104 protein-coding genes, 3 tRNA genes and 4 pseudogenes (1 of these 111 running past the window's edge) are annotated in these 115,343 nt (G+C 52.1%); 57 read left to right on the top strand and 54 right to left on the bottom strand.

Annotated features, from left to right (window positions below):
* Both phnE (KOSB73_RS08165) and phnE (KOSB73_RS08160) read left to right on the top strand, forming a co-directional pair.
* Nucleotides 1–247, top strand: the 3' end of a protein-coding gene (gene phnE / locus KOSB73_RS08165; protein WP_004132516.1) for a phosphonate ABC transporter, permease protein PhnE. It extends 626 nt beyond the left edge of the window; only the last 247 of its 873 coding nucleotides appear in the window; its start codon lies off the left edge, out of view; the stop codon is at nt 245–247.
* On the top strand, nt 244–1,125 hold the full coding sequence (phnE, locus tag KOSB73_RS08160; RefSeq protein WP_004132520.1) for a phosphonate ABC transporter, permease protein PhnE: 882 nt from the start codon (nt 244–246) through the stop codon (nt 1,123–1,125). Before phnE (KOSB73_RS08165) ends, phnE (KOSB73_RS08160) begins: the two co-directional genes overlap by 4 nt.
* Before the next feature lie 144 nt (nt 1,126–1,269).
* Here the strand turns inward: phnE (KOSB73_RS08160) and KOSB73_RS08155 are convergent.
* Both KOSB73_RS08155 and KOSB73_RS08150 read right to left on the bottom strand, forming a co-directional pair.
* Nucleotides 1,270–1,932 (bottom strand): annotated as a pseudogene (locus KOSB73_RS08155) (HAD family hydrolase).
* Between the two features lie 214 nt (nt 1,933–2,146).
* Nucleotides 2,147–2,956, bottom strand: coding sequence for a sulfite exporter TauE/SafE family protein (locus tag KOSB73_RS08150; RefSeq protein ID WP_098140379.1), 810 nt, complete (start codon nt 2,954–2,956; stop codon nt 2,147–2,149).
* A gap of 100 nt (nt 2,957–3,056) precedes the next feature.
* Between KOSB73_RS08150 and KOSB73_RS08145 the strand changes: the two genes are divergently transcribed.
* A complete protein-coding gene (locus tag KOSB73_RS08145; protein ID WP_098140378.1) occupies nt 3,057–3,854 on the top strand; it encodes an AraC family transcriptional regulator in 798 nt (265 codons plus the stop codon).
* A 7-nt stretch (nt 3,855–3,861) separates the two neighbouring features.
* Here KOSB73_RS08145 and KOSB73_RS08140 read toward each other — a convergent pair whose 3' ends face one another.
* The 3 genes from KOSB73_RS08140 to KOSB73_RS08130 are packed head-to-tail and all read right to left on the bottom strand — an operon-like array spanning nt 3,862 to nt 7,981.
* Nucleotides 3,862–5,649, bottom strand: coding sequence for an aryl-sulfate sulfotransferase (locus KOSB73_RS08140; protein WP_004132528.1), 1,788 nt, complete (start codon nt 5,647–5,649; stop codon nt 3,862–3,864).
* A 23-nt stretch (nt 5,650–5,672) separates the two neighbouring features.
* Nucleotides 5,673–6,416: an ABC transporter ATP-binding protein gene (locus tag KOSB73_RS08135; RefSeq protein WP_004132530.1), complete on the bottom strand. Its 744-nt coding sequence runs from the start codon at nt 6,414–6,416 to the stop codon at nt 5,673–5,675.
* Complete coding sequence (locus KOSB73_RS08130; RefSeq protein ID WP_024359104.1) at nt 6,413–7,981, bottom strand: ABC transporter permease; 1,569 nt, start codon at nt 7,979–7,981, stop codon at nt 6,413–6,415. The genes KOSB73_RS08135 and KOSB73_RS08130 overlap by 4 nt, the downstream gene beginning before the upstream one ends.
* Nucleotides 7,982–8,203: 222 nt before the next feature.
* On the opposite strand from KOSB73_RS08130, the gene KOSB73_RS08125 reads away from it, so the two are divergent.
* Entirely contained in the window at nt 8,204–9,271 is a 1,068-nt protein-coding gene (locus KOSB73_RS08125) for an ABC transporter substrate-binding protein (RefSeq protein WP_098140377.1), read from the top strand.
* Here the strand turns inward: KOSB73_RS08125 and KOSB73_RS08120 are convergent.
* Entirely contained in the window at nt 9,268–10,212 is a 945-nt protein-coding gene (locus KOSB73_RS08120; protein ID WP_004132534.1) for a LysR family transcriptional regulator, read from the bottom strand. The two genes, KOSB73_RS08125 and KOSB73_RS08120, sit on opposite strands and share 4 nt — an antisense overlap.
* Before the next feature lie 330 nt (nt 10,213–10,542).
* Here KOSB73_RS08120 and KOSB73_RS08115 point away from each other — a divergent pair, with 330 nt between their 5' ends.
* On the top strand, nt 10,543–11,106 hold the full coding sequence (locus tag KOSB73_RS08115) for a C40 family peptidase (protein ID WP_004099299.1): 564 nt from the start codon (nt 10,543–10,545) through the stop codon (nt 11,104–11,106).
* Nucleotides 11,107–11,159: 53 nt separating this feature from the next.
* Here the strand turns inward: KOSB73_RS08115 and phoE are convergent, their stop codons facing one another.
* Entirely contained in the window at nt 11,160–12,212 is a 1,053-nt protein-coding gene (phoE, locus tag KOSB73_RS08110) for a phosphoporin PhoE (RefSeq protein WP_004129421.1), read from the bottom strand.
* Between the two features lie 290 nt (nt 12,213–12,502).
* On the opposite strand from phoE, the gene proB reads away from it, so the two are divergent.
* From proB to KOSB73_RS08065, 9 genes are all read left to right on the top strand, one after another.
* Nucleotides 12,503–13,606, top strand: a complete 1,104-nt coding sequence (gene proB / locus KOSB73_RS08105; protein ID WP_004099297.1) for a glutamate 5-kinase — start codon at nt 12,503–12,505, stop codon at nt 13,604–13,606.
* Between the two features lie 10 nt (nt 13,607–13,616).
* Nucleotides 13,617–14,870, top strand: coding sequence for a glutamate-5-semialdehyde dehydrogenase (proA, locus tag KOSB73_RS08100; protein WP_004132541.1), 1,254 nt, complete (start codon nt 13,617–13,619; stop codon nt 14,868–14,870).
* A gap of 112 nt (nt 14,871–14,982) precedes the next feature.
* Nucleotides 14,983–15,058 (top strand) — tRNA-Thr (locus tag KOSB73_RS08095).
* A gap of 175 nt (nt 15,059–15,233) precedes the next feature.
* Nucleotides 15,234–16,448: a tyrosine-type recombinase/integrase gene (locus KOSB73_RS08090; protein ID WP_098140376.1), complete on the top strand. Its 1,215-nt coding sequence runs from the start codon at nt 15,234–15,236 to the stop codon at nt 16,446–16,448.
* Nucleotides 16,449–16,774: 326 nt separating this feature from the next.
* On the top strand, nt 16,775–16,975 hold the full coding sequence (locus KOSB73_RS08085) for a helix-turn-helix transcriptional regulator (RefSeq protein ID WP_049594956.1): 201 nt from the start codon (nt 16,775–16,777) through the stop codon (nt 16,973–16,975).
* Between the two features lie 150 nt (nt 16,976–17,125).
* On the top strand, nt 17,126–17,410 hold the full coding sequence (locus KOSB73_RS08080) for a hypothetical protein (RefSeq protein WP_098140375.1): 285 nt from the start codon (nt 17,126–17,128) through the stop codon (nt 17,408–17,410).
* Between the two features lie 72 nt (nt 17,411–17,482).
* Nucleotides 17,483–17,785: a hypothetical protein gene (locus KOSB73_RS08075; protein ID WP_098140374.1), complete on the top strand. Its 303-nt coding sequence runs from the start codon at nt 17,483–17,485 to the stop codon at nt 17,783–17,785.
* 68 nt (nt 17,786–17,853) lie between these two features.
* Nucleotides 17,854–18,093 (top strand): H-NS family histone-like protein, encoded by a 240-nt coding sequence (locus KOSB73_RS08070; protein ID WP_098140373.1) that lies wholly within the window; start codon nt 17,854–17,856, stop codon nt 18,091–18,093.
* Nucleotides 18,094–18,843: 750 nt separating this feature from the next.
* A complete protein-coding gene (locus tag KOSB73_RS08065) occupies nt 18,844–19,611 on the top strand; it encodes a hypothetical protein (protein WP_098140542.1) in 768 nt (255 codons plus the stop codon).
* A gap of 629 nt (nt 19,612–20,240) precedes the next feature.
* Here the strand turns inward: KOSB73_RS08065 and KOSB73_RS08055 are convergent.
* Nucleotides 20,241–22,562, bottom strand: coding sequence for an AAA family ATPase (locus tag KOSB73_RS08055; RefSeq protein ID WP_265470600.1), 2,322 nt, complete (start codon nt 22,560–22,562; stop codon nt 20,241–20,243).
* Between the two features lie 260 nt (nt 22,563–22,822).
* Nucleotides 22,823–23,200 (bottom strand): hypothetical protein, encoded by a 378-nt coding sequence (locus KOSB73_RS08050; protein ID WP_098140371.1) that lies wholly within the window; start codon nt 23,198–23,200, stop codon nt 22,823–22,825.
* A gap of 636 nt (nt 23,201–23,836) precedes the next feature.
* On the opposite strand from KOSB73_RS08050, the gene KOSB73_RS08045 reads away from it, so the two are divergent.
* Both KOSB73_RS08045 and KOSB73_RS08040 read left to right on the top strand, forming a co-directional pair.
* Nucleotides 23,837–24,391 carry a membrane lipoprotein lipid attachment site-containing protein gene (locus KOSB73_RS08045; RefSeq protein ID WP_098140370.1) on the top strand — a complete coding sequence of 185 codons (555 nt, stop codon included), beginning with the start codon at nt 23,837–23,839 and terminating at the stop codon, nt 24,389–24,391.
* A gap of 17 nt (nt 24,392–24,408) precedes the next feature.
* Nucleotides 24,409–25,065, top strand: coding sequence for a hypothetical protein (locus KOSB73_RS08040; protein WP_098140369.1), 657 nt, complete (start codon nt 24,409–24,411; stop codon nt 25,063–25,065).
* A gap of 106 nt (nt 25,066–25,171) precedes the next feature.
* On the opposite strand, the gene KOSB73_RS31005 is transcribed toward KOSB73_RS08040, so the two are convergent.
* From KOSB73_RS31005 to mobQ, 3 genes are all read right to left on the bottom strand, one after another.
* Nucleotides 25,172–25,603: a hypothetical protein gene (locus tag KOSB73_RS31005; protein ID WP_204320734.1), complete on the bottom strand. Its 432-nt coding sequence runs from the start codon at nt 25,601–25,603 to the stop codon at nt 25,172–25,174.
* Nucleotides 25,600–26,550: a ParA family protein gene (locus KOSB73_RS08030; RefSeq protein WP_098140368.1), complete on the bottom strand. Its 951-nt coding sequence runs from the start codon at nt 26,548–26,550 to the stop codon at nt 25,600–25,602. Before KOSB73_RS08030 ends, KOSB73_RS31005 begins: the two co-directional genes overlap by 4 nt.
* Before the next feature lie 209 nt (nt 26,551–26,759).
* Nucleotides 26,760–28,166, bottom strand: a complete 1,407-nt coding sequence (mobQ, locus tag KOSB73_RS08025; RefSeq protein ID WP_098140541.1) for a MobQ family relaxase — start codon at nt 28,164–28,166, stop codon at nt 26,760–26,762.
* Nucleotides 28,167–29,026: 860 nt separating this feature from the next.
* Between mobQ and KOSB73_RS08020 the strand changes: the two genes are divergently transcribed.
* Together KOSB73_RS08020 and KOSB73_RS08015 are read left to right on the top strand one after the other, a co-directional pair.
* A complete protein-coding gene (locus KOSB73_RS08020) occupies nt 29,027–29,281 on the top strand; it encodes a hypothetical protein (RefSeq protein WP_073395573.1) in 255 nt (84 codons plus the stop codon).
* On the top strand, nt 29,281–29,565 hold the full coding sequence (locus KOSB73_RS08015) for a conjugal transfer protein TraD (protein WP_098140367.1): 285 nt from the start codon (nt 29,281–29,283) through the stop codon (nt 29,563–29,565). The genes KOSB73_RS08020 and KOSB73_RS08015 overlap by 1 nt, the downstream gene beginning before the upstream one ends.
* 121 nt (nt 29,566–29,686) lie before the next feature.
* On the opposite strand, the gene KOSB73_RS08010 is transcribed toward KOSB73_RS08015, so the two are convergent.
* Both KOSB73_RS08010 and KOSB73_RS08005 read right to left on the bottom strand, forming a co-directional pair.
* The gene (locus KOSB73_RS08010) at nt 29,687–30,400 is read right to left on the bottom strand and encodes a hypothetical protein (RefSeq protein WP_073395574.1); all 714 of its coding nucleotides are present in this window, start codon (nt 30,398–30,400) and stop codon (nt 29,687–29,689) included.
* A 32-nt stretch (nt 30,401–30,432) separates the two neighbouring features.
* Entirely contained in the window at nt 30,433–31,770 is a 1,338-nt protein-coding gene (locus KOSB73_RS08005) for an anti-phage deoxyguanosine triphosphatase (RefSeq protein WP_073395576.1), read from the bottom strand.
* Between the two features lie 333 nt (nt 31,771–32,103).
* Between KOSB73_RS08005 and KOSB73_RS31485 the strand changes: the two are divergent.
* Nucleotides 32,104–32,807, top strand: a pseudogene (locus KOSB73_RS31485) (shufflon system plasmid conjugative transfer pilus tip adhesin PilV); the annotation flags it as partial.
* A gap of 901 nt (nt 32,808–33,708) precedes the next feature.
* On the opposite strand, the gene KOSB73_RS30630 reads toward KOSB73_RS31485, so the two are convergent.
* The 4 genes from KOSB73_RS30630 to KOSB73_RS07985 form a co-directional block, all read right to left on the bottom strand.
* Nucleotides 33,709–33,918, bottom strand: coding sequence for a hypothetical protein (locus KOSB73_RS30630; protein WP_133116564.1), 210 nt, complete (start codon nt 33,916–33,918; stop codon nt 33,709–33,711).
* A gap of 40 nt (nt 33,919–33,958) precedes the next feature.
* Complete coding sequence (locus KOSB73_RS07995) at nt 33,959–35,212, bottom strand: DUF3644 domain-containing protein (protein WP_098140366.1); 1,254 nt, start codon at nt 35,210–35,212, stop codon at nt 33,959–33,961.
* 76 nt (nt 35,213–35,288) lie between these two features.
* Nucleotides 35,289–36,269, bottom strand: a complete 981-nt coding sequence (locus KOSB73_RS07990; RefSeq protein WP_204320735.1) for a hypothetical protein — start codon at nt 36,267–36,269, stop codon at nt 35,289–35,291.
* Nucleotides 36,270–36,352: 83 nt separating this feature from the next.
* Nucleotides 36,353–37,252 (bottom strand): DUF4365 domain-containing protein, encoded by a 900-nt coding sequence (locus KOSB73_RS07985; protein ID WP_098140365.1) that lies wholly within the window; start codon nt 37,250–37,252, stop codon nt 36,353–36,355.
* Between the two features lie 540 nt (nt 37,253–37,792).
* On the opposite strand from KOSB73_RS07985, the gene yafN reads away from it, so the two are divergent.
* From yafN to KOSB73_RS07955, 6 genes are all read left to right on the top strand, one after another.
* Nucleotides 37,793–38,086: a type I toxin-antitoxin system antitoxin YafN gene (gene yafN / locus KOSB73_RS07980; protein WP_073395581.1), complete on the top strand. Its 294-nt coding sequence runs from the start codon at nt 37,793–37,795 to the stop codon at nt 38,084–38,086.
* Nucleotides 38,083–38,487 (top strand): type II toxin-antitoxin system YafO family toxin, encoded by a 405-nt coding sequence (locus KOSB73_RS07975; RefSeq protein ID WP_098140364.1) that lies wholly within the window; start codon nt 38,083–38,085, stop codon nt 38,485–38,487. Before yafN ends, KOSB73_RS07975 begins: the two co-directional genes overlap by 4 nt.
* A gap of 696 nt (nt 38,488–39,183) precedes the next feature.
* Complete coding sequence (locus KOSB73_RS07970) at nt 39,184–39,444, top strand: hypothetical protein (RefSeq protein WP_049089370.1); 261 nt, start codon at nt 39,184–39,186, stop codon at nt 39,442–39,444.
* 1,017 nt (nt 39,445–40,461) lie between these two features.
* A complete protein-coding gene (locus KOSB73_RS07965) occupies nt 40,462–41,019 on the top strand; it encodes a winged helix-turn-helix transcriptional regulator (RefSeq protein ID WP_024359106.1) in 558 nt (185 codons plus the stop codon).
* A gap of 97 nt (nt 41,020–41,116) precedes the next feature.
* Entirely contained in the window at nt 41,117–42,388 is a 1,272-nt protein-coding gene (fabF, locus tag KOSB73_RS07960; protein WP_049085663.1) for a beta-ketoacyl-ACP synthase II, read from the top strand.
* A gap of 270 nt (nt 42,389–42,658) precedes the next feature.
* A complete protein-coding gene (locus KOSB73_RS07955; RefSeq protein ID WP_049085678.1) occupies nt 42,659–43,354 on the top strand; it encodes a DJ-1/PfpI family protein in 696 nt (231 codons plus the stop codon).
* A gap of 179 nt (nt 43,355–43,533) precedes the next feature.
* On the opposite strand, the gene KOSB73_RS07945 is transcribed toward KOSB73_RS07955, so the two are convergent.
* A complete protein-coding gene (locus KOSB73_RS07945) occupies nt 43,534–43,902 on the bottom strand; it encodes a winged helix-turn-helix transcriptional regulator (protein ID WP_004132581.1) in 369 nt (122 codons plus the stop codon).
* A gap of 99 nt (nt 43,903–44,001) precedes the next feature.
* Here KOSB73_RS07945 and KOSB73_RS07940 point away from each other — a divergent pair, with 99 nt between their 5' ends.
* A complete protein-coding gene (locus tag KOSB73_RS07940; RefSeq protein ID WP_049085662.1) occupies nt 44,002–44,748 on the top strand; it encodes an NADPH-dependent F420 reductase in 747 nt (248 codons plus the stop codon).
* Between the two features lie 453 nt (nt 44,749–45,201).
* On the opposite strand, the gene fabF (KOSB73_RS07935) is transcribed toward KOSB73_RS07940, so the two are convergent.
* From fabF (KOSB73_RS07935) to KOSB73_RS07920, 4 genes are all read right to left on the bottom strand, one after another.
* The gene (fabF, locus tag KOSB73_RS07935; RefSeq protein WP_098140363.1) at nt 45,202–46,488 is read right to left on the bottom strand and encodes a beta-ketoacyl-ACP synthase II; all 1,287 of its coding nucleotides are present in this window, start codon (nt 46,486–46,488) and stop codon (nt 45,202–45,204) included.
* 81 nt (nt 46,489–46,569) lie between these two features.
* Nucleotides 46,570–49,659, bottom strand: a complete 3,090-nt coding sequence (locus KOSB73_RS07930; protein WP_098140362.1) for an efflux RND transporter permease subunit — start codon at nt 49,657–49,659, stop codon at nt 46,570–46,572.
* Nucleotides 49,656–50,765: an efflux RND transporter periplasmic adaptor subunit gene (locus KOSB73_RS07925; protein WP_049085660.1), complete on the bottom strand. Its 1,110-nt coding sequence runs from the start codon at nt 50,763–50,765 to the stop codon at nt 49,656–49,658. Before KOSB73_RS07925 ends, KOSB73_RS07930 begins: the two co-directional genes overlap by 4 nt.
* Nucleotides 50,766–50,833: 68 nt before the next feature.
* Entirely contained in the window at nt 50,834–51,454 is a 621-nt protein-coding gene (locus tag KOSB73_RS07920) for a TetR/AcrR family transcriptional regulator (RefSeq protein WP_049085659.1), read from the bottom strand.
* 88 nt (nt 51,455–51,542) lie between these two features.
* On the opposite strand from KOSB73_RS07920, the pseudogene KOSB73_RS31105 reads away from it, so the two are divergent.
* Both KOSB73_RS31105 and KOSB73_RS07910 read left to right on the top strand, forming a co-directional pair.
* Nucleotides 51,543–51,815 (top strand): annotated as a pseudogene (locus KOSB73_RS31105) (TolC family protein); the annotation flags it as partial.
* A 104-nt stretch (nt 51,816–51,919) separates the two neighbouring features.
* Complete coding sequence (locus KOSB73_RS07910) at nt 51,920–52,405, top strand: pyrroline-5-carboxylate reductase family protein (protein WP_053086601.1); 486 nt, start codon at nt 51,920–51,922, stop codon at nt 52,403–52,405.
* A 166-nt stretch (nt 52,406–52,571) separates the two neighbouring features.
* Here the strand turns inward: KOSB73_RS07910 and KOSB73_RS07905 are convergent, their stop codons facing one another.
* From KOSB73_RS07905 to KOSB73_RS07890, 4 genes are all read right to left on the bottom strand, one after another.
* Nucleotides 52,572–53,861: an anaerobic C4-dicarboxylate transporter family protein gene (locus tag KOSB73_RS07905; protein WP_049085656.1), complete on the bottom strand. Its 1,290-nt coding sequence runs from the start codon at nt 53,859–53,861 to the stop codon at nt 52,572–52,574.
* Between the two features lie 112 nt (nt 53,862–53,973).
* Nucleotides 53,974–54,822: a fumarylacetoacetate hydrolase family protein gene (locus KOSB73_RS07900; protein WP_098140360.1), complete on the bottom strand. Its 849-nt coding sequence runs from the start codon at nt 54,820–54,822 to the stop codon at nt 53,974–53,976.
* A 143-nt stretch (nt 54,823–54,965) separates the two neighbouring features.
* Entirely contained in the window at nt 54,966–55,895 is a 930-nt protein-coding gene (locus KOSB73_RS07895) for a dihydrodipicolinate synthase family protein (protein ID WP_004129307.1), read from the bottom strand.
* Between the two features lie 252 nt (nt 55,896–56,147).
* Complete coding sequence (locus tag KOSB73_RS07890; RefSeq protein WP_049085676.1) at nt 56,148–57,179, bottom strand: LacI family DNA-binding transcriptional regulator; 1,032 nt, start codon at nt 57,177–57,179, stop codon at nt 56,148–56,150.
* 438 nt (nt 57,180–57,617) lie between these two features.
* Between KOSB73_RS07890 and KOSB73_RS07885 the strand changes: the two genes are divergently transcribed.
* Both KOSB73_RS07885 and KOSB73_RS07880 read left to right on the top strand, forming a co-directional pair.
* Entirely contained in the window at nt 57,618–59,015 is a 1,398-nt protein-coding gene (locus tag KOSB73_RS07885; protein ID WP_004132593.1) for an MFS transporter, read from the top strand.
* A 123-nt stretch (nt 59,016–59,138) separates the two neighbouring features.
* Nucleotides 59,139–60,479: a carbohydrate porin gene (locus KOSB73_RS07880; RefSeq protein ID WP_049085654.1), complete on the top strand. Its 1,341-nt coding sequence runs from the start codon at nt 59,139–59,141 to the stop codon at nt 60,477–60,479.
* A gap of 102 nt (nt 60,480–60,581) precedes the next feature.
* Here the strand turns inward: KOSB73_RS07880 and KOSB73_RS31100 are convergent, their stop codons facing one another.
* The 4 genes and pseudogenes from KOSB73_RS31100 to KOSB73_RS07865 all read right to left on the bottom strand — a co-directional run bounded on the left by KOSB73_RS31100 (nt 60,582) and on the right by KOSB73_RS07865 (nt 63,047).
* The gene (locus tag KOSB73_RS31100) at nt 60,582–61,328 is read right to left on the bottom strand and encodes an SAM-dependent methyltransferase (protein WP_223226925.1); all 747 of its coding nucleotides are present in this window, start codon (nt 61,326–61,328) and stop codon (nt 60,582–60,584) included.
* A gap of 357 nt (nt 61,329–61,685) precedes the next feature.
* Nucleotides 61,686–62,114: pseudogene (locus KOSB73_RS31095) on the bottom strand (class I SAM-dependent methyltransferase); the annotation flags it as partial.
* A 113-nt stretch (nt 62,115–62,227) separates the two neighbouring features.
* Nucleotides 62,228–62,779, bottom strand: coding sequence for a GNAT family N-acetyltransferase (locus KOSB73_RS07870; RefSeq protein WP_004132606.1), 552 nt, complete (start codon nt 62,777–62,779; stop codon nt 62,228–62,230).
* Nucleotides 62,780–62,789: 10 nt separating this feature from the next.
* On the bottom strand, nt 62,790–63,047 hold the full coding sequence (locus KOSB73_RS07865) for a YjhX family toxin (RefSeq protein ID WP_004132607.1): 258 nt from the start codon (nt 63,045–63,047) through the stop codon (nt 62,790–62,792).
* A gap of 583 nt (nt 63,048–63,630) precedes the next feature.
* Between KOSB73_RS07865 and uxuA the strand changes: the two genes are divergently transcribed.
* From uxuA to foxA, 5 genes are all read left to right on the top strand, one after another.
* The gene (uxuA, locus tag KOSB73_RS07860) at nt 63,631–64,815 is read left to right on the top strand and encodes a mannonate dehydratase (RefSeq protein ID WP_049085652.1); all 1,185 of its coding nucleotides are present in this window, start codon (nt 63,631–63,633) and stop codon (nt 64,813–64,815) included.
* 76 nt (nt 64,816–64,891) lie between these two features.
* Nucleotides 64,892–66,367 (top strand): fructuronate reductase, encoded by a 1,476-nt coding sequence (locus tag KOSB73_RS07855; protein WP_049130810.1) that lies wholly within the window; start codon nt 64,892–64,894, stop codon nt 66,365–66,367.
* Between the two features lie 136 nt (nt 66,368–66,503).
* On the top strand, nt 66,504–67,280 hold the full coding sequence (gene uxuR, locus KOSB73_RS07850; RefSeq protein ID WP_024359123.1) for a Uxu operon transcriptional regulator: 777 nt from the start codon (nt 66,504–66,506) through the stop codon (nt 67,278–67,280).
* Nucleotides 67,281–67,434: 154 nt separating this feature from the next.
* The gene (locus KOSB73_RS07845) at nt 67,435–68,427 is read left to right on the top strand and encodes a helix-turn-helix transcriptional regulator (protein ID WP_049085651.1); all 993 of its coding nucleotides are present in this window, start codon (nt 67,435–67,437) and stop codon (nt 68,425–68,427) included.
* Nucleotides 68,428–68,548: 121 nt separating this feature from the next.
* Nucleotides 68,549–70,657 (top strand): ferrioxamine B receptor FoxA, encoded by a 2,109-nt coding sequence (foxA, locus tag KOSB73_RS07840; RefSeq protein WP_098067474.1) that lies wholly within the window; start codon nt 68,549–68,551, stop codon nt 70,655–70,657.
* 40 nt (nt 70,658–70,697) lie between these two features.
* Here foxA and KOSB73_RS07835 read toward each other — a convergent pair whose 3' ends face one another.
* Nucleotides 70,698–70,949 (bottom strand): zinc ribbon domain-containing protein, encoded by a 252-nt coding sequence (locus KOSB73_RS07835; RefSeq protein WP_004133790.1) that lies wholly within the window; start codon nt 70,947–70,949, stop codon nt 70,698–70,700.
* Nucleotides 70,950–71,201: 252 nt separating this feature from the next.
* Here KOSB73_RS07835 and gabD point away from each other — a divergent pair, with 252 nt between their 5' ends.
* The 13 genes from gabD to KOSB73_RS07770 all read left to right on the top strand — a co-directional run bounded on the left by gabD (nt 71,202) and on the right by KOSB73_RS07770 (nt 86,548).
* Nucleotides 71,202–72,650, top strand: coding sequence for an NADP-dependent succinate-semialdehyde dehydrogenase (gabD, locus tag KOSB73_RS07830; RefSeq protein WP_049088527.1), 1,449 nt, complete (start codon nt 71,202–71,204; stop codon nt 72,648–72,650).
* 320 nt (nt 72,651–72,970) lie between these two features.
* Complete coding sequence (locus tag KOSB73_RS07825; protein ID WP_004133794.1) at nt 72,971–74,374, top strand: undecaprenyl-phosphate glucose phosphotransferase; 1,404 nt, start codon at nt 72,971–72,973, stop codon at nt 74,372–74,374.
* Nucleotides 74,364–75,650, top strand: coding sequence for an outer membrane beta-barrel protein (locus KOSB73_RS07820; protein ID WP_004133795.1), 1,287 nt, complete (start codon nt 74,364–74,366; stop codon nt 75,648–75,650). The genes KOSB73_RS07825 and KOSB73_RS07820 overlap by 11 nt, the downstream gene beginning before the upstream one ends.
* Nucleotides 75,647–76,201 (top strand): polysaccharide biosynthesis/export family protein, encoded by a 555-nt coding sequence (locus tag KOSB73_RS07815; RefSeq protein ID WP_165774988.1) that lies wholly within the window; start codon nt 75,647–75,649, stop codon nt 76,199–76,201. Before KOSB73_RS07820 ends, KOSB73_RS07815 begins: the two co-directional genes overlap by 4 nt.
* Nucleotide 76,202: 1 nt before the next feature.
* The gene (locus KOSB73_RS07810) at nt 76,203–78,290 is read left to right on the top strand and encodes a GumC family protein (RefSeq protein ID WP_004133800.1); all 2,088 of its coding nucleotides are present in this window, start codon (nt 76,203–76,205) and stop codon (nt 78,288–78,290) included.
* A 5-nt stretch (nt 78,291–78,295) separates the two neighbouring features.
* A complete protein-coding gene (locus KOSB73_RS07805; protein ID WP_098140358.1) occupies nt 78,296–79,513 on the top strand; it encodes a polysaccharide biosynthesis protein in 1,218 nt (405 codons plus the stop codon).
* Nucleotides 79,504–80,886, top strand: coding sequence for a hypothetical protein (locus KOSB73_RS07800; protein WP_004133807.1), 1,383 nt, complete (start codon nt 79,504–79,506; stop codon nt 80,884–80,886). The genes KOSB73_RS07805 and KOSB73_RS07800 overlap by 10 nt, the downstream gene beginning before the upstream one ends.
* Complete coding sequence (locus KOSB73_RS07795; protein WP_049088533.1) at nt 80,879–81,904, top strand: glycosyltransferase family 2 protein; 1,026 nt, start codon at nt 80,879–80,881, stop codon at nt 81,902–81,904. The genes KOSB73_RS07800 and KOSB73_RS07795 overlap by 8 nt, the downstream gene beginning before the upstream one ends.
* Nucleotides 81,885–83,099 carry a glycosyltransferase family 4 protein gene (locus KOSB73_RS07790; protein ID WP_098140357.1) on the top strand — a complete coding sequence of 405 codons (1,215 nt, stop codon included), beginning with the start codon at nt 81,885–81,887 and terminating at the stop codon, nt 83,097–83,099. The genes KOSB73_RS07795 and KOSB73_RS07790 overlap by 20 nt, the downstream gene beginning before the upstream one ends.
* The gene (locus KOSB73_RS07785) at nt 83,096–84,211 is read left to right on the top strand and encodes a glycosyltransferase family 4 protein (RefSeq protein ID WP_004133810.1); all 1,116 of its coding nucleotides are present in this window, start codon (nt 83,096–83,098) and stop codon (nt 84,209–84,211) included. Before KOSB73_RS07790 ends, KOSB73_RS07785 begins: the two co-directional genes overlap by 4 nt.
* A complete protein-coding gene (locus KOSB73_RS07780) occupies nt 84,208–84,618 on the top strand; it encodes a hypothetical protein (protein WP_004133811.1) in 411 nt (136 codons plus the stop codon). The genes KOSB73_RS07785 and KOSB73_RS07780 overlap by 4 nt, the downstream gene beginning before the upstream one ends.
* 2 nt (nt 84,619–84,620) lie before the next feature.
* On the top strand, nt 84,621–86,039 hold the full coding sequence (locus KOSB73_RS07775) for a DUF4832 domain-containing protein (RefSeq protein WP_049088535.1): 1,419 nt from the start codon (nt 84,621–84,623) through the stop codon (nt 86,037–86,039).
* 2 nt (nt 86,040–86,041) lie between these two features.
* Complete coding sequence (locus tag KOSB73_RS07770) at nt 86,042–86,548, top strand: serine acetyltransferase (RefSeq protein WP_004133814.1); 507 nt, start codon at nt 86,042–86,044, stop codon at nt 86,546–86,548.
* Between the two features lie 76 nt (nt 86,549–86,624).
* Here the strand turns inward: KOSB73_RS07770 and crl are convergent, their stop codons facing one another.
* The 3 genes from crl to gpt form a co-directional block, all read right to left on the bottom strand.
* The gene (gene crl / locus KOSB73_RS07765; RefSeq protein ID WP_004133815.1) at nt 86,625–87,023 is read right to left on the bottom strand and encodes a sigma factor-binding protein Crl; all 399 of its coding nucleotides are present in this window, start codon (nt 87,021–87,023) and stop codon (nt 86,625–86,627) included.
* 57 nt (nt 87,024–87,080) lie between these two features.
* Complete coding sequence (gene frsA / locus KOSB73_RS07760) at nt 87,081–88,325, bottom strand: esterase FrsA (protein WP_024359130.1); 1,245 nt, start codon at nt 88,323–88,325, stop codon at nt 87,081–87,083.
* Between the two features lie 106 nt (nt 88,326–88,431).
* Complete coding sequence (gene gpt / locus KOSB73_RS07755) at nt 88,432–88,890, bottom strand: xanthine phosphoribosyltransferase (protein ID WP_004129200.1); 459 nt, start codon at nt 88,888–88,890, stop codon at nt 88,432–88,434.
* Between the two features lie 258 nt (nt 88,891–89,148).
* Between gpt and pepD the strand changes: the two genes are divergently transcribed.
* On the top strand, nt 89,149–90,606 hold the full coding sequence (pepD, locus tag KOSB73_RS07750) for a cytosol nonspecific dipeptidase (RefSeq protein WP_024359131.1): 1,458 nt from the start codon (nt 89,149–89,151) through the stop codon (nt 90,604–90,606).
* Nucleotides 90,607–90,717: 111 nt separating this feature from the next.
* Here pepD and KOSB73_RS07745 read toward each other — a convergent pair whose 3' ends face one another.
* Both KOSB73_RS07745 and dinB read right to left on the bottom strand, forming a co-directional pair.
* The gene (locus KOSB73_RS07745) at nt 90,718–91,209 is read right to left on the bottom strand and encodes a GNAT family N-acetyltransferase (protein WP_024359132.1); all 492 of its coding nucleotides are present in this window, start codon (nt 91,207–91,209) and stop codon (nt 90,718–90,720) included.
* Between the two features lie 2 nt (nt 91,210–91,211).
* The gene (gene dinB / locus KOSB73_RS07740) at nt 91,212–92,267 is read right to left on the bottom strand and encodes a DNA polymerase IV (protein ID WP_098140356.1); all 1,056 of its coding nucleotides are present in this window, start codon (nt 92,265–92,267) and stop codon (nt 91,212–91,214) included.
* 159 nt (nt 92,268–92,426) lie between these two features.
* Between dinB and KOSB73_RS07735 the strand changes: the two genes are divergently transcribed.
* The gene (locus KOSB73_RS07735; RefSeq protein WP_064342200.1) at nt 92,427–93,284 is read left to right on the top strand and encodes a glycerophosphodiester phosphodiesterase family protein; all 858 of its coding nucleotides are present in this window, start codon (nt 92,427–92,429) and stop codon (nt 93,282–93,284) included.
* Between the two features lie 32 nt (nt 93,285–93,316).
* Here the strand turns inward: KOSB73_RS07735 and nqrM are convergent, their stop codons facing one another.
* From nqrM to KOSB73_RS07700, 7 genes are read right to left on the bottom strand one after another with little or no spacing between them, the layout of a single operon-like run.
* Complete coding sequence (nqrM, locus tag KOSB73_RS07730; protein ID WP_004133833.1) at nt 93,317–93,532, bottom strand: (Na+)-NQR maturation NqrM; 216 nt, start codon at nt 93,530–93,532, stop codon at nt 93,317–93,319.
* 2 nt (nt 93,533–93,534) lie between these two features.
* Nucleotides 93,535–94,758, bottom strand: coding sequence for an NADH:ubiquinone reductase (Na(+)-transporting) subunit F (nqrF, locus tag KOSB73_RS07725; RefSeq protein ID WP_024359135.1), 1,224 nt, complete (start codon nt 94,756–94,758; stop codon nt 93,535–93,537).
* An 11-nt stretch (nt 94,759–94,769) separates the two neighbouring features.
* The gene (gene nqrE / locus KOSB73_RS07720; protein ID WP_024359136.1) at nt 94,770–95,366 is read right to left on the bottom strand and encodes an NADH:ubiquinone reductase (Na(+)-transporting) subunit E; all 597 of its coding nucleotides are present in this window, start codon (nt 95,364–95,366) and stop codon (nt 94,770–94,772) included.
* Between the two features lie 6 nt (nt 95,367–95,372).
* Nucleotides 95,373–96,011 carry an NADH:ubiquinone reductase (Na(+)-transporting) subunit D gene (locus KOSB73_RS07715; protein ID WP_004133840.1) on the bottom strand — a complete coding sequence of 213 codons (639 nt, stop codon included), beginning with the start codon at nt 96,009–96,011 and terminating at the stop codon, nt 95,373–95,375.
* Entirely contained in the window at nt 96,004–96,798 is a 795-nt protein-coding gene (locus KOSB73_RS07710; RefSeq protein ID WP_004133842.1) for a Na(+)-translocating NADH-quinone reductase subunit C, read from the bottom strand. Before KOSB73_RS07710 ends, KOSB73_RS07715 begins: the two co-directional genes overlap by 8 nt.
* Nucleotides 96,791–98,029 (bottom strand): NADH:ubiquinone reductase (Na(+)-transporting) subunit B, encoded by a 1,239-nt coding sequence (locus KOSB73_RS07705; protein WP_049086099.1) that lies wholly within the window; start codon nt 98,027–98,029, stop codon nt 96,791–96,793. The genes KOSB73_RS07710 and KOSB73_RS07705 overlap by 8 nt, the downstream gene beginning before the upstream one ends.
* A gap of 3 nt (nt 98,030–98,032) precedes the next feature.
* Nucleotides 98,033–99,376, bottom strand: coding sequence for a Na(+)-translocating NADH-quinone reductase subunit A (locus KOSB73_RS07700; protein ID WP_098067483.1), 1,344 nt, complete (start codon nt 99,374–99,376; stop codon nt 98,033–98,035).
* Between the two features lie 413 nt (nt 99,377–99,789).
* On the opposite strand from KOSB73_RS07700, the gene dpaA reads away from it, so the two are divergent.
* Nucleotides 99,790–100,530: a peptidoglycan meso-diaminopimelic acid protein amidase gene (gene dpaA, locus KOSB73_RS07695; protein ID WP_004129169.1), complete on the top strand. Its 741-nt coding sequence runs from the start codon at nt 99,790–99,792 to the stop codon at nt 100,528–100,530.
* Here dpaA and KOSB73_RS07690 read toward each other — a convergent pair.
* Together KOSB73_RS07690 and lpcA are read right to left on the bottom strand one after the other, a co-directional pair.
* Entirely contained in the window at nt 100,501–101,268 is a 768-nt protein-coding gene (locus KOSB73_RS07690; protein WP_098140355.1) for a class II glutamine amidotransferase, read from the bottom strand. The two genes, dpaA and KOSB73_RS07690, sit on opposite strands and share 30 nt — an antisense overlap.
* A 43-nt stretch (nt 101,269–101,311) precedes the next feature.
* Nucleotides 101,312–101,893, bottom strand: a complete 582-nt coding sequence (lpcA, locus tag KOSB73_RS07685; protein ID WP_004133848.1) for a D-sedoheptulose 7-phosphate isomerase — start codon at nt 101,891–101,893, stop codon at nt 101,312–101,314.
* Between the two features lie 238 nt (nt 101,894–102,131).
* On the opposite strand from lpcA, the gene fadE reads away from it, so the two are divergent.
* On the top strand, nt 102,132–104,576 hold the full coding sequence (gene fadE, locus KOSB73_RS07680) for an acyl-CoA dehydrogenase FadE (RefSeq protein WP_004133850.1): 2,445 nt from the start codon (nt 102,132–102,134) through the stop codon (nt 104,574–104,576).
* A gap of 182 nt (nt 104,577–104,758) precedes the next feature.
* The gene (locus KOSB73_RS07675) at nt 104,759–105,529 is read left to right on the top strand and encodes an amidohydrolase (RefSeq protein WP_004133852.1); all 771 of its coding nucleotides are present in this window, start codon (nt 104,759–104,761) and stop codon (nt 105,527–105,529) included.
* 245 nt (nt 105,530–105,774) lie between these two features.
* On the opposite strand, the gene KOSB73_RS07670 is transcribed toward KOSB73_RS07675, so the two are convergent.
* Nucleotides 105,775–105,851 (bottom strand) — tRNA-Asp (locus KOSB73_RS07670).
* A gap of 132 nt (nt 105,852–105,983) precedes the next feature.
* Nucleotides 105,984–106,715: a DNA polymerase III subunit epsilon gene (gene dnaQ / locus KOSB73_RS07665; protein ID WP_004133854.1), complete on the bottom strand. Its 732-nt coding sequence runs from the start codon at nt 106,713–106,715 to the stop codon at nt 105,984–105,986.
* A gap of 65 nt (nt 106,716–106,780) precedes the next feature.
* Between dnaQ and rnhA the strand changes: the two genes are divergently transcribed.
* Nucleotides 106,781–107,248 carry a ribonuclease HI gene (gene rnhA, locus KOSB73_RS07660; RefSeq protein WP_014228027.1) on the top strand — a complete coding sequence of 156 codons (468 nt, stop codon included), beginning with the start codon at nt 106,781–106,783 and terminating at the stop codon, nt 107,246–107,248.
* On the opposite strand, the gene KOSB73_RS07655 is transcribed toward rnhA, so the two are convergent.
* Nucleotides 107,245–107,967, bottom strand: a complete 723-nt coding sequence (locus KOSB73_RS07655; RefSeq protein ID WP_004133856.1) for a class I SAM-dependent methyltransferase — start codon at nt 107,965–107,967, stop codon at nt 107,245–107,247. The genes rnhA and KOSB73_RS07655 overlap by 4 nt on opposite strands.
* A gap of 32 nt (nt 107,968–107,999) precedes the next feature.
* On the opposite strand from KOSB73_RS07655, the gene gloB reads away from it, so the two are divergent.
* Entirely contained in the window at nt 108,000–108,755 is a 756-nt protein-coding gene (gene gloB / locus KOSB73_RS07650) for a hydroxyacylglutathione hydrolase (protein WP_049086174.1), read from the top strand.
* A gap of 71 nt (nt 108,756–108,826) precedes the next feature.
* On the top strand, nt 108,827–110,194 hold the full coding sequence (gene mltD / locus KOSB73_RS07645) for a murein transglycosylase D (RefSeq protein WP_049086173.1): 1,368 nt from the start codon (nt 108,827–108,829) through the stop codon (nt 110,192–110,194).
* 57 nt (nt 110,195–110,251) lie between these two features.
* Here the strand turns inward: mltD and KOSB73_RS07640 are convergent, their stop codons facing one another.
* The 3 genes from KOSB73_RS07640 to KOSB73_RS07630 all read right to left on the bottom strand — a co-directional run bounded on the left by KOSB73_RS07640 (nt 110,252) and on the right by KOSB73_RS07630 (nt 113,198).
* On the bottom strand, nt 110,252–111,022 hold the full coding sequence (locus KOSB73_RS07640) for a class I SAM-dependent methyltransferase (protein ID WP_004133862.1): 771 nt from the start codon (nt 111,020–111,022) through the stop codon (nt 110,252–110,254).
* 84 nt (nt 111,023–111,106) lie between these two features.
* On the bottom strand, nt 111,107–111,904 hold the full coding sequence (locus tag KOSB73_RS07635) for an endonuclease/exonuclease/phosphatase family protein (RefSeq protein WP_024359141.1): 798 nt from the start codon (nt 111,902–111,904) through the stop codon (nt 111,107–111,109).
* Between the two features lie 103 nt (nt 111,905–112,007).
* A complete protein-coding gene (locus tag KOSB73_RS07630) occupies nt 112,008–113,198 on the bottom strand; it encodes an MFS transporter (RefSeq protein ID WP_004133865.1) in 1,191 nt (396 codons plus the stop codon).
* Between the two features lie 104 nt (nt 113,199–113,302).
* On the opposite strand from KOSB73_RS07630, the gene yafC reads away from it, so the two are divergent.
* Entirely contained in the window at nt 113,303–114,205 is a 903-nt protein-coding gene (gene yafC / locus KOSB73_RS07625) for a DNA-binding transcriptional regulator YafC (protein ID WP_004133867.1), read from the top strand.
* A 30-nt stretch (nt 114,206–114,235) separates the two neighbouring features.
* On the opposite strand, the gene dkgB is transcribed toward yafC, so the two are convergent.
* A complete protein-coding gene (gene dkgB, locus KOSB73_RS07620) occupies nt 114,236–115,039 on the bottom strand; it encodes a 2,5-didehydrogluconate reductase DkgB (protein WP_004133869.1) in 804 nt (267 codons plus the stop codon).
* 163 nt (nt 115,040–115,202) lie between these two features.
* Nucleotides 115,203–115,279: transfer RNA gene (locus KOSB73_RS07615), tRNA-Asp, on the bottom strand.
* Nucleotides 115,280–115,343 lie beyond the last annotated feature (64 nt).

Below are 115,343 nucleotides of genomic sequence, written 5' to 3'. Positions count from 1 at the left end.
CCTGTGGCCGCAGGTGAAACCTATTTTTCTCTCCTACGGCTTTATGCGGCTCGAAATTAACTTCCGCTCCTCAACGATCCTCGGGCTGGTGGGCGCGGGCGGCATCGGCCAGGAGCTGATGACCAACATCAAACTGGATCGTTACGATCAGGTCAGCATCACGCTGCTGCTGATTATTATCGTGGTATCGCTGCTGGATATGCTGTCCGGCCGCCTGCGGCAGTGGGTTCTGGAGGGAAAAAAATGAATCAGTGGCAAAAACAACCGGATATCGCCGCCAGCCGCCGCCAGCATCGGCATTTATATCAGGCCCAGGGGCGCTATCTGCGCTATGTCGGCCTGCTGGCGCTGGCCAGCGTGCTCTATTATGTCTGGTTCTTTATGCAGTTCGGCATCAGCGGCGGGCAGCTCGCCGCCGGGCTGCAGCAAATCAGCCGCTATCTACTGCGGATGTTCGTCTGGCACGACTTTTTCAACTGGCCGTTTCGCTATTACTTCACGCAAATCGCCATTACCCTGGCGATTGTTTTCGCCGGGACGCTTACCGCGACGGTCATCGCCCTGCTGCTCTCGTTTCTCGCGGCGCGCAACATTATGCGCGGCGTTGTTCCGGGGCTCATCGCCCTGCTGATGCGCCGCCTGTTCGACGTGCTGCGCGGCATCGATATGGCTATCTGGGGGCTGATTTTTGTCCGCGCCGTTGGGCTCGGGCCGCTGGCCGGGGTGCTGGCGATTATCATGCAGGATACCGGGCTGCTGGGCCGTCTGTATGCCGAGGGGCATGAGGCGGTTGACCGTTCGCCGGGACGCGGCCTGACGGCGGTGGGGGCGAACGGTTTGCAGAAACATCGCTTCAGCATTTTTACCCAGTCCTTTCCGACGTTTCTGGCGCTCAGCCTGTATCAGATTGAATCGAATACCCGTTCCGCTGCGGTACTCGGTTTTGTCGGCGCGGGGGGTATCGGCCTGATTTATGCGGAAAATATGCGCCTGTGGAACTGGGACGTGGTGATGTTTATTACCCTGCTGCTGGTGGCGGTGGTGATGGCGATGGATACGCTGTCCGCCTGGCTGCGCCGCCGCTATATCGGCGGCAGCGCGGTGCCGCTGTTTAAAGCTGGTTAGTTTTTTCCCGGGTCGCGCTGCGCTTCCCCGGGGGGCCTGATATCGCGACATTCCCGGAGGCGGCGCAATGCGCCTGTCCGGGCTACCCAAACTGCACGAAAAAGTAGCCCGGGTAAGGCGTTTACGCCGCCACCCGGGGGAAAATCACAGCCGCCACGCCAGCACCGGCCACCGGTGCTGCGCGTTCGCCGCCGCCAGCTGCGGGCAGGGATTAACCAGCCGTACGCGATCGGCGCGCAGGCACAGCGGCAGATCGTTAATCTAATCGGTGTAGAAGGTTATCTCACCCGAATAGTCGGGATGGGCCGCCAGCCACAGCTCAAGGCGCACGACTTTCCCCTGCTGATAGCTCGGCGTACCGGCAATCACGCCGCTATAGCCGCCGTCGGCCATCACGACGTCAATGCCCAGCGCCTGCTCGATGCCCAGCTCCGCCGCAACCGCCTGTACCAGCAGGCTGACCGACGCCGAGATCACCAGCATCTGCTCGCCTTTCGCCTGTAAAGTCCGAATCAAATCCCACGCCTGCGGATACACGCGCGGCATAACCTCTTCGCGTACGCAGCGCGCCAGCAGCGCGTCCACATCCCGCTTTGCCACGCCAATCAGCGGCGCCTGGATCAGGGCCACGTAATCGGCGATATTCATTTCGCCGCGGTCGTAGTCCTCCATCAGCCGCGCTTCCCGCGCCAGGTAATCGGGATCGTTTACCCAGCCCTCACGCACCATAAAGCGGCTCCACAGCGTACTGCTGTCTCCCTTAATTAACGTATTATCCAGATCGAAAATGGTCAGCGTTTTACCCATCGTTTATTTTCCCTTATCGGCCACGGCGCCTCGCGAGAGCATGCGCAAGAAAAATGACAGCAGAATGACCCGGACAAAACGCCCGAGATTCACGCATCAGTAAGGCTTTTTCCCGGGTCGCGCTGCGCTTATCCGGGCTACAGCTCTACCGCCATTTGCCGAACGGTAGCCCGGACAGGTGCGCAGCACCGCCTCCGGGAAGCAGCTTCCCTTTTCACCCCCACACGCTCATCACCAGCAGCACGGCAATCAGCAATAGCGGATAAATTCGCACATGCCAGCGATCCGGTAAACGCGCCAGCCAGCGGGAGGCGATTTTTAATCCCAGCCAGCTTCCCGCCACCAGCTGCGCCGCCGCCGACAGCCAGATATTGCCGACAAACCCAGCCGGCAGCGCCACCGGCGACAGCCACGCCATCACCAGCCAGGTGAGCGTCGCCGTTGCCGCCAGCGGCAGCGTCAGGAGGTTGGCCATCGCCGCGGCTTCAGACATCAGCACGCCGCGACGGCGCATCAGAGGAACCGTCATCACGCTTCCTCCGACGCCGAGAAAAGAGGCGATCAGGCCAATGACGCCCCCTACCGTCAGCTCATGGGGCGCCGTCGGCACCACCCGGCTGGACGGCGGCGTCATAAATCCGGCGCGAAGGTAGCAATCGATAATGGTCGCCAGCAGGTAGATAACGAACAGCCAGCGGATCCACTCGCCGTTCACCTGAAGCGCCAGCAGCGCGCCGGCGATACCGCCAACGGCAATACCGGTGAGCATAGCCCACAGACGACGCCAGCTCAGGGTGCCGGTACGCACGTGCCTCCAGGTCGCCAGCAGCGCGGAACAGAGCATTACCAGCGCCGAGGTGGCGACGGCAATCTGCATCGCCTGTTGCCCGACGGCGCTTTGCGCTCCCCACCCGCTGGTTGCCAGTAAATAGAGCAGCGGGACGGTAACGAAACCGCCGCCGAAGCCAAAGAGCCAGGTCGTGATGCCGGAAAGTATGCCGCACAGAAAAAGCCAGTCGCTCATTGGAACGCCTCCACAAAAGGAGGTAACGATATAGAATAAGCCGATGGCCGGCTTACGCTTTAAAGCCAATCTATTACGAATTTCAGCCAGGGCTACACTTATGCGCAACGTTGCGATTGATGACGTCGACCATCTTCCTCGCCCGGTACTGGCGCTGGGCAGCGACTATCCGCCCAATACGCTACTGGAGCGCCACAGCCACCGCCGGGCGCAGTTTCTGTACGCCATGCACGGATTAATGAAGGTCGAAACCGATGACGGCCAGTGGCTGGTGCCGCCGTTCAGCGGAGTCTGGATCCCGGCGACGAAACCGCATCGCGTCTGGATGCCCGGCGTCAGCACCCACAGTCTGTATATTGACGCGCGGGACGCCCCGCGGGAAAGCGAGCGCTGCGAGGTCTTACAGGTCTCCCCGCTGATCCATCAACTGCTGCTGGCCGCCTGTCGGCTACCGCTGCTGTATGAAGAGAGCGGGCGCGATGCCGCCCTGATTACGCTGCTGCTCCATGAACTGCGCGCCGCCGCGCCGCTGCCGATGTTTACGCCGCTTCCGCAGAATAGCCGCCTCGCCGCGCTATGCGCCGATTTTCAGCGCCAGCCGAGCATCCGCAGTACGCCGCAGCAGTGGGCGCAAAAGCTGAGTAAAAGCGTACGCACGTTTAATCGGCTATTTCGCCGCGAGACCGGGATGGCGTTTTGCGACTGGCGCCAGCAGGCATGCCTGATGTACGCCATGACGGCGCTACGTGAAGGGAGTTCGGTTACCGAAGTCGCGCTAAGTCTGGGCTATGAGTATCCGGCCGCCTTTACCGCGATGTTCCGCAAAGCGATGGGCTATTCGCCGATGGCGTTTATCCGTCAGATCAACGGCGGACCGGCACACGCCAGTCCGCCGTAGTCGCGGATTATCCGGCTGCGCGATTCAGCCAGTCAAACAGCGTGTCCACCGAGAGCTGCGCAGGCGCGCGCAATGCTAGCTGCCCCGGTTTAATCAGCAGCAGCGTCGGCAGGCCGCGCACGCCGAGGTCGCTCGCCAGCGCCTGATGCCGGTCGGCATCCAGATAGCGCGTATCCAGTTGAGCAATTCGCGAGCTGAGTTTTCCCTGCGCCAGCAGCTGCCAGAGCTTGCGGCAGTGCACGCAGCGTTCAGCGCCAACGAACAGCAGCACCGGCCGTTCGCTCTCCAGTTCGCTCGCCGCGCCGATCGGCGTGAACGCGCTTTCCGCGACGCGGAACAGCTTCGGACTGCGGCGCAGGGTATCGTTATCGGTTGCCACGCACAGCGCATCGGCGCTTTTACTGTACGGCTGCACGCCCGCCACCCGGACCACGCTTTGCGCCGGTCCCGCTGCCGCCGCGCCGGGCTGGCGCAGGGTTCGTACATCGACCGCCGCAATCGGCGTCTCCTGCGGCTGCGCCAGCTGCGGGATCCAGCCGTAGGGAATGCGGTAGGCGCGATAGACCATATTGTTGTTCAGCGTCTTACCCCAGAACGGCGAAATATATTCCCAGACAATTTCGTGGTCGCGGGTCACTTCAAAAATGCGCCCGTTCGATCCTTCGTTAATCAGGGTATTGCCGTTTTCCAGGCGCTGCATGTTGCTGATGTACGGACTGTAAAAGCGGTACGAATCGGTCGGCTGCGGTAGATCCGCTTCATAGGGCGAGTAGCGCCATTCGATATCGAGGGTCAGCGGGTTGATCTCCAGGATCCGGGAGTAATCGCGCCAGGCGTTTTTCACCCCGTCCGTCGACGCCGGATTCGGCGCGCCGTATCCCGCCCAGCCGCCGTTATCGAAAATCAGGATATTGCCCGCGCCCGGCAGCCCCTGCGGGATCATATGCGCATGGTGCTGGCCGATGATCCAGCCGATGTGCTTCAGCTCCGGCTTGCTGTAGTCCGGGCCCAGTTGCCAGACGATCTTGCCGCTCTGTTTGTCGATAATGGCGATAACGTTGGATTCACGGGCGTCCCAGATAATATTGTCGGGATGAAAACGTTCATCGCCGGCGTCATACCACTTATTCGGCCCCAGCGCCGACATCGAGTTGATATGCATCCAGTCGCCCATTCCGCCGCCGCTGGCGCGCATGTTCGGGTTGTTGTACAGCGCGGTGCGCGCCGCATCGTCAAAGCCTAGTTCGTGAAAATGGTCGCTGCAGCGCCACTCCCACACCACGTTGCCCTGCCAGTCAACTTCAATAATGGTGTCATCCAGCAGCAGCTTGTCGGAGATCGCTTCATTGACCAGATTGGTGTGGGCGAGGATCAGGGTATTGCCGCCATCCACCTGCGGCTCTAGCCCCGGCGCGTAGTAGCCCACCGGGTTGCCCGCACGCTGATAGTCATGATGCGCGCGCGCCATCCAGCGCGTTTCATTGCCCGGATCGCTCACCTGCTCATAGCGATCGAATTTCCAGGTGACGTTGCCTTCCCAGTCCACCTGGATCAGATCGAGCATATCCTGCATGCCGTAGCGCGGGTCGCGCTCGCCGCTATGGCCAAGGATTGCGCCGCCGGGCAGGATTTTATTGGGAAAGCCGTGCAGTTCAGGCCATTCGCGCACCACGCGGCCGTTCATATCCACCAGCACCGCGCCGTGTTCGGTGGCCTGGAAAAGGGTGTAGCCGCTCCAGGCGCGCGGCGGATCGTAGAGGGTGGCGCCGGTCGGATAGACGGAAGGATGTCCCATATATTGCTCCTTAAATAAAAGAATCAGGCAGTGGTAATCAGGTTACGAATCTGGCGGCAGGCGGCGCTAAACGAAGCATCATCGCGCTGGCGCGGATGGGGCAGCGCCAGGCTCACCACTTCCCGTATCCGCCCCGGACGCGGCGAGAGCACAACGACCCGGTCGGCCAGAGCGACGGCCTCTTCCACATCGTGCGTCACCAGCAGCGTGGTGGTTCCCGCGCGCTGGTGGATCTGTAAAAGTTCCTGCTGCAGGGTGTGACGCGTCAGGGCATCCAGCGCGCCGAAAGGCTCATCGAGCATCAGGATCTGCGGACGGGCCACCAGGCCGCGGGCAATGGCCACCCGCTGGGCCATCCCGCCGGAGAGCTGCGCGGGTAGCGCGTTGGCGAATTCGCTGAGCTGCACGCGTTCCAGCATTTCCAGCGCCCGCTGGCGCTTCGCCGCCCGGCTGAGCTTTTCATCCGCCAGACCGAGCATCACGTTGTCGAGCACGTTAAGCCACGGAAACAGCCGCGGCTCCTGAAACACAATGCCGCGCTCTTTGCCCACGCCGGTGACCGGCTCGCCGTTGATGCGAATCTCCCCCTGGGTCGCTGACTCCAGGCCCACCAGCATCCGCAGCAGCGTCGATTTACCGCAGCCGCTGCTGCCCACCAGCGCCACCAGTTCACCGGCGGCGATATCCAGGCTGAAATTCTGTAGCGCCGTTACCTGTTGCCAGGATTTACGCACGTGGCGAAAAGAGACCAGAGTCGAAGAGGTCATAGCTGCTCCTGTTGGCGCCAGCGGGTGACGCGCATTTCCAGTAAACGTCCGGCTTTATCCAGCGCCGCGCCGGTGATACCGACCAGCACCATGCCGCAAAGAATGGTGGGCATATCCAGCAGCTGCTGGGCATTGATCATCAGGCTGCCGATGCCAACGCCGGAGGACATGAAATATTCCGCGCCGATATTGCCAAGCCAGGCGTAAATCAGCGCCAGCCGCAGACCGGCGAAGATCCCCGGCGCCGCGCCGGGAAGAATGACTCTGCGCAGGCGCGCTACTTCACCTAACCGCAGCACTCTGGCGACCTCATCGAGCTGCGGGTTGCGCTGGAGCACGGCCTGCCGGGTGCTAAAAAACATCGGAAAGAACGACGCCAGCGCGATAAAAACGATTTTGCCGCCGTTATCGTTGCCCACCCATGCGGTCAGCAGCGGCAGCCAGGCAAACAGGGCGATATGGCGCAGCACGTTGAGCGTAGGGGTGAAGATTTGCCCGGCGCGCGGGCGCAGCGCCAGCAGCAGTCCGCAGAGCAGGCCCCCCGCAATCCCCAGCACGCCGCCGACAAAGGCCCGCCCGAGGCTTGCCAGCATCGCCGCGGTCAGCTCTCCGCTCAGGGCGCCCTGCATAAAGCGCGTCGCCACCGCCAGCGGCGAAGAGAACAACGCGCCATCGATCCAGCCCCACTGGCTTGCCAACTGCCACAGCGCCAGCAGCACCAGCGGCAGCTGCAGCGCCCGCCAGCTGGCCTGCGGTTTCCACGCCAGGCGTCCGGCGGCTGGCTGCGGCCAGAACACCAGACGGGCACAGGCGCGGTTCGCCGCCCACTCCATCAGCATGCCGCTCAGGCCAACCACCGCAATGGTGACGAAGACGATATCCAACTGAAACAGCTGACGGCCCCAGACCATCAGGTAGCCAATGCCTTCCGAAGAAGCCAGCAGTTCGACAACGATAAGCGATACCCAGGCCTGGGACAGCGCCAGACGCAGGCCGGTAAACCAGCCCGGCAGGCTGGCCGGGATCACCAGCCAGCGCAGCCGCTGCCAGCGGGAAAAGTTCATCACCCTTGCGGCTTCGCTCAGGGTCAGCGGCACGCCGGCCACCGCCTGCTGCGTATTAATGGTCATCGGCACCACGGTGGTTTTGACGATAACCGCCAGCTTGAGGCCGTTATCAATGCCGAACAGCACCATAAACAGCGGGATCCAGCCGAGCGTCGGGATTTGCGCCAGGGCGTAGAACAGCGGCTCCACGCGCTGCGCGGCGGCCGGGACCAGGCCGAACAGCGCGCCGAGCAGCGTGCCGGCAGTGGCCCCCAGCAGCAGGCCAAGCGCCAGATGCTGAAGGCTGAATCCCCACTGCGCCAGCAGGTCGCCGCTCAGCAGCGATAGCGCGGTATCGGCAACCACCGACGGCGCGGGCAAAATTTGCTCCGGCATCCATCCTTCGCGAGCGGCGACGTACCACAGCAGCAGCAGTAACGCCGGCAGCAGCCACGGCCAGCCGTTAAGCCTGAAGCCCGGCCTGGCTGGGGCATCGGTTCTTAAGATCATCTGCGACATATCGGTCCACTTTTCGGCAAGTTATGTCGCTATCAAAACGTGACTTCCCCTTCGCCGCCATTGCGTAAGGCGAATAATCCCGATGCATCGAATGCATTTCAGCCTGCCGGGCGCGCGGCGTCTGATTTAGCTTTTTTTCACCCAAGCTTGGCGAATAAAAGCATTTAACACGCGGCCCGTGGGCTCTTTAGGGTGAGAAAAAACTCAAGGGAGCAACACGTTATGATGAAAGCATTTTTTAGCCGCACCTTGCTGGCGCTGGTGGCGGTCATTGGCCTGGCGGCAAGCGCCCAGGCCGAAGCGCTGCGCACTATCCGCATCGGCGTGCCGGACCAGAGCGCGGGCAGTAAACCCTTTATTGAGGGGCCGGTCGGCATGGCGTTTATCCGCCATCAGCTGGAAGAGGTGTTTAAACCGCAGGGCGTGGAAGTACAGTGGCAGTTTTTCAAAGGTGCCGGTCCGGCGGTCAATGAAGCGTTAGCCAACCGCCAGCTGGATTTTGTCTATCTCGGCGATCTGGCGGCGATTATCGGTAAGGCCAATGGCCTGCCGACGCGCCTGCTGCTGGGCAGCCGCGGTTCGGAATCTTATCTGGCGGTGACCAAAGCCTCGGGGATTAAAACCCTGACCGATCTGCAAGGTAAACGAGTGGCGGTTTATCGCGGTACGGCGGACCAGCTGGCCTTTGACCGTGCGCTGCAAAGCGCTGGCCTCAATGAGCGCAGCCTGCAGGTGATCAATCTTGACTGGAATGCCGGCAAAGCGGCGCTGGCGGCCGGTCGCGTCGATGCGGTGTGGGGCGGCGTTTCGCTGCTGGCGCTGCGCGGCGATAAGATTGATGTGGTCGTCAAAAGCGGCGATTCCGGCCGTCAGAACACGACTCAGGCGGGATTCCTCGGCACGCAGACGTTTATTGACGCCTGGCCGCAGGCGACCCAGCAGATTATTAACGTGCTGGTGAAGAACGCCGCGGAAATCAACGACCCGGCTAATCGCGACGCCTGGTCCGCCGAGATGGCGCAGCAGAGCCAGATCCCGCAGGCGCTGTTTCTCGAAGAGCTGCAGCCGCAGGATCTGAACTTTACCACCTCGCCGCGTATCGACCCGTTCCTGACCGACAGCTTTAGCAGCAGCGTCGATCAGGCGAAATCAGGACGCCTGATCCGCAGCGCTTTTGACGTCAGCCAGTGGGTGGACGGCCAGTTTGTCGAGCAGGCGCTGAAATCCCTGCGCCTGGAAAACCGCTGGCCACAGTACGACGCCAAAGGCCTGGCGAAAGACGCCAGTTAACCTCCCTCCTCCTGCGCCAGCAGCTGCAGCTGATGCTGACGATCGGTATGAAGGATAATCTCAATCAGCTTCTCCACCAGCGGCGGCTGCGCCGCGTGAACCGGAGAGATAATGGCAAACCGGGTCTGCATCAGCCGCCACTCCTCAGGCAGATCGCTGAGCTCCAGCTTAACCAGCCGATGGCTGTGCTGGCACAGCGCGAAGCCGTCCTCGCTGGCAAAGCTAATCGCGTTGGTCTGCGCGAGGGTGGCAAGCAGCGCGTAGATATGGTCGCACTGAATCGCCGGGGTAAAGTCCTGCTGCTGGCTGAGTGTCGCCAGCACCTTGCGCACGCCCGGCGGCAAATAAGGTGCCGCAAAGGGGTAGCGCAGCATCGCCTGGATAGAGACCGGCCCCTGTTTGGCCAGCGGATGGTCGGCATGGCAGACGAAAAAGCAGCGCTGCGGGCTGAGCGGCTGAACGCGCAACTGCGGGTCGAGCTCGGCCTGCCAGCTGTCGGCGACCACAAAAGGGTAAAGCTGGGAGTTCAGCGCCTGATGCAGCGCCAGCCAGTTATCAATCTGAAAGCGCACCCTCGCCTGCGGTAAAAGGCGATGAAACCCGCCGACGGCGGCCGGAATCAGCCTCGCGGCAGGGGCCGGGCCGCAGCCAAAGGCGACCTCGCCGTTTTGCGCATCGTCCGCTTCGCGCAGCTGGCTGCTGAGCTCCACGTTCAGCTCCTGAAAGCGGCGGGCGTAGGGCAGCAGCTTTTGCCCGTGCAGGGTGAGCGTCGGTAGCTTACTCTGGCGGTCGAATAAAGGATGGCCGACGCTCTGCTCCAGCGCCTGAATGCTGCGGCTGAAGGCCGACTGCGACAGGCACACCGCCTCCGCCGCGCGATTAAAACTGCCGTATTCAACTAGCGCCACAAAGTTGCGCAGTTGGCGAAAATCCAGATGCATTGGCCGCCCCACTCTCTCTTTTAGGCTACAAAAGTACTGGAGCGCAGCCAGGCGGCGCAATGCCGGGATGATGAGGATTTTTCACCCAGTACGGAAGCCGAGTAGGCGTCCAGCATTCGGATATTTGTGAAATATTGTTTCACGAAGAAAAAAATTATTAACATGACAGGTTCGTTTTTTGCCATAAATAATCAGCGTTAATTATCACTGCGCGAACCGGCCTATATTATTTACGTAAGGTTTCGTAAATTTTGCGTTTGGTCATTCTGAGGCCGTAGCGAATCGGCTATAAAATATCACGGCCCGTTTTCAGTGACGAAAAACAATGATATGAAGCCCAGACTCTCTCACGCGCTACTATTTGTTCCTTTTTTGCTTTTGGCAGGATGTTCATCCTCATCAAAACCGCATAAAACCGCCGCCCAGAGTAGCCACTCGACCATTGACGGAGGTTCTGACGATCTGATCCCGGTGATCGCCGCGCTGCACGATCAGATGCATACCTGGGAGGGAACGCCCTACGAATGGGGCGGGACGGAGCAAAGCGGCGTCGACTGCTCCGGGTTTGTCTGGCGTACGCTCAAAGATCGCTTCAACTTGCCGATGGAGCGCATCACCACTCGCGAACTGCTGCACATGGGCGAGCGCGTAAGCCCGCGCCAGCTGCGGCCGGGGGATTTAGTTTTCTTCCGTATTAAAGGCGGCATGCACGTCGGCTTCTATGATACCGACCGTAATTTCCTTCACGCCTCCACCAGCCAGGGCGTGATGCGCTCTTCGCTGGATAATCCGTACTGGCAATCGGTATTCTACCAGGCGCGCCGTCTGCCGAAGGAATATAACGCCCAGATAACGATGAATAACGATAATCTGCATCTGGCGAAAAACCGTTAATCACAAATAATAAAGCCGCCCTGTTACCACGGCGGCTTTATTGTCGAGAAGACTTAGAACTGGTAGGTCATACCGACAGCGACGATATCGTCATCGTTGATCCCGAGCTTATTATCGCTCTTCAGCTGGTTGATTTTATAATCAACAAAGGCGTTCATGTTTTTGTTGAAGTAATAGGTCACGCCAACATCAATGTAGTTGACCAGGTCTTCGCTTCCCACGCCCTCGATATCCTTGCCTTTTGACAGCACGTAGCCCAGGGACGGACGCAGGCCGAAGTCGAACTGGTACTGCGCCACGGCTTCAAAGTTCTGCGCTTTATTGGCAAAACCGCCGCTGATTGGCGTCATTTTGCGGGTTTCGGAGTACATGGTCGCCAGGTAGATATTGTTGGCGTCATATTTCAGGCCGGTCGCCCAGGCTTCCGCTTTTTTACCCGTACCGCGGGCCAGCAGGTTCTGATCGTTCGTACGGTCGGAGCTGGTGTAGGCCGCGCTGACGGCGAAATCGCTGCCGCCGAAGTCATAGCTTAACGCGGTGCCAAAGCCGTCGCCGTTCTGTTTTTTAGCTTCACGGCCTTCGTTTTTGCCCTGGTACTGCAGAGTCAGATCCAGGCCATCCACCACGCCGAAGAAGTCGGTATTGCGGTAGGTTGCCAGGCCGCTGGCGCGTTTGGTCATAAAGTTATCGGTCTGCGCGGAAGAGTCGCCGCCGAATTCCGGGAACATATCGGTCCAGGCTTCGACGTCGTACAGCGCGCCGAGGTTACGACCGTAGTCAAATGAACCGTAGTTTTTGACTTTCACCCCGGCGAACGCCAGGCGCGTTTTCTGCGAAGAGTCGCTTTCGGTTTTGTTGCCGGAGAACTCCGATTCCCAGCGGCCGTAGCCGGTCAGATCGTCGTTAATCTGCGTTTCGCCTTTGATGCCGAAACGAACGTAGGTCTGGTCGCCATCTTTGCTGTCATAGTCGCTCATATAGTGCATCGCTTTGACTTTGCCGTAGACGTCCAGTTTATTGCCGTTTTTATTATAAACTTCTGCCGCCTGGGTAGCCGAAGAAGCAATAAGACCCATCATCATTAATGCCAGTGAGCTCTTTTTCATTATCTAGTCCTGGTGATTTATTTATACGCGCTAATCAATTCCGGGCGGAAGCCCTGTCAAAAACTGCAGGTTTTTTAACGCTCTAATATTAAAAATTTATGACAACATGGAACTTTTTATAAAAAAGGGAATTTAATTATTTCCGTCATGAATGTGTCACGTTTCCCCGCCAGAATGCCCGATCCGCGCAAGGAAGTGGTTCGTCCACCACGCCAGGTGTTGGCAAGCGGGCTGACTCCTGTTACAACATCAACTCGATATCGAAACTCCTTTTTGAACGGCAGAGAATCATGAGTGATAGCCAGACGCTGGTGGTAAAACTGGGCACCAGTGTTTTAACGGGCGGATCCCGCCGCCTGAACCGCGCCCATATCGTTGAATTAGTGCGCCAGTGCGCACAGCTGCACGCGATGGGCCACCGAATTGTGATAGTGACTTCCGGGGCGATAGCCGCCGGACGTGAGCACCTCGGCTACCCGGAACTGCCCGCGACCATCGCGTCCAAACAGCTGCTGGCAGCGGTTGGTCAGAGCCGTCTTATCCAGCTGTGGGAACAGCTGTTTTCTATTTATGGCATTCACGTCGGCCAGATGCTGCTGACCCGCGCCGATATGGAAGACCGCGAGCGTTTCCTTAACGCCCGCGATACCCTGCGCGCGCTGCTGGATAACAACATCGTGCCGGTGATTAATGAAAATGACGCCGTGGCGACTGCCGAGATTAAAGTCGGTGATAACGATAATCTTTCGGCACTGGCGGCGATTCTCGCGGGCGCAGATAAACTGCTGCTGCTGACCGATCAGCAGGGCCTATTTACCGCCGACCCGCGCAACAACCCGCAGGCCGAGCTGATTAAAGACGTGTACGGTATCGATGACGCCCTGCGCGCGATCGCGGGCGACAGCGTATCGGGTTTAGGTACCGGCGGTATGGGTACCAAGCTGCAGGCCGCCGACGTCGCCTGCCGCGCGGGCATCGACACGATCATCGCCGCCGGTAGCCGTCCGGGCGTGATTGGCGACGTGATGGAAGGGGTTTCCGTTGGCACCCGCTTCCACGCCCAGGAGTCGCCGTTGGAAAACCGTAAGCGCTGGATTTTCGGCGCGCCGCCGGCGGGCGAAATTACCGTGGACGCCGGCGCGACCCAGGCGATTCTCGAACGCGGCAGCTCCCTGCTGCCGAAAGGGATTAAAACCATCACCGGCAACTTCTCGCGCGGCGAAGTGATCCGCATTCGCAGCCTTGAAGGCCGCGATATCGCCCACGGCGTCAGCCGCTATAACAGCGATGCGCTGCGCCGCATCGCCGGGCAGCACTCGCAGCAGATCGATGCCATTCTGGGCTATGAATACGGCCCGGTCGCCGTCCACCGTGACGACATGATTATCCGTTAAGGAGCTGAAAATGCTGGAACAAATGGGCATTGCTGCCAAAGCGGCCTCGTATAAACTCGCGCAGCTTTCCAGCCGCGAAAAGAACCAGGTGCTGGAAAAGATTGCCGACTATCTTGAAGCGCAGACCGACGCGATCCTGCGCGCGAACGCTGAAGATCTGGCGGAAGCGCGCGCCAACGGTTTAAGCGAGGCGCTGCTCGATCGCCTGGCGCTCAACCCGGCGCGCCTGAGCGGGATTGCTAACGATGTTCGTCAGGTCTGCAGCCTGGCCGACCCGGTCGGTCAGGTGATCGACGGCGGCCTGCTCGACAGCGGCCTGCGCATTGAGCGACGCCGCGTGCCGCTGGGCGTAGTGGGCGTGATTTACGAAGCCCGTCCGAACGTGACCGTCGACGTCGCCTCTTTGTGCCTGAAAACCGGCAACGCGGCGATTCTGCGCGGCGGCAAAGAGACCTGGCGCACCAACGCCGCCACGGTGAAAGTGATTCAGCAGGCGCTGCAGGAGTGCGGCTTACCGGCGGCCACCGTGCAGGCGATTGAGAGTCCGGATCGCGCGCTGGTCGGCGAGATGCTGAAGATGGATAAGTATATCGATATGCTGATCCCGCGGGGCGGCGCAGGTTTGCACAAGCTGTGCCGCGAGCAGTCGACGATCCCGGTGATCACCGGCGGTATCGGCGTTTGCCATATCTATATTGACCACTCCGCCGACGTTGCCGAAGCGCTGAAGGTTATCGTTAACGCCAAAGTGCAGCGCCCGAGCGCCTGTAACTCGGTCGAAACGCTGCTGGTGCATCAGGATATCGCCGAACGCTTCCTGCCCGCGCTGAGTAAGCAGATGGCGGAAAGCGGCGTCAGCCTGCACGCCGATGCGGCCTCCCTGCCCGCGCTGCAAAACGGCCCGGCCAGCGTAGAGCCGGTGAAAGCGGAGCAGTATGACAATGAGTATCTGTCGCTGGATCTGAACGTGAAGGTGGTGGCCGACCAGGATGAAGCGGTAGCGCATATTCGCGAGCACGGCACCCAGCATTCCGACGCCATCCTGACGCGCACCCTGGGCAACGCGAACCGCTTTATCAACGAGGTGGACTCCTCGGCGGTGTACGTCAACGCCTCTACCCGCTTTACCGACGGCGGCCAGTTCGGCCTCGGCGCGGAAGTGGCGGTCAGCACCCAGAAGCTGCACGCGCGCGGCCCGATGGGCCTGGAAGCCCTGACGACCTATAAGTGGATTGGTTTCGGCGACGATACCATTCGTGCTTAATGCTAATTGGGTGATGCAAAAGTAGCCGTTTGATTCGCAAGGGCATTGACGCATCACCCACTTAGTTTTAACCTTCTATCCCGTGCTTACGTTCGTCAGCACGTCTTGCAGGGCCGATATAGCTCAGTTGGTAGAGCAGCGCATTCGTAATGCGAAGGTCGTAGGTTCGACTCCTATTATCGGCACCATCCTACCTATTTTAACGTCTCCCCAAGTCTACTCAAACACCCTTTAAACCCTTATAATACGCGGTTTCAAGGCCCTTATTGTCTCTGCTCGTCTACTCACGTTCACAGAAATCTACGGTGAGTTGGGGGCATCGGTGGGGGCATATCGTGTTCGGTCTAGAGGAGATGCCCCCAAATGAAGCTCAATGCCAGACAGGTAGAGACTGCCAAGCCCAAAGATAAACCCTACAAGTTAGCGGACGGTGGGGGCATGTATCTGGAGGTGTTCCCGAACGGCACCAAAAGCTGGCGCATGAAATACCGTATCGCAGGTAAAGAAAAACGTGTGGTGTTTGGCGTCTACCCGACCATTACCTTAGCCGATGCCAGAAGCAAAAGAGATGATGCTAAAAAGCTGCTGGTTAATGGCGTTGATCCGAGTGCGTTTAAGCAAGAAAGCAAACAAGCCCACATCGAAGAAGTCAAAAACACCTTTCAGCAAATTGCGCTTGAATGGCACAACATGAAAGTGAAGAAATGGTCTGCGGGGTATGCCTCTGACATCCTTGAAGCGTTCAACAAAGACGTTTTCCCGTTCATTGGTCAACGGCCTGTTGCAGACATTAAGCCGTTGGAACTGCTAAACGTGCTGAAAAAGATGGAAGACCGAGGCGCGACCGAAAAAGCCAAGAAAGTGCGTCAACGCTGCGGTGAAGTGTTTCGCTATGCCATCGTGACAGGCCGAGCCGAGTATAATCCCGCGCCAGATCTCACCAGTGCCATGCAAGGGCATGAGTCTACACATTACCCATTCCTGACCACCGAAGAACTTCCCGCTTTCTTTAAAGCCCTTGCTGGCTACTCTGGCAGTGAATTGATGGTGCTGGCAGCGAGATTGCTGATCATTACCGGTCTGAGAACAGGTGAATTGCGCGGTGCATTATGGTCGGAAATCGATACCAAGAAAGCGCTATGGGAAATTTCTGCTGAACGCATGAAAATGCGCCGTCCTCATATCATCCCGCTATCTAGCCAAGCCTTAGCCATTATCGAACAGATCAGAGCAATGACGGGGCAATTTCCTTTACTGTTTCCGGGGCGCAATGATCCAAGTAAGACCATGAGCGAAGCCAGCATCAATCAGGTGTTTAAGCGAATTGGTTATACAGGCCGGGTTACGGGTCACGGCTTCCGTCATACCATGAGCACCGTTCTTCATGAACAGGGCTACAACACCGCATGGATTGAAACCCAACTGGCCCATGTTGATAAGAATGCTATCCGTGGCACCTACAACCATGCGCAATATCTCGATGGCAGACGTGAGATGCTGCAATGGTATGCTGACTACATGGCAAGCCTTGAGAAAGGCGGCAATGTAGTGCAGGGTGCGTTTAATCGGCGTGGGTAAGGATAACGGCTGATGAAAGAGGGGCTATGTCTTAACGGGCATAGCCCTTTTTCTTGGCTAAAGCAGATAAGAATTAGGTCAGAATTTAAACTGATATTGATTAACTAATTGATTAATATGAAAATTGTAAAATACCTTAAAACAGCAAAATAAATAGCACTTATTGCTAAATCGCTCTACACCCCGCCCAGTGACAGCTCTCCCGCCATTCCATCTGTTTTTGTATGAAAAACACTCAATTCAAGTTCAATTCTGATTTTCCGAGGGTTGAACGTCATAAGCGATCTGCAGATACTACATTCATCAAAACAACAACGGAGAAATATATGACAACAAGAAGACTTATTCGCCTGCCGGAAGTGATGAATAAAACAGGATATAGCAAAGCATGGATTTATCGACTTATTAGCAGGGGCGTATTCCCAGAACCGATAAAGATTGGCATAAGAGCTAGAGCTTTTGTAGAAAGTGAAATCGATGAATGGATTGAAAACATTATTCAGTTTTCACGTAAACATGCTGATTAATGGAAAATACACTATTAATACGATGAGGAGGTTTTATGTAAAACGTTAAACGCTGTGTTTTTTACAATATAAAAAAATAAAAAAATAAAATATTTTATGCATTAATAATGCAGGGTATTTTACACTATAAACAAAGAAAAGGAAAAATAAATGAATAAGAAAAATAATGGTTTTGATAGGATCGCTACTGAGATGTTTCTACTATCAGCAATGCAAGAGTATTACCGTATCTATTGGGATATAGTCAAAAAAGGGCCAAAAGAGGCATTTAATTTACTTACTGATAATCATCATATGGAAACAGTCTATGACCAAGTAATCGAACGAGCTAAAAAGGGCGTAGCCAAAAATAAGCGCTATCTTATCGATTTTGAAGGGGTGAGAATGGAGGTAATGACGCTGCATACCAAAGCCTTAGTGTTAGCCTATATGTAAATCTATTTGGCCCCTTATTGGGGCTGAAAATAAACAAAATATTAAATAATCATATAAAAGTGAGGGTTAATTATGTCTAAAAATAATAAAGTTAAAAACAAATCTACAAAACTGTTCCTTGATCTTGCTAAAAGATCGTTTGAGACAAGTTGGATCAGTTTACAAAATGATCACGATGGGGATATAAGAGAGTATATTAGTGATCATGATTTTATGAGTGCAACTATCATGTGCGTGATAATGCATATTAAAGATAACTTTGAGAGTTTAACACAGAAAGAAGGAAATAATGTGAATATTGACGAGGTTGATCTTAAGGTTATCGCTAATCTGTTGGTAAGGCATTCGTATTTATTTGTTCATAAATCTTTATAGTTTCCTTTGAAGATATATTTGCCCCGTAAAGGGCAGATAAAAACACTTATGACAATAGGAGAAAACTGATGATTGATGAGTTCCACGTTATGTTTATGTATAAAAAAATCCAAGCTGAAGCCGCTACTACAGATATGAAAACACTGAATCAACTATTGAATAAATTTCGAAAAGTGGTAGAGGAGCGGCGTGAGGAGTATTATCAGGAGATTGGTGAATATAAGGTGCGTAAGCTAAAGATGAAAAGACTCCTCAAGTTGATGGCGCGAGATGGTATTTCACCACAGGAACTATGTGACTGGCAGTAGCCAGTCTACAAGAAATATACTCATTAAGTTCCATCGAAAATTAGTAAAATCGGTGTTTGCGAAAGTTTGATAGTTATTAATCTCTACGTTTTACATTTGGTTATTAGCGGCTATCGCCACGATCATTAATGAAAAAATCCATCATTAACAGGGATAAGCCCTGTCCAGCGAAGTGATTGTTGTAGACAATCACCAAGTGCTGCTTTGATAAATAGTTTTTTGATCCAATAGCAAAAATATATTTATGTCAGCATTAGGGCGTAGCCGTGCGTCAGCACATGAGCGTTAGCTCATAGATGGTGGGGATTTTCAAAAAAAAGATTTTAGTTAAATAGAAAGGAATACTTAGCAATAAATAATTAGAAACCCCAGATGGCGATCATAAAAATCGCCCGGTTTCTTTTAATCCTCTTAAGTATTATCTCTTACTTCTTGCAAAATTAAGTTAAGACAAAAACGGCCTGTAGCCCTTGGGGAATAAGGCTTGTGTTAGAAAACCACGACTGACTATACGGTCAGTATTACTGACTCTATGGTCAGCATTACTGACTGCACGGTGAGATTTTCTGACTCTGTAGTCAGTTCTTATATCATTTTTAAGCTAAAAAATGACAGTGATTTAAATCATCGTCACGGGAAAACTTGCGATTTATAAAATATTTTCGCAAAAAAATATGCAAAAAACTTGATATCTGTTTCAAGCATGGTATTTACTTTATTATAAATAAAACAATAAAAGGTGATAATATGATTAAAGAAATGGAAGTTGACTTGGATTTAGGCTTAAACCCTTTTTGCTTTGAAACAGAACTAAAGATTGAGACAAGAAAGAAAAATCTGACTGTTTCAAGGGGAACGGAACTTATCGAAAGAAAAGATGCCAGTCGAAGCTACTTTGCTAATATTGTGCATACACAAGAGGTTGATAAAGAAGAGTTCATCAAACTCTATACATCACAAATAAAAGCCTACTTTGATCTCACGAAAACAGCATACAAAGTATTTTTTATCTTTTTACGTATTTATCAAGATGCGATAGGCAAAGATCATTTCTACCTGAGTTGTAAAAAAGCAATGTCTCTTGCGGAAAAGATAGATCATTTTGTCTTATCTGAATCTATCTTTTACCGGGGGATAAAGGAACTCATCGAGAAACGCATTATTGCTAAAACTAATGAAAAAAACTGGTATTTTATAAACCCTGCTATTGTCTTCAACGGTGATAGGGCTCGCTTCGTTTCAGAGATTAGGAAAAAGAAAGAGACGATAGAAATTGAACGAGACGAAAGCGTGATTGATAGTCGGGGAAACTATACTAATCATGAAGGTCAGCTTAGGTCTATCGAGTCAGTCATTGAAAATGTAAACAACCAAGAAGATATTGATGTTTTAATCGCCAGATTACAGGCTAAAAAGTCTCAAGGGGCGATCATGATTAAAAGTGTGAAAGAGGGTATCTCTGTGGATAATGTAAGCCTTGTAGCACCAGAAGAGCCGATAGATTGGGATACTATCTAAATAGGTGTTCCGAATAGTAGATCACTTAGTAACTAATGGTTATTACTCCATTGTTCATCATTACGACTTTGGAGCCTTGATACCAAGGGCTTTCGTGCTGGAAAGCTGACTATTCCTTGTGCCACAAGGCTTGTGCTGGGTGTAGCGGTATTAGGAACAGCTATTTAGGATGATAGATTATAACAGCCTGCATCCCAATAGATCTTTAAGTAAACTGGATGATTATTATTCCTGTGGTAGCGTGAAAGCTAACGCGTCAGATGAATACACATTGATGAACGCTCTTGATCTAAAGGATCTACGCGAGGCCTTAGCTGAAGATATCTTCTTATAAGAACTGGAAGCCTCCGGTAGAATCTTGCTTAATGCTGACATAATGGCGATGTGGTGATATTCAGCGATGGTGAGTTTGAGCATGAGGTCGAGATTGATCTCTATGAGATGTTGCCTCAGGCAGTTGATAGGATGAAGATTACTGTTGTGTTAAATGAAGATGACAGGGAATTATGATTTTTATGCTGCCCTAATTATCTATTATTGATGATATGTTTAAGAATGCTTAATTGTAGTAATTAGAGATGCTTGAATATATGGCAATATTGTTAACAATATTGCCATGTGCAAACTTCTTACATGCTGTCAACTAATGCTTGATATTGTTCAGGATCTTTTCTTTGAATTGTATCCAATACAAATATTGCTAATTTTTTGAATGCAGGAACGTCAACGGGAAGCATACTTCTGTCAAAAATTTCCTCTAAATGAGATAGCTCATTATTTACCCTGTTCGCAATATCCACAGCAAGCTGATTATTGTCAAAAAATAAATAAAGTTTTTCATCATTTGGCTTATTGTTTGGGTATTTATAGTATAAGTATGCTTCAAGAAATTTCCTCAAGTTGTTCCCAAAGTTATAGTATGAATCGTGGTTGTTATCTTCGATATTGCCATATGCACATTTATAAATTTGCCCAAAAAGATAATTAAATTCTGTGATGTATTTTTTTAGATATTTAGGCATTACTTTCAAAGTGCTGATAGTTTCTCCTCGATCCAATAAAAAATATCCACAACTTTCTTTATTTGCATCATCTTTGGGTTTTGATAGTCTTTTTATATATTTTAAAAAGTCCAAATTATGTGTCGATATAAATATCTGATGATATTTATAACTATTCCTTTGCCCTTGGTTTTTAATTGGACGGGTGAGAACATCTTCGATCAAGCTATATATGAAAAATATATGATTGTTATCTAAGCTAGAAATAGGGTCGTCGATCCATATGATTAGGTCTTTATTTGCTGAATCAACGTCACCTAGCTTAGCCATGAAGTAACAAAAAGATACAAGACTACATTCGCCTTCACTTAAGTTATCTGCGAGGGTATCACCTCTATAAATTTTGAAATTAACACCATGAGTCTCGGTATTATTGAAGGGTCTTAGGTTTAAGCTATTATGCCCAAAATGATTTTTTAGAAAAAGATTTATTTTTTCTGCACCATAGCTTTCATCTCTTTGTTGATCAAGATGATTTTGAATATCAGTATTGAAACTATTGATTTGTTCTTGTATTTTATTTTTTTCCTGCTCAAGAGTTTTATACTCATTTACTAAAGAGGATATTTTTTCCTTTTCTTTAATATAATTAATGTCAGTAATGAACTGACTTACTTCTGTAAGGCGAAGGATATTTCTAGCTGCATCTTGATCACTCTTCAGATTTCTTATTTTAGTATTATGCGCTTGTCGAATACTTTCCAGAGAATTATATATGGCTTCTAAATCATAACTTTCTTCAATGATTATTGAAGGCATCGGTGTAAATATTTCTTTGAGTCTCTCTTGCAACGAATTTTTCATGCTCATTAAGAAATTATCATATAAAACAATCTCTTTGCTAAATCTAGATAATACGTCAAAATAGTCAGTATGTAATAATGAATAAATCTGTTCCTGATTAATAGGTAGGGATGTTGGTAATGTATTAATTACAGTATCTATATCAGAAATAAGATCATTTATTAATCCTCTTAGTTTTTCTGATTCTTTATTGAAATGTGAATCCAACTGCTCCCATAAATTATGAGGAATCACCCCACCACAAAAAGCACAAGTATCTCTTACCCCTTTATGTAAGTTTATCCCACTTCGAACCCACTCTTGTAGGAGTGAGTTGTTAATTAGATCCTGTATGGTTTCGTCAGGTTTCACTTCATAAGAGAGTAAATTATTAGCTTGGGTTTGTAGTAAAAGTGTTTTATCAGAAAACGTTACTTTATCCAGTAGGAAATCTTTACTTTTCTCTGATAGCAAATTAACTAGCTTTGCTTGTTCTTCTTGAGGAATATCTCTTATTGGGTTGTTCAGTATTGTTTTGATGTCTTCTTCTATTGAGTTAATATTGTATGTGACTTTTTGATATAAATGATTTGTTTTAATTTGCCTATTAGCTTTTTCACGTAGTTTATTTTCTAAATTTTCAGATGTTGATTGGAATTCTCTTTTTTTATTGTTATATTCTAAGTTTTTTAGATTGTAGTTACAAACAAGTCCTTTTTGGTTATCACCGATAATATCTTTTAATTCAACTATTTTATTTTCTATATCAATATTTCTTTCACCCAATATTGCAAAGGATTTAATATCTCCATCTGAGTTAAACAACCACTTTAAGTTATCTTGTACAAAATCTCGATTATATACCCTTACATTTCGAGAATTATTTACCAGTGTATCATGGCTAATTAACTCACCAGTAGTGAATTCAAAAGAGTATTCCGAATTAGGATATTTATCATGAACCTTATAAAGCTCCAGACTTCTCATTATTCTTGATAGGGTTGTTTTCCCAGAATAGTTCCTACCATAAAAAATGTTCATTTTTTTTAACTCAGCAACATTGTTACCTTCATCTCGGACTGAGTTATTCCATGAAAATTGTTGAATACAGCGAAGTTATTTATGTGTAATATTTTTCTTAACATATGAAAACCTTTTATGGCTCATGCTTATAGTTAAGGACAATTTTCAATTATTATTGATCTTATTAATTTTTCTTGCAAGAGTATTTAATTTGAGGGAATAAATATTATGATCGTGATAATTATAACTTGTGGAAACTAACTGTCTTTACTTGTTTATGGAGTATTTGAATAAATTGGGTCTGATGCATAAAACAGACCCATCAATGATGTTGCTTTTATCAACTAATCCAACAATCCCTTCGAAACCTTACTCGCCGTTTGGCTGAAATTATATCGCTCAACAACATTTCCCTTGAACCAGATCTCAAGGGAGTTCATGTGAGCTGTATTGCTGTTCTTCAGTAGGGCCAGACCGGGAATGTAGTTCGAGATCTGGCTCTCGCCTGACATGCTGGAGTAGGACCACATTTCCTGACCATCATTGGTGGCTCGTGTTTGTGGTTCCCCGAAAGCATTAATAACATCTTGCTGGGTTGTTTTTCCTTTAACGATTTTGTTTTTTACGGTTTGTTGGGATTCATCTTTAAGGGATTTGTTGCCATAGGTAGTGCAAGCGGTAAGAGGTAGGATCACCAACGCAGCGATAAACAGTTTTCTCATGTTAACTCCATATAAACAGTAAACGTAAAAATAGGCGTAAAGAGGCCGGGACCAGCGTTGTGTTGCTGCTGTCCATTGAAATAGGTCATGTTAATTAGTGGTGAAGAAAGCCGCTTATCAGAAGCCTATGAGTTTTTCTATCTAATCAGCTAACGGCATCCTTCACTGTTGTTTTCCCTGATGTTGCATTAATAAAACCTACGCTAAGGCCATAGAACAGTGCTGGCTGTTGGTCATTGGGTTTGACGTTCTATACCCATGAACCAACCCACAAACGGTCCAGTGATCCTTCTGTTCACTTTATCCAGTAACGATTCATCTAGCAAGAAAATGATCGGTATTGCAGATCGATAAATTAAAATTGATAGTTTACATCGATCAATCGTTCCCTATCGATCGGTGTTTTAATTGTTTTAATCGATCGATATGTATTTAATGATATATTTTAACTATCATTATTTTGATTTTGATCGTTACAAACGATATGACGGTCCACAAAAATAATTTAATCCTATCAATTGGTTAATCAGGTGGTTTTGTTGCGTTATGCCAGTAAGAACAAGCCTTACCGACTAAAGATGTGCAGCAGACTACCTCTACATAACAGCATTTCTGATTATCAGGATGGATAGGAAGATGAAGAAGATTTTACTCGTTGCTGGTACAGCTCTTGTTCTGGCGGGATGTGGTGAGAAAGGCGATTTTGAAAAGGCTATCAACGCGAAAATTTCAAAATCAAAGGTGTGCTACTCCCTGCAAAACAATGACTTTGCGTTCAACAAAGGTTTTCCAGTAAAGGTTAATCATGGCTACCGTTCTGCTGGATACAATGCCAGCGATGAAATCCTGAAAGGTCTTGTTGAACAGGGTCTGCTTAATTTTTCACAACAGGCGAATGGCTTTAGCAGTGTTGATGTTCTGGAGGTCACCGACAAAGGCCAGCAAGTTGATTTTTGGGACCGTGAGGAAGGTGCCTGTGTCGGTCATCGTGTTGTTGCTGAGATCACCAGTTGGACTGAACCGAGTGATGGCGCTGGCGCTAAAATCACACAAGTGACTTATACGTGGAAACTCGACGCTGTTCCGGAGTGGATTGATAAAAATGCTTTCTCTAGCGTCAAGGGAATGGCTGAACCCGAAGAAGCCAAAATTGTTCTGGTGAAAACTAATAACGGCTGGGCCGCTCGGTAATTACAGGAAAAGACGCTATGAACACTATTTATTCGGCGTTTTTCATCGATCTGCTGATGAACATACCATCACTGGCACCGGTGCTGTTTCTCCGAAAGACACAAAAGAACGTGAAGGGATCGCTGGCCCTTAGACTTTTTCTGCTTAACGCCTTCTTGGTGCTATCACTGGTAACGGTATCGCAGAATACAACACAAAAATATGGACTGTTCCCTGTATGGCTGGTTTTTGCCGCCATTGGGTTATTTGTGGTCATGCTGGTGCCAGCGGTAAAATTCATGCGTAAGCATTTAACTGTAGGTAAAAGCAGGGGTGTTATCCTTTCATCATTCCTGATTATCAATGCTATTAGGTTTCACAGCGTGTTTTCAAATGCTTATGGCAGCGGATACACGCTTAATGGATACAATGTGGTGTGGACGTTGTTCTTCCTGTTTGCCTGCCTGCTGGCTTATCTTGGTTGTGCTGGGAGTAAAACATATTCTGGTTATTCTGCGTCGTCATCTGCATCGCAACCAGAATATTTTAAACCGACCAAAGAGTATGAAACACAATCTCAAATTGACTACGATATTGCTGTAAAGGGGCGGAGTGTTCTGTCTGATCCCAATCTGAGTATTATTGAGCAGCAGCGTTATAGGAATACAATAAAAAATATAGATACGCATTTTTGATAATATTTAAGAATAGAGGGTGCCATTCGCCATAATATAACAAATTGTTTTTTTGTAATATGCCAGCCATCGTCCGATGGTTGGCATATATGATCAGTGTAAAATATTACTTATCCTTGTCTGAAATAGTCATGTCCATTCTTCGTCTTTCGATGGTTTTAATAATATTCATAATTATCACATCTCGATTTTGTCGTGAGGTTGATTTTATACCAATCATGTCTGCTAATCTCTTTAATGATTGCACCGTCGGGAATAACAACTCGTCAGAAAGGTTTTTATTTATTTCATCAATGGATAGACTTTTCATTTGACCAACAAACTCTGTTAGTTGAGCATGAGTCTCATTATTAGCGATAGTAGTAGGTTCTTCTTTTAACCTCTTCTTGCTAGACGATATGCTCTTACTTATTTTATGCTTTTCTTCCAGCAACCTTAAGATATCATCCAATGCATAATCCACGGTTTTATTGGGGTAAAATGACATTATTTTTGTTATGTATTGAGCAAGAGCTATCAACTCATGAGTTTTTATCATAAATCCTCCAGTTTTTCGCACAATTCACTCACGACCCCTTCAAAATAGTTACTCTGTTTTTCTGCATTAGCTTTAGAACGAGGTAAATTATCATAGCTATAAACAGTAAGGTTGTTTTCTGCTGCGACAGAAATCCCATCTCCATCTGTTATATACTTCTCAAAAACCATTCCGGGATTTTGAGACTTTACATCACTTATTGTTCCTTCATGTGTGCCTTTAGGTTTTTTATCATATTCATCGACCATGTTGAATATAATCCCTAACATTTCCGTGTCAGTAAAGTCAATTTTTGAACTGGAATATTGTATCATTCCTCTGAAGTTTGTGTTTAATTTATCTATCTCTGTTTTAATAAGCGATATACCTACAGTGGATAAAAAGTCTGGTATTGCTGGAATTAGGTATAACTCACTGGCAAAGAAAGCATTCTGAGTAACAAGGTTAATATTCGGTGGGCAGTCAAGAAGTATATAATCATACTCATCACCTACTTGGTCAATGGCATGTTTTATTATGGCCATTTTTTCTAATTCAAGTTCTGTTTCTTTTTGATGTGAGGCTGCACTTTTCTTCTCACGAGCTAACATCATATCAACAAGAACTAATTCGTGATGGGAAGGGAGTAAATCAACATTCACCCATACTCTACCGGGGCTAGAATTTACTGCGTTCTTTATAATGGCTTGTTTTGTATCAAAGTCTTTTCCATCAAAGTAATTGTCAAAAATATTTTTTAGTGTCGGTTTTTTATCTGTATAAACATATTTTACGTAACCATCAACACCTAGGGCCAAATAAGATAAGTTTGATTGTGGGTCTAAGTCAATTAATAACACCTTAGGGTGTTCATCTGAACTTCGCATTAGTCCTACGCCGAGGTGCAATGTTAAGGTAGACTTACCTACACCACCTTTCCAGTTTATCATGCTGATTACTTTAGCCATGTGAATATCCTTTTGTTAAATTATGTTTATATCATCTAAATAATTTTATTTCAGACTATTTATCTAAACTAATGTTGCTGCTTTTAATTAGTGGTGTTGTGGAAGGTATTTATTAAATACTTTTATTGTTATTATGATGAACTCTTACATAAAAAACTCTAAACTTATCATTGATTATATCAATGCATTTTCACTTTTTAAACCTATTATTATTCTTTTTTAGTCCTTTGGTGAGCATAAAGTTTGGGATGTCTGAGTGTTGGCGCTGTTTGTCCTAAACCGGTTGGATGGGAAGAGATGTAGTCTAGTGTGCTATCTGGCAGTTCAGGCTTAGTTAAACGACTTGGAAAACGTCTAATCTCATCTTTGGTAGGCTTGTAATCATCACTGTTAAATTTGACACGTCTTTCATGCTCAGCACGTGGCACATAGATCCCCTGCACTTCATCAAACACATAGTTTTCGGCAATACGCTTGTCATGGTCAACATCAGGAGCAACAGGCTTCTTCTTGGCCCAGACGAATTTCTCTTTTATATATGCTATTACCAATAGCGTGAAACGCGTGAACACATCACTCTGACGGGGTTTGACCTGCTTCCTCTTACTTTTAAGAGGAGCGCGTTTGACCGCTCTGGCAGTTGAAGATGATGGGGTTTTCAATTTAGTGCGTGCATGAGGTGCAGGGGCGACCAGAACAGGCTGTTGATCCTCTGATGACGATGACTGCGTACTTGTTTCTGGCAATACGATTTCAACAGGCTCAGACAGTTCGGATATCGTGAAACTTCTAAGGTCAACAACGATCTGCAGATCTAAATCTTTGAAGATGTTGTATGTGGCCTGAGCTTCTTGTTTCATCTCATCACGAACAGCCTGTTCAGCAGCACGTTTTTCCTGAACCTGTTTGCTGTTCCACTTAGCACGGTGAACACGTTGCATTGGTGGACGGCTGGTTAACGTTGCTTTGGCAAGCCATAGCGCTTTTTCTTCAACGTCTAATGTAATAGCAGCGTTTTCGAGTGCTTCACTGTGTTGAGCATCAATAGAGCGATGATCAATACATTCATTACTGCCAGCATCAGTAAGATAACGATTGGCAATCACTGACCATGATTCACGCCAAAGGATTACGTTTTTCTTGTCGTTCCAGCTTCTTTCTTTTTTGCCAAAGCCATCAGCGGTGATTGGCTTTAATGTCAACATCACATGCGCATGGGGATTTTCACCATTGAGATCATGAAAAGCAATATCAGCAATCATTCCCTTATCAACGAAATTTTTCTGGCAGTATTCAGCTACTAATTTTATCTTGTCTTCATTGCTCAGTTCACAGGGAATAGCTATATCAAAATAACGGGCTGTTTGACCGTCTTTCTGACGCTCAACTCTTTCAACTTCATTCCACAGGGTGGTTGAGCTTTCGATAATATAAGAAGGAGCAGAATCAGGGGATAATATCTGATGATGGAATAAATCTGTTCTGTGGCTAAAATCGTAGGTATTGCCTGTACGATCATCTGTTATTCTGCAACGCGCGTGGTAGGCTGCCTTCCTACAGGAAGACATACCATCAGAGCGCTTCACAATTTTAAACTCCAGATGAAAAATCGCCATATAATAAATAACCTCAAATATAACCATGCTGCTGTTAGTTTTTCGCAAGAAAAAATTTTATGTTGACGTTGACCTGTCTTTTAGCCTGCGGCAGGCAACCGTCGGTAGACCCCACACGCTCACGAAGTGAGTGTATAAGTGGGCATTGTTTTTTCTAACAATGTAAAAGCCCCTACTTAATTAATACGAAATATATTAATGTCTGTAAAACAAAACGCCGAATTAAGCGGCGCAATCTAGATGAAAGGGCGAAGTATTACGCGATATTAACCCGATGGGTTTTAGATGGGGTCCGAAGGACAAGAAGAGTGTTAATTTATCCCGCCGTAAGGCGGGAAAGCCCTAAAACAATAAAATAGTAGCTTTTTGTCTGTAGTTTTCCCTGTGGCAACCTTCACAGGTTAGGATGGGAAATCATAGTGAAAATTTAAGAGATAATATGAAAAACATTAACGAGAAAAATTAAGTAACGTGGTGAGTATTAGACAAAACAGTTAGTGATTACTATCGTATAGTGTTGCTTAATTTATTGCCATAAATTTACCATCCCTTTCAACTGGTCAGGATTCCATGTATTGATGGTATGAATATTCTGATGCTTTGAATCGCTCAAATATATGCGTTTAACCTATTTAATAGATCATATATAAGCGGTTAAGTTAGATTCTATCTATCTTTTTCTTAATAACTATAATTGCCTACATAAGTGATATAAGTTAAATGAAATGATTAATGCTGTGGCGTGGGATTTAAATATAAGCCTTATGAGCTTGCATTTTATAAAATAAAATTAGTTTCCTGTGTTGATAATTATTAAAAATATGGTAAAGGATAACCTATAACAAACATAAGGAGGTTTAATGTATAAAAATAATGATGAAGCCATTGATTGGGAAGCCAAAAAACTTCTTGATGAAGGTGTTTATACCGATACGGAACAAGCCTATTTAGAAGCAGAAAAGATAGTAATAAATATTAGGGAACAAGCAAAGAAGCGCCAGATAAAGCAACAGTTCAAGATGAAAATAAGATCAATCAAGAAACAGATTAGTAATGGTTATGACTATGCTGACATCCCTTATTCCAACAAGAAAAAACATTGGGGAGATAAATAATGACAACAAAAACAATTAAACAACAAATTGCTTCAGCGCAGGAACGTCTATACTTCTTGGAAGCCAAAAAGAAACAACAAACAAAAAAAAAGAATACTCGTCAGAAAATTATTTTCGGTGCAGAGGTTGCCAAAGTCTTAGGATGTGATATTGGTTATGTAGATAAGGAATTAGTCTTTGGGGTTCTGCTTGATATCCAGAATCTTCATGAGAGTGATATCAAAGCCTACCGAGTACAGGGCCAAACCTATATCGATACTGTTATAAACAGAACTAAGTCCTAATCATGTTTTTCACGTCCAAACGGTGAACCGGCCTAAAACTTGCTTTTAGGTCGGTGAACTGTTGAACAAGCCCCAGAGGGTGAGTCGGCAAGTATTTAAATGTTATTTAAATATCGCAAATCTAGTTTCTCCAATGCTTATGTTGTGGTGCTAAGAATAGACTTATTAACTTCTCTATAGTTAATTGTCTTAGGTAATTGTCTTGGCAAAAACACCCGCTACAATGTCTTTTTGTTAATAGTGTTAAAGGCAATTGAACATTGTTCAATTCTATACTTAACGATGCATGTGCTACATCATAAAGTATGGTTTCGTCATAAATTTGAACGCCGGGATCATCAAGAACTATTTCCTCCAAGTACTTAAATAGTACTGGGTGGTATGGTTTTCGTATTGTTATCATTTTGCGTTGGCGATCAAAATTATTCCAGTTCAGTAAAATGTCAGACATGCCTTGGAAGTATCTTTCATTACTTGACATGTTTGGGATCCAAAACATTGGGTTTGTTTTTGTTATCCATATATCTAAATTTTCATGAAGTAGAAAATCTATATTAAACTTGAACAAAACAGGACCATATAGGTTTTGTCTCGGGAAAAAACCATGAAGGTCCACTGTGTCCAAAAACACATCTCCCCAGACGTCATACTGCTTATCTTCCGGGTCGGATTCCTGCTTCGTTTGAAATGCTCCAAGTCTTTCAATATCACTTCTTGAAACTAGCCCCCCATTCCTAATAAAAGATATTGCAGTTGCTACAGTATTTGCATGATGAAAATACGTTATATCCTGTGAGCGTAAGAAAGAGTGTAGCTGTATGTTGTCAATCTTCATGCTTTATCCTTGTTGTAATTTTATATTTTTATCTACAACCTATCAAAAATTGAACCGATATCTGGTGTGAATAATTTGTGGTACAGTTTTGTTGCATAACTGTCAGTCATTCCAGATATATAATCGCATAAAACTCTGTTTTTATTTTCAGCATTTTTATAAGCACTGAGTGTATTTTTTGGAAGCAATCGGTTAGGATTTTCACGTAAGACTTCAAATATCCTTAATATGATTTGTTGACCTTTATATTCTAAAACCTGAACTTCTGGAGTTTTTATTACCCGATTCATGACGAATTTTTTTAACGCTTTCAAGATGCTCATGCTGTCATTATCTTGGGTGGCTTTTAGCATTAAAAGTGGTGTGTCGAAAACATCATTCCTTTCAACATGTATAGATGAAATAAAATACCCTACTAATTTACTTATTGCATGTTTTCTTTCTTTATTAGAACCATCGAAGAGATTTTCATTATAGAAATCAATGTTTTCTGCCAGTTGATTATTATTATGAGCTAAAATTATTGGGATAATATCGCTTTCCCACATGCTTTTAGTTATGAGACCTAATGCTATACCGTCTTCTAAATCATGAACTCCATATGAAATATCATCAGCAAGCTCCATAATTGTCGTGTCAAATGATTTGAAAATTGTTTCATGATGATTGCTCTCTACAAATTTAATGGTTGAAAATATCTCAATGTCATTTTTAGGGATTTCTTTAAAAATCCAATCAAGTAAATTTTTTTCATCATCAAGATAACATTTTGGGGGGTGCCAGTTATCTAAATTTAAGGGAAGAATAGTTTGGGATATTTCCTTTTGATTATAGTTTCTTACTTTGCTATATGGAGCCGGATATTTTACCAGTCCTAAAAGGGTTCTTCGAGTCAAATCCATGCCATGATTTGGTGAGTATTCGGCAAGGCGACTAACAATTCTTAGGGTCTGCCCGTTGCCTTCAAATCCACCCGAATCAATCATTGAATAGTTAAGTGCTACTTCACCACCATGACCGAAAGGAGGGTGACCTATATCATGACTCAAACCGATAGCCTCAATCAGGCTTAAGGATGGAATCCACGATCTAATGAGTTCATCTGTCGTATACTTTTCATGTAATCTTTCACAAATGGCAGAGCCTATCTGTGCTACCTCTAAAGAATGTGTTAATCGTGTCCGGTAAAAATCATTTTCTCCGAGTCCTAATACTTGCGTCTTAGTTTGTAATCGTCTAAATGCTGCCGAATGAATAACCCTTGCTCTGTCTCTTTGGTACTGGCTGTCCTCAGTATTTGAATTGAATTCTTTTACAGGGTAGTTATCATCATCATTCTGTTTTCTTCTACTCCAGTACGCAGTATTCATGCATTAACCCTCTGATTTTTAATGGCATTATTACACTGATTTTTTTGGCATAGTTTTGGCATAGAAAGATTTAAAGCTGTATTCTATTTTATCTAATAATTTAGATTTGTGGGATATGGTTTGTTATACAGTGCATGGATAGGGTGGTAACAATAACATTCAGTTATTATATTGATTTTAACTAACTCAATGATGACTTAAAGTTCAACCTAAGGTGTGTGTTTATCAGGTGTTCATAACTAAAAAATGTTTTTTTAATTTCAGAGGTAATATTGACCACTTTTTTATTTTTGCTAATTAACAATTACGTGAAAGTAAAAAGGACGATGAAAAATGAAAATAATAAATAAAAAAGGTTTTTCCTTATTGGGAATAACATTAGTTTTAGGTATTGGCTCTGCAATGACATTCATAAAGTTTCAGGACATGAAGCAAGATCAAGAAGCCATCATGGCTAATACCGTTGGTGCTCAAATGAAACAGATGGGGGAAGCGGTTAATCGTTATATCAGTATTCATTTTGACAAGCTTTCAACCCTGACATCCAGCAGCAGCCAGACAAGCGATCCGGGACCAAGAACCTGTTCGGCTAATGGTTGTGAAATTACTTATCAGACGTTGGTTAATGAAGGGCTGTTGCCTGCGGGTCATACTGGCGTCAATATGCAAAAATCTTCTTATAAAATCCTGCTAAAACGCGCTGGAACAACGCCTAACTACTGATAATAACAACGTTGCCTTGGTCAGAAGGAGACCGTATTCGCTATGACTTATTAGGCCGTGCTATGCAAACAGCAGGGATTGATAGCGGTATGACGCAATCTGCATCTGTCGCATCAGGTACGAGTGGTCAATGGACTGAGAACCAAAATAACTATAGTGGGATTAATGCGGCTGGATTGCTGGCCTACCGAGTAGGATACGATTCCTCCATGTATTCTGTTTACCTACATCGTGATGGCACATTGCCAATGACGGGCGATCTCAACATGGGAGGTCAAAGCATCAACAACGCCAAAGACATTACCGCGTCCGGTGATGTCAATGCGGTTTCGTTTAATGGTTCCTATGGGCGCTTTGCCAAGAATGTCAGTGTTTCAGAAGATCTGGTGGTGACGGGCTTCTCTACCTTTGGCAAAAACGTATCCATGAACAGCTATCTGACCGTTAAGAATGGCATTGATTCGAATAGCTATGTTGCTGCCAAGACTAACAGCAGCCGTCTCCAAATTGGCGGCGGTGGGTCCAGTAATCAGAATGCGGTGTTGATTAACGTCGCAGGCGGGGCGGGTGATGGCTACCTCTCCCTTAATGGCGATAACAACTCATCGGTTAAGCTTGATGTATGGGGAAGTCAAAAGCTTCGCGGTGATCTTGTTTTGTCAGCATCTAATGATGGTAAAACCACCGGTGGCATCAGTGCATCAGGCAATATTGCTGGTAGATACATTCAACCCACATCAATAGCCACTACCGGGGAGACATGCTTACCTACGGACTTATCAGCAAGGCAACCGATGGATCGCCAGTATGGTGTATTGATGGCGAATGGAAGGGTAATGAAGGGAACACGATTGTTTCGTCTGGGAGCATCAACAACAATTCCGCGTTTACTTGCCGAAGTGGTGCTTCTGGCAAAATACTGGTTCACGCTTACTTCAACTGGGTGGTTTACTATGCCGTTTATCAAATGACAGCCAATCTTTATGCCAATGGCCTACTTGTTGAATCTGATAAAACCGCTGCCTTTGAATATGATCATGGCAGGGCATCAGGTTCAAGTGTGACGCTATTCCACACCGTAGAGACGCCATCGGGTAGTGATTATACCTTTTCAGTTGCGGCTACAAGCGATAACCTTGTGAAGGTGAGTTATTCTTGTGTGGGCGTGTAAATTGACATTTTTAATTTTAAATCTCGTTGTATCTGAATGGCTATTTAAGGTAAGCCATCCATCACGAAAATACCCCACAATATCCTTCGTGTGTTGATTAATTTTCTCAATACCTTATCTCTGTATTTATCAATAACAAATATGGAGGTAATCAATGGAAATAAATAACGCAAACCAAAAAATCCAGCAAGGGTTCTCTTTTTTGTAATTGCTCCTTGTGCTTGGCACCATTGCTGCTTTAATTGTTGGCGCATTTACCGTGTATCCAATGCTTTTCATTATGGATTATTATTGTTAAATAGTTTGCCTCCTGATCTGACTTAGTTTTTCTGGATTTTTTAGTTCTGTAGTTAAAAATTTTACCCACTGTTGTGTGTAAAGATATCCTTCAAAACCCTCCACAAAACCAGAATATTCACCTTTGAAGTTTCTTTCTATTTCTCTTGGCCTTGCCTCATAATATTTCCAGCATTTAGTATGGAGGGCCATATTGAAATCTAGTATTTTTTTAGCCAAAGCTTCTACAACTTTTGACGGCCTAAGTTTAAACGGATTTTCAACACCCTTTATAAATGCAACTCCCTGCTCATAGTTCTCTCTTTCCTCTTCTGTTAATTTGTTTACATTAATAAACTCAATAGCCATATCGGACGAACTTGCATGATTTCCTAATTTCGGAACTAAAAATGCTCGAATCCTATATTTTTGACTTTCAACTAAATCGTTGCCTAAATCATTGCGATAAGTTTCCATATACTCACGGACTACCTTGTAATTTTCTTTTTGCATCTGTTTTAATGCGTCGATTTGAGCTTGCTCTGAAACCCGAGTCAATTGCATTGCTATGGCAAGACTTGTCGCTAGCGCATGTTCATCACCAAACTCTTCTACTAAAATATTTTCAAAATTAATTAAAGCAGATTGGCATTCTCCACAAACCGCAAGATCTATAGCAGGTAAACTTCGATGCTCTATTCTATTTCGCAATCCAATAAGAAAAATTATATTTGCTTTTTCAGGTGTCATAACACCACGCCAGTATTCATCTATGCATTCTGCAAGTTCCCATGCTTTTTCCTCGCCATCAATGAAAATTTTTTCTGCATTATCATTAAAATGAAAATAATTAATTCCTTTTTTATTAAAAATAGCATGAAATAATGAAGTGTAAGCGATGATGATATTTACAATGAATCCATGAGTTTTGAATTCTGTGTATGGATTATTATAAGTGCTTACTGCTAGTAGGGCGAATTCTTTAGCTTTATGAATGAAGATTCCTTTTATTGATTGATCGGTCGTCTGTTGAAGCTTTTGACTGTGAACTGATCTAAACTCCTCTTTACTTAGATAAATAATTCCTGAGGTTGTATATTGTGAACCATCTTTTTCAATGTACTGATGCCAACGTTTAGACGGATAGGTTCGACAAGTGTCAATAGCCCAACCAGTGGTTTCAACAAGTTGTTCTATTGTGAAAGCTTCACCTTTCTTTTCCATTTTGCTCAAAAATTCATATGCTAAATCAACTTTATCATATCTATTCATTCTTTGATCCTTGCAATCTGATTATATATAAATATATTTTAATAGCTGACTGATATTCGATATTTAGAGCAGTTGTTCAAGATGAGTGATCCTTGTTTGATAGTAAAATATTGTTAGGTGTTTTCTTCATCTTTCTACTAAGCACTGAAAGTAAGGTGTCAGCATCAAAATTATCTCTTGGGTCAATTACTTGTATTGAAACATCAGGCCAAAGTGCTTGGGCACTTGCTATATTTGGAAATGGATCAACTAAAATAACTTTTTGGAGGTTAGAACCATGCTTCTTTAAATACTCTAGCAATGCCTGATCGTATGGGTTAAATGCAAAACCAAATATAATTAAAATGTTACTTTGTTCTAATAGTTTTGCTCCTAAAGTCCAAGTATACTGTAGTTCTACTGGTGGTTTTTTTTCTGGTGCTGGTGGAATAATTAGTGCTTTTCCATTTCTTCCCGGTTTTCCACTTGTGTATTTTGTATTTATATCCCAAGACAACGAACCGTGTAATTTAGCTAATGAAATTGAACCAGTAACCTGTAAGTGTGCATTTTGCCATGGGAATAATGGATTTATTCCTCTTCCGAACAATTGTTCACCGATGACACCGTAGTTAAATCCAGACATACCCAAAGCACACTCAGTAATTGTATCGTAATTACAAGTAAGAATTCCACTTAAACCATTTTCGCTTAATTTCGCAAAGAACTCTCGAAGATACTTTATTCTTTCATTTTCTCTAATTGATCTCTCATCAAACATTGCCGAAGTATATGAACCCCTGATTTTAGTCATGAATGGTTCTGTTAGGCGACGACTCACATACCAAATTATGCGACTTTTTCTATGCGATGATTTATTCATGCACCAATAGACAAATTTTTCAGGAGTTACATCAGGATTTTTTTTCCGCCAATCTCCCCAATCCTTTTCAATTAAAGCTAGTTTTTTTACCTCTTGCTCTGATGTCGCCGAGATATTTAAATCAAATAATTGATTTACTAAAGGTAAGTCGAATGCCCATTTCGAAAAACCAGCTCCTAAAAATAGAGTTATCATACTATCTCCTTGTCGTGCGTAATATTTAATCTATGTTATGTGGTATAGCCCAGTGTCCGTAGAGAGCAAGCTTGGATTATATGTTATATATCCTGCACCAAACAATCGATAATATCTTTAAGTAGTAGTATTTCTTTCGGTGTCGGTAAATTAGACTTCATCAGTTCTGATAACATTTTTATAATATCTGTTTTGTATTTTAACAGATCTGTTATTAGTTCGAAACCACGGTCGCAATCATTTTCATACGCAAATATTACACCTTTGATTACATTATATAATTCTGGTATTGTAATTTTATTTAGACGTTCTTTGAAGAAATTCCGTTGTTCATTTGTAACAACAGGAAAATGCCATGACAATCTATATCCAACATCATAAATGACTTCCGGATTGCTCTCTGATGAAAAGAATGCGGCAGTTAACCGCTTCCATATAATTATTTTATCAGTGTTAGATGTTTTATTATCACTGTCTAATGAATCAAAGTTGTTCAACTTTTCTTCTGTTATTGGTCGCTTGTAATAATTTCTAATATAATTAATAAGATAACAGCAAGGGCTGTTCTCAATAGATAATTCATTGGAGATGTCTATCTTCTGAATTATTGTGCTAGAGGAGTTGTTGCTAATGATTTCTTTTGAGTGGTTTTCTAGATTGAACCATGCAGCAGTTTTAAGTTTAGGAGAAAAGACAATGCCTATGCTTGGTATTGTAAGATTGGCCCAATATTTATAATGTTCTTTACTAGCTTTAAATGTGAATACCCTTTTCTTGTGGTCTACAAATGAGTCACCACTTTTTATCTGTACTCCAGCTAACATGCCAGTAGCAGAACCATCTTTATCAACTAATTCAATTTGCCCATCTATGCCAATATCACTTGAGCTTGTTTCGCGAAAGATAATACCTGATATTGACAAAGCGTACCCAGCAAAATATACGCCAGCTCTGCTAATTAATTCAGTTTTTGGGGCTTTCAAGTGCTATCTCCACTAAGTATAATAATTTAATGAAAATTGTCTATTTTATAAATTGTAAATCACTCTGTTTCTATTTCATTATTTTACTCATTCCAAACTAACGTTAAAGCAATATTTTTTCAACTTTTTTTTCTGAGGCTAACGAAGTGATGAACCACGAAAATCTCCTTGATGTTTACAAATTATTCACACTCACTTAGGATAAATAATGCAACTATAACTAATAGACCAATGTGCATTTCTGACCGAAGTCGAAGTGGTTATATAAGATTAGGGTGTCTCTTGAGGCCCTCACACGTAAACTCAAAATTGAATCATCTCATCCCGGGTAAAGAACAGAAAATGAAACGACCACTCATTTTCGGAATGCGTTTTTCAAGATGCTTAGCCTAGCAGACCTTGGCTGCACATGCACGACAACACCCTCACAGCTCATCATGCACTCATAAGTAGACTTTAATCTCCTCAGTACATTTAAACTAGATGTACGCTTTGGTGTGCATTATAATGTATGTAATAAAACACGATTTTAGGTGATCTATGGAACGTATCCTCGCAGAAAAATCTATCAACATCACCGAGTTACGAAAGAACCCGGCGAAATATTTTATTGATGAACCGGTTGCCGTTCTCTCAAACAACCGTCCCGCTGGCTACATGGTTAGTGCTAAGGTGTTTGAAGAGCTGATCGATCTGTTGGAAGAGAAGCAGGGCAGGGTTCATACCGGTGCGCGATTCAGGCCAACGGCTGAACGTTTAAGTGATATTGCGGATAGTGGACAGAAACTGCTGCAAAACGCCTCTGACAAGGATCTGACCGAGTTCACGGAATGAGTATCAGGATTTTCAAGTCAGCACTGATCCGTCAACAATTAAGCCAACAAGAGCTTGATGATTTGGCGGCGGATTTTCTGTCCTATAAAAAGGATGGCGTGTTGCCAGATACCTTTGGGCGTGATGCGCCTTATGATGATGACCGCACCTATCCCTTGGTAAAAGAAGAGCAAGTGGCCCACATTCATCTTGCCGATGCGGATGCCCCTTTCCCGAAGTTTTTACGTCAGTTCAAACGAACCAGCGATCAGGCGCATTTGGTATACTGCCAAGGTGCGATGGACCCTGATGCCTATCTGTTGATTATCATTCTGAAACCCGAAGCGCATAAAATGGCGCGTAACAATAACCATATGCATAAGATCGGGATGATGGCCGAAGCGTTCAGGATGAAGCATTAAGTTGGACAAAAAACACTCTGTCATTTAGGGCAGAAAAACATATGGGGGCATCAATGGGGGCATGTAGGTAGTTGAAACAGAGTATTAGTTAATACTATCAATATGATAGTGGTCAGGTATTGTTCCTATTATCGCACTCACACAACAAAATCCATTAAAAACAATAACTTAAAGAGTATTTCTCTCTCAAGTTACGATCTTCTTTTAAGGGATTCTATGACCAACAGTTGCCGCTATGGTTAACAGTGGCTACTCAGGGATGTTAGCACGTAGCGGCCTGTAGCTGTAAAGCTCGAACAGGCACAAAGCGTGAACAGTCCACACGAACCGCTATCAACTCGAAGCTGATGACGCTGCCAACGTCTTTAAACCATCCCAAAACAGATTGATCGCACGCATTTAAGCCCGATGTGCGGCCTTGTGCCGCCTAAACAGGTGAATAGTGGTAAATGCCCCGGTAGCTACAGATCCGGCTCTGCCAGCGCTTCGCTCACGCTCCGAAAGGTACACCAGTACCCTGATAAGGTGTGATCCTTCTGACGACCTATAGTGGAACAAGCTGGCGAGTTAAGAAGAGAAAATGTAAAAATAACTTTGGAAAACTTTTTCAATACATTCAAGCGCTTTTCAATCAAACTCTCTCGTAATGGAGAATTTGATGATCAAGAAACTGAGTTCAAAGAGTAAGGAATCATCATGAGCATTTACTTTAATGAGCACGGTAGCGCTATTGGATACCACGTAGAAGGACGTTGGACAATCAAAGGTGATTATTTGCAAGTCGAACAGGGCACGAGCATTCAGGGCGGCTTGTACAAAATTAACGATAATAAAGTGAAATACCCATTCGACTACAAAGAGGTTGAGGGAGTAATCGATACTGAGAAACTCACCTTCACCGTGAATGGTCAAGCGTATGCAATGAAGAAAATGAAAACAAATCCGTGGGATGTATAGCTTTAAGGGGGCAGGCCAAACCGCTGACTCATATGAGTTGATAAGCAAAATTAATTTCGTCAGGAATGTGTTGGGAAGACTTACAATTCAAAGAGATGAGTAATCTTAAAAGCCCTGACCATTGCAGCCAGGGCTTTTAAGGTACTACAGACTTCAGATTTAACATTAATGGACTTAATAAAATGATACAGCTATTTATACTGCTTTCAAATGTACCCGTTCACTACAGATAATATTGGGCATTAATACTAAAAAACCTCCCTCTATATATCTCGTTATACACTGCCTGCGCTTTCAAGAGCTAAGCGTGGCTACTTAAACAAGCACATCACCCATCGCGACATATACTCTTTGATGCGTTGCCCTTTACTGATACGGTTGCCATCAAAAAACGAAACCGCCAGCATAAACTAAAAAAACAAGGCCTTACATCGTCGCGCTAACACTACCATTTTGCGAATCAGCACAATCACTACGAGGCCTGAAAGCGAACTACATCCCAAACTACAAACTTCGTGGCCTGTAAAGCAAAATGGCTTAACCCAGAACTTCTTTTCATTTAGCAACTTACTAACCACTTTCATTGTGCTGCTGAGTACTAATTTACTTATTTGAGATTTGCGGTCAATACTGTTTTTTAAAACATGTTTTTATTAACAGCGATAGTGACTGTGCTGCATCCCGCTATTCATTGTATCGATGCTCCTGGCACAGGGCTGCCGTTTCAGCCCTCACCACCGGTTTACTCAGGCTTGCACCTATCTGCCGCGATGCAGCATTTGTATTTGGAATGCAGTAACTCGACTTAATCAATATTCATCCGGTACTTTTCAATGCACTTGCCCGGTACACCGCCGCTTTCCGCTAAGCCGTATCGCCACCCTGTATTGGTATATCGCGGTCTACCTTAACTACTGCGCCATGAACCTGCTAAGAGAACATTTTTAAGTGACTTGCATTTTGATAGTTACTATGTCAATTTGCTTCTGAAAGCCACCAATTCATTCAGGTCTGTCCATGAAAAATGAACCGCTTTTTCACGCTCCCTGCCCCATCGCCCGTAGTCTTGGCCGCATCGGTGACAGTTGGAGCATAATGATCCTGCGCGACGCCTTTGCGGGCTTTACCCGCTTTGACGAGTTCCAGAAAAGCAGTAACGTCGCGCCCAATATTCTTTCGCGCCGCCTGAAGTCACTGGTAGACGATGGACTACTGGAGAAGATTTGCTACAGCAGCACACCGCCTCGTTACGAATACCACCTCACGCAAAGCGGTCGCGATTTTCGCATGGTGCTGCTGGCGTTGGCGGAATGGGGTAACCGCAACTTCGCACCCGAAGGCCGTCAGATGCAATTGGTGGAAAGTGAAACCCTGCGGCACGTGGAGCCGATCCTGGTCGATAAAGCGACCGGTGAAGAGATTATCCCGGATAAATACACCATGGTGCCGGGACCCGCAGCCTCGCCGATGATGAAATACCGTCACGAATATTTGCAGCGCAAACGCGAAGGTTATAGTGGGCAAAAATTCCAACCCGAGTCTTATAGAGATGCCAGCGATGAATCCGGCCAGTAAAAAAAGAGCCTTCATCATGATCGTTTTTTGATGGCCGTGCTGCTGGTTCTATTGATGGAAATACCGCCGGAACACTAATATTACAGGAGAGTTGATTATGGGCGTTTCAGTTAAACGCATTGTCATAACCGGGATGGGGATTGTCAGCCCTCTGGGGTGCGGCGTACAGCATGTCTGGCAATCTCTGCTGGCAGGGAAGTCAGGTATTACAAAGCTTAGCGAGCAGTTGGTCGCGGATATTCCCTGCAAAGTGGCTGGACTGGTTCCGTCCATCGAACACGATGCGTTGCACGGCTTCGATCCACTAGCGATCATCCCGGCCAAAGAGCGCAAAAAAATGGATCGCTTTATCGAGTTTGCGCTGGTTGCCGCGCATGAGGCGCTAACGCAGGCCAGGTGGTCGCCTGAATCAGCGACAGAACAAGAACGCACCGCAACGGTCATTGCCACCGGGATCGGCGGGTTCGGCGAGATCGCCAATGCGGTACATACGACGGATGAGCGCGGGCCGCGTCGCCTGTCTCCGTTCACCATCCCCTCTTTTCTTGCCAACCTGGCCGCCGGGCATGTGTCTATCGCCCACGGTTTCCGTGGCCCCATAGGCGCGCCGGTAACCGCCTGCGCGGCAGGCGCGCAGGCCATTGGCGATGCTGCACGGATGATCCACAGCGGCGAGGCAGATATCGCCCTCTGCGGTGGTGCAGAAGCGGCAATTCATCGTGTTAGTCTTGCTGGGTTTGCTGCAGCAAAGGCGCTTTCCAGCTCCTCCAACGACCATCCGGAAGCCGCTTCCCGCCCCTTTGACCGCGACCGCGATGGTTTTGTAATGGGAGAAGGTGCCGGGCTTATCGTGATTGAGTCGCTGGAGCACGCGCTAGCGCGAGGCGCCACGCCGCTGGCCGAGCTTGTCGGCTACGGCACCAGCGCTGATGCTTATCACTTGACCGCTGGCCCGGAAGATGGTGATGGCGCACGCCGGGCCATGGAAATGGCCATTCGTCAGGCGGGGATCTCAGCAGAAGAGATTGACCATATTAACGCTCACGCCACTTCGACTCAGGTTGGAGACAAAGGTGAACTTGCGGCGATTAAAAAACTGTTTGGCGCACATCCCGTCGCCATTACCTCGACGAAATCAGCAACCGGCCATCTATTAGGCGCAGCTGGCGGGATTGAGGCTATTTTCACCATTCAGGCGTTGCGCGACCAGATGGTGCCGCCGACGCTGAACCTGCATCACCCCGATGAAAACGCGGAAGGTCTGAACCTGGTGGCGCTGGTGGCCCGCCCACAGAAGATGCGTTATGCGCTTTCGAACGGTTTTGGTTTTGGCGGTGTCAACGCCAGCCTGCTGCTGAAACGCTGGTAATAATAGTTCAGCTCCCCCTCTGGAAAGGTCGGTGGGGGACTTCCACCAGAGCAAAATATTCAGTCACTGATTTCCAACTAATACTCAGAAATGTATCCTTGAGAAAACATAAAGAAGTTCGCCTGACCAACTGGCGACAGGTAGCTAAGATCATTTGATGAGTTACACTACGATCCCCTCGTCAAAACAGACAGGCATTCGTCCTGTCGAGACATGCTTCAGTGCATTGACAAACCTATTGAAACAATCATTTTTAGAGAAAGGACTTTTATGAGTCATTCCACAGATATATCAATCGGTCTGCTCCTGTTCCCTGCTCTTACTCAGCTTGATTTGACTGGTCCATATGAAGTCTTTACACGGGCTCCAGATACAAAGGTTCATCTCATCTGGAAAAACCTGGACCTTGTGGTTTCAGATCGCGGTATGGCGATTCAACCAACCACCACATTCAATGCGTGTCCCGCACTGGATGTAATTTGTGTCCCCGGAGGGCCTGGCCAGATAAACCTGATGGAGGATGAAGAAGTCCTTTCGTTTATCCGGGCTCAAAGTAAACAAGCAAAGCTGATAACCTCTGTTTGCACCGGAGCGCTTGTGCTGGGCGCCGCAGGGCTTCTGGATGGATATAAAGCGACGACGCACTGGGCTTCACTGGGGCAGTTGGAGTTGTTGGGCGCAGAGCCGGTAAATGAGCGCGTAGTACGTGACCGCAACCGTATCACGGGCGCAGGAGTGACTTCAGGTATCGATTTTGCCCTCAATGTCGTATCAGAAATATTCGGATCTGATATTGCACAAAATATTCAGTTGCATATGGAATATGACCCAGCCCCTCCCTTTAACTGTGGCTCGCCCCGCTCCGCATCTGAAGAACAACTAAAAAAAGCCCAGCAACAAGTTGCGCCATTTATTGAAAAGAGACTGCAAGCTACGTTGAAAGCAGCAGCCAAACTTCATAAATAAGGGAGTAGCGAAAGGCGTTTCCCTTTTCATTTTCAACGTCTGCTTCTGGCACTAAGCTGACCATCTGACCGAGCTTGAGGTCCGCTAAGAGCAGACAGCGAACGTCGGTTATGACGAAACAAGTCTCGAAGATCATTGCGGAAAATATAAACAATTCGGGATATATCGGCCTGATTATCTCAACCAGGCTCAAGGCCAAGCGTTTCCCGACGCAGCAGGGCCCATTCAATCAATGCCGCCATAGATGGGCCCAGTGCTGTTCCCAGTTCCGTGAGGGAGTATTCAACACGAGGCGGGACTTCAGGATAAAGCGTCCGCAATATAATCCCATCTTTTTCCAGCTGCTTAAGCTGCTGTATAAGCATCTTTTGATTTACCCCCTCGATCCTACGTTCAAGCTCAGAAAAGCGCAGTGGAACTTTAGCGGCGAAAAGCTGGCATAAAATGATTGTTTTCCATTTACCTTCAATAATCTTCAGGGCTTCGCTGGTAACCTGCGCCCATACGAGCCGTTGTTCAGGTATATCACAACGCCAGTCTCTTTCCATACTTACCTCCAGTAAGCTACCCACTATTTTGTGTGTTCTTGTGGTTACCACAGTAAGGGATTAGTGTACCCCCTATTGCAAACAACTTCAGGAGTGAAGATGAGAATCGGCGTAATTGGTACAGGCAATATTGGCGGTACGCTTGCACGTAAATTAAGCGAAGCTGGGCATGAGGTAAAAGTGGCAAACTCACGCGGTTTAGACGCGGTAAGGGAATTTGCCAGTGAAATTAACGCAGTGCCGGCGGACATATATGGTGCAGTGACTGACGTAGATGCCGTTATTCTGTCAATTCCATTCCCGGCGGTGAGTAGCCTGCCTGATGGGTTTTTCTCGGGTTTACCTCCACATGTCCCTGTCATTGATACGAGCAACTATTATCCAGGTCTGCGCGATCCGCAGATTGCTGCGCTGGATGAAGATCGGACGGAAAGCGAATGGGTTCAGGAGCAGATTGGGCATCCCGTTATCAAAGCCTTCAACAATATACTCGCCGACTCTCTGGCAGAACTGGGGCTGCCTGAGGGGAGCCGCGGTCGCCTGGCGGTCGCAGTAGCAGGAGATCATCCAGCCGCAGTACAGATCACGATGTCCCTGGTTAACGATACCGGCTTTGACCCCGTATTTTCCGGGTCTATCGCTGAATCATGGCGTCAGCAGCCGTGCACGCCATCCTATTGTTGCGACTGGGAGGCTGCCACCATGCTTCGCGCTTTCCCCCTGGCGAAAAAGGGAGAAGGACGGGCCCGTCTGCCTTCGCTTTATGCCAGCTTCGGTAAGCTGGGTGAGGCGCCAACACACGAAGATATCATTGATAATAATCGAGCCATCAACTGGCCTGTATAACGTGGCTGCCGATGATGACGAAAGCGGTACCTGCCTGAGCGGCGGCAAAATGCACATTCTTTAGAAGAATCGATGGTCAGAAGCTGGCTTAGCAATCCATTGCAAATCATTGTTGGAAAAGGTGAACCACGCTTTAAGATCGCCACTCGCCCTAAGAATGCCTGTTATACAGCAAATAAGACATTATTTGACTTTAGGGTTAACCGATATTTTTCCATAAAAAAAACCACTGCCAGTGGCGACAGTGGTTAATAGTACAGCTTTTATTATATTATGCAGAAATTAGCGTTGGGCACTGAGGCCAATATCTTTATTCAGGCGTTGATCTGTAGACGATACGGACAACAAAAAAATAAAGCTGAATTATGATGATAAGAACCAAATGGCCAAAATAAAAACGACTCCCCCGGGCTCTTATCAATAAACGCTTCAGGATTAAGTCGTGGCACGCCATCACGTCGTTTCCCAGCGACGAAACAGAAGACTCGCATTGACGCCACCGAAACCAAAACCGTTTGATAATGCATAGGTTATAGCAGCAGGACGGGCCTTTAACGCGACAAGATCCAGGCCCTGCCCCGCCTCATCCGGATGATGCAGATTCAACGTCGGCGGTATAACCTGATCGCGTAAGGCAAGCACGGTAAATATGGCCTCAACACCCCCTGCGGCCCCCAGCAGATGGCCGGTGGCAGATTTTGTCGAACTGATAGCGACAGCCGATCCCCCACCGAACACAGACCTGATGGCCGCCAGTTCGCCTTTGTCTCCTACCTGCGTTGAGGTGGCATGGGCGTTGATGTGCTGGATCTCATCGGCCTTCACCTGCGCCTGAGCCAAAGCCAGTTCAATTGCCCGACGTGCGCCGCTACCGTCTTCCGGCCCGGCGGTAAGATGCCATGCATCGGCGCTGGTGCCATATCCCACCAGTTCAGCCAGAGGGGTCGTGCCGCGCGCAAGCGCGTGCTCAAGAGATTCAATCACTAATAACCCGGCACCTTCCGCCATAACAAACCCGTCCCGATCGCGATCGAAGGGTCTTGACGCTTCAGCCGGGTTTTCCGAAAACCCGGTGGAGAGCGCACGCGCCGCGGCAAAGCACCCCAGGGTAACGCGATCGATTGCGGCCTCCGTACCCCCACAAATGGCGATATCAGCTTCGCCGCTTCTGATAAGCCGGGCCGCATCGCCAATCGCCTGCACGCCTGCCGCACATGCTGTGATCGGCGCGCCAAGCGGCCCCCTGAAACCATGTCGGATCGAGATATGGCCTGCAGCCATATTGGCGAGAAAAGAGGGCGCAGTGAACGGCGATAGTCGCCGTGGGCCGCGCGTATCGGTAGTCCTTACCGCATCAGCAATCGCGCCAAACCCTCCCACACCGGATGCGATAATGGTTGCTGTGCGTTGCTGCGAGTCATCATCCACCGGGCGCCAGCCTGCCTGCGTCAGCGCTTCCTCGGCCGCCATGAGCGCAAACTCAATGAAACGGTCCATTTTCTTTCGCTCTTTTGTCGGTATAAACCGCTCCGGGTCATAGCCGGCTTCAGGATCTTCGACAACAGAAGGTACCAGGCCTGCGACAGCGACACCGGTTCCGTCACTGACGTCTGGCGAAAGACGCCTTATCCCCGATTGGCCCTTAAGAAGCCTGCGCCAGGCTATCTCTGTATCGCATCCCAGAGGGCCGATCATGCCGCATCCGGTTACGACTATTCGCTTTCGCCTTTCGAGAGCCATCGTTAAATCCTCATCATTCGGGTCGATATTTTCAGGGCCACCGGAACGTCGTCTGGCGACCCTTTCTTTAGTGCATCACGGTCAAACTGCAGCCTGCGGTTCCGCAGGTTTCTGCGTATCAGGACGTATTTTGAACCAGATGGCATACATGGCGGGCAGGAACACCAGCGTGATAATGGTGCCGCCAAACGTCCCGCCAATCAGCGTGTAGGCCAGCGTCCCCCAGAACACCGAGTGCGTCAGCGGGATAAACGCCAGTATGGCCGCCATCGCCGTCAGCAATACTGGTCTAGCCCGCTGCACCGTTGCCTCCACCACCGCATGGAAGGGTGCCAGCCCCTCCTGCTCGTTGTGATGGATCTGGCCTATCAGGATCAGGGTGTTGCGCATCAGAATGCCGGACAGCGCAATCAGCCCGACGAGGGTATTGATGCCAAAAGGCTGGTTGAAGAGCAGCAGCGTTGGCACCACCCCAATCAGCCCCAGCGGCGCGGTGAGGAAGACCATCACCATCGCCGCCATCGACCGCACCTGCAGGATGATAATCAACAGCGTCATGGCAATCATGATAGGGAACAGCGGCACCATCGCTTTGGTGGCTTTCCCGGACTCTTCGATCGAACCCGCCTGCTCGATGCGGTATCCGTCCGGCAGCGTATAGATGACCGGCTGCAGCGCCTTCGTGATGGCGGTAGAAACATCCGGCGGCTGCAGATTTTCGGCTATATCTCCCCTGACAGTTATGGTCGGTATACGATCGCGACGGCGCATAACCGGCTCTTCCATTTGCACCTCAACCTCGCCAATCTGAGACAGCGGAATGCGCTGCCCGGCAGCCCCCACCAGGGTAAAGCCGGCAATTTTTGCCGGGTCAAGCCGGATATCCCCCGCCGCGCGTCCCATGACCTGTACCGAACGGATATCTTCCCGTACCGAGGTGATCGGAATCCCTGAAAGCAGGAACTGAAGCTGCTGCGCGGCCGCATTCGAGGTCAGCCCCACCGCCTGCAGGCGATCCTGATTGAGCGTGAAGTGCAGCGCCGGTACTCGCGGCCCCCAGTCGGTGTTGACGGTTCTCATCATTGGACTGGCCTGCATCACTTTTTCGACCTTATCTGCGATTTCGCGCAGCGTGGTAGGGTCAGGCCCCATGACGCGGTAAGCCACCGGATAGGGTGAATAGGGACCAAACACCAGCTGGGTCACGCGCACGCGCGCCTCGGGCGTCAGCCCACCGGCCACCGCTTCACGCAGTCTGAACTTAAGCGCCTCGCGGGCTTCCGGGTTGTCCGTCAGCACGACTATTTTCGCAAATGACGGGTCAGGCAGCTCGGGGGCCATGGCCAGAAAGAAACGCGGCGCCCCCTGCCCGATGTAGGAGGTGACGATTTTTGCCTCTTTCTGCTTTCTCAGCCAGGCTTCGATTTTCGCCGCGGTGGCATTGGTCTGCTCGATAGCGGTGCCATAGGGCATCTGCACTTCAACCAGCACCTCAGGACGGTCGGAGGTGGGGAAAAATTGTTTTTTCACCAGCCCCATGCCGAGTATCGCGACCGTAAAGACGGCAATCACGGTACCCGCTACGATCCACTTGCGCGCGATAACCCAGGCCAGCAACCGGCGAAAACGGTTGTAATGACGGGTGTTGTAAATCGCTGCGTGTCCCCCCTCTACCTTTTTGATATCGGGCAGCATCTTCACGCCCAGATAAGGCGTAAACACCACCGCGACAATCCAGGAGGCAATAAGGGCGATACCGACGATCCAGAACATGTTGCTGGTATATTCGCCGGCGGTGGACTGGGCAAAACCGTTAGGCATGAAACCAACGGCGGTGACCAGCGTACCGGCGAGCATCGGGGCGGCGGTGTGGCTCCAGGCATAGGCGGAGGCTTTGATGCGGTCGTAGCCCTCTTCCATTTTCACCACCATCATTTCGATGGCGATGATGGCATCATCGACCAGCAGCCCGAGCGCCAGGATCAGCGAGCCCAGGGTGATACGGTCAAAGTTTTTACCGGAAGCTTCCATCACCACGAAGACAATCGCCAGCGTTAACGGTACGGCAGCGGCGACCACTACGCCCACGCGCCACCCCATGCTGACGAAACAGACCACCATCACCACCAGCAGCGCGACAAAGAACTTGATCATAAACTCGTCAACGGCGGAGCTGATGTTGACCGACTGGTCGGTGACCTTGGTCAGGGTCATGCCGAGCGGCATACCCGCATTAATTTTGGCCGTTTCCGCATCCAGCGCCTTACCCAGATCCAGCCCGTTCCAGCCGTCCCGCATCACGATGCCCAGCAGCAGCGCCGTTTCCCCCTGGTTGCGGATCTGGAAGGTTGCCGGATCTTCGTAACCCCGCTCAACGGTCGCCACGTCCGATAGCTGCAGGGTCCGGCCCTGGACAACAATGGGGGTTTCGCGGATTTTCTCCAGTTTGTCAAAAGCGCCATCCAGGCGAATAAAGACCTGCGGTCCTTTAGTGTCAATCGATCCAGCGGGCGTCAGGACGTTCTGGCTGTTAAGGGCGGAGAAAATATCCTGAGGGGAAACGCCCAGCGTGGCCAGCCGGTCATGCGAGAACGAAACAAAGATGCGTTCGGCCTGTTCGCCGATAATATTGACCTTCTTCACCCCCGGCACGTGCAGAAGACGCTGACGCAGCGATTCCGCATCGCGAACCAGCAGCCGCTGTGGCTCTCCTTTCGCCTTCAGCGCAAAGAGCGCGAAGGTGACGTCGGAAAATTCGTCATTGAACATCGGTCCGATAACGCCTGCCGGCAGGTTTTTGGCCTCATCGCCGAGCTTCTTGCGCGCCTGATAGAACTCTTCCTGCACCTGTGAAGGCGGCGTGCTGTCCTGCAGTGACAGCATGGTATAAGCCAGACCGGGACGGGTGTAGGTTTCACTACGGTCATACCACTTGAGCTCCTGCATCCGCTTTTCAAGCGGTTCAGCAACCTGATCCTGCATCTCCTGCGCGGTAGCGCCCGGCCAGGCAGAAATAATCGTCATCTGCTTGACGGTAAACGGCGGGTCTTCCGCGCGCCCCAGTTCGAAAAACGACAAAACCCCGGCCACGGTAATCAGGATAATGAGGAACAGCGTGATGGAACGCTCGCGAACGGCCAGCGCTGAAAGATTGAATTTGCCGTCGCTCATGGCCGACTCCCGGCGACGCTGGCATCGTTCTGTACAGCCATGCGTACGGCCTCACCGTCATGCAGCAGATGCGCCCCGAGCGCGACCACCTTCTCGCCAGGCTGGAGATTACCGGATACCTGCGCCGCATCATCACTCAATCCCAGCACCTGAACGGACCGCCACGACACTTTGGCTGGCTGACCTGAAATCTGCCAGACGCCCGGCCCTTTGCCCGGATCGTAGAGGGAGGCTAATGGCACCTGCATAACCTGGTTCGGTAATTTACCGTCTGCAATGTGCAGCGTCACGGTGGATCCCAGCGGCGCATTCGCCAGCGCCCCTTCAAGCACATATCTCGCCTCGAAGGTGCGGGTGACCGGATCGGCCGCATCGGAAAGGAGACGCAGTTTCGCCGGGACCGTCTGTTTACCGGTGCCGTACAACATGGCCTCGGCCTCGCTTGCGGGAGCCGGACGTAACGTTTCGGGTAACTGCACGCTGGCCTCGCGCTGGCCCGCTCTGGCCAGACGAACCACCGGCTGACCGGCGCTAACCACCTGACCGGGTTCAGCCAGAGTCTCCATAACCACGCCGTCGGCGTCGGCCAGCAGCACTGTGTAGCCCGTGGCGTTTTGCGCCACATTCGCCTGGGCCTGAGCCGCATTGAGTTCAGCTTTGGCCGTATCGGCGGCCGCCTTAATCTGGTCGTAGGCCGATGCCGACACCGCCCCTGCCGCGACCAGACCGCGGTAACGCGCCTCATCCGCCGCAGCTTGTTTTGCGCGGGCCCGTGCGGCCGCGACAGCCTGTTGCTGAGCCTGCGCCTGCAGGCCGAGGTCCACGGGATCCAGACGCATCAACGGCTGGCCGCGCTTGACGTTCTGACCGGTATCGACGAGACGTTCAAGAATTTTGCCCTGCACTCTGAAACCGAGATCGCTTTGAACGCGGGCGACAACAACGCCGGTAAACGCGCGGGAGGCATCCATCGCACTCACTACGGTCGCAGACCTGACCAGAGGAGGCTGAGTGCGGGGATCGTCTGTGCCGGAAACGTCACCGCAGGCCGCGAGGGCAAACGGCAGCAGGCAAACGGCAAGAGGGGCTGATTTGAGCCTGAGCATGGAGTTCCTTAAACATTTTGACAGGACAGTTGAACCATACTCTTTCATGTGACCAATTAAGTCAATGGTCACTTTTGGATTGCTAAACTTCTGAGTATTAATGAGGAGAGCAGGACGGCCGCAGTGGGTGCGGTATCGAGGTTAAATTGCAGCTGTAAAGGGCAAATATAAGGCTGCATGACCAGACAGATGGCATCAGCGGTCTCGTCCAGCGGGGTTTTGCGTTCAAACTCCCCCGCCTGCCGACCTTCCTGAATGATGTGCTGTATTAGCTGTCGCAGCTGCTGCTGATAGACGGCGGCGGAAGGCCAGCGCTCCCGGGAGGCAACGGCAGCAATGTCATAAAGCTTGCGATCGTGGAAGAACAGATCGTTACCGGCTTCGATCAGCGCGTTCAATAACCGCCTCAGCTTTTCGGAGGCGGTAGGCGCATCGGCAATCGCGTCATTGACGACCTCAGAGATTTTCGCCAGCCTGTTAGCACAAATGACTTCTCCAATCGCCTGTTTTGAATCGAAAAATTTGTATATATAGGCTTTTGAAAAACCAATCGTTTTCGCCAGATCTGACACGGTGGTCTTCTCGTAGCCGAAATACCCGAAGTGCTCCGTAGCGGCTTCCACAATCCGATCGCGGACGCAATGGTCCGACGGTCCCCGTGAGGAGTGTGCATTTGTGTATTTTGTCATTTTTCCAGCTTAGCCCAGAAGGCCCCGATTGACAACTTGTGACCATTTGGTAATGTAGTCACAAATCACAGTTGACTCAAGGCACATCATGTTTCTCCTGCGTACTCTTGTCCTGGCCGTCACGGCTGGCTTACTGGCGGGCTGTGCCGTTGGGCCGGATTATCATCGTCCCGATGCACCGCTTTTGAAGCACTATCACTCTCAGCCTGCCGTCCAGCAAAGAAGCGCCTCGCGGATCGCCAGTTTTGATGTGTGGTGGGAAGGGTTTAACGACCCGATGTTGAGTTCATTGGTGTCTGACGCACTCGCGCAGAATCTGGATCTTGCTCAGGCAACCGCGCGGATGGCCCAGGCCCGCGCAGATCGCCTCTGTGGGGATGCCGGCCGACCTGCTTCGCCGGAGACCGGATATTATCGTGGCGGAGCGTCATCTCGCCGCCTCTCATGCACGTAACCGGGGGACGAATGAAAAGAATAGGCGTTCTGGGCGTGGATGCGTTAAGCGAAAAACTGATCGCAGGATTCTTTCAGGCGGAAACGGGCGCCCAGGTGTTTCTGTCCCCGGCAAACAGCGAACGGGCTCAAAGGCTGGCAAGGAAATTTCCCTGCTGGACCCTGGACAATCACCAGGCGGTCATTGATGAAGCGGATGTCATTATTATTAGCGTTAACCCTGATACTTTAAATGAACTCGCGCGCGGTGTGCGGTTACGCGATTCACACACCCTGATTTCGCTTGTACCAGGTATTCAGTCCCGAACCCTACGTGAGATATTCCAGCCTGCAAACTGCGTCAGATTACGCCTGGCATATAGTGATGGAATAAATCAATCCGCAGTCATCCTCACCGCAGCGGATGAAGAAATACAGCGCCTGTTTGCCTCGTTAGGGCCGCTCTTAGTGGCGGCCGACGAATCGGATTTTGATTCAACAACCGAAGGCCCTGTCTGAGCGGTGATTTCTATTTGGTTTTACAACAATTCTGACCAGCACGGGAATGATAACTCCCTGAAAACGGCTCATCTGCCCCCCTCGAATAAACGTGACAATTTTCGCCATGTTTTAGAGATAATCACCGGCCTGCTCCCCAACCTATCGCAGGCCAGATTGGCGTGATTCACCGAATTATAAGAGCCAGCCCCGCGGCGAAGAGAATAGAAAGCAGCACCGATGCCAGGCCAGGCAGCAGAAAAGGGTGATCGATAATATGTCGCCCCAGTTTGGTGGAGCCGGTATCGTCCAGCTCTACCGCTGCCAGTAACGTCGGGTAATTTGGCAAAATAAAAAGAGAAGCCGTAGCCGGAAAGCAGGCGACCAAAATAGCGGGAGCAACGCCCATGCTCAGCGCGGCAGGGAATAAAATTTTTGTTGAAGCCGCCTGCGAATACAAGAAACATGATGCCGCCATAATGATGAGCGCCAACATAATGGGCGAATCCAATAAATGTGACGAGACCGCGCTTTGCAGCCACTGTTGATTACTGTCCATAAAGGTGGAACCCAGCCAGGCGACGCCAAGGATACAGATGCAGGAGGTCATCCCGGTTTTAAACACCGAGCCGGACGGGACCTTGTGGACGTTAACCCGGCAGCACACCACAATCAGCAGCGCAACGCCCATCATCACCCCTACCCGCGCCTGCCCGCTGCTCATGACCGGATGGGCAATCAGCCCTAATTTTGGACTGGTGACAATCGCATAGGCCAGAACCGCAACCAGCCCAACGATAAAGATCAGCACCGAACGACCGGCATAGGGCGGGATAGCCCGCTCAGTCCGTGCCTTAACCTGAACCGGATTGTCACAGAGCCGATCCTGCTGGCGGATTCTGTCCCAGAACAGGTAAAAAAAGGAGGTGACCAGCAGCGCAAGAAAGGTGGACGGTATTGATACCGCAATGAGCTCAATATAGCCCCAGCCGTCATGCCCTTTCTCCAGTATCCCCGAGAAAAAAATCACCGCCGCGGAAATGGGCGACGCCACAATACCCAGCAAAGACGCGCTGACGGAGAGAGCAAGCGCGCGGGTAGGTTTTATATTGTTCTCTTTCGCCACGCCGACAATAACCGGCATACAGGCAAAGGAGACCTGCCCGGTGCTGGCCATCATGGTTAATAGCCAGGTGGAAAGCGGCGCGGTGATGACTAACAATCGCGGATAGCGGCGCAGCAGGCGCTCGGTGAGGTCAACAAGATATTCAATACCGCCGGCCTCCTGCATGGCGGCAATCGCCACGATCACCACCATGATAAACACGATAACCAGCATCGGCATATCGCCCGGCGTCGCGCCGAGCGCGCTGAGGACAATCACGCCGGCGCCGCCGGCAAACCCCACGCCGATCCCGCCAACCCGCATGCCGATGTACAGAAACAGCAGCACCACCAGAAACTGGACCAATATCATATATTGCCTCCACGGCTCCCTGTCCGGCATTAACCCTTCGCAAGATGACATGGCCGCCGGGCAAACTCGCGCTCACCATATCTTTGGATGTAACCTGCCGGTGAACGACAATTTATCGCGATACAGCGGCATCGCTGCACACGGTGTGAATCAGGCATCCGATCTGCTCAATCTCAACTTCCACCTTGTCCCCGGGCTGCATAAAGAGCGGCGGCGTACGTTTTTTTCCGATACCGCCGGGGGTGCCGGTCAGGATAACGTCTCCCGGAGAGAGCGCGCTGAAGTTGCTGATATACGCAATGAGTTCGGCAATTGAATACAACATGCTGCCCGTATTATCCTGCTGCACCGTCTGGCCATTGAGCCGGGTGGTAATATTCAGATTTTGCGGGTCGGGGATATCATCCGCCGTCACCAGCCAGGGGCCGAAGCCGCCCGTTGCAGGCCAGTTTTTCCCGCCGGTAAAGCAGGCATGCTGCCAGTCGCGCACCGAGCCATCCATATAGCAGCTGTAGCCGGCAACATACTGCAGCGCCTCCTGCGCAGGGATATTGCGCCCTCCCCGGCCGATCACCAGCGCCATTTCGCCTTCATAGTCAAACTCATTGCTGCACTCCGGCTTGAGGAGCGGCGCCAGATGCCCGGTCTGCGAATCCGCAAAGCGGATGAATAGCACAGGATTCGCGGGCTTCTCGTTACCCGCAACGTTTTTATCGCGATAATTCACGCCGGCGCAGATGATTTTTTTCGGTTCAGTAATGACCGGCAGGAAAGCGATCTCGTTGAAGGAATAATGCGTTTTCTTCGCGGACGGCGGTAGAGTATCAAGCAGATGAAGGTGCGGCAGAAATTCAAGCAGACTGCCATATTGAGGGAACAGCGCCTGCAGATCGATGACGCCATCGGCGGTCGCCAGACCATATTTATTTTTATCATTAACGCGAAAGCTTAATAGTTTCATAAATCACCTTGGGAAGAGACAGAGGTGAAAGCCCCGACGTGATGATGAAGAGAATGAAATGATACCGGGGCGAAGTAACCGATTATCCGCAATACAGTAAGGCCGATTTCTGCATTGCGGATTCACAACTGAATCATAATGAATTAACGGACGCGGCCCAGCTCAGCGGCGCGCATGGCGTCGTGGATCTCTTTTTCAGCCCCATTCTCGAGCGGCAGCAGCGGAGAGCGAACGGTGGCATGTTCAAGGATCCCTCGCGCAACCAACGCATGCTTAAGGGCCACGGTACCTTCCATGTGAGAACCGCGGTGGTAGACGCTTTTGGTCACCGGCAGCAGTCGATCGTGCAGCTGACGCGCTTTAACGTAATCGCCCGCTTTACCCGCCTTAATCATTTCAATTAACGGCTCAGGCGCGATATTACCGTAGCCGACCAGGAAACCATCCACATCAAACGCGGTATGCAGCAGATACTCATCGTGGCAGCTTAAGATTTGCAGATCCGGACGCTCGCGACGAATCACCGGAATTTCAGTATCCCAGCGGCGCATATTACGTACGCCATTTTTCATGGCAAATACGCCCGGCTGCGCGGAGATATCCAGCAGGGTTTTCAGGTTGTAGGTGGCTTTAGTGACATCCGGATACTGGAAAAGAATCAGCGGCAGGCCGCTTTCTTCATACACCACGCGGTAGCGATCCTGGGGGGCGCCATCCTGATAGCCAAAACGCAGCCAACCGTGAGAAGGATAGAGCAAACCTGCGGATGCCCCGGCGGCAACGGCGCGCTTCGCCTCCAGCGCAGCCACTTCGGTCCCTTCCCCGGTGATACCGGCAATGATAGGAAGCTTATCATCCACCGACTTCACAAATGCGCGGATCACATTCGCCTGCTCTTCCTGGGTCAGAAAAGTCCCTTCCCCCGCGTGTCCCAGAACCACCAGACCTTTCACGCCGTCGATGCTGCCGAGCCAGTTACCGAGGCGCTGAATGGCATCATAGTCTACGCGTCCATCGCGAGTGAATGGCGTAACCGGAGCCGGAGTTAAACCTCTCAGATCGATGTTAATCATAAATATCCCCTTGATGAGTAAGCATTTGTTTGCGATTAAGCGATGATTTGAAACGAAAGTGAAATCGTTTCTGCAATCGTTTTCACGCAATTGACATTGAACCTCAAAAATAAAACCGTCAACGCCATGTTGGTTAAAAATGCAACGCAGATCACAAACTAAACAGCAATCTGCATCCGGGATGAGATCCGTTATACAAAATTCAACCCTCCCCGCTTTCTCCTGGAAAGTCGGGGGAGGATCGCAGAGGGATTATTTACGTGGAGACGCGGTAGACTTACGGGGAATAAGGGAAGGCGTGGTAATCCGCATATTATTATTTATCTCTGGATTCAATAACATATCAACCGCATTGCTGGCGATATGCTCCAGCGGCGTTCTGACCGAAGTCAGCGCCACGGGCAGTCTGCTCACCAGCGGAATATCGTTGTATCCCACCAGCGAGAGATCTTCGCCAATCACCAGGCCCTGCTGGTGCGCGGCCGCCAGGACGCCAATCGCCAGTTCGTCATTGACGGCAAACAGCGCGCTTGGGCGGTGAGGCTGGCTGAGAATTTTCATTCCCTGCTGCTCTCCCGAGGCGATGTTAAAATCTGAATGGCAGCACCAGTCCGCTTCGATCCTGAGCCCGGCTTCCTGCATTGCCCGCTCAAAGCCCTTACGCCGGTTGCGCGCGTTGGAGGCAAAATCAGGGCCGCCAATCAGGCCAATATCGCGGTGACCTAAATCGATCAGGTGCCGGGTAGCCAGATAGCCGCCAAGCTCATCGTCGCCTACCGATGAGGGGCTAAAACCGTCGGTACGCAGCGCCAGTACGTGGGGAACATCCCGTTCACGCAGGGCTTGCGGCAACGGATCGTCCAGCCGGCAGGTGGACATGATCAGCCCATCCACGCGGCGATCCAGCAGCGACTCAACGGCGTTTTTCTCCTGCTCCTTGCTATCCCCGCAGGTCGCTACAATCGCGAAATACCCTCGTCTGGCCGCGGCCCGGGCTATCTCTTCGAAAAGCATGGCGGTGACGGCATCGGTTAGCCTGGGAACCAGGACGCCAAGCGTCCCGGTATCGCCGCGCCGCAGGCTGGAAGCAACATAGTCCCGACGGTAGCCCAGCTCTCGGGCAACCTGGCGAATTTTATCTGCCGAGGCGCTGCGCGAGGTGGGTAATCTTTCATCGAGTACCCGTGAAACGGTCGAGACGCTAACGCCCGCGGCGCGAGCAACATCCCGCATTGTCGCCAGCTTTTTTTCCGGCAAATCGTTCAGTTCACTTTCTTGATCCATCTGCTGCTCCAACTCATCAATGCGGGTAAAAATCCGTGTTGCCCGTTCAACGGATACCATCGTGCAAACCGTGGGGTTAAAGGATCTTACGTCAAACCTCGCCCGGACAAAAGGAATGGTGCTTCACTTTGCCTGGGTGCGCCCGGCAGGTCGTTCATTGACCCTTTTTATTCACTTTGCCCTGCGTTCACCGCTTCGTTTTTTTACCGGTTAGTTTTTTCAGATTGTGAACTGCTCGACAATTATACAACAGGCGCAATTGACTTAGCGGTGAATCCAGCAAAGGATTAACTGAAAGTGAAATCGATTGCAGTAACGTTACCACAAACGAATTCAGAGAGCATTATATGCAGCACGTCTTTGGATAAGGGTCCGTTGCCCTGTTGTTATTCAGAACCTTACGTGTATGCCCCAGACAACGTTTAACAGGGTAATACTATGTCAACTCAGGCCATTGCTTCAGATTACGCCGTTGCCAGCGGAACGGCGTCAACACCGGACGCGCTGCTGGCAAGACTGGAACGTCTGCCCATCACCCGGCGGCTGAAGGCGATCCGCGTTATCGTCGGCTTATCGACGTTTTTCGATGCCTATACCATTATTGCTATCGCTTTTGCGCTTCCCCAGCTCACCCAGGAGTGGGGCCTTACGCCGACGTTTGTCGGTCTTATTATTGCGGCCAGCTACGTGGGCCAGCTGTGCGGCGCGCTGTTTTTTGGTTCGCTGGCGGAAAAAATAGGCCGTATCGGCGTATTACGTATCACCATCATCATGTTCGTTCTGATGGATGCGGCGTGCCTTTTTGCCTGGAACGGCTGGTCAATTCTGATTATTCGCTTTTTACAGGGGGTGGGTATCGGTGCGGAGGTTCCCGTTGCCAGCGCCTATATCAACGAATTTGTCGGAGCAAAGAAGCGCGGGCGTTTCTTTTTGTTGTATGAGGTGATTTTCCCTATCGGCATGATGTTTGCGGGCCTGGTCGGGTATTTTCTTGTGCCTATCTATGGATGGAAGGTCATGTTTTTAATTGGCTTAGTTCCCTCAGCGCTGACCGTTCCACTGCGCTGGCTGATGCCTGAATCACCGCGCTGGTTGGCTGCAAAAGGTCGGCTGAAGGAAGCGGACAACGTCGTATCGACGCTGGAATCTGAGGTGATCAGGCGTGGGATGACGTTGCCCGAACCTGAAATAAAAGCCCCCGCGGTGCAAAAAGCGGCTCCGGAAGGGGTTAAGGCCCTCTTCGGCGGTATTTATAAATCCCGCACCTTTATGCTGTGGGGGCTGTGGCTGACGGTTTACAGCGTCAACAACGGAATGATCACCTGGTTCCCGACCCTTTACAAAACCTGGTTTAACCTCTCCCTCGATACCAGCCTGGCCTACGGCTGGATCACCTCCTCCTGCGGCGTCGTCGCTTCGGTGATCTGCGCCTTGCTGATCGACCGCGTCGGGCGCAAGCGCTGGTACACATGGGCCTTTTTACTGGCCGTCGTTCCGCTGATTGCGCTTTCTGTTCTGGGCGCAAAATCCGCCGTTGAAATTCTGATTCTGGGAAGCATGACCTACGCCATTCTTCAGACCATCGCCTTCTCGCTTTATCTCTATGCGGCTGAGCTTTATCCCACCCGGCTACGCGCCATTGGCACCGCGTACTCCAGCGCATGGCTACGCGCGGGGTCATCCATTGGCCCATTAATGGTCGGGTTTATCGTCAGCGGCTTCGGGATCCGTTTTGTGTTTGTCACTTTCGCGGTCATCGCGCTGATTGGCGGCTTGATTACGTGGATTTTTGCCATTGAAACCAAAGGGAAATCGTTAGAAGAGCTGTCGCCATAGACGGCCTGTGGCTCCGGGATTCGCGGAGCCACCTCTGACAGGAGGTCGGCGTAGTCGGCTGATTCAGCTGCGCCCTATCGGGAACACTTCATAGACCTGGCTCATCAACGGGCGGTGAAAAACATGAACACACTCATTAAAAGCGGCATGATGCTGCTGGCATTTCTCTATCCTTTACTGGCTCTGGCCAACGATACGCTTTTTTCTCCAACAGCAAAAAATATGACCGGAGAGTGGGGAGGCGTGCGGACGGATCTGCGTCAGCATGGCTATGATTTTACGCTGGAATATAGCGCGATGACGGCCACGAATATTTCCGGCGGTTACGATCGCGATAAAACCCTGCGCTACAGCGACCAGTATATTCTCGGCGTAGATATGGACCTGGAAAAGATTTTAGGTATTCGCGACGGTGAATTTAAAGCGTCGGTGAATAATCGTAACGGGCGAGATCTGACTCAGGATCGGCTACAGGATCCGCGCGCGCCGGTAATAGGCTCCGGTGTCCAGAGTAACTACGGGCGGGGGCAAACATGGCACGCGACGCAGTTTTGGTTCAAAAAAAGCGGGTGGGAGAAGAAGCTGGATATCAAGGTGGGACTGATGCCGCCAGGAGAGGATTTTGATAATAACGGCTGCTTTTTTCAAAACCTGTCGCTGTGCGGTTCTTTAGCCGGACACGGCAGCGGTGTCTGGTATAACACCCCTATAGGCCAGTGGGGTGGCCGCGTCAAATACAGCCCTACCCCAGCGCTTTACGTCCAGGCCGGGGCGTTTCAGTACAATCCTAACTACGCCACCCGCCACGGAAGCTTCGAGCTCGATGGAACCGGGCATCTGGGGTACATGTACCTTTTTGAGCTGGGATACTCACCCACCCTCGGCGCGGCAAAACTCCCCGGCATCTGGAAACTCGGGGGCTGGTATAACACGGCGGAGGCCAACGATGTGCTGGATGATGACAATGGCGACCCCTATGTCCTCACGCACCAGGCCGCCCGGCGACACGACGGCCGCTACGGAGGTTATCTCTATATCAGCCAGCAAATTACCCACTCGAGCAGCCATCGACAAAATGGCCTTAGCCTTTTCGCGCATCTGGCAATGAATGATAAAGATACAGCGACAATGGACTATCAGATGCAGGCAGGCGCCATTTATAAAGGTCCTTTCGCCAGTCGTCCGCAGGACTTTATCAGCTTCGGCGTCAGTAAAATGCACGCCAACGACAGAGTCGCCCGTCGGGCGCAGCTCCTGAACCAGATGCGGGGGATCGAGGATTACGATAATCCCCTGTATGTCCCGGTTCGCAAAGCCGAGTACGCCGCAGAGCTGCATTATAGCTTCCGCGTTACGCCCTGGCTGACCGTGCGCCCTAACCTGCAGCTGCTGGCCCACCCGGGAGGAAGCGAGGAGATTAAAAACGCGTGGGTGATCGGCAATCAGGTGACCGTGAAATTCTGATAACACGGGCTGCCGCCGTCAGGCCTGACCCAAGGTGCCCTTTCCTGCGGTTCTGAATCCCCCTGCCCCGGCATAGCCTTGCGGCTATGCCGGGTATTTCAACTACCGCTTGATTAACGCAAACACACCCCAGCCAAAATACTCACGCGTCCAGGTGACATGGCGTTTTGGCGCCATCGTCAGCTCCGCCCTGACTTCTGACGCAAAGTCATCATCGGGGTTTTCCTCTAACCAACGGCGCAGGGTGAGCCATTTCGCCGCTTCGTAGCGGTCCCAACCTTCCTGGTCCGCCAGCACCATTTCGACGAGGTCATAGCCAAGCGCATCGTAAGAGGAGACCAGGTCGGGAAGCGTCAGAAAGTCGGCGAGCGAAGAGGCGCCACAGGCCTGTGCTATCTCTTCCGTTGCCGGAATCTTGCGCCAGTACGGTTCGCCAATCAGCAGCATACCACCGGGTTTGAGGCTTTTGCTCAGCAGCGCGATAGTCCCGGCGACGCCGCCACCGATCCAGGTCGCACCAACGCAGGCGGCGATGTCGCATTTTTCCTCGGCGACGTACCCGGCGGCGTCCTGATGAATAAAGGTTACGCTGTCGGCAACGCCGAGCTCTTCTGCCCGCCGCTGAGCCTGCTGGCTGAACAGCGCGCTCATATCAACGCCGATACCGCGGATGCCGTGATCGCGCGCCCAGGTACAGAGCATCTCCCCGGAACCGCTGCCGAGGTCGAGTAGGCGGGTTCCGGCCTTCATCCGCAGCACGCGGCCAAGGGCGGCGTATTTTTCCGGCGTAAATGGGTTATGGATGCGGTGAGCGCTTTCACTAATGGTGAAAATACGTGGGATATCCAATGGTTGAATTCCTTTTATGGGTGTTGCACAAAGAGAATCGGGAACGTTTTTTTCGGCCAGCAGCGCGTACAGCTTGCCGGCAAAGGTTTCGCTGACCGGCCATTCCGCCTCATCCGGGCGGGTAATGGTGGTCAAACCCGCCGTACGCAGCAGGTCGAGATAGCCGTCATCGCGCCATGCGGTCATCTGGCTGCCGAAGCGCGTCACCTTGCCGCTCTCTTCAATCGCCATAAACAGCGTGGAGCTGGTTTGCGCCGCCGGATCCCAGGCGTGCTCGGTCAGCAGCAGGTGCGGAACATCCAGAAACAGCCCCTGCGGACAGCGCTGCCAGCCGGGCTCGGCCATTCCCTGACGTTTAACTTCGGCATAGGTATGAACCTCGATGAGCAGCTTTCCCCACGGAACCAGCCACTGCGCGCAGCGGTTGACCAGCGAACGGGCCTCAGCCGCGCTGAACACATTCAGTTCACCGAAGGTCATCATGATGAAATCAAACGGTGTTTCCGGCGCGTAGTCGCGAACGTCCTGCTGGTGATAGGCAATATCAAGCCCGGCCGCCTGAGCCTGCTGGCGGGCCCAGGCGATCGACGCCGGTGAAAAATCCACGCCCGTACAGCAGAAGCCGCGCTCGGCCAGCAGGCGCGTGTAAAGACCCGGCCCGCAGCCGAGGTCGAGAATGCGGGCGCCGGCGGGCAGCTGTCCGGCAATCCACGCCACCTGTTGTTCGATAACCGCCCGCCTGCGGCTGGCCCAGTCGTGCTCCTGCGACAGATGGTTCTCTAGCATACGCTGGCTAAACGCCGGGTCATCCCAGGGGATTTTGCGCTCCCGGGATGACAACACGATATGCCTGGAACCTGTAATAATCGTGCCAATAGTCATCATCATTTCCTTATTGATTACTCGCGCCAGTGCTCGGGTTTCATTAACGCCCGGGCGCACTGTATTTGACCCGTTCGTCCCAGCGGCTGAGATGAAAGCGGCTGCAGCATCCAGCAGGCTTTGAGCGCCTCGGGAATGGGATAAGGCGCCGGATAGCCTTTATCTCCCGCGCATGGCTCAAACCCATGCCTGGGGTAGTAAGTGGCGTGGCCCAGAACAAATACCGTCTGGCTTCCCATGGCTTTCAACTGCTCAATGCCGTGACGGATAAGCCCTCCGCCAACGCCCGCGCCCTGGTATTCCGGCACCACCGCAAGGGGAGCAAGGATGTGCATCATCGGCGAGTCCGGCTCCCCTTTGAACGTCGCCCGGGTGAATAAAATATGCCCAACCGCCTTTCCGTTATGCCTGGCCAGCAGCGATAACGTCGGGCAGGCGCTCTCATCGTTGAGCAAATCGGCCACCAGCCTGGCCTCTTTGCTGTAGCCGAAAGCCCGGGTTTCGACATGGAGAATGTCATTGGTATCGCCTTCAGAGGCGACATGAAAAGTGAAGCTGTGGTTTGTCATCAGAGGCTCCTTAGCGATTATCCAGCTGTGCGCGGACATTATTCAGCCCGGTGGTATTGATGCGATAGGGCTGTCCGTTGACGGACTTAATCAGCTTTTTGGTTTTGAGTTTTTTGAAAACGGCGAGCGTGCAGTCGCTGAGCAGGAGCCCTTCGCGGCTGTAGCATTCAACAGAAGTGACGCGGCCTGATGCATCGCGAACGTGCGCGATCCGGCCACCTTTAGCGAGAACGTGTAAGGTACGTTGTTCCTGACGGGATAGATTCATACTGAAGAAACCTGTTCATCATCATGCGTAAAAACGAGCCAACACCCGCAGGTGTTCGCGTAAGGTTTAAGCGCAGCGATAACCAGTCCGGCCTGAAAAGGTCGGGAAGCTGATTATCTAATGATGACATTCTCCAGCATCAAAGCCTCGGTGAGAGTTGAAAAGGTATTTATCAGCGAAATGATAACACGCAGTTTTTATATGGAAATCGTTATAGTCAAAAAGTGTGATCTACGGCGAGTCCGCACGCTTTCTGGCGCTTATGGTCGACATGTTGATGCCATTGGTTAACCATTTATCAAGACGTGACGCACGGAACCTTATACCCTTCTGAGCGTCAGCAGAATCTACAGGCGCTACTCAACGGGGCTGAAATGATGTCGAGCCTTTCACTTATGCCATTAGCGAATCTCCATCACATTTTGGTTTACCAATTTACCTTTCATGGTTGACTTGTTCGACCAATTGGAGGAATTTATACGCCATATCGTCTGGTTTCTCCTCCGTTACGATGGTTGACCGGAACCGACGCTCCCATCAAAGCAGCGGCCTGAAGCAGGTCAACAACGTGAAGAGGTTAAGCATGGAACAGACATGGCGCTGGTATGGCCCTAACGATCCGGTCACTTTAGCTGACGTCCGTCAGGCGGGCGCGACCGGAGTGGTTACCGCACTGCACCATATCCCGAACGGCGAAGTGTGGACGGTTGACGAGATCCTCAAGCGTAAAGCCATCGTGGAAGAAGCCGGCCTGGTATGGTCGGTGGTCGAAAGCGTACCGATTCACGAAGAGATCAAAACCCATACCGGCAACTACGCGCAGTGGATCGCTAACTATCAGCAGAGCCTGCGCAATCTGGCCCAGTGCGGTATTCGCACCGTGTGCTACAACTTTATGCCGGTCCTCGACTGGACCCGTACCGACCTTGAGTACGTCCTGCCGGATGGCTCCAAAGCCCTGCGCTTCGATCAGATTGAATTCGCCGCCTTTGAGCTGCATATCCTCAAGCGTCCGGGCGCGGAAGCGGACTACACCGCCGAAGAGGTCGCCCAGGCGAATCAGCGTTTCGCCGCCATGAGCGATGAAGATAAAGCGCGCCTGACCCGCAACATTATCGCCGGTCTGCCGGGCGCGGAAGAGGGTTATACCCTCGACCAGTTCCGCCAGCATCTGGCTACCTACAAAGATATCGATAAAGCCGCCCTGCGCGAGAATTTCGCTGTCTTCCTGAAAGCGATTATTCCCGTCGCCGAAGAGGCTGGCGTGCGTATGGCGGTGCACCCGGACGATCCGCCGCGCCCGATTCTCGGCCTGCCGCGCATCGTCTCGACCATTGAAGATATGCAGTGGATGGTCGACACGGTGAACAGCATGGCGAACGGCTTTACCATGTGCACCGGCTCCTACGGGGTCCGCGCCGACAACGATCTGGTTGATATGATTAAACAGTTTGGGCCGCGCATTTACTTCACCCACCTGCGATCTACGCTGCGTGAAGAGAACCCGAAAACCTTCCACGAAGCCGCGCATCTGCACGGCGACGTGGACATGTACGAAGTGGTGAAAGCGATTGTCGAAGAAGAGCACCGCCGTAAAGCGGAAGGCAAAGAGGATCTTATTCCGATGCGTCCTGACCACGGCCACCAGATGCTCGACGACCTGAAAAAGAAAACCAACCCCGGCTATTCCGCGATTGGCCGCCTGAAAGGGCTGGCTGAGGTCCGCGGCGTCGAGCTGGCGATTCAGCGCGCTTTTTTTAGCCGCTAATTCCTGACTGGCGGGGCCGACAGCGCCCCGCCTTTATCCCTTCGGTCGCCCGTTGCGGCCCACCCTGGAGTTTGCTATGACTGCCACCCTTGCCGACAGCAACCTGCCGGTTACACGCCCTGCGTGGGATCGTTCTCGCCTGGAATCCCGCATCGTTCACCTGGGCTGCGGCGCGTTTCACCGCGCGCATCAGGCGCTTTACACCCATCATCTGCTGGAAACCAGCGATAGCGACTGGGGCATCTGCGAAGTCAACCTGATGCCGGGCAACGACCGCGTCCTGATTGAGAATCTGAAAAATCAGCAGCTGCTTTATACCGTGGCGGAGAAGGGCGCTGACAGCACCGAGCTGAAAATCATCGGTTCAATGAAAGAGGCGCTGCATCCGGAAATCGACGGCTGCGAGGGCATACTGCGCGCCATGACGCGCCCGCACACGGCCATCGTCTCTCTGACGGTAACGGAAAAGGGCTACTGCACCGATGCGGCCAGCGGTCAGCTCGATCTGAATAATCCGCTGATTCAACACGACCTCGCTAACCCGGCGACGCCGAAATCCGCCATAGGCTATATCGTCGAAGCGCTGCGCCTGCGCCGCGAAGAGGGGCTAAACGCCTTTACGGTGATGTCCTGCGATAACGTTCGCGAGAATGGCCACGTAGCGAAAGTGGCGGTGCTTGGCCTGGCCCAGGCGCGCGACCCGCAGCTGGCGGCGTGGATTGAAGCCCATGCTACCTTCCCGTGCACCATGGTTGATCGCATCGTGCCCGCGGCGACGCCCGAAACCCTGCAGGAGATTGCCGACCAGCTTGGCGTCTACGATCCGTGCGCCATCGCCTGCGAACCGTTCCGCCAGTGGGTGATTGAAGATAGCTTCGTCAACGGCCGCCCGGCGTGGGACAAAGTCGGCGCGCAGTTTGTTGAAGACGTGGTGCCGTTTGAAATGATGAAGCTGCGAATGCTCAACGGCAGCCACTCTTTCCTCGCGTATCTGGGCTATCTCGGCGGCTATGAAACCATCGCCGATACCATGACCAACCCGGCCTACCGCAAAGCGGCTTTGGCCCTGATGATGCAGGAGCAGGCGCCGACGCTGTCGATGCCGGAAGGTACCGATCTACAGGCTTACGCCACGCTGCTGATCGCCCGATTCAGCAACCCGTCCCTTCGTCATCGCACCTGGCAGATCGCCATGGACGGTAGCCAGAAGCTGCCGCAGCGTCTGCTGGATCCCATCCGTCTGCATTTGCAAAATGGCAGCGACTGGCGTCACCTGGCGCTCGGCGTGGCGGGCTGGATGCGCTACACCCTGGGGATCGATGAACAGGGGCAACCGATTGATGTCGTCGACCCGCTACAGGCGGAATTCCAACAGATCAACCAGCGTTATCAGGAAGCGGAACGCGTCCCGGCGCTGCTGGCCATAAGCGGAATTTTTGCCCACGATCTGCCGGACAATAGCGAATTTGTCAATGCGGTAACCCAGGCGTACCAACAGCTGTGCAAACGCGGCGCCCGCGAGTCCGTTGCGGCAGTCAGGGCCAGCCTGTAATCACCCTCCTGTTACGGGTCAACTGAAGCATAATTTGGTTGACCCGTTTTGAGTATCCCCAGCCGAGAGAGATGCTAACCCTCCAGCCAAATGCTATAGTCAGCCACCGGGCTATCGCATCTCACAACATAACATCATGAAATCACAAATTTCTCAGCACAGACCCTATCAGGAAGTCGGCGCGTTGATCCGCGACCTGATCGTCAAGACGCCCTATCGCCCCGGCGATCGCTTACCGCCGGAGCGCGAGATCGCCGAGATGCTGGACGTCACCCGTACCGTGGTTCGTGAAGCGCTGATCATGCTGGAAATTAAAGGGCTGGTCGAAGTGCGCCGCGGCGCCGGGATCTACGTGCTCGATAACGCCGCCGGAGAAGGCGCGGCGGAGAGCGCGGACATGAACCACTGCAATGACGCCGGTCCGTTTGAACTGCTGCAGGCCCGCCAGCTGCTGGAAAGCAATATCGCCGAGTTTGCCGCCCTGCAGGCGACCCGGGAAGATATCATCAAAATGCGCCAGGCCTTACAGCTTGAAGAGCGCGAGCTGGCCAGCAGCGCGCCGGGCGGCTCCGAAAGCGGCGATATGCAGTTTCACCTCGCCATCGCCGAAGCGACCCATAACAGTATGCTGGTAGAGCTGTTCCGCCAGTCATGGCAGTGGCGGGAGAATAATCCCATGTGGATCCAGCTGCACCGCCATCTCGGCGATACCCACTACCGCCAGGAGTGGCTGGTGGATCATAAACGGATCCTCGCCGCCTTAATCAAAAAAGACGCCCGGGCGGCCAAGCTCGCTATGTGGCAGCATCTGGAAAACGTTAAACGGCGCCTGCTGGAGTTCTCCAACGTCGACGATATTTACTTCGACGGCTACCTGTTTGACTCCTGGCCGCTGGACAACGCGGACGCCTGACCCCTTCTGCAAACGCGCGGACATCGCCCGTCCGCGCGCCCCTTGCCGCTGCGCCGCAATCATTGATAATGATTCTCATTTTATTGTCGCTCTGCCCGCGCAATGGTAAAGTTACCCTATCTGATGACGCTCCCTTTCCGGTGCCGACAACCGCATGAACAAGACAACGACGCACAACGAACCCGCCCGCCAGGCGCCGAGAAAAACTTTCTCCGTCAGCGAGTTTATGGCGTTTGGTGAACGATACGGTATCGACTACCGCTTCCCGCTGCTGCGGCAAACGCCAGCCCCCTCGCACGCCAGCCCGGTGCTGCGGGGAGAAGTGGAAGAGATGACGCTGCCCTGCGGTATGTGCGTCACCCATTCTGATGTTCAGGTGTTGCAGCCCTATGAGACCACCTCCCGCCACAGCAGCCCGCTCTATATGCTGGTGGTGCTGGAAGGCTGTGTCGCCCTGACCCTCAACGGGGAGCAGCACCTCGTCCGTTCCGGGATGGCGTTCACTTCGCGTCTTAGCGAACAACAGACGATGCGCGCCCGCCACGATGCCGACAGCCGGCTACGTACGCTCTCCCTCGGACTCTACCCGGACGGCGCGTGGCGCGACGGCCTGCTCGATTCATTGATGCGCGAATGGGAAAGATGCCAGACGCCAACGCTTATCTGGCAGATACCGGGGTTTCTGCTGAGCGGGCTGCAGTACGCACAGCAGAGTTCGCCTGGCCGCGTTTCCCGCCAGCTGATGCTGGAGGGGCTGATTCTTCAGCTGTTCGGTCACGGGCTGAGCGTATGCCAGGACGAAAGCGCGAAGCACGTCGCCCCGGCGGGCGGCGAGCGGCAGCGGCTGGAGAGGGTTCGCCGCCTGCTGGAGCAGTCGCCGGAAAATGACTATAGCCTCAATGAGCTGGCCCAGCGGGCGGCGATGAGCTCCAGCAGCTTGCGCAGCAAGTTTCGCCAGACATACGGCTGCTCGGTCTTCGACTACCTGCGCGACTGCCGCCTGGCGCGGGCAAGAGGCTATCTGCTTGAAGGATATAGCGTACAGCAAGCGGCCTGGATGTCGGGCTATCAGCACGCCACCAACTTCTCTACGGCTTTTCGTCGGCGCTACGGCATCTCGCCCTGCGATGTGCAAAAGGTGGGCTAATCCATTTTTCCCTTTTTTGCGAAAAATAGTTAGCGGCTTTGGCAGCGCGCATACGTATCCTGGCATTGCGCATAGCTATAGAGAGCATCAAAAAGGTAATAATTCTTATTAACAATTAGAAATGCCTTTGGAGATGTTCATGTTTGCGAAAACTCGCCTGGCGCTGCTGGTGGGATGGGTGACCGGCGGCGTCGCTTTCCCCCTGCTGGCCCAGGAAACAACTAAAAACGAAACCATCGTGGTCACTTCGCAGATGCAGAGCGGCGCGACCAAAATTGCCACGCCGGATATTGAGACGCCGCAGTCGGTGTCCATTATCACCCGCGAGCAGTTTGAAGAACAGGGCGCGATCAGCGTCCGCCAGGCCGTGAGCTATACCCCCGGGGTTTACAGCAACCAGATTGGCGCCTCCAACCGCTTTGACTATATCGTCCTGCGCGGCTTCTCCGACGGCAGCCTGGATAACGTCTATCTCGACGGCCTGAAAATGATGGGCGATACCAACTCGCACAGCTCGCTGGTGGTCGATCCGTGGTTCCTCGAAAATATCGAAGTGGTGCGCGGCCCGGCCTCGGTGCTGTACGGCCGCTCTTCGCCCGGCGGCATCGTCGCCCTCACCTCGCGTAAACCCTCATTCGATCCCGGCGGTGAAATCAAGCTGTTTGCCGGGAATAACAACCAGCGCGGGGCGGCGTTCGACGTCACCGGGGCGCTGGACGATAACGATCGCGTGGCGGCGCGCTTAAGCGGCATGACCCGCTATGCGGACTCGCAGTTTGATACCTTAAAAGAGCAGCGCTACGCGATCATGCCCAGCCTGACCTGGCGCATCACCGACCAGACGCGACTTGATTTAATGGCCTATCTACATCGCGATCCGGAGGGCGGCAGCCACTCGGGCCTCCCCTATGAAGGCACCGTGGTGCCGCACAATGGCAAGAAAATCGCGAATACCTTCTTCGAAGGCGAAGATGATTACGACAAGTACGATCGCCGCGAAAATATGGTCGGCTACAACTTCGAGCATATGTTTGATAACGGCTGGTCGGTGCGGCAGAAGCTGCGCTACCTGCATACCAAAGTTGAGCTGAATCAGGTGTATGCCGCGGGCTGGCTGAACGAAAGCGAGCTGAACCGCGGCTATTCCGGCTCGGACGAAAAGATGAACGCCATCACCCTTGATAACCAGCTCGACGGCAGCGTCGATACCTGGGCCGTCAACCATCGCCTGCTGATGGGGATCGACTATCAGGACCGCAGCAACGACACCACCGGCTACTATGGCGCATTCCCGGCTATCGACGCCTTTAATCCGGTCTACGGCGCGAAGCCGGATTACATCACCATGTACAGCCGCGAGAAGCACAAGCTGCGCCAGACCGGCTACTATCTGCAAGATCAGATGTCCTGGGAGCGCTGGCGCTTCACCCTCGGCGGGCGCTACGACCAGGTCAGCGTGTCGAATATCGATAAGCTCAATCAAACGCGCAGCGATCTGGATAAGAACAACTTCAGCACCCGCGCCGCGCTGTTGTATCTGTTCGACAACGGGTTTGCCCCGTACATCAGCTACTCTACCGCCTTTACGCCCACCAGCTTCGCCGATGAAAACGGCAACGTGCTCGATCCGATGAAAGGCAAGCAGTGGGAGGCCGGGCTGAAGTATGAGCCGGAAGGAATGAACAGCCAGTTCAGCGCCTCGGTATTCCGCATCAATCAGACCAATATCGCCACCAAAGAAGAACCGACCGATCCGTATCGTTCGATCGGCGAAATTGAGTCGAAAGGGGTGGAGCTGGAGGCGATCAGCCAGCTAACGGACAGCTTCCGCCTGCAGGCCGCCTATACCTATACCGACATTCGCTATAAGAAAAGCAGCCCGGAAGAGCAAGGCAAGCGCGCCGTCTACGCGCCGCGCAATCAGGCCAGCGCCTGGCTGAGCTACGATGTGAAAAGCGGCCCGCTGGATGGCCTGACGCTCGGTTCCGGCGTGCGCTACGTCAACGGCATTACCAGCGATCGCCTGAATACGCACACTCTGCCGTCCTATACGCTGGTGGATATGGCGATTGGCTATGACCTGTCGAAGGTGGGAATTAAAGGCCTCAGCGCCCAGCTGAACGTCAATAACCTGACCGACAAGAGCTACATTGCCGCCTGTAACTCGCTCTCCTACTGCTACTTTGGCGCGGAGCGCAGCATCGTCGGCAGCGTCTCCTGGAAGTTCTGATAACGTTAAAAAGCCCGGAGTTTTGGCTCCGGGCCGCCGGTTAATCTTCCGCTTTATGGGCCCACGCGGGCATGGCCGTTAAATAACGCATCGCCCGCTTGCGTGATTCCACGGGCCCGACCTTCTGCCAGGAATCGAGGTACTCGGCCAGGCCGGAGACGGCATCCTCCCAGGACTTAAGCTTCCCCTCGCTATCGCAGCACCAGGCGCAATAATCGTCGCTTGCGCTTTTCGCACCTTCGGCGGACATCGGCATTCCACAGGCCTGACAAAACCTTTCTTGCTGTGACATAGAGCGCTCCTTTCTTGCCAGTTGAGCATAAAAAATACCGCATTTTTTGCACAATAACGTACCGCCAGTTCAAATAACCGTAAATTAATGATGGTTATTGCGGCCGAAAAACGCCCGGCGCCCGGCTTCCTCAACGCGTTCGACTACACTAAACAGGGACAAATGTTTGACGCCGCTGGGTCTGCCGGGAGTATCAGTCCCCGCCGAGCCGGACGCATTCACTGCTAAAACAGATTAAGACAGGACGCAATCATGCAACTTAACGACCCTACCCTTTTTCGCCAGCAGGCAATGATTAATGGACGCTGGCGCGACGCCAGCGGCAAAGAGACTCTCGCGGTGACCAACCCCGCCAACGGCCAGCCGCTGGGCAACGTACCCAAAATGGGCGCCGGGGAAACCCGTGAAGCTATCGATGCCGCCGCCCGCGCGCTGCCCGCATGGCGCGCCCTTACCGCCAAAGAACGCTCCAGTATCCTGCGCCGCTGGTTTGAGCTGATGATGGAACATCAGGACGATTTGGCGCGCCTGATGACGCTGGAACAGGGGAAACCGCTGGCGGAAGCAAAAGGCGAAATTAGCTACGCCGCCTCCTTTATCGAGTGGTTTGCCGAAGAGGGCAAACGCATCTACGGCGACACCATTCCCGGCCATCAGGCCGATAAGCGGCTGCTGGTGATTAAGCAACCGATAGGCGTGACCGCCGCGATCACCCCGTGGAATTTCCCCTCGGCGATGATCACCCGCAAGGCGGGCCCGGCGCTGGCCGCAGGCTGCACGATGGTGCTCAAGCCCGCCAGCCAGACGCCGTTTTCCGCGCTGGCGCTGGCGGAGCTCGCCAACCGCGCCGGGATCCCCGAAGGGGTATTTAACGTCGTTACCGGTTCGGCCAGCGAGGTCGGCGGTGAGCTCACCGGCAACCCGTTAGTGCGCAAACTCTCCTTTACCGGCTCGACGGAAATTGGCCGCCAGCTGATGGAGCAGTGCGCGAAAGATATCAAGAAAGTCTCGCTGGAGCTGGGCGGCAATGCGCCGTTTATCGTTTTTGACGACGCCGATCTCGATAAAGCCGTCGAAGGCGCGTTGGCCTCCAAGTTTCGCAACGCCGGACAGACCTGCGTCTGCGCCAATCGCCTGTACGTCCAGGATAGCGTTTACGATCGCTTCGCCGAAAAGCTTCAGCAGGCGGTCAGTAAGCTGCAAATTGGCGATGGCCTGCAGCCGAACGTCACTATCGGGCCGCTGATTGACGAGAAAGCGATCGCTAAAGTGCAGGAGCATATCGCCGATGCGCTGGGCAAAGGCGCGCGGGTAGTAACCGGCGGGAAAGTCCATGAGCTGGGCGGTAATTTCTTTCAGCCAACGATTCTGGTGGACGTCCCCGGCGATGCGAAAGTGGCGAAAGAAGAGACCTTTGGCCCCCTCGCCCCGCTATTCCGCTTTAAAGATGAGGCAGATGTTATCGCTCAGGCCAACGACACCGAGTTCGGCCTCGCGGCCTATTTCTACGCCCGCGATCTGGGCCGCGTTTTTCGCGTCGGCGAGGCGCTGGAGTACGGCATTATCGGGATTAACACCGGCCTTATCTCCACCGAGGTCGCCCCCTTCGGCGGGGTTAAATCTTCCGGCCTGGGTCGGGAAGGGTCGAAGTATGGGATAGAGGATTACCTGGAAATCAAATACATGTGTATTGGGATTTAGCCGATGAACGCGCCAGCCCCCGCTGGCGCGGATGATTTCACCCGCGATCGCGGATCGGCCGGAACATGAAGCCCGCACGGCCGCCAGTTTGCCCACCGAGCCTCTGTTACTCTTAAATCCGGATCATCATTCATTATGCTTAATGGCAATGATAAAAAGTTATCGATTATCAGTCATGGACAGGTTCGACATAAGATTAATCGTAGGCTACAATAATCAACGCCAATCTAAAGCTTAATTTTTCAATAGATTCATAGAGATAAATTCAGCTTTAAAGAAGGACAGGACATCATTTTATTGACTATAAAACGAGCAAAAAGATGACGGATAGTACCATTAAGATTTACAATGCCCGCTATAGCAAGCTGATGAAGCTAATGGATTTTTTTGCCGTCAACCTGTTTATTTTCGCTTATTTAAAATACTTTTTCGTCGAACCCTCAACGGCCTCTCTGTTCCTGGGAATAATATATTCACTGATTTTTATCCGGGCTAATGAACACTTTCAGTTATATTCCGGTCAGTTCAAGGGACAATATTTAAAAAAATTAACCAAGCTGTTCTTCAGCGTCTGTATTAGCGGACTGTTGTCATTTTTATTATTCGTAAGCGCCGAACTATTGCTGAACAATCACGCCAGCACAAACGCGGTGCGGTTGGCTGAAATAATTGTGCTGTGTTCGATGGCCATATTTATTAGCATGTTTCTTATTCGCGTTATCTCCAGCCGCTATTTTTTCAAATCCAGACTCAAGGTGGCTATTTTAGGCATAACGCCGGCCGGACTGGCCATCGAGCAGGCCCTGTTTAAGGAGTATACCCACGACGGGATAGACATTACCTTCTTTGAGGACCGCGCCGTTCAGCGCGACAGTCGCCTGCTCAGCATTGAGAAAAAAGGCAACTCAAGAGACCTGCTGGCGCTGGCGAAAGCCGGAGAAATCGATGAAGTCTATATTGCCCTGCCGATGGTCGCCCAGCAGCGTATCCGCCAGTTCCTGAACGAATTTTCCGACACCACCGTGGACGTATTCCTGGTGCCGGACCTCTTTTCCTACAGCTCACATATTTCTCAGCTGCGGATGTTCGGCAATATTCAGACCATCAGCATTTTTACGTCGCCATTTGAAGGCGAAGGCGCGGTGCTCAAGCGTATCGAAGATATCGTGCTTGGCGCTTTTTTTACCCTGGTCAGCCTGCCGGTGATGCTGGCGGTAGCGATCGGCATTAAGCTGACTTCGCCGGGCCCTGTTCTGTTTAAACAAAACCGTTACGGCCTGAACGGTAAACAGATCCCCGTCTGGAAGTTCAGAACCATGCGCGTAATGGAGAACAGCGCGGTAGTGACCCAGGCGACGCGTAACGATCCGCGCATTACCCGCTTTGGCGCTTTTTTACGCAAAACCTCGCTCGATGAACTGCCGCAGTTTTTTAACGTGCTGCAGGGAACCATGTCGATAGTGGGTCCACGCCCTCACGCAGTGGCCCACAATGAGCAATATCGTCTGTTGGTGGAAAATTACATGATCCGCCATAAAGTGAAGCCCGGCATTACCGGCCTGGCGCAAATTCACGGCTTTCGCGGCGAAACCGACACGATTGATAAAATGGAAAAACGTATTCAGTACGATCTGGAATATATACAGTCGTGGTCGCTGCTGCTGGATATCAAAATCGTTTTTTTAACGTTTTTCCGCGGATTTGTGGGGAAAAATGCGTTCTGAACTCACTTTCCTCGCGGGCCTACTGGCGGTTCCTTACGCATGGGCGGACCTGCAGGCTAAACCACATACCGGTGTGGCTGGCATCGATTTCGAGAGCCAGGTGGGTTATGACGTCGGTTACAATGACAACGTGACCTGGCAACGCTACGGCGGCAATGAAATCGGCTCCGCTTATCAAGGCGTGAAGCCGATTTTCAAAGCCATCGGCGAGCGCTACGAAGACCGCTATTTACTGATGTACTCCGGCGATTACCGCCGCTACGCCAGCGATAGCGCAGATAACCGCGACAACCATTTTTTTATGTTTAACGGCAAGTGGCGCTTCGGCAGCATGCACGGGCTGTCGTTGGATCTCGATGAAACGTTCGGTCATGAAGAGCGCGGCCGCGATACCACCGAGGGGTTTCTCCCCGAGCAGTTTACAGAGTTTGGCATTAATCAGCCTATCGCCACGCGCTTCTTTAACAGCGAACTGCGCTATAGCTACGGCGCCCCGGAAGGGCGCGGCAAAGCAGAAGTCGCGCTCATGCACAAGCAGCTGCGCTTTCGCAATCTCGACAGCATCGAGGACGCCAGCGCCGACTTTCATTACTACATGCACGATCAGGAGTGGCATGAAAACAGCCTGGTCGCCGAGCTGTTTGATCAAAAAGCCAAAACGCTGCGCTATCGCTATAGTTTTATCACTAACCAGCGTCGCTATGAGCTCAACCCGTTAAAAGATAGTAATGAATACTATCTATTGGTCGGCATGAAAAACCGCCTTTCCGGCAAGACCGAGATCCACGGCAACGTCGCCTGGCTGTATAAAGATTTCATCCATAACCCCGACTCACAGGGGTTCAACGGCCTGAACTGGGATATTAACGCCGACTGGAAACCGCTTGAACAGATAAAGCTCAACTTACACAGTTCGCAGCGTATTAAAGATCCCACCGACTCCGGCGGCTATATTCTGGTATCAAATTTCGGTGTGGGGTATGAGCACCACTGGCTGGTCGACAGATTCTCCACTCTGGTTGATTACTCTTATATTACAGAGGATTACAAGCACCAGACCAACGGACGCAAAGATCAATCAAATCTCGTGTCGCTCACCTTCAACTACGACTACCGTCCATCCGTTAATTTTCAGCTGAAGCTGCAATGGAACACGATGCATTCTAATAAAGAAAAAGATGCCTTTTATATTGGCCCGGACTATGACCATGAGGTCGAGCGCACGCTGGGCTATAACGACTCGGCCATTATTTTTATGACGCAGGTACAAATATGATCCTTATCTATGGAAAACGGGCGATTATTCCTCTTCTGGCGCTATGGCTGGCGGGCTGTTCGGCTCCCCAGCAGACGATCCGAACGCCGCCGGACGCCGTTTATCATCTGGATCAGGGCGATGAGATCAATATCGCGGTTTCCGGCGAGCAGGATCTCACTATGCGCGTAAAAATCGATAATAGCGGCAGCGTTGATTATCCTTATATAGGCTCGCTGATGCTGAAAGGAAAAACGCCGGAACAGGTCGGCAACGAAATTGCCGATAAGCTGCGCGGTAGCTATCTACAGGCGCCAATGGTGACCGTGAGCATTGCCGAATACCGGAAGATTTATCTGTTAGGCGAAGTCAAAAAACCGGACGGCTACGCATGGGAACCCGGCTTAACGGCGGAAAAAGCCATTGCGCTGGCCGGCGGGTTTACCGATCGCGCCGATCGCCACGACATCCGCATTCGCCAGTTTCGCGGCGGTAAACTGCTGGAAAACGTCGCCGCCGACTCCGCCGTACAGGCTGGGGATACCATTATCATTGGCATGAGTTTCTTCTGATATGGCAATTTCATTGGTTGAAAATGGAAAGAAGAAAGAAGGCTTTATCGACTTCACGCCTTATTTCAACAAAATTAAGCACAAGCTCATCTGGTGCCTGGTGGTGGTCGTGGTGGCGGCAGCGGCGTCATGGATCCTGACGCGCTTTATGTCATCCAGCTATACCGCAACCGCGACGGTGCTGTTTAAAGCGCAGCCGCAGGACGTCACTCCCCTGCCGCGGCTGGAAAACTACGATTCCACCCGCAGCGATTACTATGAAACCAAATATGCGCTGATGGGCTCTCGCGTGGTGCTTGAGGCTGCAGTGAAGGCGATGAAGTTGGAACAAGACCCCGAGTTTAACGGCGGGGATAATCTTGATCTGGCCACGCGCGTCAATAACGCGGTTCGCGCACTGCAAAAAAACCTGACCATCTCCGGCGTGCGCACCACGCAGCTGGTTTCGGTTTCCATGGAAGCGAAATCGCCGCAAAAAGCCGCCGATATCGCCAACGGCGTGGCGCAGGCGTTTATCGATTACAGCCTGGCGCAGAAGCAAAAAACCTTGCTTCAGGCGCAGGGCTGGAACGAAAAAATGATGGACGATCTGCGCGCTAAGCTCGATCGCCAGAAAGCCGATATCGATGATTTTCTTAAACAGAACGGCCTGCTGACCTTCCGCAGCATGGATGGCTACGAGACCGAGCGGCTGGGCATCGTGATTAACCATCTTGCCGACGCCACCCAGCGCCGTCTGAAAGCGCAAACGGTATGGGATAAAGTGCGCCGTCAGCAGGGGAAACCGCCGGAAGCGATCATCTCGCTGCCGGAAATTTCCGGCCATCCGCAGATTCAGGATTTGCGCATCGCGCTAATCCAGACCCGGCGTAACCTGTCGGAAGCGGCGAAACACTACGGTCCTAAGCATCCGAAATATCTTCAGGCCCAGGCCCAGCTACAGGTCGTCAACGGGCAGATAGGCCAGGTGTTGGGCGAACTGCTTAACGGCTTACGCCAGCAGTATCAGATTGCGCTGGACGATGAGCAGCACTACCAGAAGATGCTCGACGACCAGAAAGCCGATTTCCAGGCGCTGGGGGCCAAGCGCGACAAATACAACACCATGATGACCGCGCTGAACAAAACCGAGGAGCTGTATAAATCGCTGTATCAGCGGGCGAATGAGCAGAAGCTTTCCGAAACTTTTTCGGTTCCTGACGAAGCGATCTACGATGCCGCCGTGCCGCCAAATCAGCCCTCTAAACCGCAGCGCGGTCTGCTTATCGTGATGGCGACCCTGATGGCGCTGGCGCTGTATATCATGTACCTGATTGTCAGCACCGCGCTCGACAAAACGGTGAACAGCATCAGCGAACTCAAAGCCAAAACGGGCCTTGATGCCAGCGGGGAGTTTCCGCTGCTGCCTCAGGCGAACAGCGCGCAGCTGACGTTCCAGAATCTGCTGTACGCCGATATGATCCACAGCCTGCGCCTGGCGCTGCTCGGCCAGACTGAGTCACGCGGTACGATACTGGTGACCTCGGCGCAGACCCATGCCGGCAGCAGCCTGATAGCTGAACTGTTGGCGTGGTCGGCCAGTAAGTCAGGCAAAACCTTGCTCATCGACCTGGATTATCTGGCCAACGCAGGGCTCTCCGCGCGCTATCCGCAGCATAAAACAGGGTTCAGCGCGCGTCTGGAAGACCGCTGCGCCACGCCGCAGGCGGTCGTTTCTCTGGCCGACAATCTTGATTTTATGCCGCGCGGCGAACTGAACGACTCGACGCTGCTGCTGTTAACCTCGCAACGGCTCCCGGCCCTGCTGACCACGCTGCGGCAGACCTACGATTCGCTCATTCTTAATGCGCCATCGCTCGGCCTCGCGCAGGACGGCCTGCTGCTGGCCCCGCACGTCGATATCTCCCTGCTGGTGGTGAAAGCCAGCGAGCAAGCGTCCCGCGTCCGCGACGCGCAAAGCCGTCTGCACGCCGCTGCGCCAACGCCTGTCGCCATCATGCTTAACCAGGTGAAAGAAGAGAACCTGGAGACTCAGGAAGGCAAACGCCTGCCGGAGCGCGGCATGGGTGAACTGATCTCACCGAAGTAGCGATCATGAATTTAATTAAGAGTATTTCATCCATCGCCAGCTCCTCGGTCCTCTCGCAGGCGATCGGCGCATTTTCCGTGTGGCTGATTTCCCATCGCTACGGCATGGCGGAAGTCGGGCACTACGCGATGATCTACAGCAACGTGCTGATTGGCGCGCAGGTTTGCACTTTTGCGTCGCAGCTGCTAATCCCGCGCCAGGAGGAGCATGAACTGGGGCAGAACGTGGTGTTTTGCCTGCTGCAAAGCCTGCTCCTGGCGCTGCCGTGGGCGGTCATCACCGGACTGATATTCCATCTCAATATCGCGTTTCTCTATCTGCTAACCTTCGGCTATGCGCTGGTTTTGATCGCCGAGAACCTCTCGCTGCGCGGCGGCAACTATCCGTTTCTCACCTTTCAGCGCATCGCCGTGTCGCTGGTGGTGGCGATAGCCCTGCTGACGATGCCGAACGCCACCCTGTTCTATATTGCCTGGATGGTGGGCATTTTGCTGCTGCTCAGCCTGTGCCTGCTGCGTTTATTTCACTTCAGCACCCTGACGCCGGCGCATTTTTCTCCGCGCGCCAACGGCCTTTTCGCGCGCCAGCACTGGCAGCATCTCAGCCGCGTCGGCAGCGCGGAAGTGCTGGCGATGGCCAGCAACAATCTGCCGACGATGCTGATTAACGTCTTGTTTTCACCGCTGGTCGCGGGTTATTTCTCGGTGGTGAGCCGCTTCTGCTTATCGCCGGTGATGATTGTCGGTAACGCGGTGCGCAATTCCATCTTTTCAAAATGGTCGATGGATTTTCGCAACAACACCTTTAACTATGCGGAATACAAAAAAATTCGCCTGCTGCTGTTGGCCGCGGCGCTGATCTGTATCCTTGGGATCTGGATTTTCTATCCGCTGGTTATGCGCCTGGGCTTCAGCCAGGAGTGGCTCAATTCGATCCCGACCTCACGCTATATGCTGCCTTATCTGTTCGCCGCCCTGGCCGTCAGTCCGCTGACCGTTATCGAGCTTATCTTTGGTTCTAAACGCTATTTTTTACGCATTCAGATAGAGCAGCTGCTGATCATTATCGCCGCTTTTATCGCGCTGCCTGAATTGGGCCAGAGCTATGAAATTGCCCTGCTGACCTTCTCTGTTCTTACCAGCATTCGCTATCTGTTCATTCTGTTGAAAATGAATAAGCGGGCGCTCCAGCTCTCCCGGCAGGAGCAGAAAATATGCAGCTAAACACCGGTCGCTATCTGGAAGCATTCGCGCTGACGACCATCGTCTTCTGCGGCACGGTGCAGTATTTCACCGGCGTTGTCGCCGTACTATGGCTTCCGTTTTTCATGGTGCTGGTAATGGTGGTTCTGCTGATGATGCAAAGCCGGCAGCAGCCTCTCGCGCTCAGCGCCCGCGAGAAGGTGGTGCTGGCGCTGTATCTGACTTTTATTATCCTTAGCCTCTGCGCCACCGTTTTACAATCCGGCATCGTCACCGCCATCGTCGGTTTTAAAAACGAACTGGCCCTGTCGCTGGTGATGTTTTGCATGCTGCTTGGTATGTTTCGCGAGTCGCAGCTGCATCGCCTGACTCAGCTTTTTTACTGGCTGTTCTACGTCCAGTTCCCGCTGGCTATCTATCAGGTGCTGGTGGTGGTGCCAAAACGCGTCGCCCTGCGCGGTGAGGATGAAAAGTGGGATTCGGTAGTCGGCACGTTTGGCGGCGACCCGATGGGCGGCGGCAATACCGCGGCCATGGGGATGTTCTGCCTGCTGATTATGCTGCTGAAGGTGTCCGAATTTAAGCACGGTATCTGTTCATTCAAATCGATGGCGGCGCATATCGTGCTGGCCTTTTTCCTCTGCGTGGTGGGCGAGGTAAAATTCGTGATTCTGCTGTCGCCGTTCTTACTGGCGCTGCTGTGGATCATGCCCGCTTACGTCAGCGGCATCAGCAAAGTCACCCTGCGCTCGTTGATGATAATCGCCGCCGGAATGGTGGTGTTAATTTTTGCCGCTATCACCATTCTCGCCTCCAACTACTCGTCGGCCTTTGGCGGGGATCCGACCAAAAGCGCGCTCTCGGTATTTATCGATTCCCTCGGTTATATTTTTGATACTAACTACATTATGGAAAGCGGCGAGCTTGGCAGGTTTACCACTATTTTCTTCTGGCTTAAGCATAACGAACTTTTTGGCCCCGGCGGAATGCTATTTGGCTACGGTCTGAACGCGACCAACAGCGGCAGTACCGTCTCCCCAGGCTATATTGGCGCCTGGTATCATCTGATACTCGATTCCACCGCGCTAAGCATGATGCTGTGGGAAGTCGGTATTATCGGCGTGATCTTATTTATCGCCATGATTGCTTCTATTCTTATCGGCATGCGGCCCAAAGAGACCTTTTCCCGCTACGATCTAAAGCGTGAAGATTTACAGCTGCTTAGCTCCGCGCCTGCATTTTACGTCTTTGCCATCGGCTGTTTACTCAGCCTTCCCTACAGTCAGATCCTGATGATCATTCCCATGCTACAGTTTTTATTATGGCTGGCCCTCGGGGCGCTCATTGTCATTCATCGTTCCGTCCGTCTGAACTCCGGTACCCAATATGAATAAAACGCCATCAATTACCGTCAGCATTAAAACCCTCAACGAAGCGCAGGGGATTGAAAAAACGATCGACAGCGTCCGCAAGCAATTGCAGCCTTACCCCCATCAAATTATCGTCGCCGATAGCCTCTCCACCGACAACACCCGGGAGCTGGCCATCGCCAAAGACGCGATGGTGGTCTGCCTTGATAATGCGAAAGATCGCTGCTGCGGCGTGGGCCACCAGCTGGGCTGGTTATTCAGCGAAGGGGACTATCTGCTGCTGCTGGACGGCGATATGGAGCTGGAGCCGGGTTTTCTCGACACCGCCGTCGCCTTTCTCGAAGAACATCCTGAATACGCTGGCGTGGCGGGCAGCGTCGAGATGGATGATGCCGCTAACTATGAATTTAAATCGCGCAAGCAGCGCCTGCATCTTATTTATCCGCAGGGTGATACCGACCATCTTGGCGGCGGCGGACTCTATCGCCGCTCGGCAATCGAGAAAATTGGCTATCTGACTAACCTTAATCTCCACGGCTATGAAGAAGCCGAATTGGGGATCCGCTTGCAGGCCGCAGGCTATAAACTCCACCGCCTCGCCGCGCCCTATTTTAGCCATGCTTCCTATACCATGCCGACATTTAAAATGTTGACCTATCGCTGGAAGAACGGTTTTTTATGGGCGCCCGGTGAGCTATTACGCAACTGCTGGGGGAAAAACCATTTTCCTGCCGCGCTTAAGATTGTTCGCAACGAACTGATATTCACGCTGTATATCCTGGTATTGATTATTTGCCTGCTGTCGTTAAATCCCGGTTTGATTATTATCGCCCTGCTTCCGCTGCTGGCGTTTATCGCCCTGAAGGCGATTAAAAATAAGTCGCTGCGGGACGGCGTACAGAGCGTTATCAACTTATCGTTATTTTCCGCAGGTATGGTGCGAGGCCTCATGAACTCCGTTCGCGATCCGATGAAACAACCCGCCGTGACCGTCTCCAACCCAAAACATATCCAGACAGAACATGAAAATATTATTCGTTAACAAATTCTTTTTTATTAAGGGCGGAGCGGAAACCGTATTTTTCCAGGAGCGAGACGCTATGCTGCAAGCGGGCTATCAGGTTGTCGACTTCAGCATGCAGCATGCAGAAAATAAACCCTCGCCCTGGGAAAGCTTCTTCGTACACAACGTGGACTACCATCAAAACCACGGGCTGACGGGCAAGCTCAAAGCGGGTATCGACTTTATCTACAACGCGGAGGCCTGCAGCAAGCTCAATACGCTGCTGCTGGCGCAGCGCCCGGATATTGTGCACTTTCATAATATTTACCATCAGCTGACGCCGGCGCTGATCGGCGTCGCCAAACGCTTTGGCTGCAAAACCCTGCTGACCGCGCACGATTATAAAATCGTCTGCCCATCGTACACCATGCTGCGCGATGGCCACGTTTGCGACGACTGTCTTACCGGTTCGGTGAGCAACGCCTTCCGCCATCGTTGCCAGCAGGGCGACACCTTTAAAAGCCTGCTGCTGTCGCTTGAGGCCTACTGGCAAAAGTTCGCGCAAAATTACGCCATGCTCGATTGCATCATCGCTCCCAGCGAATTTATGCGTCAGACGCTGCTGCGTAAATTACCCCGGTCACGGATCGAGACGATCGTCAACGGTATTGATGCCAGCGCCACGATCCCGGGCGATACGGCGGGCGATTATTTCCTCTATATCGGCCGCTTGAGCCGTGAGAAAGGCGTCGCTACCCTGGCGCTGGCGCAGCAAAAAATGCGCCAAATGATGCCGCTAAAAATCGTCGGCGACGGCCCTCTCGGCAACGACCTGCGCGCCCGCTTTAGCGGTCCGGAATTTCTCGGCTATATGCGCCACGGAGAAGCGCTCAACGCGTTGATTCGCGGCGCGCGGGCGGTGATCGTCCCTTCCGAATATTATGAAAACTGCTCGATGTCGGTACTGGAGGCGATGGCGTTCGGTCGCCCCGTCGTCGGCGGCAATATCGGCGGCATTCCGGAGCAAATCCGCGATGGCATTGATGGCTATCTGGTGGAACCCGGGGATGCCGACGCGCTGGCGCGCATCATGGATGGCCTGGCCGCCAATCCGCAGCAGGCGCGGGAAATGGGCATCAACGCGCGCCAGCGTTTAGAAGAGAAATACGATCTCGCCCGGCATATGCAGGTTCTGCAGGAACTCTATCAGCAGCTTGTGGGGGAAGCGAAATGAAGCTCAAAGTGACGGTGCTTGGCACCCGCGGTATTCCGAATGTCCAGGGCGGCGTTGAGACCCATTGCCAGAATCTCTATCCGGAAATCTATCAACAGAATCACGCCGATATCTGCGTCATTGCCCGCTCACCGTACGTTGACTACCGCCGCAGCGAATATAAAGGCGTGCGGTTAAAAAGCCTGTGGGCGCCTAAAAGCCGCAAGTTCGAAGCCATTATTCACTCAACGCTGGCAGCCTTCAGCACCCTGTTTGACGGCTCAAATGTGGTTCACGTTCATGCGGTCGGCCCTGGCCTGGTGGTCCCTCTGCTGCGCCTGCTCGGCAAGCGCGTCGTTTTTACCCACCACGGCCCGGACTACGATCGCCAGAAGTGGGGCAAAATGGCGAAAGAGATGCTGCGTCTTGGTGAGAAATGGGCGGTGAAATATGCCAATGAAGTTATTGTTATCTCGGAAGTGATTAATACGCTGATTAAAACCAAACACGGCCGTACCAACGCTAACGTGATCTATAACGGCGTGCGCCAACCGCCGCTTCCCGCCGAAGAGACGCGACAGGCCACGCTGAATCAGTATTCGCTGAAAGCCGGGCAATACATTGTCGCCGTCGCCCGTTTTGTCGAAGAAAAAGGGCTGCACGATCTGCTTGCCGCCTACAAAGCCTCGAACTGTTCGCTGCCGCTGGTGCTGATTGGCGATGCCGATCATCCGGATGAGTATAGCGAGCGGCTGAAGAAACAGGCGGCCGCTACCCCGGGAGCGATCATGACCGGTTTTATTAGCGGCGATCCGCTGCATACCTTGTTCTCACAGGCCGGGCTTTTTGTTCTTCCGTCTTACCACGAAGGGCTGCCCATTGCCCTGCTGGAGGCCATGTCCTGGTCCTTACCGGTTATCGTCAGCGATATCCCCGCCAACCTGGAGATCGGCCTGCCTGCGGAGGTTTATTTTCCGACGGGCAATGTCGCCGCGCTAGCGCAAAAGCTCCAGTCCTGGCGCGGCGAGGAGACCGTGGATTACAGCCAGTTAATGCCCAAATACCGCTGGCCGGACATTGCAGCGAAAACGGCTCAGGTCTACCAGCGATTAACGAACAAGAGTCAACCGTGACAAAATCAACATCCGACCTGGTCATTGAGCGCTTTTATTCCGCGCTTGATGCGGAAACAGAAAGTTCATTAACGCCGGAGCAGAAACGCGGTATCGAACAGGCGCTGGTGAGATCGAGCCTGGCGTCGCGCCATCGTATCGACTTTCGCCATAGCTTTCCGTTTCTGCATCGTCGATATTTTGTAGTCTTTTTATGCGGTCGCGATCTGCGCAAAATCCCGCGGGAAAGTACGCTGCTCGGGCGTCTATTTTCCACCCTGGCGATTACGTTTGCCGTGCTGTTCGCCATTCTTGCCGTGCTGCTGGCGCTCTATATGCTGAAATCCGCGCTGGGAATCGATGTGTTTAAGAACTTTCACGTCGGTATCTGGACATGGTTTGTGAACCTCCACGATAAAGTGAATTAACGATGAGCTCTTTTTCGCCGCGCCGCGCCGCGCTCTGTTTGGCGCTCCTGCTGGCCGGAATCATTCCGTCTGCGGCGGTACTGGCTGAACGTACGGTTATCACCCCGCCGGCCTTCACCGGTCTGTTAACGAACCCAGGGATCGGCGTGGCCAGTTTCCACGATGGTTATGGCCAGAAGCCCTCTCTGCAAGAGTATCCGAACACCGGGTTTGAATACGATCGCTTTTACTGGAGCGATCTGGAGCCTGAAGAAGGCGTCTATAATTTTGCGCCGATCGATCATGCCTTCAGCGTCGCCGCTCAGCATCAGCCGGCGATGAACGTCGGATTGCGTATTATGGCGCTCGATGAACCGCAATCGGGCTCGAAAATCCCCGCCTGGCTTATCAAAAAAGGCATTCAGGGACAATGGGTCGAAAATGGCAAAACCTTTGTCCCGGATCTCAGCGATCCGACTTTTATCGCCTATGCGCAAAAGCTGCTTAACGCCCTCGGCGCGCGTTATGACGGTAATCCGGAGCTGGCGTTTGTCGATATCGGCATGGTGGGTTCGTGGGGTGAATGGCATAACTCCAATTTCCCTGACGTCGCGCCGTTGATGGAAAAGTACACTCCGCAACAGCTCAATCGCTACGTTGATATGCACTTCAGCAGTTTCCCTAAAACGCCCAAAATCATGTTGATCAGCGGCGGCGACTCGCTGGCCTGGGCCAGCCAAAAAGGCGCCGGATGGCGCGCGGACTGCTGGGGAGACTGGCATAACTTTTCCCCGGAGTGGAGCCATATGCGCGATGACTATCCTCAACGCCTGGCCGCCGCGCAGGCGGCGTGGGGCGGGTTTAATGACGGCTGGCAGCACGCTCCCGTGAGCCTCGAGATTTGCGGCTATATGGCGGAATGGGAAAGCGTGCAGCATTACACTCGCGAAGAGGTCCAGGCAAGCTTCGACTGGGCATTAGCGCAGCACGCCAGTACCCTGAATCTGAAATCGCGACCGGTGCCGGCAGCGTATCGCGATATCGTTGATAATGCGTTATTGCGCATCGGCTATCGCTACCGGGTGAGCCAGCTGGAATTTGATACGCCCGTACGTAGCGGCATGCCGCTTACGCTGAATGTCACCTGGCGTAACGACGGCGTCGCCCCGGCCTATCTCCCCTGGCTTGTACAATGGCGGATAGTCAATGCGGCGGGCGATACCGTTACGCAAATCAAAACGGCGGATGACGTTCGCCAGTGGCTGCCCGGAGCTCATCAAAGCCGCGCTACGCTAGCGCTGCCTGCCGGGCTGCCTGACGGTCAATACCGCCTGCAGGCGGCCCTGGCCAATCATCAGGGGCAACCGCGTATTCAACTCGCTAACGAAGGTCAAACCGGTGACGGATGGTATTCACTGGCTTCGTTTAACCTTAAGGAATAATCATGTTTGAGGCTATCAGACAGGTCGGCCAGGAGATCAAATCCTGCGGCGGCATAAAAGCGAAAATCGCGGTTCTGCTCTATCGTCTGGCGACGCTCTATCGCAGCCGTAATCCTCTGTGGAAGATCTGCGGGATCCCCTTCGTTATTCTCAATATCGTGATTAACGAGTGTTTATTTTGCATTGAGCTGCCGTGGCGAGCGCGCATTGGCTATGGGCTGAAGCTGTATCATCCGCACTGCATTGTGATTAACCGGGGAACGATCATCGGGCAAAATTGCACTTTGCGCCAGGGCGTCACTATTGGCAGCGTGACCGATAGTCAGGGCCGGGAAAGCGCTAGCCCGCGAATTGGCGATAACGTGGAATTTGGCGCCCACGCCGTGGTGATTGGCGCGGTCACGCTAGGCGACAATGTCAAAGTCGGCGCGGGCACGGTGGTAACCAAAGATCTGGCCGCCGGCATGATTGCCGTCGGTCAGCCATACCGGGTATTAAACGGCGATTAGCGTAGGTTTGCCTGGGGACAAAACCCACGCTGATAGAAACGCGGGTTTTAACGCGGGATAGCAAAATGACCGGAACTTAGGCCCTCAGCTTAACCGGTTCGCTGAAATCATCGGCGGGCTCCAGCTTAAGGCTGAAGGTCGCCAGTAACGCTTCGGCTCGTTGGTGAAAATCGCGTAGCGTCTTTTCGAGCTTTTCCGTGACTTCAGGATCGTCAATCGCGACCGGACGCCAGTCGCCTTCTTTATCGAACAATCCAAACTGATAGCTATAGGTGAAGCGCGAAGCCTGCGCTTCCATCTCCATCCACCATCCCCAGAACTCGCGTTTTTCAGGCGCTGGTTTTACGTTGACGCAAACTGCCAGGCAATCGAAAAAGAAGCGGTTGTCTTCACATTGCTCCTCACGGATGTAAGGGCCAAGCGCCGTGAATTTCTTAATCAGCTTACTCTTCAGGTGTCCACTCGGTAACGTCATTGCGATCTCCTTTAGTGATGCTATGACGTTACCAAATCAATAGAATTTAGCAATATATTAACTAAATCTATGGCTAATCCAGCGGGCGATCTGCCGCAGGGCGTGATCGAAATTACGGTAGACCGGATTGAACGGGATCTCCAGCAGCTTGCCGTCGGAGGAGGAGGAAGTGATTAAACGCGACTCCTCTTCCGGACTGAACGGATCGTCTTTCCAGAAACCGGAGAGCATCGGCGTAGGGCAGCGACGCCCCAGCAGACCCTGAACCTTCAGGGAATAGCGGTTAAGCTCAACCCGCAGCGCTTCGTCGGAGGCGTCATGCATACCCAGACGCGACGCCAGAACGTCGAGATACATTTCCGGCACCCGTCCCTGATGCAGCGGGTCCACCAGCAGTCCGTGCACCACCGGCCCCAGACAGGCCACCGCCTTCAGGCGCTGGGGTTCAAGATAGCCCAGCCGGACGGCGATGTTCGCGCCGAAGCGGAAACCAAAGGCGGCCACCCGGGTATGGTCAACCCAGGGAACATTAGACAGATGCTGCAGCACATACTGGTGCAGCATGCTGGTATCCTGGGTCAGCTTGCATTTTGAAGAGAAACCGATGGAAGGCATATCGACCGTCAGCATAGCGATGCCCAGGGGCGCAAAATAGTTCTCGTACAGGTTGTAATAATCGGTCTGTAGCGCGTCAAGCCCGCCGCACATCAGCACCGTCGGGAACGGCCCATCGCCCGGCGGCATATGTAAGAAACCGGTGATCGGCGCGGCGCCGGGGATGGCGAACTCCAGCTCTCGCAGTTTGCCGGGCAAGCGCTGGGCGGCTTCTTCATAGGCCCGGTATGCCAGCACCTGCGCCTGTTCCGCCAGCTCATCGCCCTTGATATGCGGATAGGCGGCAATGCTGTAAAGGTTTGCCGCATGGAGCCAGTGACGACCGCTAACCAGAAGATTCTCTTCCTGACCGGCCTTTTGCTGCCAGTCCATCGCCTGTTTGGCCCATTCAAAGATCCAGTTGCCGCCGCGATAGCCCACGACCGTATCGTAAAGCTCGGGGTCGGTCCGCTCCGCATCGCTCATGACGATACGCGCCTGCACGTCGAGGATTTCCTGTGGCGTCACGCCACGCCAGATCCACATCAGGCGGTTAATCAATCGGTACCAGTGATCAACGTGATTGCCGCTAAGCGCGGACTGGATCGGTTGTTGCGCTCCGGTGTTAAACCGACGCACCAGCGTAGAGGTTTCCGGATGTTTGAATCGGGGTTTAAACAACGTTTCGCTAAGGTTAGCCTGGGACATGTGCCGCCTCCATCATGTTGCCACTCAAGCTATTGTAACCTGCGTCAGGGTAAAAAAAACCACGCCCGGCAAAACCGGGCGTGGTAATTAGCATTTATGCGGGAAATTAACGGCCTGCGATAGGCGGTACGAATACCACGCCCATATCCCACGGCTGTTCAATCCAGGTATCCTGGGGAATATCAACGACATAATCATCAACCAGCGGGCGACCTGCCGGTTTGGCGAAGATGGTGACAAAATGTGCTTTAGGATACATTTCGCGGATGGCAACGGCGGTACCGCCGGTATCAACGAGATCGTCGATCACGATAAAGCCTTCGCCATCGCCTTCCGCACGTTTCAGCACGGTCAGTTCACGCTGATTATCGTGGTCATAGCTTGAGATGCAAACGGTATCAACATGACGAATACCCAGTTCACGCGCCAGTAATGCTCCCGGTACCAGACCGCCACGGCTAACGGCAATAATGCCTTTCCACTGTTCAACCGGCAGCAGACGGGTTGCCAGTTTGCGGGCGTGAATCTGCAACATGTCCCAGGTGACGACGTATTTTTCGCTCATGTGAAGTGTCCCAGCCTGTGTAATACGGCTTAAATAATGTTCGAGGGGGAAAATGGTTGCGCGAGATTATAGAGATCTGACGCGCTAAAAACCAGCGTTAAGCGGCCCCCGCGACTCTTTTTACGTGGTTTACACTACCAGAGTACACGGAAAGTGGTATTCTCAACCCCATCGCGCAAGCCCGGGCTTGTAGTGTATTTGATTGCTAACCCCTCGATCTGCAAACGACTTTTGCAGGTGATTGTAAGGAGACTTATCGTGTCTGAACTGTCTCAATTATCCCCGCAGCCGCTGTGGGATATTTTTGCCAAAATCTGCTCTATTCCTCACCCCTCCTATCACGAAGAACAGCTCGCTGAGCACATTATGGGCTGGGCAAAAGAAAAAGGCTTACACGCGGAACGCGACCAGGTTGGCAACATTCTGATTCGTAAAAGCGCGACTGCCGGTATGGAAAACCGTAAACCGGTGGTGCTGCAGGCGCACCTCGATATGGTGCCGCAGAAAAACAACGATACCGTTCACGACTTCGCTAAAGATCCTATTCAGCCGTATATCGACGGCGAGTGGGTTAAAGCGCGCGGCACCACCCTGGGCGCCGATAACGGTATCGGCATGGCCTCCGCATTGGCGGTGCTGGCCGACGACAACGTTGTTCACGGCCCGCTGGAAGTGCTGCTGACCATGACGGAAGAAGCCGGAATGGACGGCGCGTTTGGCCTGCAGGCTAACTGGCTGCAGGCGGACATCCTGATCAACACCGACTCCGAAGAAGAGGGTGAGATTTATATGGGCTGCGCCGGCGGGATCGACTTCACCTCTGACCTCGCGCTGACCCGTGAAGCCGTTCCGGCCGGTTTCCAGAGCTTTAAGCTGACCCTGAAAGGGCTGAAGGGCGGCCACTCCGGCGGCGAGATCCACGTTGGTTTAGGTAATGCCAACAAGCTGCTGGCACGCTTCCTTGCGGGCCATGCTGAAGAGCTGGATCTGCGCCTGGTCGATTTCAACGGCGGCACCCTGCGCAACGCTATTCCCCGCGAGGCGTTCGCTACTGTCGCCGTGGCCGCGAACAAAGTGGATACGCTGAAAGCGCTGGCTAATGAGTACCAGGCGATCCTGAAAAACGAGCTGGCGGCCAAAGAGAAAAACCTGACAGTACTGCTGGAATCGGTTGCGAACGACCAGCCTGCGCTGACGGCCCAATCTCGTGACACCTTTGTACGCCTGCTTAACGCCACGCCGAACGGCGTCATCCGCAACTCTGATGTGGCAAAAGGCGTGGTGGAAACCTCGCTGAACGTCGGCGTGGTGACCATGACCAGCGATAACGTGCAGATTCACTGCCTGATTCGCTCGCTGATCGACAGCGGTAAAGATTATGTCGTCAGCATGCTGGATTCTCTGGGCAAGCTGGCCGGCGCGAAAACCGAAGCGAAAGGCGCCTATCCTGGCTGGCAGCCGGACGCCAGCTCGCCGGTGATGCATCTGGTGCGTGAAACCTATCAGCGTCTGTTCAACAAGACGCCGAACATCCAGATTATCCACGCGGGCCTGGAGTGCGGTCTGTTCAAAAAACCGTATCCGGACCTGGACATGGTTTCTATCGGGCCAACCATTACCGGCCCCCACTCCCCGGACGAGCAGGTTCACATTGAAAGCGTTGGACAGTACTGGACGCTGCTGACCGAGCTGCTGAAATCCATTCCGGCGAAGTAAGACAATTAAGGCCCACACCGCGAGGCGCGGGCCTTTTCTTTATAAGATGACCGTTCGAAAAGCCCGCCTTACCGATCGCGTATACCGGCCACGCGCATTTGCCGCCTTGAGTCATTGCAGGAAAGGCCTGCAAAGTGCGTTCTGAGTATTTAGCGCATCGATTTCCCGCCGCATCCGGTAATTAAGAAACCGCTCACCGCGCGCTTCAACCTGCTGTTGCTCAATTACGCTAAAACCGTGGCGTTCAAAAAAGGGCTTTGCCGTAATGCTGGCTTCTACCGTTAACACGCGTTCAGGCCGCCGTATAAGCAATGCGTTGAGCAATGCGCTGGCTATTCCCTGGCGGCTATAGTCGGGAGAAACAAACAGCAAATCAATATAGTCATCCACGGTGGTAATAAACCCGACCGGCGATGCCTCTTTTACCGCGACCAGTACCCGTGAAGCCGCTATTTTTTGCCGCCAGCGGGCTTCATCAACCTGAGCCCAGGCGGCAATTTGCCGGGGAGAATAATCGGCGCTGGCCGTCTCTTTAATCGCCCGCAAAAAAATCGCGCATAGCGTGGCAAAATCACGCTCTCCATACGGTCTTATTTTCGGCATTGTTATAACCCCAGAACTAATTGTCGCTCCAGCTGCGGATCGAGCAGCGTCACGTGCAGCCCTACCAGCCTGACTCCCCGACCTCCGCGCCGCTCGTTCCAGGCTTTATGGGCAGTGGTGATCAAATCATCTTTATTCAATCGGGGCCAGACATGCTCCTGAGTCGTGAGCTGGAAATCATTAAACTTCAGCTTGACCCCCTGCCGGGCGATCAGCAAATCCGGTTTAACCTTCGCCAGGCGCCGTTCCAGTTCCGGATAGAGATTCTCAATAATCGACTCACACTCCGCCCATTCGTGGATATCCTCTACCAGGGTTCGCTCAACGCCCACCGATTTGCGCTGGCGCTCGCTGCTGATTTCTCGTTCATCAATTCCCTGGCTGCGCTCCCATAGTATCCGCCCGAATTTACCAAAGCGCTTGAGCAACATCGCCAGATCGCTGTTCTGCACATCTGCACAGGTCCTCAGCCCCATGCTTTCGAGCTTCGCGGCGGAAACTTTGCCGACGCCCGGGATCTTCGCTAGCGGCAACGTTTTGACAAACTCCGCGACCTGGTGCGGCGCAATCACAAACTGGCCATTGGGTTTATTCAGGTCCGAGGCGATTTTTGCGAGAAACTTTACTGGCGCAATGCCTGCGGAGGCGGTCAAATTTAGCTCACGATGGATGGTCTCGCGGATCTCCTGCGCCATCAGCGTCGCTGACCCCTGACAATGAACGCTGTCGCTAACGTCCAGATAGGCTTCGTCCAGCGATAAAGGCTCGATTAGCGAGGTATAGCGGGAAAAAATCTCCTGGATATGGTTCGACGCCTCTTTATAAGCATCAAAGCGGCCGGGAAGCAGCGTCAGGTGAGGACAAAGCTTGAGCGCTGTGGCGGTGGGCATGGCGCTACGCACGCCGAATTTACGCGCCGGATAGTTGGCCGTACTGATCACACCGCGCTGCACCCGGCTACCGCCAATGGCGATAGGGATGTCGCGCAGTGCCGGGTTGTCCCGCATCTCCACCGCCGCGAAGAAGCAGTCCATATCAACGTGGATGATCTTACGCATAGCCAAACCTTAGACTGTACATGCGTACAGTATAGCAAAAGTCGGCGAAATTTAATCTTTTAAAAACCCTCGCCATAAAAAACGTGCTACAACATAAAAGTGCAACAAATATGATTTATTTTTCATATGGTTATATTAATGAACAGGGTGAATGTAATCATGAAATCAATACTTACTGCGCTTGGTTTGCTTATTGCCAGCAGCGCCTGCGCTGCGCCGCAGCTCATTGCTCATCGGGGAGGCACCGGCGATGCGCCGGAAAACACCCTTCCGGCGATAAAACTGGCGCTGGAGAATAAGGCCGAGGCGATTTGGATAACGGTACAATTAAGCCATGATGGCGTTCCGGTCTTATATCGCCCGAGCGATTTATCCGCCCTGACTGACCATACCGGGAAGGTCTCAAGCTTTAGCGCTGCCGAACTGGCCCGCATGGACGCGGGATGGAAATGGGGCGGTGAAACTCACCCCTGGCGCGGAAAAAATGCCACCATTCCAACGCTGCAATCAGTGCTGGAGCAATGGCCGCAGACCTTCTTTTACATCGATATTAAATCGCCTGATGCCGACCCGGCAATGATGGCTTCGCGTCTTAGTGAAGTATTGCAAACAACCCATAGCCTCTCGCGCGTACGCGTTTATTCCACCGAAGACCGCTATATCGCGGCGCTACCGGAATCTATTCCCCATTTCGTCAGCCGGGGCGAAACGCGAACGAAGCTGGCTAATATTTCCCTTAGCCACCAGTGCCAGCCAACCACGCAGCCGGGCGATGACTACTGGTACGGTCTGGAGCTGAAACGCAAGGTAGAAATCGTGGAGAAGTTCACCCTCGGCGAAGGCGTGTCGCCAGCCACCCTCACCTGGGATAAAGAAGCCATGGACTGTTTCCGCTCTCAGGGCAAAGCCCATATTGTCTTCTTCGGCATTAATAGCGCCGATGATTTTCGTAAGGCAAGCGAGCTGGGAGCCGATGGCGTGATGGTAGACTCGCCGGCGAAAGCGAAAACCTGGTAAATCGTAAAAGGCCGCGATAAGCGGCCTGCTGTTTAAATGATGCGATCCCGTTTGCGCTGCGCTTCGCGAGCCATGCGTTTTTTACGCGCATCGCAAGGTTCAGGACAGTCGCAGACCTTTTCCAGACCCAGCGATGAGATCCCGCCGCAGCTGCCCTGAAGAGTTTTGCGCTTGATCAGGTACCCTAGCGACATTCCCAGAATAACCAGCGCGAAAATCACGAAGGTCGCGACAAATACCGTCAGCATCATCAGCCTCCAAAATCGTCCAGCATGATGTTTTCATCCTCAACGCCGAGATCTTTAAGCATTTTGATAACCGCGGCGTTCATCACCGGCGGCCCACACATGTAAAACTCACAATCTTCCGGCGCCGGGTGATCGCGCAGATAGTTTTCATACAGGACGTTATGAATGAAGCCAGTATGGCCGGTCCAGTTATCTTCCGGCTGCGGATCGGAGAGCGCCACGTGGAAGGTAAAGTTCGGGTTTTCCCGTGCCAGCTGTTCAAACTCGTCATCATAGAACATTTCTCGCAGAGACCGCGCACCGTACCAGAAACTGATTTTACGTGAGCTGTGTAGCCGCTTAAGCTGGTCGAAAATATGCGAGCGCATCGGCGCCATCCCCGCCCCGCCGCCGATAAACACCATCTCCGCCTGCGTTTCTTTGGCAAAGAACTCCCCAAACGGCCCGGAAATCGTCACTTTATCGCCAGGCTTCAGCGACCAGATATACGAGGACATAATCCCCGGCGGCGCATCAGGCACCTGCGGCGGCGGCGTGGCAATACGCACGTTGAGCATAATGATGCCCTTCTCTTCCGGATAGTTAGCCATGGAGTAGGCGCGTAACGTGGGCTCTTTCACGTCAGAGACATAGCGGAAAAGATTAAATTTATCCCAGTCGCCGCGATACTCGTCCGGAACGTCAAAGTCGGCATAGGCGACTTTGTGCGATGGACACTCGATCTGAATATACCCGCCGGCGCGGAACGGAACCGCGTCACCGTCAGGCACGCGCAGCTTCAGCTCCTTGATGAAAGTGGCCTTGTTATCGTTCGAGATAACTTCACACTCCCACTTCTTAACGCCAAAAATCTCCTCCGGCAGCTCGATTTTCATGTTCTGCTTCACCGCGACCTGGCAGGCGAGGCGGCAGCCCTCTCTCGCCTCACGCTTAGTGATATGAGAGAGTTCGGTAGGCAGGATATCACCGCCCCCCTCTTTCACCGTCACCCGGCACTGGCCGCAGGAGCCCCCGCCGCCGCAGGCCGACGAAACGAAGATACCGTTGCTGGAGAGCGTATTCAGCAGCTTGTCGCCCGCCGGAGTACGAATCTGTTTATCCGCCTCATTATTGATTTCAATGACCACGTCGCCCGCATTCACCAGCTTCGAACGCGCGGCCAGTATCAGCCCCGATAGCACCAGGACGATCAGCGTGAACATCACTACGCCAAGAATAATTTCCATACTTTCCGCCCTTATAGCTGCACACCGGAGAATGACATAAAGCCCAGCGCCATCAGACCTGTGGTAATAAAGGTGATCCCTAACCCGCGCAGACCCGCGGGCACGTTTGCGTATTTCATTTTTTCACGGATACCCGCCATCGCCACAATTGCCAGCAGCCAGCCGATGCCGGAACCAAAGCCGTAAACGATCGACTCGCTGAAGTTATAGTCACGCTGCACCATGAAGGAGACACCGCCAAAAATCGCACAGTTGACGGCAATCAGCGGCAGGAAGATCCCCAGAGCGTTATAGAGCGTCGGGAAGTACTTATCGAGGATCATCTCGAGGATCTGAACCAGCGCGGCAATAACGCCAATGAAGGTAATAAAGTTCAGAAAGCTCAGATCAACGCCTTCCACCAGCGCGCCGTCGCGCAGCACCAGGTTGTAAACCAGATTGTTAATGGGTACCGCCAGCCCAAGCACGACCGTTACCGCAACGCCGAGCCCGAAAGCGGTCGACACTTTTTTCGATACCGCGAGGAAGGTACACATCCCAAGAAAGAAGGCCAGCGCCATGTTTTCAACAAACACGGCGCGGACAAACAGGCTAATGTAATGAGCCATAATCGGTTACTCCTTTTCCTGCTGTTCAGGCTTCCAGCTACGCACCGCCCAAATCAACAAACCGATAATGAAGAACGCACTCGGCGCCAGAAGAAACAGGCCATTTGGCTGATACCAGCCGCCGTTCTGCACCGTTTCCAGCACCGTGATGCCAAACAGTTTGCCGCTGCCAATGAGCTCGCGCAGAAAGCCGACAAGCAACAGGATCGCGCCGTATCCTAGACCGTTGCCAATACCGTCCATAAAGCTTGCCAACGGCGGCGACTTCATGGCATAGGCTTCCGCCCGCCCCATTACGATACAGTTGGTAATGATAAGGCCGACGAATACCGATAGCTGTTTGGAGGTTTCATAAGCAAAAGCGCGCAGCAGCTGGTCAACGACAATAACCAGCGAAGCGATAATCGCCATCTGCACAATGATGCGCACGCTATTCGGAATGTGGTGGCGGATCATGGAGATAAACATGCTGGAGAAAGCCGTAACCAGCGTCACCGCGATGGTCATCACAAAAGCCGTCTCCAGCTTGGTGGTCACCGCCAGCGCGGAGCAGACGCCCAGGACCTGCAGCGTGATAGGGTTATTAGCGATAAGCGGCCCCACCAGCACGCGCTTCATTTCTTTCATGTCGCCTAAATCAGCCATTATTCAGCCCCCCTTCACGTACCTTATGCAGGAATGGACCAAAGCCCAGTTCGCCCATCCAGAAATCAAAACTATGCTGCACACCGTTGGAAGTCAGCGTCGCGCCCGACAGGCCATCCACGGCGTGCAGGTCGCCCGGACGCGCTCCGCCTTTAACGATTCTCAGCGCAGGCATACCTTTATCATCAAGCACTTGTTTACCGATAAACTGCTGGCGCCAGTTGGGGTTTTCGATTTCCCCGCCCAGCCCCGGCGTTTCGCCGTGATCGTAATAGGTGATCCCTTTGAGCGTACGGCCATCGGTTTCCAGCGCAATAAAGGCGTACATCACCGACCACAGGCCGTTACCGTAAATGGGCAGGACGATTTCCTGAATCTGCTGCTTTTCATCGCGCACCAGATAAATTTCGGCAATATTACTGCGGCGTTTGATACCGGCCGGGTCCTGACTGGCGTCCAGCTGTAGGCTTTGCTGGGGATCTTTCAGAGCCTGGGCCTGATTAAACTTGCCGGGATCTTTATCCAGCAGCTCGCCGCTGGCTAAATCGACTAATCGCGGAGAGATACGGGCCTTAAAAATATCAGCCACGTCCTCTGCGCTCATCCCCTGCTTCATCAGACCGGCAACCGCCAGGATATTGCGCTGTTTATCGAGAGCGCGCTGCTCCTGCTGGCGCGATTTTAGCCCCACCGCAGAACCGGCGACCACGATTGAGCAGACCAGACAAAGCACCAGCACCACCAGCAGCGTTTTGCCGATGCTATCGTTACTTTTATTCTCAGCCACGCGACTTCCTCCGCTTAATATTGGCCCGCACCACCAGATAATCGAACAGCGGCGCGAAGAGGTTGGCGAAGAGGATCGCCAGCATCATCCCTTCCGGATAGGCCGGGTTGACCACGCGAATCAGGACGCACATCACGCCGATCAGCAGGCCATAGCTCCATTTACCTCTATCCGTAAACGACGCGGACACCGGGTCCGTCGCCATAAACATCATGCCGAAGGCGAAACCGCCGAGCACCAGATGCCAGTACCACGGCATGGCAAACATCGGGTTGGTATCAGAGCCAATGAAATTAAACAGCATCGCGGTAGCCACCATACCGATGAAAACCCCGGCGACGATGCGCCATGAGGCCACGCGACCAAAGATAATGATTGCCCCGCCGATCAGAATCATCAGCGTCGAGACTTCGCCAATCGAGCCCGGAATCTTGCCGAGGAAGGCATCCATCCAGCTTACCGGCAGACCGGTAGCGACGTTCACCAGCGATTCACCGCCGCCGCTGGCCCACTGGGATAGCGGCGTCGCGCCGGAGAAGCCATCCGCCGCAGTCCACACCAGGTCGCCGGAAATTTGCGCCGGCCAGGCAAAGAACAGAAAGGCCCGCCCCGCCAGCGCCGGGTTGAGAAAGTTTCGCCCGGTTCCGCCAAAAATCTCCTTGGCCATGACGACACCGAAGGTGATCCCAAACGCGGCCTGCCATAGCGGCAAAGTGGGCGGTACGATCAGCGCAAACAGAATAGAGGTAACGAAAAAGCCCTCGTTAACCTCGTGTTTACGCACGATAGCAAACAGCACTTCCCAGAATCCGCCGACAAGAAATACGGTAATGTAGACAGGCAGGAAAAATACCGCCCCCAAGGTCATCATGCTGAGCCAACCGGCGTCAGGGGTGAAGTTCACCCCCAACCACTGCGCAATGCTGTAGTGCCAGTTCCCGGCAATAACCTGCTGCAGCTGTTCAGCACCGTATAATTTATGCAGCGCCGGAATAGTCTGCAGGCCAACGTTATACATTCCCCAGAACATTGCCGGGAAAACGGCGAACCACACCAGTATCATCATCCGCTTAAGGTCGATGGCGTCTCTGACGTGCGCCGCTCCGCGCGTCACCTGACCGGGTGTATAAAACAAGGTCGCCGTCGCTTCGAACAACGGGTAGTATTTTTCCAGCTTGCCGCCGTGCGTAAAGTGCGGCTCAAGTTTGTCAAACAGTTGCTTTAAGCCCATCACTTATCCTTCCTGCTCAATCTGGGTTAACACGCTGCGCAACGCCGGGCCATATTCATACTTGCCGGGACACACGTAGGTGCAAAGCGCCAGGTCTTCTTCATCCAGTTCCAGACAGCCCAGCGCCTGTGCGCTATCGGTATCCCCCGCCAGCAAATCCCGCAGCAGCATGGTGGGCAGAATATCCAGCGGCATCACTCGCTCATAATTGCCAATCGGCACCATAGCCCGCTCGCCGCCGTTGGTATCCGTCGAGAAATTAAACAGCTTACGCTTCATAAAGTGGCCGAGCGTGGTGCGAGTGATGGAGAATTTGTCCTTCCCCGGCATCACCCAGCCGAACAGCTCTTTCTCTCGCCCTTCCTTCACCACGCTGACCTGTAAATGAAAGCGGCCAAGAAAAGCATGCGGCCCGCGGGCATGCGTTCCGCTGAGGACCGAACCGGAAATAATCCGGTTTTCATCATCCAGCAGTTCATCTGCCAGCAGCTCATCAAGGCTGGCGCCTGAACACGTTTTTATCAGACGGGGCTCCTTCACCTGCGGGCCACCGAGGGCAATAATACGTTCGACAGACAGCTCCCCTTCCAGGAATAATTTGCCAACGGCGATAACGTCCTGATAGTTAAGATGCCAGACCTGCTTTTTCAGGCTAACCGGTTCGAGAAAATGGATGTGGGTCCCCACCAGCCCGGCGGGATGCGGCCCGGCAAACTGGTTGAAAGTAACCTGGCCAACCGGATGCCCGCCAAGCTTGCCGCCGCTGGCCTGACAGACGTGGACTTTACCGTCGGTCAGCCGCGTCAACAGCGTCAAACCAGCGTCAAAGGCCTCACGCTGGGCCAGTATGATTGGCTGAGGGTCTGCCGCCAGCGGATTCGTATCAATGGCGGTGACAAATATGGCCGCCGGCACGCTGCCCGGCGCGGGTATTTTGCTGAAAGGACGGGTGCGAAATGCCGTCCACATCCCCGACTCCAGCAGTTGGCGCTGTACGGCCTCGCGCGTCAACCCGGCAAGATCGGCTAATTCATAGCGGGGAAAGTGAACGGCATCATCGCCATCCACATCAATAACGACCGATTGCAGAACCCGACGCTCGCCGCGATGAATGGCGCTAATGGTCCCACTTGCCGGTGCGGTAAAACGCACGCCAGGATTTTTTTTGTCTTCGAACAGAAGCTGCCCTTTTTGTACCCGGTCACCTTCACGCACCGCCATCGAGGGGCGCATACCGATGTACTCTTCGCCTAACAGCGCAACGCGCTTAACCGCAGGCTTCGAAGAAATCTGCTGTGATGGCATGCCAGCTATGGGCAAATTCAGCCCTTTCGTGATTTTAATCATATCGTTAGCAGGTATCCGTTACCTAAACCCCGGCATCAGGCCGAGGCCAGCATAATTAATGGAAAATAAGAGGAAGAAAGGAACATTGTAGTCCTGGTGATTCACAAGACGGGAGAGAAGCATCCTTTCTTACCCTGAGCATTTAGCGGGCCAAGTGTAACATTTCGTGAGCGGCGCCTGTAGACAAACCGCCATTAAGTCGTTCTAAAATGCGAGCTATTACGCAAAGTTCTGACTGCGCTTTGCCTCAAGATTCGCTATAACGGAAAACTAAAACGTAAACGTGGCACATCGTGCTTGCGAAAAAATGCCGTGGTGCTAATGTGAGCGCTCTAAAACCAGAAAACTCTGATTTCGGGTCTCTCTTGCCGTCCTGGCAATGTGGTAATTTGTTTTATCAAGGAACAAGTAGTATGCGCAAAATCGCATTATTTATTGCGATGCTTCTGTTGCCGTGCGTTTCATTCGCAGGGTTACTTAGCAGTAACAGCTCGACAACGCCGATGAGCAAAGAGTATAAGCAGCAGCTCATGGGCTCCCCGGTCTACATTGAGATCTTCAAAGAAGAGCGCATGCTCGATCTTTACGTCAAGATGGGCGAAACTTACCAGCTTCTCGACAGCTACCGGATCTGTAACTACTCCGGCGGGCTCGGTCCAAAGCAGCGCCAGGGCGATTTCAAGAGCCCGGAAGGGTTCTATAACGTTTCGCGCAATCAGCTAAAACCCGATAGTCGTTTCTATAAAGCGATCAATATTGGCTTCCCGAACGCTTACGACCGCGCGCACGGCTACGAAGGTAAGTATCTGATGATTCACGGCGCCTGCGTATCCGTTGGCTGTTACGCCATGACCGATACCGGTATTGATGAAATCTTCCAGTTCGTCACCGGCGCGTTAGTCTTCGGCCAGCCCAACGTTCAGGTGAGCATCTATCCTTTTCGCATGACCGATGCCAACATGGCGCGGCACAAATATTCCTACTTCGCGGATTTCTGGCAACAGCTGAAACCGGGATACGACTACTTCCGGCAGACGCATAAACCGCCGGTGGTTTCCGTGGCCGATGGCCGCTACGTGGTGAGCAAACCGCTCAGCCACGAAGTTGTGCAGCCGCAGCTCGCGTCAAACTACTCGGTCCCCGAGGCAAAATAACACCCACTCGCCTGGCATGATTTTATTCCAGGTTTCATTGCCGGTCAGCGGCTGGGTGGCGATAACGGAGACCACATCATTCGGTGTGGTCTCGCGTTGAAAATCAATTTCTACATCCTGATCCAGCAGCGTCGCTACGCCAAACGGCGCCCGTCGCGTAATCCAGTATAAATTCGTCGAGCAGAACGCCATCACGTAGCGCCCATCGGAGAGCAGCATGTTAAACACGCCCTTTTCACGCAGCTCTCCGGCAAGCGTAGCGATAAAGCTGAATACCTCCACCATATCGCCCGGCATTTCCGGATAGCGCTCGGTGATGCTGTGCAGCAGCCAGCAGAACGCCTTTTCGCTATCGGTTTCCCCGATGGGGTGCAGGTTGCCCGTCCCGAGATTCTCATACCCTTCCAGTTGACCGTTATGCGCATAGGTCCAGTTGCGCCCCCACAATTCCCGGGTAAAGGGGTGAGTATTTTCCAGCGCAACGATACCCCGGTTGGCCTGGCGAATATGGGCGATGACCGAGCAGGACTTGATAGGATATTCCTGCACCAGCTTGGCTATGGGCGACTGAAAGCTAGGCTGCGGATCTTTAAATGTGCGACAGCCCTTACCTTCATAAAAAGTAATGCCCCAGCCGTCTTTATGCGGCCCGGTTCCGCCACCGCGCTGCACCAGCCCGGTGAAACTGAAGCAAATATCTGTGGGCACATTCGCGCTCATCCCGAGCAATTCGCACATAGATCACCTCATACAGCAATGCGGGGTTAACCCCCGCGATTTATCAGGCTTTAACCATCTCTTTTTCGATAAGCATAATCAGGATATGAATCACTTTAATATGAATTTCCTGAATGCGGTCGGCGTAGCCAAAATGCGGTACGCGAATTTCGACATCCGCCGATCCCGCCATTTTACCGCCATCTTTCCCCGTCAGAGTAATCACTTTCATCCCCTGAGCGCGGGCGGCTTCGATCGCTTTGATTACGTTACCGGAGTTACCGGAAGTGGAGATCCCCAGCAATACATCGCCTGTACGGCCCACTGATTCTACGTAGCGAGAGAAAACATATTCATAGCCAAAATCATTGCTGACGCAAGAGAGATGGCTCACGTCTGAAATCGCAATTGCCGGATAGCCTGGGCGGTTTTCACGATAGCGCCCGGTCAGTTCTTCCGCAAAATGCATCGCATCGCAGTGTGAACCGCCGTTACCGCAGGAAAGGACTTTGCCGCCAGCTTTAAAGCTATCCGCCAGCAGCACCGCAGCACGCTGAATCGCATGAATATTGGCTTCGTCCTGCAGAAAGTTAGCCAGCGTTTCAGCGGCTTCATTCAGTTCGTTACGAATAAGATCCTGGTACATGAGGATAATCCTTCAGTATTTGTGGGATAACCCAGGCAGTTTACCGGATAGCCGACGCAGCGAGAAGCAGCACGCAAGGTAATCCCCCGTGCTTTTGATTTTATGTGCCGCATTTCCGTACAACAATGTGAGCAAGGTTGTAATTATTTTGTAAACACATTGCTAAAACAAATTACATCCACTACAACCATATCATCACAAGTGGTCAGACCTCCTACAAGACAGGGAGCATTTCTCTATGATGATTTTGAGTATTGTTGCAACCGTAGTTTTACTCGGTGCGCTCTTTTATCACCGAATCAATCTGCTGCTCAGCAGCGCGATTTTACTTGTCTGGACCGCCGCGCTCGGCGCTGCGGGGCTGTGGAATATCTGGCTGCTAATTCCGCTGGCGATCGTTTTGCTGCCGTTCAACCTTGCCCCGATGCGTAAATCCATGATTTCAGTCCCGGCGTTCCGCGCTTTCCGTAAGGTCATGCCGCCGATGTCGCGCACCGAGAAAGAAGCGATTGACGCCGGTACGACATGGTGGGAAGGCGATCTGTTCCGCGGCAATCCCGACTGGCAGAAACTGCACAACTATCCGCAGCCGCGCCTCACCGCTGAAGAACAAGCCTTTATTGACGGCCCGGTCGAAGAAGCCTGCCGAATGGCAAACGACTTCGAAATTACCCACGAGATGGCCGATCTGCCGCCGGAGCTGTGGGCCTATCTGAAAGAGCATCGCTTCTTCGCGATGATCATTAAGAAAGAGTACGGCGGGCTGGAATTCTCCGCTTACGCGCAGGCTCGCGTACTGCAAAAGCTGTCGGGTGTCTCCGGAATCCTGGCGATTACCGTCGGCGTGCCGAACTCATTAGGCCCGGGCGAGCTGCTGCAGCATTACGGTACGGAAGAGCAGAAAAACCACTATTTGCCACGCCTGGCTCGCGGTCAGGAAATTCCGTGCTTCGCGCTGACCAGCCCGGAAGCGGGTTCCGATGCCGGCGCCATTCCGGATACCGGCGTCGTCTGCATGGGCGAATGGCAGGGCCAGCAGGTTCTGGGCATGCGTCTGACCTGGAATAAACGCTATATCACGCTTGCGCCTATCGCTACCGTGCTGGGGCTGGCGTTCAAACTCTCCGACCCTGACCGCCTGCTGGGCGGGGAAGAAGAGCTGGGTATCACCTGTGCGCTTATCCCGACCACCACTCCTGGCGTTGAAATCGGTCGTCGCCATTTCCCGCTGAACGTTCCGTTCCAGAACGGCCCGACCCAGGGGAAAGATATTTTCGTTCCTATCGATTACATTATTGGCGGCCCGTCGATGGCCGGTCAGGGCTGGCGGATGCTGGTTGAGTGTTTATCGGTTGGTCGCGGCATCACCCTGCCCTCAAACGCTACCGGTGGCCTTAAATCCGTCGCCATGGCTACCGGTGCCTACGCGCACATTCGCCGCCAGTTCAAAATCTCTATCGGTAAAATGGAAGGGATCGAAGAACCGCTGGCGCGTATCGCAGGCAATGCCTACGTAATGGACGCCGCCGCCTCGCTGATTACCTACGGCATTATGCTTGGCGAAAAACCCGCGGTACTGTCGGCAATTGTGAAGTATCACTGCACCCACCGTGGCCAGCGTTCAATTATTGACGCAATGGATATTACCGGCGGTAAGGGCATTATGCTCGGCAGCGGTAACTTCCTGGCGCGAGCCTATCAGGGCGCGCCGATCGCCATCACCGTTGAAGGTGCGAATATCCTGACCCGCAGCATGATGATCTTCGGCCAGGGAGCGATTCGCTGTCATCCGTACGTGCTGGATGAAATGGCGGCGGCGCAGAATAACGACATCGACGCTTTCGATAAGCTGCTGTTTAAACACATCGGGCACGTGGGAAGCAATAAAGTGCGCAGTTTCTGGCTGGGCCTGACCCGCGGTCTCACCAGCAGCACGCCGACCCGCGATGCCACTCGTCGCTACTATCAACATATGAACCGACTGAGCGCCAACCTGGCCCTGCTGTCCGATGTCTCAATGGCGGTACTGGGCGGTAGCCTGAAGCGTCGTGAAAGAATTTCTGCGCGTCTGGGAGATGTGCTGAGCCAGCTCTACCTGGCGTCGGCGGTCCTGAAACGCTATGACGATGAGGGGCGTAACGAAGCGGACTTACCGCTGGTTCACTGGGGGGTACAGGATGCGCTGTATCAGGCCGAGCAGGCGATTGACGATCTGTTGGTCAACTTCCCAAATCGTCTGGTCGCCGGAGCGCTTCGCGTGGCCATCTTCCCGACCGGACGTCATTACCTGGCGCCTTCAGACAAGCTGGATCATAAGGTAGCGAAGATTCTGCAGGTCCCGAGCGCGACGCGTTCGCGTATCGGCCGCGGTCAGTATCTGACGCCGAGCGAGCATAACCCGGTCGGCCTGCTGGAAGAGGCGCTGCTTGATGTCATGGCGGCAGACCCCATCCACCAGCGCCTGTGCAAAGAGCTGGGCAAGAATCTGTCGTTTACGCGTCTTGATGAGCTGGCCCGCAACGCGCTGGCAAAAGGGTTAATCAATCAGGACGAGGCGGACATTCTGGTCCGGGCTGAAAACAGCCGACTGCGCAGCATTAACGTCGACGATTTCGCCCCGGATGAACTGGCGACCCGGCCGGTAAAGCTGCCGGAGAAAGTCCGCAAGATTGAAGCAGCTTAAAAAGCCCAAATAATCACATCACGATCGAGGCGGGGACTTCCCCGCCTCTCTTTTTTCTGATAATTCATCGAAGGGTATTTCCAGGGCTGTCATTCTTTTACAAAATATTCCCTGAGCCGTCCCTCGGCTGATATGGTGTTAAAATCATTATAATTCCTCTCATCATACTGGAGTTCACCACCGTGCCCGGACTGAAAATAACCCTTTTACAACAACCGCTGGTGTGGATGGACGGTCCCGCCAACCTGCGCCATTTCGATCGTCAACTGGAAGGGATAACCGGGCGTGACCTCATTGTTTTACCCGAAATGTTTACCACTGGCTTCGCGATGGAGGCAGCAAAACAGTCGCTATCGCAAGAGGAAGTGGTTGCCTGGATGGAAGCTAAAGCCGCACAAACCAACGCGCTGATTGCCGGTAGCGCCGCGCTACAAACGGACCGCGGTCCGGTTAACCGTTTTTTGCTGGTTGAGCCCAACGGTCAAATCCATTTCTATGACAAACGGCACCTGTTTCGCATGGCGGATGAACATCATCATTACGAGGCGGGTAACGAACGGGTTATTTTTGCATGGCGCGGCTGGAGAATTCTGCCGCTGGTGTGCTACGACCTGCGTTTCCCGGTGTGGTCACGCAACCATAACGACTACGATTTAGCGCTGTACGTTGCCAACTGGCCCGCCCCACGTTCAATGCACTGGCAGTCGCTGCTGGTCGCCAGGGCTATCGAAAATCAGGCTTATGTAGCCGGATGCAATCGCGTCGGCACCGATGGCAACGGGCATCATTACCGGGGCGATAGCCGGATAATTACCCCGCAGGGCGAGATTATCGCGACGGCCGAACCGCATCAGGCAACCCGCCTGGACGCTGAGCTTTCGCTGACGTCGCTAAAAGAGTATCGCGAGAAGTTTCCGGCCTGGCAGGACGCTGACCCCTTCACGCTCAACTAAAGCAAGCAAACTCGGGGAGCCATGGCTCCCTTTCTTATGCCGCAAACGCGCGCGTCAGGCCGGCAGCAAAGCCAAAAAAGTTTACCTGTTACCCATCAATGCGATTTGCGCAAGGCATGCGGGCTGCGCCGAGAGTCGGCATGTTATCGAGAGGATAGAAGCGTGTGTGAAGGCCTGGCTCAGGAAACGGCACGGGCCAGAACGACGAAAGCCTGAATCATTGCTGATTCAGGCTTTCTGAATAGTGGCGGAACGGACGGGACTCGAACCCGCGACCCCCTGCGTGACAGGCAGGTATTCTAACCGACTGAACTACCGCTCCACTTACTGTTCCCTTGGGAACGAGGCGAATATTACGGATTCCCCTCTACCCCGTCAACGCTTTTTCTTCATTTTTGAATCGCTTGCTGCAAAAATCGCCCATCAGGCTATTTTTAGCGCGTTTACGGGTAAATCAGGCGCGCCACAGGCAGCTTCCGCCTTTCTTTTGCACCAGATCGAGCCGCGATTCATGGTTCATCAACTCTTCATCGGAGGCATAAACCACCCGTAATTTGCTGGCAGCGCGAACAACGCGTTGAATGCCCATTTCTCCGGCCTGCTGCTGACCTTCCCCTTCCATTGAGAAAGCCATCGTCGTCTGGCCGCCGGTCATCATCAGATAGACGTCAGCCAGAATCTGGGCATCGAGCAACGCGCCGTGCAGCGTTCGCTTGCTGTTGTCTATTTCATAACGTGAACAGAGGGCATCAAGGCTGTTACGCTTGCCCGGGAACATTTTACGCGCCAGGGCCAGGCTGTCGGTCACCTTACAGAAGGTATCCGTCTTCGGAATTCCGCGATTCAGCTTCGCAAATTCATAATCCATAAAGCCGATATCAAACGATGCGTTATGGATGACCAGCTCCGCGCCGCGGATATAGTCGATGAACTCATCGACCACATCGCCAAACGCGGGCTTATCCATCAGGAATTCGTCCGCAATGCCGTGAACGCCAAACGCTTCAGGATCCACCAGCCGGTCCGGCTTTAAATAGACGTGGAAGTTGTTTCCGGTCAGGCGGCGGTTGATCACCTCCACCGCACCGATTTCAATTATCTTGTGCCCTTCATAGTGCGCACCAATCTGATTCATACCGGTGGTTTCGGTATCGAGAACGATCTGTCGCGTAATTGCAGTGCTCATAGCGGTCATTTATGTCAGACTTACCGTTTTACGTATCGATTTCAATTACAGGAAGTCTACCAGAGATGCTCAAACAGGTAGAAATTTTCACCGATGGTTCTTGCCTGGGAAATCCAGGCCCCGGCGGCTACGGTGCGATTTTACGCTATCGCGGGAAAGAAAAAACTTTTAGCGAAGGCTTTAACCTTACAACGAACAACCGCATGGAGATGATGGCCGCCATCGTCGCCCTGGAAGCGCTGAAAGAACATTGTGAAGTGATCCTCAGTACCGACAGCCAGTACGTGCGTCAGGGGATTACGCAGTGGATCCACAACTGGAAAAAACGCGGCTGGAAGACGGCGGACAAGAAACCGGTAAAAAATGTCGATCTCTGGCAGCGCCTGGACGCCGCGCTGGGTCAACACAAGATCAAATGGGAATGGGTTAAAGGCCACGCCGGGCATCCGGAAAACGAACGCTGCGACGAACTGGCGCGCTCGGCGGCATCTAACCCAACCCGGGACGACATCGGTTATCAGGCGGAAAGCTAATTCTGCCCCTTGCGCCACTGACGCGTGGCGCCTACCGCCTGCGGTATTCGTTTTTTTGCTTTGCCCGATTTCATCGGGTTTAGCGTCAACGGGATAGTGCGTTTACGGGCAATGATCAGCTGCAGACATCCCAACGCCGGGAGATGCGTACTGAGCATTTTCCCCCCGTGGCGCGACCAGGGAAGGACCTGATAGCCCCCATAATGCATAACTTCAAAATTAAGCAACCCCAGCCAATCCATCTGACGCGTTAAGGTGAACATGCGGCTGTTATAGGGGGGCTTATTGCGTAATACCGGCACCAGCTTACGTAAACCCATCAGGCTCATGGGGTTAAAACTGGTTAAAATTATCCAGCCATCGTCGATCAGCACTCTATCCGCTTCCCGCAGCAGTCGATGCGGATCGCTGCACCACGGTAAGGTATGCGCCAGCAGGCAGGCATCGACCGACTTCTCGGCAAAAGGCAAATGCAGCGGATCGGCCTTTACCTGCACCGGATTTCCTTGTAAAGAGACATTCACCTGATGGGAAATCGCACAGGATTCAGTATTGATTTCCGCGCTCAGATTGCCAATCTTAAGTAAATGAAAGCCATATAATTTAGCGAGCCAGGGCTTCATCTGCCGTTCCAGCGACTCGCGGTAGTATTCGCCCCACGGCATGCTGGACCAGTGCTCTGGCGCTGTAACTGTTTGAGGTATCCTTGCCGGCTTCATCGCAACCTTCCGCTACGCATTAGAGGTAATTTATGAATCTTATCAGTATTCCCGCATTTCAGGACAACTACATCTGGGTTCTTAGTGAAGATAGCGGGCGCTGCCTGATAGTCGACCCGGGAGAAGCCGCTCCGGTACTCGCCGCCATTGAACAAAATCGCTGGCAGCCGGAAGCTATCCTGTTGACGCATCATCACCACGACCACGTTGGCGGCGTAAAAAAACTGCGGGAAAAATTTCCGGCCATAGCGGTTTACGGACCGGCAGAAACCCAGGATAAGGGCATAACCCACATCGTCAAGGACGGAGAAAGCATCTCTGTTTTGGGCCGCGAATTTTCTATTTTTGCCACGCCAGGTCACACTTTAGGACACATCTGTTTCTTCAGCGCACCTTATCTATTTTGTGGCGACACAATGTTTTCCGGCGGCTGCGGCAGACTGTTCGAAGGGACTGCAGAGCAGATGTATCAATCATTTAAGAAGATTAACGCCCTCCCTGACGAAACCTTAATATGTTGCGCACATGAGTACACATTAGCAAATATGAAGTTTGCAATGAGCATCCTTCCCCATGATAGGGATATAAATGATTATTATCACAAAGTTAATGAGTTACGTGCAAAAAACCAAAAAACACTCCCCGTAATTCTGAAAAATGAGCGTCGTATAAATTTATTTCTTCGCACAGATGATGATGATTTAATTAAAGAAATTAGCAAAGAAACAAATTTGCAACACTCTGCTCAGCGATTTGCATGGTTAAGGTCAAAGAAAGACGACTTCTGATATTTAATTCTTGTCTTCAGCCGACTTCACCGTTATCCTTGCTCGTCTTTTAAGCAACTATTGACACACACATGAAGGCACGAGCGATTTTACTCGCCTCTGTCCTGCTGGTGGGGTGCCAGGCGTCTAAGAACGATGGCACCGTACAACAGCACGCACAGAGCCTTTCTGCAGCGAGTCAAGGGGAAGCAAGCAAGTTCACAAGTCGAGCGCGCTGGTTAGATGATGGAACCTTCTACGCGCAAGACCAGGATCTGTGGACTTCGATAGGCGACGAGCTAAAGATGGGAATTCCGGAAAATGTCCGGATTCGCGAACAAAAACAGAAGTACTTAAGAAATAAGAGCTATCTCCACGATGTAACTTTACGGGCAGAGCCGTATATGTACTGGATAGCCGGGCAAGTTAAGAAACGTAACATGCCAATGGAACTGGTATTACTACCCATAGTGGAGAGCGCTTTTGACCCGCACGCAACGTCTGGCGCCAATGCCGCAGGCATCTGGCAGATCATTCCGAGCACCGGGCGCAATTATGGTTTGAAACAGACCCGCAGTTACGATGCGCGTCGTGACATCGTTGCCTCAACTACGGCAGCGTTAAACATGATGCAACGTCTGAACAAAATGTTCGACGGCGACTGGTTGTTAACCGTCGCGGCGTATAACAGCGGCGAAGGCCGGGTAATGAAGGCTATCAAAGCGAACAAATCACGGGGTAAACCCACCGATTTCTGGTCGCTGTCATTACCGCAGGAAACCAAAATATACGTACCCAAAATGCTGGCCCTGAGCGATATACTCAAGAACAGCAAGCGGTATGGCATAAGGCTGCCGACGGCAGACGAAAGCCGTGCCCTGGCGCGTGTACGCCTCGATAGTCCGGTTGAGATTTCACAACTGGCGGATATGGCAGGAATGCCTGTCAGCAAGCTGAAAACGTTCAACGCCGGCGTGAAGGGGTCGACTCTGGGTGCAAACGGCCCCAATTACGTCCTGGTTCCGCAGAAGCACGCGGCGCAGCTGCGTGAATCTTTGGCCTCTGGCGATATTGCCGCCGTACAGCCGACTCAGCTTGCAGACAACAGACCGTTGACCAGCCGCAGCTACCAGGTGCGCTCCGGTGATACCCTTTCCGGCATTGCATCGCGTCTCGGGGTATCAGCGAAAGATCTGCAGCAGTGGAACGGCATTCGCGGCTCTGGCCTGAAAGTGGGGCAGAATCTGGTGATTGGCGCAGGCAGCAGCGCGGAACGTCTGGCGAACAATAGCGATAGCATTACCTATCGCGTACGTAAAGGCGACTCTCTGTCGAGCATTGCGAAACGTCATGGCGTGAACATCCGCGATGTGATGCGCTGGAATAGCGATACTGGCAACCTCAAGCCCGGCGATCAGCTAACGCTGTATGTGAAGAACAGCGACAGACCAGAATCCTGATGATTCAGCAGGCATTAAAAAAGGCACCCTCGCGGTGCCTTTTGTTTTATCTCTGGGTTAGATTGCCTTATGGGCCTCAAACATAATCGTATCGCTGGTGAACGAACCGTCCTGCTGCAAGGCAAAATAGGCCTTAACCTCCGCTGATGCGCTGTCCTGGTATAAACGAATCGCCTCCGTCAGCGCCGCAGGCGTCCGCATCCGCGCGACCCATGAGCTGAACTCCAGAGGCAAGCGATCGGTCAGCAGATGATTTATCACCAAACCGGCCTCGCTCGCCATTGCCAGCCACTCGCCGCTGGAGTAGTTGCGGACATGGGAAGTATCGCGCAGGGCTTCAACGGTTTGCAGCCAGACGTCGCGAACAGGGTGACCGGGCGACATCACATCCATAATAATCATCACCCCACCCGGCTTCAGCACCCGCTTCACTTCGCGCAATGCCTGGCCGACGTCGTGCCAGTGATGCGCAGAATAACGGCTGATCGCCACATCAAAGCTGGCATCAGCGAAAGGCAATGATTCAGCGTAGCCCTGCTGAGTGGCGATATTGGTGAAACCTTTATCCCTTGCGGCCTGAGCCACCACGTCCAGCATCTGGCTGGATAAATCATATGCCGTCACCTGGGCAACCTGCCCTGCCGCCGCAAAGCTGGCGTGTCCGGCGCCGCATCCCATATCCAGCACGTGGGCCTGCGGGAAGTCCGCCAGCCGTTCGGCCAGGCGCTGTAAATCCCGCCCGGAAGCGTGTACGGCGCTGGTCAGGTAGGCGCTGGCCTGTGAGCCAAACTGTTTTTCGACGTTGTCATGATGAGAGCGTGTTGTCATTGCATTGTCCTTCGGTAGTTTGAGTAATAAAGGCAGCACCATGCATATGCAGGCCTGCCCCATGGCAAGCCTGACATACCTTAATTAATCAGGCTTGCCGGGACTGAATTCGACTAGTAGAGGGTTGTGATCGGAGGCGCGGGTCACCAGCACGGAAGCGTCGTGCACGCTTAACCCCCGATAAAACACAAAATCAAGCGGACGACCAAAAGTGCGACGGCGCTGATCGTCAGAGAAGCGGACTTCGCGCAGCGACATTTCACGCGCAAAGCGATACAAAGCGTTCATTCGCGGACGGCTCCAGGCGTTAAAGTCGCCCGCCATTATCACCGGCCCGCTGTGATGGGCAATCTGGTCGCCAATCGGCAGCAGCTGTTTGCTGTAGACATCAACGCCAAGACTAAAATTGACCGCGTGGATATTCACCACCATCAGCAGACGGGAATCCGGTAACGGGTAAACGGTGACCAACGCTGACTTTGCCAGCCGCAGGATAGGCTCGCGTTCGCGCAGAGGGCAGCAATAAATGGGGTGCGCGGAAGCTAACGTCATGACCCCGGAAGGATGCTGCGGGAGCACCAGAGCCGGAACCTGGTCCGCGGCCAGATAGTTGGAGGTGGCGAATTTCACTAACTCAGGCGTGGTTTGCGCTTCCTGCAATAACACCAGGTGAGCATCTTTACCGAAATTATTAAGCACGGATTTCCACTCGGCGCGCTGTTGCTTGAAGATGTTCCACACCAGCACGCGGATTTTCTCATCCGAGCTTAACGGTACCCCGGCCGGAAAAGCCGGAGTCATGCCAGCAAACGACCCCGGAGGTAAGATTCTCTCCGCGGGTTGTCCGGCGACATAGCGCATGGCATAGGTATTCTTTCGCAATTTAGGCATCAAACCTCGATAACAGGAAACCAGCCCGACTGCGGCTGGTTCTTCTGTTATAGGGATTTTTGTATACACTTTCAATGCAATTTGCCAGAAACCTTTATCCTTCTACGGAAAGAGCCGTAGTACGGCGCCGAGGCCTATCGAGCCGACCGCTGAGAACCACCAGTAACAGTGCGACCAGAACAATTAACGCGCCAATCCACGGCGTCTGAGCCAGACCATAATGCTCTACCGTCTGACCGCCAATCACCGATCCTAAGGCAATCCCGATATTAAAGGCGGCAATATTCAGGCCAGAGGCAACGTCAACCGCGCCAGGGGTATACTGCTCCGCTTTCTGCACCACGTACACCTGCAGGCCCGGAACGTTACCAAAAGCAAAGATGCCCATCACCAATACCGTCGCCAGCGCCGCATACTGCAAACTGGCCGTAAATTGAAAGATCAGAAGTAAAGCAACTAACGCGGCAAAAATCAGCTTCAGCGCGGGCACGGCGCCGTGTTTATCCGCCAGCCTTCCGCCCCATACGTTGCCCACCGCCACAGATACACCGTAGCCGAGGAGGATCCAGCTAACGGCCGCTGGGCTAAATCCGGCAAGATCCTGCATCATCGGCGCCAGGAAGGTAAAAGCGGTAAATACGCCGCCATATCCTAAAGCAGTAATGGCGTAGATAATCAGCAAACGAGGATGGGTCAGAACCTGCAGCTGGGCGCGCAATCCCGCGCTGACACGGCCAGGAATGTTATTCGGCACCAGAATAAGGCTGCTCATTAACGCAATGACGCCAAGGATCGACACGGCGAGGAACGTCTCACGCCAGCCAAAATGTTGGCCGATAAAGGTGCCTAATGGCACCCCGGTCACCAGCGCAACAGTCAGACCGCCAAACATAATCGCAATCGCCGAAGCCGCTTTCTCTTTCGGGACCAGGCTGGTCGCAATTGTCGATCCGATCGAAAAGAAAACCCCGTGCGCCAGCCCCGTCAGCAGGCGTGCCAGAACCAGAGTTTCATAGCCCGGCGCCTGCCAGGCCAGCAGGTTGCCGGCGGTAAACAGTGCCATTAACGCGAGCAGCAGTTGTTTACGCGGCATCCGCCCGGTCAGCGCGGTGAGTACCGGGGCGCCAATCGCCACGCCGAGTGCATAGATCGAAACCAGCAGCCCCGCAGAGGGGAGCGAAATAGCAAGTTGTTCTGCGATAGTGGGCACCAGGCCCACGATGACAAATTCGGTCGTGCCAATAGCAAAGGCACCGATAGTTAAGGCCAGTAGCGCCAGCGGCATAATGTACTCCGTATCAACATGATTAAGATGACACGTAGTATGAAGAGATGTTTTAATAACAAAAATAGCCAAAGTATCAATAGAATTTTGCCACAGGTGCAATAATGAGAGCTACCTCAGAAGAAATCGCCATTTTTGTCGCCGTGGTTGAAAGCGGCAGCTTTAGTCGCGCAGCCGAACAGCTAGGTCAGGCTAATTCCGCCGTCAGCCGGGCGGTGAAAAAGCTGGAATCAAAGCTCGGCGTGAGCCTGCTTAATCGTACGACCCGTCAGCTAAGCCTGACTGAAGAGGGAGAGCGTTATTTCCGTCGCATGCAGGTTGTGCTTCAGGAGATGGCCGCTGCCGAGAATGAGCTTCTGGAGAGCCGTACGACGCCAAGAGGTCTGTTACGGGTTGACGCCGCAACGCCGGTGATACTGCATTTTCTGATGCCTTTGATAAGACCCTTCCGCGAGCGCTACCCGGAGATGAACCTTACGCTGGTTTCGTCAGAAACCTTTATCAATCTGATCGAGCGGAAAGTCGACGTCGCGATCCGCGCCGGTACGCTGACCGACTCCAGCCTGCGCGCCAGGCCATTGTTCAATAGCTACCGCAAAATTATCGCTTCACCGGACTATCTTGCTCGCCATGGAACGCCGCAAAGCGTCGCTGAGCTAAAACATCATCAGTGTCTGGGCTTTAGCGAACCCGTTTCATTGAATACATGGCCAATCTCCTGCTGTGATGGTCAGCTACTGGAAATCGAAAGCGAGATATCTTCCAATAGCGGAGAAACGCTTAAGCAGCTGTGCCTGGCCGGTAACGGAATCGCCTGTCTGTCGGACTACATGGTGGATAAGGAGATTGCTGAAGGGGCGTTTGTCGAGCTGCTGGCTGACAAACGGCTGCCGATTGAAATGCCGTTTAGCGCGGTTTACTACAGCGACAGGGCCGTAAGCACGCGGATCAGAGCCTTTATCGACTTTCTTAGCGAGCATGTAAAACAGCTCCCGAAGGAGCTGTAACAGGGTTGTAGAGTACAGATGGGGGTTAAATTAGTCCCATTCAGGCGCCAGACCGTCCGGGCTAACCAGACGATCGTTGCAGTCCAGCGCGGCGATCGCCTGGCGATCGTCTTCATCCAGCTGCAGATCCTGAGCTTTGAGATTGCTTGCCAGGTTTTCGCGCTTAGTCGAAGACGGGATTACCGCATAACCTTCGCCCATTGCCCAGGCCAGGATAACCTGCGCCGGCGTGGCATCGTATTTCGCCGCGATACGTGCGATCGCTTCATCTTTCAGCGCCTTACCGTAGGCCAGCGTCATGTAAGAGGTGATATGGATACCGTGTTCACGTGCCCAATTAACCACTTTACGGTTCTGCAGATACGGAGAGAGTTCAATCTGGTTGGTCGCGATGTTCTCCGCGCCAACGGCAGCAATTGCGCGCTCCATCAGCGGAATAGTGAAGTTAGAGATACCAATCTGACGGGTCAGCCCCTGTTTTTTCGCTTCCAGCAGCGCGGCCATAAACTCTTCAACCGCAACGGCATCATTTGGCGACGGCCAGTGGATTAACGTCAGATCGACATAGTCAGTACGCAGCTTCTGCAGGCTCTCTTTCAGGCTGGCGATCAGCTTCTCTTTGTTGAGATTTTCAATCCAGATCTTGGTGGTGATGAACAGTTCATTGCGCGCAACGCCGCTTTCTGCAATCGCCTGACCCACAGCAGCTTCATTATCATAGATTTGCGCGGTATCAATGGTGCGATAGCCCAGTTCAAGCGCCGTTTTTACAGATGTAATAACCACGTCATCTTTCAGACGGAAGGTCCCAAGACCAAATACAGGGATTGTCATGATTTTCCTCTTTCTTCATTCATATCGGTTAACGAGGACAATTATGACCAACGAGAAGATTGAGAAAAAGAGCGCTAAATGCAGAGGATTTTTGCTAAAACAGCAATAATTAAACAACAGGTAAAGAAAAAGCCCTGAGCAAATGCTCAGGGCTTTTAATAAGTGGCGGAACGGACGGGACTCGAACCCGCGACCCCCTGCGTGACAGGCAGGTATTCTAACCGACTGAACTACCGCTCCACCGAATACTTCTGTAACCACCGGATTAATGCACCGGCTTACTACTTAATTTGATGCCTGGCAG

This window comes from Klebsiella grimontii (genome assembly GCF_900200035.1).
Taxonomy (GTDB): Bacteria; Pseudomonadota; Gammaproteobacteria; order Enterobacterales; family Enterobacteriaceae; genus Klebsiella; species Klebsiella grimontii.
The sequence above is the reverse complement of the archived record's forward strand: the minus strand, read 5'-3'. Positions and strand labels throughout refer to the sequence as shown.

Bases quoted from the DNA above. Each gene is read 5' to 3' on its own strand.
- KOSB73_RS31005 (WP_204320734.1), bottom strand. From the start codon at position 25,603: ATGATAAAAACTCATGAGTTGATAGCTCTTGCTCAATACATAACAAAA.
- KOSB73_RS07630 (WP_004133865.1), bottom strand. From the start codon at position 113,198: ATGCCGCTGGCGCTACTGGCCTTAACTATCGGTGCCTTTGCTATTGGC.
- proA (WP_004132541.1), top strand. From the start codon at position 13,617: ATGCTGGAACAAATGGGCATTGCTGCCAAAGCGGCCTCGTATAAACTC.
- KOSB73_RS30630 (WP_133116564.1), bottom strand. From the start codon at position 33,918: ATGCGCCAACAATTAAAGCAGCAATGGTGCCAAGCACAAGGAGCAATT.
- KOSB73_RS07910 (WP_053086601.1), top strand. From the start codon at position 51,920: ATGAAAAGAATAGGCGTTCTGGGCGTGGATGCGTTAAGCGAAAAACTG.
- lpcA (WP_004133848.1), bottom strand. From the start codon at position 101,893: ATGTACCAGGATCTTATTCGTAACGAACTGAATGAAGCCGCTGAAACG.
- KOSB73_RS07775 (WP_049088535.1), top strand. From the start codon at position 84,621: ATGAGCTCTTTTTCGCCGCGCCGCGCCGCGCTCTGTTTGGCGCTCCTG.
- uxuA (WP_049085652.1), top strand. From the start codon at position 63,631: ATGGAACAGACATGGCGCTGGTATGGCCCTAACGATCCGGTCACTTTA.
- KOSB73_RS07925 (WP_049085660.1), bottom strand. From the start codon at position 50,765: ATGCTCAGGCTCAAATCAGCCCCTCTTGCCGTTTGCCTGCTGCCGTTT.
- rnhA (WP_014228027.1), top strand. From the start codon at position 106,781: ATGCTCAAACAGGTAGAAATTTTCACCGATGGTTCTTGCCTGGGAAAT.
- KOSB73_RS07715 (WP_004133840.1), bottom strand. From the start codon at position 96,011: ATGGCTGATTTAGGCGACATGAAAGAAATGAAGCGCGTGCTGGTGGGG.
- KOSB73_RS08070 (WP_098140373.1), top strand. From the start codon at position 17,854: ATGATTGATGAGTTCCACGTTATGTTTATGTATAAAAAAATCCAAGCT.
- KOSB73_RS07655 (WP_004133856.1), bottom strand. From the start codon at position 107,967: ATGAAGCCGGCAAGGATACCTCAAACAGTTACAGCGCCAGAGCACTGG.
- KOSB73_RS07880 (WP_049085654.1), top strand. From the start codon at position 59,139: ATGAACACACTCATTAAAAGCGGCATGATGCTGCTGGCATTTCTCTAT.
- KOSB73_RS07705 (WP_049086099.1), bottom strand. From the start codon at position 98,029: ATGGGCTTAAAGCAACTGTTTGACAAACTTGAGCCGCACTTTACGCAC.
- KOSB73_RS07835 (WP_004133790.1), bottom strand. From the start codon at position 70,949: ATGTCACAGCAAGAAAGGTTTTGTCAGGCCTGTGGAATGCCGATGTCC.
- KOSB73_RS08125 (WP_098140377.1), top strand. From the start codon at position 8,204: ATGATGAAAGCATTTTTTAGCCGCACCTTGCTGGCGCTGGTGGCGGTC.
- KOSB73_RS08130 (WP_024359104.1), bottom strand. From the start codon at position 7,981: ATGTCGCAGATGATCTTAAGAACCGATGCCCCAGCCAGGCCGGGCTTC.
- KOSB73_RS07745 (WP_024359132.1), bottom strand. From the start codon at position 91,209: ATGCCGAAAATAAGACCGTATGGAGAGCGTGATTTTGCCACGCTATGC.
- KOSB73_RS07930 (WP_098140362.1), bottom strand. From the start codon at position 49,659: ATGAGCGACGGCAAATTCAATCTTTCAGCGCTGGCCGTTCGCGAGCGT.
- phnE (WP_004132520.1), top strand. From the start codon at position 244: ATGAATCAGTGGCAAAAACAACCGGATATCGCCGCCAGCCGCCGCCAG.
- mltD (WP_049086173.1), top strand. From the start codon at position 108,827: ATGAAGGCACGAGCGATTTTACTCGCCTCTGTCCTGCTGGTGGGGTGC.
- gloB (WP_049086174.1), top strand. From the start codon at position 108,000: ATGAATCTTATCAGTATTCCCGCATTTCAGGACAACTACATCTGGGTT.
- KOSB73_RS07955 (WP_049085678.1), top strand. From the start codon at position 42,659: ATGAGTCATTCCACAGATATATCAATCGGTCTGCTCCTGTTCCCTGCT.
- KOSB73_RS07800 (WP_004133807.1), top strand. From the start codon at position 79,504: ATGCAGCTAAACACCGGTCGCTATCTGGAAGCATTCGCGCTGACGACC.
- KOSB73_RS08140 (WP_004132528.1), bottom strand. From the start codon at position 5,649: ATGGGACATCCTTCCGTCTATCCGACCGGCGCCACCCTCTACGATCCG.
- KOSB73_RS07870 (WP_004132606.1), bottom strand. From the start codon at position 62,779: ATGACAAACCACAGCTTCACTTTTCATGTCGCCTCTGAAGGCGATACC.
- KOSB73_RS07770 (WP_004133814.1), top strand. From the start codon at position 86,042: ATGTTTGAGGCTATCAGACAGGTCGGCCAGGAGATCAAATCCTGCGGC.
- fadE (WP_004133850.1), top strand. From the start codon at position 102,132: ATGATGATTTTGAGTATTGTTGCAACCGTAGTTTTACTCGGTGCGCTC.
- KOSB73_RS08005 (WP_073395576.1), bottom strand. From the start codon at position 31,770: ATGAATACTGCGTACTGGAGTAGAAGAAAACAGAATGATGATGATAAC.
- yafN (WP_073395581.1), top strand. From the start codon at position 37,793: ATGGAACGTATCCTCGCAGAAAAATCTATCAACATCACCGAGTTACGA.
- KOSB73_RS07795 (WP_049088533.1), top strand. From the start codon at position 80,879: ATGAATAAAACGCCATCAATTACCGTCAGCATTAAAACCCTCAACGAA.
- fabF (WP_049085663.1), top strand. From the start codon at position 41,117: ATGGGCGTTTCAGTTAAACGCATTGTCATAACCGGGATGGGGATTGTC.
- KOSB73_RS07970 (WP_049089370.1), top strand. From the start codon at position 39,184: ATGAGCATTTACTTTAATGAGCACGGTAGCGCTATTGGATACCACGTA.
- KOSB73_RS08150 (WP_098140379.1), bottom strand. From the start codon at position 2,956: ATGAGCGACTGGCTTTTTCTGTGCGGCATACTTTCCGGCATCACGACC.
- KOSB73_RS07805 (WP_098140358.1), top strand. From the start codon at position 78,296: ATGAATTTAATTAAGAGTATTTCATCCATCGCCAGCTCCTCGGTCCTC.
- gabD (WP_049088527.1), top strand. From the start codon at position 71,202: ATGCAACTTAACGACCCTACCCTTTTTCGCCAGCAGGCAATGATTAAT.
- KOSB73_RS07900 (WP_098140360.1), bottom strand. From the start codon at position 54,822: ATGAAACTATTAAGCTTTCGCGTTAATGATAAAAATAAATATGGTCTG.
- KOSB73_RS07975 (WP_098140364.1), top strand. From the start codon at position 38,083: ATGAGTATCAGGATTTTCAAGTCAGCACTGATCCGTCAACAATTAAGC.
- KOSB73_RS08085 (WP_049594956.1), top strand. From the start codon at position 16,775: ATGACAACAAGAAGACTTATTCGCCTGCCGGAAGTGATGAATAAAACA.
- KOSB73_RS07990 (WP_204320735.1), bottom strand. From the start codon at position 36,269: ATGATAACTCTATTTTTAGGAGCTGGTTTTTCGAAATGGGCATTCGAC.
- KOSB73_RS08020 (WP_073395573.1), top strand. From the start codon at position 29,027: ATGTATAAAAATAATGATGAAGCCATTGATTGGGAAGCCAAAAAACTT.
- KOSB73_RS07945 (WP_004132581.1), bottom strand. From the start codon at position 43,902: ATGGAAAGAGACTGGCGTTGTGATATACCTGAACAACGGCTCGTATGG.
- KOSB73_RS07995 (WP_098140366.1), bottom strand. From the start codon at position 35,212: ATGAATAGATATGATAAAGTTGATTTAGCATATGAATTTTTGAGCAAA.
- KOSB73_RS08015 (WP_098140367.1), top strand. From the start codon at position 29,281: ATGACAACAAAAACAATTAAACAACAAATTGCTTCAGCGCAGGAACGT.
- nqrM (WP_004133833.1), bottom strand. From the start codon at position 93,532: ATGCTGACGGTATTTGTCGCGACCTTCGTGATTTTCGCGCTGGTTATT.
- KOSB73_RS07820 (WP_004133795.1), top strand. From the start codon at position 74,364: ATGCGTTCTGAACTCACTTTCCTCGCGGGCCTACTGGCGGTTCCTTAC.
- KOSB73_RS08040 (WP_098140369.1), top strand. From the start codon at position 24,409: ATGAACACTATTTATTCGGCGTTTTTCATCGATCTGCTGATGAACATA.
- phoE (WP_004129421.1), bottom strand. From the start codon at position 12,212: ATGAAAAAGAGCTCACTGGCATTAATGATGATGGGTCTTATTGCTTCT.
- KOSB73_RS07690 (WP_098140355.1), bottom strand. From the start codon at position 101,268: ATGTGCGAATTGCTCGGGATGAGCGCGAATGTGCCCACAGATATTTGC.
- KOSB73_RS08115 (WP_004099299.1), top strand. From the start codon at position 10,543: ATGAAGCCCAGACTCTCTCACGCGCTACTATTTGTTCCTTTTTTGCTT.
- KOSB73_RS07940 (WP_049085662.1), top strand. From the start codon at position 44,002: ATGAGAATCGGCGTAATTGGTACAGGCAATATTGGCGGTACGCTTGCA.
- crl (WP_004133815.1), bottom strand. From the start codon at position 87,023: ATGACGTTACCGAGTGGACACCTGAAGAGTAAGCTGATTAAGAAATTC.
- dinB (WP_098140356.1), bottom strand. From the start codon at position 92,267: ATGCGTAAGATCATCCACGTTGATATGGACTGCTTCTTCGCGGCGGTG.
- KOSB73_RS07965 (WP_024359106.1), top strand. From the start codon at position 40,462: ATGAAAAATGAACCGCTTTTTCACGCTCCCTGCCCCATCGCCCGTAGT.
- KOSB73_RS07825 (WP_004133794.1), top strand. From the start codon at position 72,971: ATGACGGATAGTACCATTAAGATTTACAATGCCCGCTATAGCAAGCTG.
- KOSB73_RS07865 (WP_004132607.1), bottom strand. From the start codon at position 63,047: ATGAATCTATCCCGTCAGGAACAACGTACCTTACACGTTCTCGCTAAA.
- KOSB73_RS08050 (WP_098140371.1), bottom strand. From the start codon at position 23,200: ATGAGAAAACTGTTTATCGCTGCGTTGGTGATCCTACCTCTTACCGCT.
- KOSB73_RS07920 (WP_049085659.1), bottom strand. From the start codon at position 51,454: ATGACAAAATACACAAATGCACACTCCTCACGGGGACCGTCGGACCAT.
- KOSB73_RS07815 (WP_165774988.1), top strand. From the start codon at position 75,647: ATGATCCTTATCTATGGAAAACGGGCGATTATTCCTCTTCTGGCGCTA.
- dkgB (WP_004133869.1), bottom strand. From the start codon at position 115,039: ATGACAATCCCTGTATTTGGTCTTGGGACCTTCCGTCTGAAAGATGAC.
- yafC (WP_004133867.1), top strand. From the start codon at position 113,303: ATGAGAGCTACCTCAGAAGAAATCGCCATTTTTGTCGCCGTGGTTGAA.
- fabF (WP_098140363.1), bottom strand. From the start codon at position 46,488: ATGGCTCTCGAAAGGCGAAAGCGAATAGTCGTAACCGGATGCGGCATG.
- proB (WP_004099297.1), top strand. From the start codon at position 12,503: ATGAGTGATAGCCAGACGCTGGTGGTAAAACTGGGCACCAGTGTTTTA.
- uxuR (WP_024359123.1), top strand. From the start codon at position 66,504: ATGAAATCACAAATTTCTCAGCACAGACCCTATCAGGAAGTCGGCGCG.
- foxA (WP_098067474.1), top strand. From the start codon at position 68,549: ATGCCTTTGGAGATGTTCATGTTTGCGAAAACTCGCCTGGCGCTGCTG.
- KOSB73_RS08080 (WP_098140375.1), top strand. From the start codon at position 17,126: ATGAATAAGAAAAATAATGGTTTTGATAGGATCGCTACTGAGATGTTT.
- nqrE (WP_024359136.1), bottom strand. From the start codon at position 95,366: ATGGCTCATTACATTAGCCTGTTTGTCCGCGCCGTGTTTGTTGAAAAC.
- gpt (WP_004129200.1), bottom strand. From the start codon at position 88,890: ATGAGCGAAAAATACGTCGTCACCTGGGACATGTTGCAGATTCACGCC.
- KOSB73_RS07700 (WP_098067483.1), bottom strand. From the start codon at position 99,376: ATGATTAAAATCACGAAAGGGCTGAATTTGCCCATAGCTGGCATGCCA.
- KOSB73_RS07735 (WP_064342200.1), top strand. From the start codon at position 92,427: ATGAAATCAATACTTACTGCGCTTGGTTTGCTTATTGCCAGCAGCGCC.
- KOSB73_RS08135 (WP_004132530.1), bottom strand. From the start codon at position 6,416: ATGACCTCTTCGACTCTGGTCTCTTTTCGCCACGTGCGTAAATCCTGG.
- KOSB73_RS07785 (WP_004133810.1), top strand. From the start codon at position 83,096: ATGAAGCTCAAAGTGACGGTGCTTGGCACCCGCGGTATTCCGAATGTC.
- KOSB73_RS07810 (WP_004133800.1), top strand. From the start codon at position 76,203: ATGGCAATTTCATTGGTTGAAAATGGAAAGAAGAAAGAAGGCTTTATC.
- KOSB73_RS07890 (WP_049085676.1), bottom strand. From the start codon at position 57,179: ATGGATCAAGAAAGTGAACTGAACGATTTGCCGGAAAAAAAGCTGGCG.
- KOSB73_RS07790 (WP_098140357.1), top strand. From the start codon at position 81,885: ATGAAAATATTATTCGTTAACAAATTCTTTTTTATTAAGGGCGGAGCG.
- mobQ (WP_098140541.1), bottom strand. From the start codon at position 28,166: ATGGCGATTTTTCATCTGGAGTTTAAAATTGTGAAGCGCTCTGATGGT.
- nqrF (WP_024359135.1), bottom strand. From the start codon at position 94,758: ATGGAAATTATTCTTGGCGTAGTGATGTTCACGCTGATCGTCCTGGTG.
- KOSB73_RS07885 (WP_004132593.1), top strand. From the start codon at position 57,618: ATGTCAACTCAGGCCATTGCTTCAGATTACGCCGTTGCCAGCGGAACG.
- KOSB73_RS07895 (WP_004129307.1), bottom strand. From the start codon at position 55,895: ATGATTAACATCGATCTGAGAGGTTTAACTCCGGCTCCGGTTACGCCA.
- KOSB73_RS08030 (WP_098140368.1), bottom strand. From the start codon at position 26,550: ATGGCTAAAGTAATCAGCATGATAAACTGGAAAGGTGGTGTAGGTAAG.
- frsA (WP_024359130.1), bottom strand. From the start codon at position 88,325: ATGTCCCAGGCTAACCTTAGCGAAACGTTGTTTAAACCCCGATTCAAA.
- KOSB73_RS07845 (WP_049085651.1), top strand. From the start codon at position 67,435: ATGAACAAGACAACGACGCACAACGAACCCGCCCGCCAGGCGCCGAGA.
- KOSB73_RS08045 (WP_098140370.1), top strand. From the start codon at position 23,837: ATGAAGAAGATTTTACTCGTTGCTGGTACAGCTCTTGTTCTGGCGGGA.
- KOSB73_RS08120 (WP_004132534.1), bottom strand. From the start codon at position 10,212: ATGCATCTGGATTTTCGCCAACTGCGCAACTTTGTGGCGCTAGTTGAA.
- KOSB73_RS08010 (WP_073395574.1), bottom strand. From the start codon at position 30,400: ATGAAGATTGACAACATACAGCTACACTCTTTCTTACGCTCACAGGAT.
- KOSB73_RS08145 (WP_098140378.1), top strand. From the start codon at position 3,057: ATGCGCAACGTTGCGATTGATGACGTCGACCATCTTCCTCGCCCGGTA.
- KOSB73_RS08075 (WP_098140374.1), top strand. From the start codon at position 17,483: ATGTCTAAAAATAATAAAGTTAAAAACAAATCTACAAAACTGTTCCTT.
- dpaA (WP_004129169.1), top strand. From the start codon at position 99,790: ATGCGCAAAATCGCATTATTTATTGCGATGCTTCTGTTGCCGTGCGTT.
- KOSB73_RS07905 (WP_049085656.1), bottom strand. From the start codon at position 53,861: ATGATATTGGTCCAGTTTCTGGTGGTGCTGCTGTTTCTGTACATCGGC.
- KOSB73_RS08090 (WP_098140376.1), top strand. From the start codon at position 15,234: ATGAAGCTCAATGCCAGACAGGTAGAGACTGCCAAGCCCAAAGATAAA.
- KOSB73_RS07640 (WP_004133862.1), bottom strand. From the start codon at position 111,022: ATGACAACACGCTCTCATCATGACAACGTCGAAAAACAGTTTGGCTCA.
- KOSB73_RS07855 (WP_049130810.1), top strand. From the start codon at position 64,892: ATGACTGCCACCCTTGCCGACAGCAACCTGCCGGTTACACGCCCTGCG.
- dnaQ (WP_004133854.1), bottom strand. From the start codon at position 106,715: ATGAGCACTGCAATTACGCGACAGATCGTTCTCGATACCGAAACCACC.